Annotated in this window: 99 protein-coding genes and 1 pseudogene (1 of these 100 running past the window's edge); 51 read left to right on the forward strand and 49 right to left on the reverse strand. The window is 71.4% G+C overall.

The annotated features are described in order from the left end of the window. The 4 genes from ACIHCM_RS01030 to ACIHCM_RS01045 all read right to left on the reverse strand — a co-directional run. Nucleotides 1–1,121, reverse strand: the 5' portion of a protein-coding gene (locus tag ACIHCM_RS01030) for a cytochrome bc complex cytochrome b subunit (protein WP_399887436.1). Its footprint begins 517 nt before the window's first position; 1,121 of the gene's 1,638 nt are visible here — the first part of the coding sequence; the start codon lies at nucleotides 1,119–1,121; its stop codon lies beyond the left edge, outside the window. Continuing rightward, nucleotides 1,118–2,167 (reverse strand): Rieske 2Fe-2S domain-containing protein, encoded by a 1,050-nt coding sequence (locus ACIHCM_RS01035; protein ID WP_399887438.1) that lies wholly within the window; start codon nucleotides 2,165–2,167, stop codon nucleotides 1,118–1,120. Before ACIHCM_RS01035 ends, ACIHCM_RS01030 begins: the two co-directional genes overlap by 4 nt. Then, nucleotides 2,164–2,976: a c-type cytochrome gene (locus tag ACIHCM_RS01040; RefSeq protein ID WP_399887440.1), complete on the reverse strand. Its 813-nt coding sequence runs from the start codon at nucleotides 2,974–2,976 to the stop codon at nucleotides 2,164–2,166. The genes ACIHCM_RS01035 and ACIHCM_RS01040 overlap by 4 nt, the downstream gene beginning before the upstream one ends. Before the next feature lie 64 nt (nucleotides 2,977–3,040). Then, nucleotides 3,041–3,661 (reverse strand): heme-copper oxidase subunit III, encoded by a 621-nt coding sequence (locus tag ACIHCM_RS01045; protein ID WP_393107765.1) that lies wholly within the window; start codon nucleotides 3,659–3,661, stop codon nucleotides 3,041–3,043. A 192-nt stretch (nucleotides 3,662–3,853) separates the two neighbouring features. Here ACIHCM_RS01045 and ACIHCM_RS01050 point away from each other — a divergent pair, with 192 nt between their 5' ends. Beyond that, nucleotides 3,854–4,255 carry a hypothetical protein gene (locus ACIHCM_RS01050; RefSeq protein ID WP_399887442.1) on the forward strand — a complete coding sequence of 134 codons (402 nt, stop codon included), beginning with the start codon at nucleotides 3,854–3,856 and terminating at the stop codon, nucleotides 4,253–4,255. Nucleotides 4,256–4,296: 41 nt separating this feature from the next. Here ACIHCM_RS01050 and ACIHCM_RS01055 read toward each other — a convergent pair whose 3' ends face one another. The 4 genes from ACIHCM_RS01055 to coxB form a co-directional block, all read right to left on the reverse strand. Further along, nucleotides 4,297–5,559 carry an Ig-like domain-containing protein gene (locus ACIHCM_RS01055; RefSeq protein ID WP_399887444.1) on the reverse strand — a complete coding sequence of 421 codons (1,263 nt, stop codon included), beginning with the start codon at nucleotides 5,557–5,559 and terminating at the stop codon, nucleotides 4,297–4,299. A gap of 141 nt (nucleotides 5,560–5,700) precedes the next feature. Further along, nucleotides 5,701–6,099, reverse strand: coding sequence for a cytochrome c oxidase subunit 4 (locus tag ACIHCM_RS01060; RefSeq protein ID WP_399887446.1), 399 nt, complete (start codon nucleotides 6,097–6,099; stop codon nucleotides 5,701–5,703). Then, a complete protein-coding gene (gene ctaD / locus ACIHCM_RS01065; RefSeq protein WP_399887448.1) occupies nucleotides 6,096–7,829 on the reverse strand; it encodes a cytochrome c oxidase subunit I in 1,734 nt (577 codons plus the stop codon). The genes ACIHCM_RS01060 and ctaD overlap by 4 nt, the downstream gene beginning before the upstream one ends. Then, a complete protein-coding gene (coxB, locus tag ACIHCM_RS01070) occupies nucleotides 7,826–8,818 on the reverse strand; it encodes a cytochrome c oxidase subunit II (RefSeq protein WP_399887450.1) in 993 nt (330 codons plus the stop codon). The genes ctaD and coxB overlap by 4 nt, the downstream gene beginning before the upstream one ends. Nucleotides 8,819–9,123: 305 nt before the next feature. Here coxB and ACIHCM_RS01075 point away from each other — a divergent pair, with 305 nt between their 5' ends. After that, nucleotides 9,124–10,500 carry a cysteine desulfurase/sulfurtransferase TusA family protein gene (locus tag ACIHCM_RS01075; RefSeq protein WP_399887452.1) on the forward strand — a complete coding sequence of 459 codons (1,377 nt, stop codon included), beginning with the start codon at nucleotides 9,124–9,126 and terminating at the stop codon, nucleotides 10,498–10,500. A 1-nt stretch (nucleotide 10,501) separates the two neighbouring features. Here the strand turns inward: ACIHCM_RS01075 and ACIHCM_RS01080 are convergent, their stop codons facing one another. Continuing rightward, complete coding sequence (locus ACIHCM_RS01080) at nucleotides 10,502–11,476, reverse strand: carbohydrate kinase family protein (RefSeq protein ID WP_399887454.1); 975 nt, start codon at nucleotides 11,474–11,476, stop codon at nucleotides 10,502–10,504. A 186-nt stretch (nucleotides 11,477–11,662) separates the two neighbouring features. Between ACIHCM_RS01080 and ACIHCM_RS01085 the strand changes: the two genes are divergently transcribed. Beyond that, complete coding sequence (locus ACIHCM_RS01085) at nucleotides 11,663–11,872, forward strand: hypothetical protein (RefSeq protein WP_399887456.1); 210 nt, start codon at nucleotides 11,663–11,665, stop codon at nucleotides 11,870–11,872. Nucleotides 11,873–11,986: 114 nt separating this feature from the next. Further along, the gene (locus tag ACIHCM_RS01090; RefSeq protein WP_399887458.1) at nucleotides 11,987–13,624 is read left to right on the forward strand and encodes a hypothetical protein; all 1,638 of its coding nucleotides are present in this window, start codon (nucleotides 11,987–11,989) and stop codon (nucleotides 13,622–13,624) included. Nucleotides 13,625–13,694: 70 nt separating this feature from the next. Here the strand turns inward: ACIHCM_RS01090 and ACIHCM_RS01095 are convergent, their stop codons facing one another. Continuing rightward, entirely contained in the window at nucleotides 13,695–14,051 is a 357-nt protein-coding gene (locus ACIHCM_RS01095) for a HesB/IscA family protein (RefSeq protein WP_399887460.1), read from the reverse strand. A gap of 340 nt (nucleotides 14,052–14,391) precedes the next feature. Here ACIHCM_RS01095 and nadA point away from each other — a divergent pair, with 340 nt between their 5' ends. Together nadA and ACIHCM_RS01105 are read left to right on the forward strand one after the other, a co-directional pair. Continuing rightward, nucleotides 14,392–15,576 (forward strand): quinolinate synthase NadA, encoded by a 1,185-nt coding sequence (gene nadA, locus ACIHCM_RS01100; RefSeq protein WP_399887462.1) that lies wholly within the window; start codon nucleotides 14,392–14,394, stop codon nucleotides 15,574–15,576. Nucleotides 15,577–15,712: 136 nt separating this feature from the next. Next, nucleotides 15,713–17,365, forward strand: coding sequence for an IS1182 family transposase (locus ACIHCM_RS01105; RefSeq protein WP_399888673.1), 1,653 nt, complete (start codon nucleotides 15,713–15,715; stop codon nucleotides 17,363–17,365). A 71-nt stretch (nucleotides 17,366–17,436) separates the two neighbouring features. On the opposite strand, the gene ACIHCM_RS01110 is transcribed toward ACIHCM_RS01105, so the two are convergent. The 5 genes from ACIHCM_RS01110 to ACIHCM_RS01130 all read right to left on the reverse strand — a co-directional run bounded on the left by ACIHCM_RS01110 (nucleotide 17,437) and on the right by ACIHCM_RS01130 (nucleotide 23,790). Beyond that, entirely contained in the window at nucleotides 17,437–20,556 is a 3,120-nt protein-coding gene (locus tag ACIHCM_RS01110; RefSeq protein ID WP_399887464.1) for an efflux RND transporter permease subunit, read from the reverse strand. A gap of 155 nt (nucleotides 20,557–20,711) precedes the next feature. Then, nucleotides 20,712–21,398 carry a response regulator gene (locus tag ACIHCM_RS01115; RefSeq protein WP_399887466.1) on the reverse strand — a complete coding sequence of 229 codons (687 nt, stop codon included), beginning with the start codon at nucleotides 21,396–21,398 and terminating at the stop codon, nucleotides 20,712–20,714. Further along, a complete protein-coding gene (locus ACIHCM_RS01120) occupies nucleotides 21,395–22,615 on the reverse strand; it encodes a sensor histidine kinase (RefSeq protein ID WP_399887468.1) in 1,221 nt (406 codons plus the stop codon). Before ACIHCM_RS01120 ends, ACIHCM_RS01115 begins: the two co-directional genes overlap by 4 nt. Nucleotides 22,616–22,694: 79 nt before the next feature. Continuing rightward, nucleotides 22,695–22,976, reverse strand: a complete 282-nt coding sequence (locus ACIHCM_RS01125; protein WP_399887470.1) for a hypothetical protein — start codon at nucleotides 22,974–22,976, stop codon at nucleotides 22,695–22,697. Between the two features lie 19 nt (nucleotides 22,977–22,995). Further along, nucleotides 22,996–23,790, reverse strand: coding sequence for a PspA/IM30 family protein (locus ACIHCM_RS01130; protein ID WP_399887472.1), 795 nt, complete (start codon nucleotides 23,788–23,790; stop codon nucleotides 22,996–22,998). 270 nt (nucleotides 23,791–24,060) lie between these two features. On the opposite strand from ACIHCM_RS01130, the gene ACIHCM_RS01135 reads away from it, so the two are divergent. The 3 genes from ACIHCM_RS01135 (at nucleotide 24,061) to ACIHCM_RS01145 (ending at nucleotide 26,594) form a co-directional block, all read left to right on the forward strand. After that, nucleotides 24,061–24,690: a DUF3043 domain-containing protein gene (locus ACIHCM_RS01135; protein WP_399887474.1), complete on the forward strand. Its 630-nt coding sequence runs from the start codon at nucleotides 24,061–24,063 to the stop codon at nucleotides 24,688–24,690. An 83-nt stretch (nucleotides 24,691–24,773) separates the two neighbouring features. Beyond that, entirely contained in the window at nucleotides 24,774–25,475 is a 702-nt protein-coding gene (locus ACIHCM_RS01140; protein WP_399888676.1) for a class I SAM-dependent methyltransferase, read from the forward strand. Between the two features lie 57 nt (nucleotides 25,476–25,532). Then, nucleotides 25,533–26,594, forward strand: coding sequence for a S1C family serine protease (locus ACIHCM_RS01145; protein WP_399887476.1), 1,062 nt, complete (start codon nucleotides 25,533–25,535; stop codon nucleotides 26,592–26,594). 41 nt (nucleotides 26,595–26,635) lie between these two features. On the opposite strand, the gene ACIHCM_RS01150 is transcribed toward ACIHCM_RS01145, so the two are convergent. Continuing rightward, nucleotides 26,636–26,848, reverse strand: a complete 213-nt coding sequence (locus ACIHCM_RS01150) for a hypothetical protein (protein WP_399887478.1) — start codon at nucleotides 26,846–26,848, stop codon at nucleotides 26,636–26,638. 324 nt (nucleotides 26,849–27,172) lie between these two features. On the opposite strand from ACIHCM_RS01150, the gene ACIHCM_RS01155 reads away from it, so the two are divergent. After that, nucleotides 27,173–28,381, forward strand: a complete 1,209-nt coding sequence (locus ACIHCM_RS01155) for a bifunctional adenosylcobinamide kinase/adenosylcobinamide-phosphate guanylyltransferase (protein WP_399887480.1) — start codon at nucleotides 27,173–27,175, stop codon at nucleotides 28,379–28,381. 28 nt (nucleotides 28,382–28,409) lie between these two features. On the opposite strand, the gene ACIHCM_RS01160 is transcribed toward ACIHCM_RS01155, so the two are convergent. Next, nucleotides 28,410–29,462, reverse strand: coding sequence for a class I SAM-dependent methyltransferase (locus ACIHCM_RS01160; RefSeq protein WP_399887482.1), 1,053 nt, complete (start codon nucleotides 29,460–29,462; stop codon nucleotides 28,410–28,412). A 161-nt stretch (nucleotides 29,463–29,623) separates the two neighbouring features. On the opposite strand from ACIHCM_RS01160, the gene cobT reads away from it, so the two are divergent. The 3 genes from cobT to ACIHCM_RS01175 all read left to right on the forward strand — a co-directional run bounded on the left by cobT (nucleotide 29,624) and on the right by ACIHCM_RS01175 (nucleotide 31,406). Further along, entirely contained in the window at nucleotides 29,624–30,712 is a 1,089-nt protein-coding gene (gene cobT, locus ACIHCM_RS01165; protein ID WP_399887484.1) for a nicotinate-nucleotide--dimethylbenzimidazole phosphoribosyltransferase, read from the forward strand. 115 nt (nucleotides 30,713–30,827) lie between these two features. Beyond that, nucleotides 30,828–31,178: a hypothetical protein gene (locus tag ACIHCM_RS01170; RefSeq protein ID WP_399887486.1), complete on the forward strand. Its 351-nt coding sequence runs from the start codon at nucleotides 30,828–30,830 to the stop codon at nucleotides 31,176–31,178. Nucleotides 31,179–31,247: 69 nt separating this feature from the next. Next, the gene (locus ACIHCM_RS01175; RefSeq protein ID WP_399887488.1) at nucleotides 31,248–31,406 is read left to right on the forward strand and encodes a hypothetical protein; all 159 of its coding nucleotides are present in this window, start codon (nucleotides 31,248–31,250) and stop codon (nucleotides 31,404–31,406) included. On the opposite strand, the gene ACIHCM_RS01180 is transcribed toward ACIHCM_RS01175, so the two are convergent. Then, nucleotides 31,346–32,110 carry a hypothetical protein gene (locus tag ACIHCM_RS01180; protein WP_399887490.1) on the reverse strand — a complete coding sequence of 255 codons (765 nt, stop codon included), beginning with the start codon at nucleotides 32,108–32,110 and terminating at the stop codon, nucleotides 31,346–31,348. The genes ACIHCM_RS01175 and ACIHCM_RS01180 overlap by 61 nt on opposite strands. A 62-nt stretch (nucleotides 32,111–32,172) precedes the next feature. On the opposite strand from ACIHCM_RS01180, the gene ACIHCM_RS01185 reads away from it, so the two are divergent. Next, on the forward strand, nucleotides 32,173–32,955 hold the full coding sequence (locus ACIHCM_RS01185; RefSeq protein WP_399887492.1) for an adenosylcobinamide-GDP ribazoletransferase: 783 nt from the start codon (nucleotides 32,173–32,175) through the stop codon (nucleotides 32,953–32,955). A gap of 6 nt (nucleotides 32,956–32,961) precedes the next feature. Here ACIHCM_RS01185 and ACIHCM_RS01190 read toward each other — a convergent pair whose 3' ends face one another. The 4 genes from ACIHCM_RS01190 to ACIHCM_RS01205 all read right to left on the reverse strand — a co-directional run bounded on the left by ACIHCM_RS01190 (nucleotide 32,962) and on the right by ACIHCM_RS01205 (nucleotide 38,981). Next, nucleotides 32,962–33,735 carry an endo alpha-1,4 polygalactosaminidase gene (locus ACIHCM_RS01190; protein WP_399887494.1) on the reverse strand — a complete coding sequence of 258 codons (774 nt, stop codon included), beginning with the start codon at nucleotides 33,733–33,735 and terminating at the stop codon, nucleotides 32,962–32,964. Between the two features lie 66 nt (nucleotides 33,736–33,801). Continuing rightward, nucleotides 33,802–35,313, reverse strand: a complete 1,512-nt coding sequence (locus ACIHCM_RS01195) for a hypothetical protein (RefSeq protein ID WP_399887496.1) — start codon at nucleotides 35,311–35,313, stop codon at nucleotides 33,802–33,804. After that, complete coding sequence (pelF, locus tag ACIHCM_RS01200) at nucleotides 35,310–36,830, reverse strand: GT4 family glycosyltransferase PelF (RefSeq protein WP_399887498.1); 1,521 nt, start codon at nucleotides 36,828–36,830, stop codon at nucleotides 35,310–35,312. Before pelF ends, ACIHCM_RS01195 begins: the two co-directional genes overlap by 4 nt. A gap of 117 nt (nucleotides 36,831–36,947) precedes the next feature. Beyond that, nucleotides 36,948–38,981, reverse strand: a complete 2,034-nt coding sequence (locus ACIHCM_RS01205) for a hypothetical protein (protein ID WP_399887500.1) — start codon at nucleotides 38,979–38,981, stop codon at nucleotides 36,948–36,950. 354 nt (nucleotides 38,982–39,335) lie between these two features. On the opposite strand from ACIHCM_RS01205, the gene ACIHCM_RS01210 reads away from it, so the two are divergent. The 8 genes from ACIHCM_RS01210 to ACIHCM_RS01245 all read left to right on the forward strand — a co-directional run bounded on the left by ACIHCM_RS01210 (nucleotide 39,336) and on the right by ACIHCM_RS01245 (nucleotide 51,272). Then, nucleotides 39,336–40,871 (forward strand): leucyl aminopeptidase, encoded by a 1,536-nt coding sequence (locus ACIHCM_RS01210; RefSeq protein ID WP_399887502.1) that lies wholly within the window; start codon nucleotides 39,336–39,338, stop codon nucleotides 40,869–40,871. Between the two features lie 577 nt (nucleotides 40,872–41,448). After that, nucleotides 41,449–42,837 carry a dihydrolipoyl dehydrogenase gene (lpdA, locus tag ACIHCM_RS01215; RefSeq protein ID WP_399887504.1) on the forward strand — a complete coding sequence of 463 codons (1,389 nt, stop codon included), beginning with the start codon at nucleotides 41,449–41,451 and terminating at the stop codon, nucleotides 42,835–42,837. 63 nt (nucleotides 42,838–42,900) lie between these two features. After that, a complete protein-coding gene (sucB, locus tag ACIHCM_RS01220; protein ID WP_399887506.1) occupies nucleotides 42,901–44,703 on the forward strand; it encodes a 2-oxoglutarate dehydrogenase, E2 component, dihydrolipoamide succinyltransferase in 1,803 nt (600 codons plus the stop codon). 243 nt (nucleotides 44,704–44,946) lie between these two features. Beyond that, entirely contained in the window at nucleotides 44,947–45,570 is a 624-nt protein-coding gene (locus ACIHCM_RS01225; RefSeq protein ID WP_393107704.1) for a GntR family transcriptional regulator, read from the forward strand. 30 nt (nucleotides 45,571–45,600) lie between these two features. Beyond that, nucleotides 45,601–46,662 (forward strand): ABC transporter permease, encoded by a 1,062-nt coding sequence (locus tag ACIHCM_RS01230; protein WP_399887508.1) that lies wholly within the window; start codon nucleotides 45,601–45,603, stop codon nucleotides 46,660–46,662. A 279-nt stretch (nucleotides 46,663–46,941) separates the two neighbouring features. Then, complete coding sequence (aceE, locus tag ACIHCM_RS01235; RefSeq protein ID WP_399887510.1) at nucleotides 46,942–49,644, forward strand: pyruvate dehydrogenase (acetyl-transferring), homodimeric type; 2,703 nt, start codon at nucleotides 46,942–46,944, stop codon at nucleotides 49,642–49,644. A gap of 58 nt (nucleotides 49,645–49,702) precedes the next feature. Beyond that, the gene (locus ACIHCM_RS01240) at nucleotides 49,703–50,677 is read left to right on the forward strand and encodes a helix-turn-helix transcriptional regulator (protein ID WP_399887512.1); all 975 of its coding nucleotides are present in this window, start codon (nucleotides 49,703–49,705) and stop codon (nucleotides 50,675–50,677) included. Between the two features lie 76 nt (nucleotides 50,678–50,753). Beyond that, nucleotides 50,754–51,272 (forward strand): DUF4240 domain-containing protein, encoded by a 519-nt coding sequence (locus tag ACIHCM_RS01245; RefSeq protein ID WP_393108072.1) that lies wholly within the window; start codon nucleotides 50,754–50,756, stop codon nucleotides 51,270–51,272. Nucleotides 51,273–51,278: 6 nt separating this feature from the next. Here ACIHCM_RS01245 and ACIHCM_RS01250 read toward each other — a convergent pair whose 3' ends face one another. Together ACIHCM_RS01250 and ACIHCM_RS01255 are read right to left on the reverse strand one after the other, a co-directional pair. Next, nucleotides 51,279–51,464: a hypothetical protein gene (locus ACIHCM_RS01250; protein WP_399887514.1), complete on the reverse strand. Its 186-nt coding sequence runs from the start codon at nucleotides 51,462–51,464 to the stop codon at nucleotides 51,279–51,281. Between the two features lie 89 nt (nucleotides 51,465–51,553). Further along, on the reverse strand, nucleotides 51,554–52,378 hold the full coding sequence (locus ACIHCM_RS01255; protein ID WP_399887516.1) for a peptidoglycan recognition protein: 825 nt from the start codon (nucleotides 52,376–52,378) through the stop codon (nucleotides 51,554–51,556). Between the two features lie 222 nt (nucleotides 52,379–52,600). On the opposite strand from ACIHCM_RS01255, the gene ACIHCM_RS01260 reads away from it, so the two are divergent. Continuing rightward, nucleotides 52,601–53,782 (forward strand): MarP family serine protease, encoded by a 1,182-nt coding sequence (locus ACIHCM_RS01260; RefSeq protein WP_399888679.1) that lies wholly within the window; start codon nucleotides 52,601–52,603, stop codon nucleotides 53,780–53,782. Nucleotides 53,783–53,804: 22 nt separating this feature from the next. On the opposite strand, the gene ACIHCM_RS01265 is transcribed toward ACIHCM_RS01260, so the two are convergent. Next, nucleotides 53,805–54,293, reverse strand: a complete 489-nt coding sequence (locus ACIHCM_RS01265) for a GNAT family N-acetyltransferase (protein ID WP_399887518.1) — start codon at nucleotides 54,291–54,293, stop codon at nucleotides 53,805–53,807. Nucleotides 54,294–54,364: 71 nt separating this feature from the next. Between ACIHCM_RS01265 and ACIHCM_RS01270 the strand changes: the two genes are divergently transcribed. Further along, nucleotides 54,365–55,261, forward strand: a complete 897-nt coding sequence (locus ACIHCM_RS01270; protein ID WP_399887520.1) for a TIGR01777 family oxidoreductase — start codon at nucleotides 54,365–54,367, stop codon at nucleotides 55,259–55,261. 167 nt (nucleotides 55,262–55,428) lie between these two features. Continuing rightward, complete coding sequence (locus ACIHCM_RS01275; protein ID WP_399887522.1) at nucleotides 55,429–56,793, forward strand: NAD(P)/FAD-dependent oxidoreductase; 1,365 nt, start codon at nucleotides 55,429–55,431, stop codon at nucleotides 56,791–56,793. Between the two features lie 148 nt (nucleotides 56,794–56,941). On the opposite strand, the gene ACIHCM_RS01280 is transcribed toward ACIHCM_RS01275, so the two are convergent. Next, a complete protein-coding gene (locus tag ACIHCM_RS01280) occupies nucleotides 56,942–58,378 on the reverse strand; it encodes a regulator (protein WP_399887524.1) in 1,437 nt (478 codons plus the stop codon). A gap of 249 nt (nucleotides 58,379–58,627) precedes the next feature. Between ACIHCM_RS01280 and lipB the strand changes: the two genes are divergently transcribed. The 6 genes from lipB to ACIHCM_RS01310 all read left to right on the forward strand — a co-directional run bounded on the left by lipB (nucleotide 58,628) and on the right by ACIHCM_RS01310 (nucleotide 64,069). After that, nucleotides 58,628–59,425, forward strand: coding sequence for a lipoyl(octanoyl) transferase LipB (gene lipB / locus ACIHCM_RS01285; RefSeq protein ID WP_399887526.1), 798 nt, complete (start codon nucleotides 58,628–58,630; stop codon nucleotides 59,423–59,425). Nucleotides 59,426–59,580: 155 nt separating this feature from the next. Further along, a complete protein-coding gene (lipA, locus tag ACIHCM_RS01290; protein WP_399887527.1) occupies nucleotides 59,581–60,546 on the forward strand; it encodes a lipoyl synthase in 966 nt (321 codons plus the stop codon). 269 nt (nucleotides 60,547–60,815) lie between these two features. Beyond that, nucleotides 60,816–61,016 (forward strand): hypothetical protein, encoded by a 201-nt coding sequence (locus ACIHCM_RS01295; RefSeq protein ID WP_393104495.1) that lies wholly within the window; start codon nucleotides 60,816–60,818, stop codon nucleotides 61,014–61,016. Nucleotides 61,017–61,065: 49 nt separating this feature from the next. Then, nucleotides 61,066–61,767: a DUF4191 domain-containing protein gene (locus tag ACIHCM_RS01300; RefSeq protein WP_399887530.1), complete on the forward strand. Its 702-nt coding sequence runs from the start codon at nucleotides 61,066–61,068 to the stop codon at nucleotides 61,765–61,767. Nucleotides 61,768–61,908: 141 nt separating this feature from the next. Beyond that, entirely contained in the window at nucleotides 61,909–62,979 is a 1,071-nt protein-coding gene (locus ACIHCM_RS01305; protein WP_399887532.1) for a nitrous oxide reductase family maturation protein NosD, read from the forward strand. Between the two features lie 43 nt (nucleotides 62,980–63,022). Then, complete coding sequence (locus tag ACIHCM_RS01310) at nucleotides 63,023–64,069, forward strand: methyltransferase (RefSeq protein ID WP_399887534.1); 1,047 nt, start codon at nucleotides 63,023–63,025, stop codon at nucleotides 64,067–64,069. A gap of 79 nt (nucleotides 64,070–64,148) precedes the next feature. Here the strand turns inward: ACIHCM_RS01310 and ACIHCM_RS01315 are convergent, their stop codons facing one another. From ACIHCM_RS01315 to ACIHCM_RS01345, 7 genes are read right to left on the reverse strand one after another with little or no spacing between them, the layout of a single operon-like run. Further along, a complete protein-coding gene (locus ACIHCM_RS01315) occupies nucleotides 64,149–64,481 on the reverse strand; it encodes a TcmI family type II polyketide cyclase (RefSeq protein ID WP_399887536.1) in 333 nt (110 codons plus the stop codon). Nucleotides 64,482–64,502: 21 nt separating this feature from the next. Continuing rightward, a complete protein-coding gene (locus ACIHCM_RS01320) occupies nucleotides 64,503–64,982 on the reverse strand; it encodes an SRPBCC family protein (RefSeq protein WP_399887538.1) in 480 nt (159 codons plus the stop codon). 1 nt (nucleotide 64,983) lies between these two features. Next, complete coding sequence (locus ACIHCM_RS01325; RefSeq protein ID WP_393104483.1) at nucleotides 64,984–65,241, reverse strand: acyl carrier protein; 258 nt, start codon at nucleotides 65,239–65,241, stop codon at nucleotides 64,984–64,986. Nucleotides 65,242–65,284: 43 nt separating this feature from the next. Further along, nucleotides 65,285–66,526 carry a ketosynthase chain-length factor gene (locus ACIHCM_RS01330; RefSeq protein ID WP_399887541.1) on the reverse strand — a complete coding sequence of 414 codons (1,242 nt, stop codon included), beginning with the start codon at nucleotides 66,524–66,526 and terminating at the stop codon, nucleotides 65,285–65,287. 7 nt (nucleotides 66,527–66,533) lie between these two features. Next, nucleotides 66,534–67,793 (reverse strand): beta-ketoacyl-[acyl-carrier-protein] synthase family protein, encoded by a 1,260-nt coding sequence (locus tag ACIHCM_RS01335; RefSeq protein ID WP_399887543.1) that lies wholly within the window; start codon nucleotides 67,791–67,793, stop codon nucleotides 66,534–66,536. Beyond that, nucleotides 67,790–68,254: a cupin domain-containing protein gene (locus ACIHCM_RS01340; protein ID WP_393104477.1), complete on the reverse strand. Its 465-nt coding sequence runs from the start codon at nucleotides 68,252–68,254 to the stop codon at nucleotides 67,790–67,792. The genes ACIHCM_RS01335 and ACIHCM_RS01340 overlap by 4 nt, the downstream gene beginning before the upstream one ends. A 35-nt stretch (nucleotides 68,255–68,289) precedes the next feature. Continuing rightward, nucleotides 68,290–69,375 (reverse strand): TcmI family type II polyketide cyclase, encoded by a 1,086-nt coding sequence (locus tag ACIHCM_RS01345; protein WP_399887546.1) that lies wholly within the window; start codon nucleotides 69,373–69,375, stop codon nucleotides 68,290–68,292. Between the two features lie 202 nt (nucleotides 69,376–69,577). Between ACIHCM_RS01345 and ACIHCM_RS01350 the strand changes: the two genes are divergently transcribed. Further along, nucleotides 69,578–71,224: an FAD-dependent oxidoreductase gene (locus tag ACIHCM_RS01350; RefSeq protein WP_399887548.1), complete on the forward strand. Its 1,647-nt coding sequence runs from the start codon at nucleotides 69,578–69,580 to the stop codon at nucleotides 71,222–71,224. A gap of 489 nt (nucleotides 71,225–71,713) precedes the next feature. On the opposite strand, the gene ACIHCM_RS01355 is transcribed toward ACIHCM_RS01350, so the two are convergent. Further along, nucleotides 71,714–72,181: an RDD family protein gene (locus tag ACIHCM_RS01355; RefSeq protein ID WP_399887550.1), complete on the reverse strand. Its 468-nt coding sequence runs from the start codon at nucleotides 72,179–72,181 to the stop codon at nucleotides 71,714–71,716. 208 nt (nucleotides 72,182–72,389) lie between these two features. Here ACIHCM_RS01355 and glnA point away from each other — a divergent pair, with 208 nt between their 5' ends. Next, a complete protein-coding gene (gene glnA, locus ACIHCM_RS01360) occupies nucleotides 72,390–73,799 on the forward strand; it encodes a type I glutamate--ammonia ligase (protein WP_393104466.1) in 1,410 nt (469 codons plus the stop codon). A gap of 3 nt (nucleotides 73,800–73,802) precedes the next feature. Here the strand turns inward: glnA and xerC are convergent, their stop codons facing one another. Next, nucleotides 73,803–74,921 (reverse strand): tyrosine recombinase XerC, encoded by a 1,119-nt coding sequence (gene xerC / locus ACIHCM_RS01365; protein WP_399887552.1) that lies wholly within the window; start codon nucleotides 74,919–74,921, stop codon nucleotides 73,803–73,805. After that, entirely contained in the window at nucleotides 74,884–75,414 is a 531-nt protein-coding gene (locus ACIHCM_RS01370; protein WP_399887554.1) for a helix-turn-helix domain-containing protein, read from the reverse strand. The genes xerC and ACIHCM_RS01370 overlap by 38 nt, the downstream gene beginning before the upstream one ends. A 95-nt stretch (nucleotides 75,415–75,509) precedes the next feature. Here ACIHCM_RS01370 and ACIHCM_RS01375 point away from each other — a divergent pair, with 95 nt between their 5' ends. The 9 genes from ACIHCM_RS01375 to ACIHCM_RS01415 all read left to right on the forward strand — a co-directional run bounded on the left by ACIHCM_RS01375 (nucleotide 75,510) and on the right by ACIHCM_RS01415 (nucleotide 84,069). Further along, a complete protein-coding gene (locus ACIHCM_RS01375; RefSeq protein WP_399887556.1) occupies nucleotides 75,510–75,722 on the forward strand; it encodes a helix-turn-helix domain-containing protein in 213 nt (70 codons plus the stop codon). Beyond that, nucleotides 75,719–75,964, forward strand: a complete 246-nt coding sequence (locus tag ACIHCM_RS01380) for a hypothetical protein (protein ID WP_399887558.1) — start codon at nucleotides 75,719–75,721, stop codon at nucleotides 75,962–75,964. Before ACIHCM_RS01375 ends, ACIHCM_RS01380 begins: the two co-directional genes overlap by 4 nt. Continuing rightward, on the forward strand, nucleotides 75,961–76,851 hold the full coding sequence (locus tag ACIHCM_RS01385) for a bifunctional DNA primase/polymerase (RefSeq protein WP_399887560.1): 891 nt from the start codon (nucleotides 75,961–75,963) through the stop codon (nucleotides 76,849–76,851). Before ACIHCM_RS01380 ends, ACIHCM_RS01385 begins: the two co-directional genes overlap by 4 nt. After that, a complete protein-coding gene (locus tag ACIHCM_RS01390) occupies nucleotides 76,851–78,689 on the forward strand; it encodes an ATP-binding protein (RefSeq protein WP_399887562.1) in 1,839 nt (612 codons plus the stop codon). The genes ACIHCM_RS01385 and ACIHCM_RS01390 overlap by 1 nt, the downstream gene beginning before the upstream one ends. Then, nucleotides 78,686–78,934, forward strand: a complete 249-nt coding sequence (locus tag ACIHCM_RS01395) for a hypothetical protein (protein ID WP_399887564.1) — start codon at nucleotides 78,686–78,688, stop codon at nucleotides 78,932–78,934. The genes ACIHCM_RS01390 and ACIHCM_RS01395 overlap by 4 nt, the downstream gene beginning before the upstream one ends. Nucleotides 78,935–78,946: 12 nt before the next feature. Then, on the forward strand, nucleotides 78,947–79,621 hold the full coding sequence (locus ACIHCM_RS01400; RefSeq protein WP_399887566.1) for a hypothetical protein: 675 nt from the start codon (nucleotides 78,947–78,949) through the stop codon (nucleotides 79,619–79,621). Between the two features lie 80 nt (nucleotides 79,622–79,701). Further along, the gene (locus ACIHCM_RS01405; RefSeq protein ID WP_399887568.1) at nucleotides 79,702–80,049 is read left to right on the forward strand and encodes a holin; all 348 of its coding nucleotides are present in this window, start codon (nucleotides 79,702–79,704) and stop codon (nucleotides 80,047–80,049) included. A gap of 117 nt (nucleotides 80,050–80,166) precedes the next feature. Beyond that, a complete protein-coding gene (locus ACIHCM_RS01410; RefSeq protein ID WP_399887570.1) occupies nucleotides 80,167–80,652 on the forward strand; it encodes a P27 family phage terminase small subunit in 486 nt (161 codons plus the stop codon). 93 nt (nucleotides 80,653–80,745) lie between these two features. Further along, the gene (locus ACIHCM_RS01415; protein ID WP_399887572.1) at nucleotides 80,746–84,069 is read left to right on the forward strand and encodes a transglycosylase SLT domain-containing protein; all 3,324 of its coding nucleotides are present in this window, start codon (nucleotides 80,746–80,748) and stop codon (nucleotides 84,067–84,069) included. Nucleotides 84,070–84,216: 147 nt separating this feature from the next. On the opposite strand, the gene ACIHCM_RS01420 is transcribed toward ACIHCM_RS01415, so the two are convergent. From ACIHCM_RS01420 to ACIHCM_RS01455, 8 genes are all read right to left on the reverse strand, one after another. Beyond that, on the reverse strand, nucleotides 84,217–86,337 hold the full coding sequence (locus ACIHCM_RS01420; protein ID WP_399887574.1) for an FtsK/SpoIIIE domain-containing protein: 2,121 nt from the start codon (nucleotides 86,335–86,337) through the stop codon (nucleotides 84,217–84,219). 86 nt (nucleotides 86,338–86,423) lie between these two features. Then, a complete protein-coding gene (locus ACIHCM_RS01425) occupies nucleotides 86,424–86,762 on the reverse strand; it encodes a hypothetical protein (RefSeq protein ID WP_399887576.1) in 339 nt (112 codons plus the stop codon). Nucleotides 86,763–86,764: 2 nt separating this feature from the next. After that, nucleotides 86,765–87,064, reverse strand: a complete 300-nt coding sequence (locus tag ACIHCM_RS01430; protein WP_399887578.1) for a hypothetical protein — start codon at nucleotides 87,062–87,064, stop codon at nucleotides 86,765–86,767. Further along, a complete protein-coding gene (locus ACIHCM_RS01435; RefSeq protein ID WP_399887580.1) occupies nucleotides 87,061–87,741 on the reverse strand; it encodes a hypothetical protein in 681 nt (226 codons plus the stop codon). The genes ACIHCM_RS01430 and ACIHCM_RS01435 overlap by 4 nt, the downstream gene beginning before the upstream one ends. A gap of 184 nt (nucleotides 87,742–87,925) precedes the next feature. Continuing rightward, a complete protein-coding gene (locus tag ACIHCM_RS01440) occupies nucleotides 87,926–88,291 on the reverse strand; it encodes a DUF6907 domain-containing protein (protein WP_399887582.1) in 366 nt (121 codons plus the stop codon). Further along, complete coding sequence (locus ACIHCM_RS01445) at nucleotides 88,288–88,500, reverse strand: hypothetical protein (RefSeq protein ID WP_399887584.1); 213 nt, start codon at nucleotides 88,498–88,500, stop codon at nucleotides 88,288–88,290. The genes ACIHCM_RS01440 and ACIHCM_RS01445 overlap by 4 nt, the downstream gene beginning before the upstream one ends. Before the next feature lies 1 nt (nucleotide 88,501). Then, a complete protein-coding gene (locus ACIHCM_RS01450) occupies nucleotides 88,502–88,651 on the reverse strand; it encodes a hypothetical protein (protein ID WP_399887587.1) in 150 nt (49 codons plus the stop codon). Further along, entirely contained in the window at nucleotides 88,651–89,199 is a 549-nt protein-coding gene (locus tag ACIHCM_RS01455; protein ID WP_399887589.1) for a DUF6907 domain-containing protein, read from the reverse strand. Before ACIHCM_RS01455 ends, ACIHCM_RS01450 begins: the two co-directional genes overlap by 1 nt. A gap of 203 nt (nucleotides 89,200–89,402) precedes the next feature. Between ACIHCM_RS01455 and ACIHCM_RS01460 the strand changes: the two genes are divergently transcribed. Beyond that, on the forward strand, nucleotides 89,403–89,636 hold the full coding sequence (locus ACIHCM_RS01460; RefSeq protein WP_399887590.1) for a hypothetical protein: 234 nt from the start codon (nucleotides 89,403–89,405) through the stop codon (nucleotides 89,634–89,636). 239 nt (nucleotides 89,637–89,875) lie between these two features. Here the strand turns inward: ACIHCM_RS01460 and ACIHCM_RS01465 are convergent, their stop codons facing one another. Continuing rightward, nucleotides 89,876–90,154, reverse strand: a complete 279-nt coding sequence (locus tag ACIHCM_RS01465; RefSeq protein WP_399887592.1) for a hypothetical protein — start codon at nucleotides 90,152–90,154, stop codon at nucleotides 89,876–89,878. Nucleotides 90,155–90,513: 359 nt separating this feature from the next. Here ACIHCM_RS01465 and ACIHCM_RS01470 point away from each other — a divergent pair, with 359 nt between their 5' ends. The 3 genes from ACIHCM_RS01470 (at nucleotide 90,514) to ACIHCM_RS01480 (ending at nucleotide 92,535) form a co-directional block, all read left to right on the forward strand. After that, entirely contained in the window at nucleotides 90,514–90,771 is a 258-nt protein-coding gene (locus ACIHCM_RS01470) for a hypothetical protein (protein ID WP_399887594.1), read from the forward strand. 259 nt (nucleotides 90,772–91,030) lie between these two features. Continuing rightward, nucleotides 91,031–91,948, forward strand: coding sequence for a zinc metalloprotease HtpX (gene htpX, locus ACIHCM_RS01475; protein WP_399887595.1), 918 nt, complete (start codon nucleotides 91,031–91,033; stop codon nucleotides 91,946–91,948). Between the two features lie 2 nt (nucleotides 91,949–91,950). Continuing rightward, on the forward strand, nucleotides 91,951–92,535 hold the full coding sequence (locus ACIHCM_RS01480; protein WP_399887597.1) for a hypothetical protein: 585 nt from the start codon (nucleotides 91,951–91,953) through the stop codon (nucleotides 92,533–92,535). 16 nt (nucleotides 92,536–92,551) lie between these two features. On the opposite strand, the gene ACIHCM_RS01485 is transcribed toward ACIHCM_RS01480, so the two are convergent. Then, nucleotides 92,552–92,830, reverse strand: coding sequence for a hypothetical protein (locus ACIHCM_RS01485; protein WP_399887598.1), 279 nt, complete (start codon nucleotides 92,828–92,830; stop codon nucleotides 92,552–92,554). Between the two features lie 117 nt (nucleotides 92,831–92,947). On the opposite strand from ACIHCM_RS01485, the gene ACIHCM_RS01490 reads away from it, so the two are divergent. After that, nucleotides 92,948–93,454: an alpha/beta hydrolase gene (locus tag ACIHCM_RS01490; RefSeq protein ID WP_399887600.1), complete on the forward strand. Its 507-nt coding sequence runs from the start codon at nucleotides 92,948–92,950 to the stop codon at nucleotides 93,452–93,454. Further along, nucleotides 93,403–93,951 (forward strand): annotated as a pseudogene (locus ACIHCM_RS01495) (DNA glycosylase AlkZ-like family protein); the annotation flags it as partial. The gene ACIHCM_RS01490 and the pseudogene ACIHCM_RS01495, both read left to right, overlap by 52 nt. A 222-nt stretch (nucleotides 93,952–94,173) precedes the next feature. Here ACIHCM_RS01495 and ACIHCM_RS01500 read toward each other — a convergent pair. The 3 genes from ACIHCM_RS01500 to ACIHCM_RS01510 all read right to left on the reverse strand — a co-directional run bounded on the left by ACIHCM_RS01500 (nucleotide 94,174) and on the right by ACIHCM_RS01510 (nucleotide 95,755). Beyond that, nucleotides 94,174–94,488, reverse strand: a complete 315-nt coding sequence (locus ACIHCM_RS01500) for a hypothetical protein (protein WP_399887601.1) — start codon at nucleotides 94,486–94,488, stop codon at nucleotides 94,174–94,176. Between the two features lie 415 nt (nucleotides 94,489–94,903). Beyond that, the gene (locus tag ACIHCM_RS01505) at nucleotides 94,904–95,149 is read right to left on the reverse strand and encodes a hypothetical protein (RefSeq protein ID WP_399887603.1); all 246 of its coding nucleotides are present in this window, start codon (nucleotides 95,147–95,149) and stop codon (nucleotides 94,904–94,906) included. A gap of 165 nt (nucleotides 95,150–95,314) precedes the next feature. After that, entirely contained in the window at nucleotides 95,315–95,755 is a 441-nt protein-coding gene (locus tag ACIHCM_RS01510; RefSeq protein ID WP_399887605.1) for a PASTA domain-containing protein, read from the reverse strand. A gap of 266 nt (nucleotides 95,756–96,021) precedes the next feature. Here ACIHCM_RS01510 and ACIHCM_RS01515 point away from each other — a divergent pair, with 266 nt between their 5' ends. The 3 genes from ACIHCM_RS01515 (at nucleotide 96,022) to glnII (ending at nucleotide 98,685) form a co-directional block, all read left to right on the forward strand. Then, nucleotides 96,022–96,381 carry an arsenate reductase family protein gene (locus tag ACIHCM_RS01515; RefSeq protein WP_399887607.1) on the forward strand — a complete coding sequence of 120 codons (360 nt, stop codon included), beginning with the start codon at nucleotides 96,022–96,024 and terminating at the stop codon, nucleotides 96,379–96,381. Nucleotides 96,382–96,516: 135 nt separating this feature from the next. Continuing rightward, nucleotides 96,517–97,218, forward strand: coding sequence for a hypothetical protein (locus ACIHCM_RS01520; protein ID WP_399887609.1), 702 nt, complete (start codon nucleotides 96,517–96,519; stop codon nucleotides 97,216–97,218). A 435-nt stretch (nucleotides 97,219–97,653) separates the two neighbouring features. After that, a complete protein-coding gene (gene glnII / locus ACIHCM_RS01525) occupies nucleotides 97,654–98,685 on the forward strand; it encodes a glutamine synthetase (protein WP_399887611.1) in 1,032 nt (343 codons plus the stop codon). The last annotated feature ends 175 nt before the right edge of the window (nucleotides 98,686–98,860 follow it).

Below are 98,860 nucleotides of genomic sequence, written 5' to 3' on the forward strand. Positions count from 1 at the left end.
TCGAGGATGTGGTGCTCGCGCTTGTCCCCGGTGATCCACGACTCGATGAACGGGTACAACGCGATCACCGCGAGGAACACGCCGAAGAGCACCAGGGGGACGAACACGCCCAGGACCAGGGTGTGACCCCAGAAGTCGATCTCCCAGCCGGGCATGGCCCGGACGAGGCCTTCGGCGAAGCCCATGTACCAGTCGGGCTGGGCGCCGGTGGACACCAGGTCCGGACGGTAGGGGCCCAGCACCCAGATCGGGTTGACGGTCGCGATGGCGGACAGGGCCGCGATGACGCCGAAGACCAGGAAGAAGAAGCCTCCGGCCTTGGCCATGTAGACCGGCAGCAGCGGCATGCCCACGACGTTCTTGTTGGACTTGCCGGGGCCCGCGAACTGCGTGTGCTTGTGGTAGAAGACCAGGATCAGGTGGCCGACCACCAGACCGAGCATGATGCCCGGCAGCAGCAGGATGTGGATCGAGTAGAAGCGGGCCACGAAGTCGGTGCCCGGGAACTCCCCGCCGAACAGGAAGAACGAGATGTACGTGCCGACGATCGGCACGGACAGGATCGCGCCCTGGGTGAAGCGGACACCGGTGCCCGAGAGCAGGTCGTCCGGGAGCGAGTATCCGGTGAACCCGGTGAACATGCCGAGGACGAACAGCAGGAAGCCGAACAGCCAGTTGATCTCGCGCGGCTTGCGGAACGCGCCGGTGAAGAAGACGCGCATCATGTGCACGAACATGCCGGCGAGGAAGATGATCGCCGCCCAGTGGTGGATCTGCCGGATGAGCAGACCGCCGCGCACGTCGAAGCTGATGTCCAGCGTGGAGGCGTACGCCTCACTCATCAGCACGCCCTGCATGGGGACGTAGCTGCCGTGGTACTCCACCTCGTTCATCGACGGGTGGAAGAACAACGTCAGGTACACACCCGTGAGGATGATGATGATGAAGCTGTAGAGGCAGATCTCGCCCAGCATGAAGGACCAGTGGTCCGGGAAGATCTTGCGCATGTTGGCCTTGGCCAGGGAGTAGATCCCGAGCCGGCCGTCGGCCCAGTCGGCGACGCGCTCGCCGGCCGGTGCCTTCCCGCGGGAGCGGGAATCGGAGGTGGTCGTAGTGCTCATCCGCGCTCCCAGAATGCAGGACCGACGGGCTCTTCGAAGTCGCCGAGCGCCTCGAGGTAACCCTCGTCGTTCACACCGATCCGCAGCTGCGGAAGGGCGTGCCCGGCGGGGCCGAAGATGACCCGGGCACCGTCGGACAGGTCGAAGGTGGACTGGTGGCAGGGGCAGAGCACGTGGTGCGTCTGCTGCTCGTACAGCGAGATCGGGCAGCCCACGTGCGTACAGATCTTCGAGTACGCCACGATGCCCTCGTGCGACCACTCGAGCTCGCGCTTGTCCTTGATGTCGCCCGGCTGGAGCCGCACGATCATCAGGGCCGCCTTGGCGATCTCGTTGTTGAAGTCGTGGTCGTGCTCCTCCAGGCCCTCCGGCTTGGCGAACGTGAGCGAGCCGACGATGACGTCCGCGGGACGCAGCGGCTCGTTGGTGTTCATGTTGACGAGGAGCTTGCCCTTCTTCCACAGCGTGTGGCGGAGCTTGTCCTCGGGCAGCGGGCCCAGGTCGCGCAGCAGGACGACGCCGGACAGCGGCACCAGCGTGAGCGCGCCGAACATCGTGTTGCGGATCAGCTTGCGGCGGCCGAGCGCGGACTCCTTGGCACCCTGCTTGAAGTCCGCGTGGACCTTGGCGCGGAGCTCGGGCGAGGCGGCGATCGGGTGACGCTCGTCGGCGATCTCCACGTCGGACATCAGGGTGCGGGCCCAGTGGACCGCGCCCGCGCCGATGCAGAACAGCGCGAGGCCCAGGGTCAGCCCGAGCGAGAAGTTCAGTGCGCTGATGTGCCCGAGCGGCCAGATGTAGATCGACTTGTCGATCGGGATCGCCACGAAGGCGGCGATGAAGGCGACCGTGGCCAGCATCGACAGCGTGAACAGCAGGGCCACCGTGCGCTCGGACCGCTTGGCGGCCCGCTCGTCGATGTCCTGGATCCGGTGCTCGTGCGGGGGCAGTCCCGGGTCGGCGAAGGGGTTCTTCTCGTCGGCGACGTCTACCTCGCCGGCCCGCCTGGCGGGCAGCTTCTCTTCTGGAATGTCTTGGCTACTCATGACTTCCTGGCCTTTGCGGTCCGGGCGGCGACCCACACGGCGACGGCGATCAGGCCGCCGAGGCCGAAGATCCAGCCGAAGAGGCCCTCACTGACCGGCCCGAGGCCGCCCAGGCTGAGACCACCGGGGCTCTCCGTCTCGGAGCTGTTGACCGCCTCCAGGTACGCGATGATGTCCTTCTTGTTCTGCTCGGTCAGCACCGTGTCGGGGAAGGAGGGCATGTTCTGCGGGCCCGTCTGCATGGCCTCGTAGAGGTGCTTCTGGGAGACGTCTTCGAGGGACGGCGCGTACTTGCCCCGGGTGAGGGCACCGCCCTTGCCGGTGAAGTTGTGGCACTGCGCGCAGTTGGTGCGGAACAGCTGGCCGCCCTCGGCGATGTCCGCGCCCTCCGTGCCGTACTGCTCCTCGGTCGGGATGGCCGGACCGGCGCCGAGCGAGGCGATGTACGCGGCGAGCTGGTCGATCTGCGCCTGGGTGTAGACGACCTTCTTCTTCGGGAGCTGGGCGCCCTGGGAGGTCGCCGCAGGCATACGGCCGGTGCCCACCTGGAAGTCGACGGCCGCGGCGCCCACGCCCACCAGGCTGGGACCGTCGGAGGTGCCCTGACCATCGGTGCCGTGACAGCTGGCGCAGCCGACGGCGTAGAGCTTCTTGCCCTCGTCGATGGCGAGGGACTGGGCCGTTTCGTCGGCCTGCGCCTTGTCCGCGGGCGCGAACACGGCGTACAGCCCCCCAGTGGCCGCCAGCGCAAGGAGTAGGACGACGACCGCCGCCAGCGGATGGCGTCGTCGTGCGGAGAGCTTTTTCACGGATTACCCCGGTGTCAGGATCTTCAGCGTCGAGTCTTCTGGAATGCGCGGGAGCGGGTCCCGGCTACTTGATCATGTAGATCGTGGCGAAGAGGCCGATCCAGACGACGTCGACGAAGTGCCAGTAGTAGGACACGACGATGGCGGCGGTCGCCTGCTCGTGGGTGAACCTCCGGGCCGCGTAGGTACGGCCGAGGACCAGCAGGAAGGCGATGAGTCCGCCCGTCACGTGCAGGCCGTGGAAGCCGGTGGTCAGGTAGAAGACCGAACCGTAGGGGTCGGACGAGAGCGAGAGGCCCTCGTGCTTCACCAGCTCGGTGTACTCGTAGACCTGGCCGCCGATGAAGATCGCACCCATCACGAACGTGACGATGAACCACATCCGGAGCTTCTTGACGTCACCGCGCTCGGCGGCGAACACGCCGAGCTGGCAGGTGAGGGAGGAGAGCACCAGGATCGTGGTGTTGGTCGCCGAGAACGGGAAGTTCAAGGCCGAGGCCTTCTCTTGCCAGAACTCGGGACCGGTCACCGATCGCAGGGTGAAGTACATCGCGAAGAGGGCCGCGAAGAACATCAGCTCGGAACTCAGCCAGATGATGGTTCCTACGCTGGTGAGGTTCGGCCGGTTGACCGACGGGTGCGCGTGCCCGGTATCTACTGTCGTTGCTGTCGCCACGACCGACATTATGTCGGTCGCTTATCCCGCCCTCACTCCGGGGGGTGCCGTTCGGAGTGTCCGCAGCGTGTGTACTGCCCGGATGGCCCAGGGAAGGCGTGCCCGAACCGGTGTTGACGAGGTGTTGAAGGGAGTAGCATCCGCCGCATCGGGCCGTTCCGTCCCGGCCTTTGCGTACGACGCCGACGTCTCGGAGGAAGCATGCAGCCGACCGCCACGGTGCTGGTCTACAGCGACAACTCCCACACCCGCGCCCAGGTGCGGCTGGCCGCCGGTAAGCGGCCCGCGCCGGACGTGCCGGTGGTGGAGTACGTGGAGTGTGCCACCCCCGGCGCCGTCCTCAGGGAACTGGAGAAGGGCGGGATCGACGTCTGCGTCCTGGACGGTGAGGCCGTGCCCATGGGGGGCATGGGCGTCTGCCGGCAGATCAAGGACGAGGTGTTCGACTGCCCTCCGGTGCTGCTGCTCATCGGGCGGCCGCAGGACGCGTGGCTGGCCACCTGGAGCCGGGCCGACGCGGCGGTGACGCTGCCGGTGGAGCCGGTGGAGTTCGCGACGGCCCTGGCCTCCCTGCTGCGGCAGAAGAGGCTTGCGAACACCTGAGGGGCTGATCACGGGGGCGTCGCCGTCCGGCCGGCCGTCCGTCAGACCGTCTGAGGCTGAAGCCGCACCCGCTCCGTCTCCGCGGGCCCCTCGGGGCTGCCCGTGACCAGGGCGCTGCCCTTGCGCCAGTTCGCCCACTCGACGTTCCAGTCGCCGAAGCCGTTGCCGAACGGCTCCATCGTGTGGCCGTAGGAGTTGACGACCTTGACGACGTCGCCGGGGCGGACGGTCTCGTAGAACCAGGCGGCGTTGCTGGTGTTCATCCCGACGCAGCCGTGGCTGACGTTGGCGGAGCCCTGGTCGCCGACGGACCAGGGGGCGGCGTGCACGTACTCGCCGCTCCAGGTCACCCGGGTGGCGTAGTAGACGGGCAGGTCGTACGACTCCGAGGTGCCCGCGGCGATGCCGACCGTGGTGCCGCGCATGCGTACGAAGTACTCCTTGCCGATGACCACCTTGACCCCGTTACGGGTCTCGAAGCCGGGCTTGCCCATGGTGATCGGGATGGAGTTGATCTCCTTGTCGTTCTTGTAGACCGTCATGTAGTGGCTGGCGCCGTCCGCGACGGCGACGATCCGGTCCCCCGTGGTGATCTTCAGAGGCTTCGCGGCGCCGCCCCAGAGGCGGTCGCTGATCTTGATGCCGTCGAGGTTGCTGCGCACCTGGACGGTCGCGTTGACCGGCCAGTACTCCTTGGGCCGGTAGTGGAGCTTCTTGTCGTCGACCCAGTGCCAGGAGCCCTCCACGACAGGGCTGGAGGCCACCTTCAGGCCTCGCTCGACGATCGCGCGCTGCGCCTTGTCCTTGACCGGCTGACTCAGGTCGGCGGTGATGGGCTGGCCCACGCCGTACTTGCCCGCCTCGGGGCCGAAGGTGACGTTCAGCCGCTTCTGGGTGCGGGGCTTGCCGGTGTCGAAGGTGACGACCCGCCGGCCGGGCGCCCCGTCCTCGTCCTCGGTGCTCACCCGGACCGTGTAGTGGGCGTCGGCGGCCAGCGCCGAGGTGCTGTGCCAGCGGGTGCCGTCGGCGGAGAGCTCGCCCGAGACGTGCCGCCCGTCGGCGTCCGTGGCCGTGACGTCCGTGATCCGGCCGTCAGAGCCCTCTGCGGTGATCTCCAGGGGCTTGTCCGGGTCGGCCTTCTTCCCGGCCTTGGTGGGGCCGTTGAAGGAGATCTGCTCCGCCGCGTCGTACGGGGTGGCGGACAGCGGGTTGCCGTCGCTGCTGCAGGCGGTGACGCCCGCGCCGAGGGCGATCACCACCAGCGTGCAACCGGCGACCATGCGGGTGCGCGAGGAGTGGCTCATGCCCTCACGCTAGGAAGATTCGTCAACCTCGGCGCGGTGAGTCATCCGTACGAGGGACTCGGTTGGTGTGAAACACCGAAATTGAAGGAGCCCGGACCCTCCTTGGCGGAGAGTCCGGGCTCCTGGAGCGCCGGGCGCCGTCTACTGGGTGCGGTTCTCACCGCGGTAGTACTCGAAGACCCAGCCCCAGAGGCCGATCAGGATCAGCGGGGCGGAGAAGTACAGCAGCCACCAGCCGACCGCGACACCCAGGAAGGCGAGGGCGCCACCGATGCCGAGGGACAGCGGCTGCCAGCTGTGCGGGCTGAAGAAGCCCAGCTCGCCCGCGTCGTCCGCGACGTCGGCCTCCTTGTTGTCCTGGGCGCCGGTGTCGACCCGCTTGGCGGTGAAGCCCAGGTAGAAGCCGATCATGATGGCCAGGCCGAAGGCCAGGAAGAGGGCCGTGGTACCGGCCGGCTCCTTCGACCACAAGCCATAGACGATCGCCATGGCGAGGATGAAGACGCTCAGCCAGATGAACATCTTGCCCTGGATCTTCACTTGCCGGCCTCCTTGCTACCCGCCAGGGCGCTGGCACCGTGCCCGCCGTGACCGAGCTCCTCGAGCGCGGCGATGTCGGGGTGGTGCAGGTCGAACGCCGGGGATTCGCTGCGGATCCGCGGCAGGGTGAGGAAGTTGTGCCGCGGCGGCGGGCAGGACGTCGCCCACTCCAGGGAGCGGCCGTAGCCCCAGGGGTCGTCGACGCCGACCGGCTTGCCGTACTTCGCCGTCTTCCACACGTTGTAGAGGAACGGGAGCATCGACAGGCCCAGCACGAAGGAGCTGATCGTCGAGACCATGTTCAGGCCGGTGAAGCCGTCGGCCGCCAGGTAGTCGGCGTACCGGCGCGGCATGCCCTCGGCGCCCAGCCAGTGCTGGACCAGGAAGGTGCCGTGGAAGCCGACGAACAGCGTCCAGAAGGTGATCTTGCCGAGCCGCTCGTCGAGCATCTTGCCGGTCCACTTCGGCCACCAGAAGTGGAAGCCGGAGAACATCGCGAAGACGACGGTGCCGAAGACGACGTAGTGGAAGTGCGCCACCACGAAGTACGAGTCGGAGACGTGGAAGTCCAACGGCGGCGAGGCCAGGATGACGCCCGTCAGACCACCGAAGGTGAAGGTGATCAGGAAGCCGGTCGCCCAGAGCATCGGTGTCTCGAAGGACAGCGAGCCCTTCCACATCGTGCCGAGCCAGTTGAAGAACTTCACACCGGTCGGCACCGCGATGAGGAACGTCATGAAGGCGAAGAACGGCAGCAGCACACCGCCGGTGACGTACATGTGGTGGGCCCACACCGTCACGGACAGACCCGCGATCGCGATGGTCGCCGCGATCAGGCCCGAGTAGCCGAACATCGGCTTGCGGGAGAAGACCGGGATGACCTCACTGATGATGCCGAAGAACGGCAGCGCGATGATGTACACCTCTGGGTGCCCGAAGAACCAGAAGAGGTGCTGCCACAGCAGTGCTCCGCCGTTGGACGCGTCGAAGATGTGCGCGCCGAACTTGCGGTCCGCCTCCAGCGCGAACAGGGCCGCCGCCAGGACCGGGAAGGCGAGCAGGACCAGGACACCGGTCAGCAGCACGTTCCAGGTGAAGATCGGCATGCGGAACATCGTCATGCCGGGGGCGCGCATGCAGATGATCGTGGTGATGAAGTTGACCGAGCCGAGGATGGTGCCGAAGCCGGACAAGGCCAGGCCCATGATCCACATGTCGGAGCCGATGCCGGGCGAGCGGACCGCGTCCGACAGCGGGGAGTAGGCGAACCAGCCGAAGCTCGCCGCGCCGTTGGGGGTGAGGAAGCCGCCCACCGCGATCAGCGAGCCGAACAGGTAGAGCCAGTAGGCGAACATGTTCAGCCGCGGGAACGCCACGTCCGGGGCGCCGATCTGCAGCGGCATGATCCAGTTCGCGAAGCCGGCGAACAGCGGCGTCGCGAACATCAGCAGCATGATCGTGCCGTGCATCGTGAACGCCTGGTTGAACTGCTCGTTCGACATGATCTGCGTACCCGGGCGGGCGAGCTCGGCGCGCATGAGGAGCGCCATCACACCGCCGATGCAGAAGAACGCGAACGACGTGATCAGGTACAGCGTGCCGATCGTCTTGTGGTCGGTGGTCGTCAGCCACTTCACCACGGCGTTGCCGGGCTGCTTGCGCCGCACCGGCAGCTCGTTCTCGTACGAGCCGGCCTCGGCGGCACCCGCGGGTTCGTTGAGGATGCTCACAGTTGGTTCGTCTCCCGGTTCTTCTCGTGAGGCGTCTGCTCGATGCCCGCGGGAACGTAACCGGTCTGCCCCTTCTTGGCGAGGTCCTTGAGGTGCTGCTCGTAGCGCTCCGGAGAGACGACCTTCACGTTGAACAGCATCCGGGAGTGGTCGACGCCGCACAGCTCCGCGCACTTGCCCAGGAAGGTGCCCTGCCTGTTGGGGGTCACCTGGAAGGCGTTGGTGTGGCCGGGGATGACGTCCTGCTTCATCAGGAACGGCACCACCCAGAAGGAGTGGATGACGTCACGCGACGTGAGTACGAAGCGGACCGTCTTGCCCTCCGGAAGCCAGAGGGTGGGGCCCGGGTTACCCGTCTGCGGGTTCCGCTCACCCGGCGTACCGCAGGCGTAGACCCCGCCGGCGTCCGCCGGGAACTCGTCCTTGTACCGCTTCGGAATGGCGTCCAGCGCGGGGGCCGTCTTGGCGTTGCCCGTGGAACCTTCGACGTTCTCGACGTAGTTGAAGCACCAGCTCCACTGGAAGCCGACCACGTTGACCGTGACGTCGGGCTTCTTCGACATGTCGAGGAGCTTCGTCTCGTCGCGCGCCGTGAAGTAGAAGAGGACCGAGACGATGATGATCGGGACCACCGTGTACAGCGCCTCGATCGGAACGTTGTACCGGGTCTGCGGAGGGATCTCCACCTTGGTGCGACTGCGCCGGTGGAAGATCGCACTCCACAGGATGAGGCCCCACACCAGCACGCCGACGGCGAGCGCGGCAGCCCAGGAGCCCTGCCACAGGGAGAGGACGATCGGCGCCTCTTCCGTGGTGGGGGTGGGCATACCGAGGCGGGGGAAGTCCTCCCATGTGCAACCGGTGGCGGTCGCCAGGACCAGGCCCGCGGTCAGTGCCTGCAGCAGCTTCCGCCGCATCGGGCGCCGCGGCGTGGGGGTACCACCCGCGCCTTCCGGGCTGCGGGGGAGGTCGGAGCCGTTGGGACTCACGTAGCGCCTTCCCGAGAGTCTCGCCCGCGCGGTCGGCTGCGGCCTTCTCGCTGGTCGGTCGCCGCCCTGCGTCGGGCAGGGGTTTGGATGTTTATGCGGACCAAACCCTAGCCGACGCCCTCCGGGGGTTCGCGGGGAGGGTGCCCGAACGCGCCGCCGGGTCAGCCGAAGGGGTCGGTTGCCCGGCTCTGGGCTGGTTCTGACGGTGGGTTCGGCGCGCGTGACGACCCGGACCAGCGGGTTCTCGGGCGAGTGGGGGCCGTCGCCGGTTCCCCGCGCCCCGGCGGGGCGCTTAGCGTTGCCGTATGCCCTACTTCGACACCGCCTCCTCCGCTCCCCTCCACCCCGTCGCGCGGCAGGCGCTCCTGGCCGCCCTCGACGAGGGGTGGGCCGACCCCGCGCGGCTGTACCGGGAGGGGCGGCGGGCGCGGATGCTGCTGGACGCCGCCCGGGAGGCGGCCGCGGAGGCGGTGGGGTGCCGGCCGGACGAGCTGGTGTTCACCTCCTCCGGAACGCGCGCCGTGCACACGGGGATCGCGGGTGCTCTGGCCGGACGTCGGCGCGCCGGGCGTCACCTGATCGTGTCAGCGGTCGAACACTCCTCGGTGCTCCATGCGGCGGAGGTGCACGAGCGGGAGGGCGGTACGGCCACGCAGGTGGCGGTGGACCGGGAGGGCGCGGTGCGTGCCGGCGGGTACGCCGAGGCGCTGCGGCCCGACACCGCGCTGGCGTGTCTGCAGTCCGCCAACCACGAGGTCGGGACCGTGCAGCCGGTGGCCGAGGTGGCGTCGGTGTGCCGGGAGGCCGGGGTGCCCCTGCTGGTGGACGCGGCGCAGTCACTGGCGTGGGGGCCGGTGGCGGGTGACTGGTCGCTGCTGACGGGGAGTGCCCACAAGTGGGGCGGGCCGTCGGGGGTGGGGCTGCTGGCGGTGCGCAAGGGAGTGCGGTTCGCGCCTCAAGGGCCCGCGGACGAGCGGGAGTCGGGGCGGGCCGCCGGGTTCGAGAACATCCCGGCGGTCGTCGCGGCGGCGGCCTCGCTGCGGGCCGTGCGGACCGAGGCGGCCCAGGAGGCCGTACGGCTGCGGGAGCTGACGGAGCGGATCCGGAGGCGGGTCCCGGAACTGCTGGGGGACGTCGAGGTGGTGGGCGATCCGGAGCGGCGGCTGCCGGGGATCGTCACCTTCTCATGTCTCTATGTCGACGGGGAGACCCTGCTGCACGAGTTGGACCGCGCCGGCTTCTCCGTCTCGTCCGGGTCGTCCTGCACGAGCAGCACGCTGACGCCGAGCCATGTGCTCAAGGCGATGGGGGTGCTGAGCGAGGGGAACGTGCGGGTGTCGCTGCCCCTCGGGGCGCCGGAGGCGGACGTCGACCGGTTCCTCCAGGTGCTGCCGGGGGCGGTCGCGGCGGTACGGGACAAGCTCGGGGCGCCGGCGCCCCGCACGGTCGTGGAGGACGACGCGCTCGTCGTCGACGCGGTGGGCAAGCTGTGCCCCGTCCCGGTGATCGAGCTGGCCAAGGTCATCGGGGACGTGCCCGTGGGCGGCACGGTCCGGGTCCTCGCGGACGACGAGGCGGCCCGGCTGGACATCCCGGCGTGGTGCGCGATGCGGGGCCAGGAGTACGTGGGTGAGGAGCCGGCGGACCGCGGCACGGCCCACATGGTCCGCCGGCAGGTGTAGATCAGCTCAGGTGCGTGCGGACCTCGTCGGCCGCGTCATGGCCGTACGCCTTGGTGAAGCGGTCCATGAAGTGGGCGCGGCGCAGGGCGTACTCCTGGGTGCCGACCGTCTCGATGACCAGCGTGGCCAGCATGCAGCCGACCTGCGCGGAGCGCTCCAGGCCGACGCCCCAGACCAGGCCGGACAGGAAGCCGGCGCGGAAGGCGTCGCCGACGCCGGTGGGCTCGAGCTTGCGCTCCTCCTCCGGGCAGCCGACCTCGATCGGGTCCTCGCCGGCCCGCTCGATGCGGACGCCCCGGGCGCCGAGGGTGGTGACGCGGTGGCCGACCTTGCCGAGGATCTCCTCGTCGCTCCAGCCGGTCTTCGACTCGATGAGGCCCTTCTCGTACTCGTTGGAGAAGAGGTACGTCGCCCCGTCCAGCAGGATCCGGATCTCCTCGCCGTTCATGCGGGCGATCTGCTGGGAGAAGTCGGCGGCGAACGGGATGTCCCGGGAGCGGCACTCCTCGGTGTGCCGGAGCATCGCCTCCGGGTCGTCGGCACCGATCAGCACGAGGTCGAGACCGCCGACCCGGTCGGCGACGGTCTTCAGCTCGATCAGGCGGGCCTCGCTCATGGCGCCGGTGTAGAACGAGCCGATCTGGTTGTGGTCGGCGTCCGTGGTGCACACGAAACGGGCCGTGTGCAGGGTCTCGGAGATGCGCACGGAGGCCGTGTCGACGCCGTGCCGGTCCAGCCAGGCACGGTATTCGTCGAAGTCGGCGCCCGCGGCGCCGACCAGGATCGGCCGGGTGCCGAGCTGGCCCATGCCGAAGGCGATGTTGGCGCCCACGCCACCCCGGCGGACATCGAGCTTGTCGACCAGGAACGACAGCGAGACCGTGTGCAGCTGGTCCGCGACGAACTGGTCGGCGAAGCGGCCGGGGAAGGTCATGAGGTGGTCGGTGGCGATGGAGCCGGTGACTGCGATGCGCACGGCGTGGAATCTCCCGGGTGGAGGGGGTTGACGATTCACGCTACCCGGTTGCGGTGGCGCCGTTGAAGCGGATGGCCGGATGGGCGCGAAGTACTGTCCGGAAGGGGGACGCGCGGCTTCGAAGCGGCGAAAACTACCCAATAGTAGATCTTTCTTCGCCTGCCTGGACGTGCCTACGGTGCCGCTATGACGAAACTCGACGCCCCGGCTCCCACCCCCGTCGACCTGGAGGGTGACCTGGCCTCGCTGCGCGGCGACTGCGCCCGGATGGTGCCGCACTGGTCGGCGCCCGACCGGCACGCCGCCCGCCCGGTCCCGCCGTCGCTGATCCACGGCGTGACCGTGCCGCCGAAGTCGGCCCGGCTGCTGGACGCGATGTCCGACTACGGCGACTGAGCGCCCCCTTTAGGGAACCGCGCGCTCCCCCGCTGCGTCCCATCGCTGTCCCCCGGGAAGGGGATACGCGATACGACCTCTCAGCGTGAGCTGTGCAGCCGAAGGAGCGATGCGGTGAACACCGAGCGACCCGACAACGGCGACGACGACGTCGCGGGCGGGACCGGCGCCGCCGAGCGGAACGAGGACGAGCGGGACGGCGGGACCTCACCAAAGGCTTCGCAGGACACGGACCGGGACGCGCAGGCCCCGGAGGGGGCGCAGGCCCCGGAGGGGGCGCAGGCCCCGGCCCCGGAGGAGGAGCACGTCGCGGGGGATCACGACGCCCACCGGCCCGCCCGGCGCCGCTCCCCCGCCGTCATCGCCTCCGTCGCCGCCGCCGTGCTGCTGGCCGGAGGCGGCGGCGCCTACCTCGCCGCTTCGGCCGGCGGCGGCTCCGGCGGCGGCGCGGGCTCCGGCGCCCCGGCGGGCGACGGCACTCCCCCGCCGCTCGCCCTCGACGGCTACTCCTCCGCCGCCCCGGACGGCATCGCACCCGGCGAACCCGACCCCGACGGCGTCGTCTACCAGGCCGGCGGCGGCCTTCCCGAAGGCCCGGGTTCGGCTGCCGTGCACTGGCCGGAGGGCGAGGTCGGCAAGGAGGACGTGGCGAGGCTCGCCGGGGCGCTCGGCCTCGACGGGACGCCGGTCGCCGAGGGGCAGGCCTGGCGGATCGGGGGCGGCGACGGTCAGGGCCCGGCCCTTCAGGTGAACCGGCAGGCGCCCGGCACCTGGACCTTCCACCGCCACGCCCCCGGCACCGACGACTGCCGGGGCACCACGACGTGCGCCAAGAACCCCTCCTCCGGTTCCGCCGACCCGGTGAGCGAGGCGGCGGCACGGGAGGCGGCCGCGCCGATCCTGAAGGCGGTCGGCCAGGACACCGCGAAGGTGGACGCCGGTCAGGTCATGGGTGCCCAGCGGGTGGTGAACGCCGATCCGGTGGTCGGCGGGCTGCCGACGTACGGATGGCCGACGGGCGTCACGGTCGGCGCCCAGGGCGACGTGGTGGCCGCGAGCGGCCAGTTGACGGCGCCGCAGGAGGGGGCGGCGTACCCGGTGCTGAGCGCGGAGCGGACGCTGGAGCTGATGAACGCGGCGCAGGGACCCGCCCCGCGAGCCGGCGTCGGGGGCTGCGCCAGTCCCGTACCGCTGGAGGGTGAGCGGCCGGCAGCGCCCTGCGAGGAGGTGCCCGGTGCTCCGCAGCGGGAGCGGATCGCCGTTAAGGAAGCGGTGTTCGGGCTGGCCTCGCACTCCGTGGGCGCGCGGCCGGCACTGGTGCCGTCCTGGCTGTTCGAGGTGCGGGCGCCGGGGGCGCAGGACAGCTTCACGGTGACGTATCCGGCGATCGACCCGAAGTACCTGAGCCCGGCGCCGCCGCAGGGGCAGCCCAGCCCGCGGCCGTCGGAGCCCGGGGACGCGCCGAGCACCCGTGACGTCCGGGTGGAGGGCTACACCGCCGAGGGCCGGGAGCTGACCGTGAGCTTCACGGGCGGCGTGTGTGCCGACTACGACGCGAAGGCGGTCGAGGGGCCCGGCAAGGTGACGGTGACGGTGACGGCGAGGCCCTGGAAGGACGCGGTCTGCATCATGATCGCCAAGGTCCAGTACCGGACCGTGCAACTGCAGGAGCCGCTCGGCGACCGGAAGGTGGTCGGCGCGGACGGCAAGGGCGTGCCGCTGGAGAAGCCGGGGGCGCGACTGCCCCGCTGACCCGGCACATGAAGGCGGCGGCCCCCGGAGAGGGGGCCGCCGCCTTCACTTCTGCCGTGGACGCGGCCGCTCAGCTGAAGGAGTCGCCGCAGGCGCAGGAACCCGTCGCGTTCGGGTTGTCGATCGTGAAGCCCTGCTTCTCGATGGTGTCCACGAAGTCGATGGTGGCGCCGCCCAGGTACGGAGCGCTCATCCGGTCGGTGACGACCTTGACCCCACCGAAGTCCTTCTCCACGTCGCCGTCGAGCGAGCGCTCGTCGAAGAAGAGCTGGTAGCGCAGGCCGGAGCAGCCGCCGGGCTGGACGGCGACGCGCAGCGCGAGGTCGTCACGGCCTTCCTGGTCGAGCAGCGCCTTCACCTTGGACGCGGCGGCGTCGGTCACGATGATGCCGTCGGTGACGGTGGTGGACTCGTCCGATACGGACATCTACATCTCTCCCGGGTTGTACGGAGACTGCTTGCCGACGGTTGCAACCGGCGGGGACGCGGATTCATTCCGGGCCGGGCCCGTGTCTTCTCCTTGGCGCCCTCTTCATGCTCGCACATGCCCCCGTGGACGCACAGCGGCCCGTGGACAGCGGGGCAACGGCATTCGACAGCGAGGTGTCGGGATTCACGTCACACCGACACTATGGCCATCGTCAAACTGACGTGAAGAGGTTATGATAGATAGCGTCATTCCGACGAAAAGTCGAAGAGATGTCCCGTATGTCCCGTCGGTCCGGCTCCCCCGGTCGACGAGCCGCAGAACAGAAAGGGTGCGTGTCGTGACCACCGCCCAGACCCAGGAGCTCGACGTACAGCCGACGCCCCTCGCCCTGCTGCTGCTCGGCCGTGAGGCCGACCCGAGGAGCGAGCGCGGCGTCGAGTGTCCCGGTGACCTGCCCTCGCCGTCCGACCCGGACCTGGTGATGCGCGCCCGCGCGGCCAAGGAGAAGCTGGGTGACAAGGTCTTCGTGCTCGGCCACCACTACCAGCGCGACGAGGTCATCCAGTTCGCGGACGTCACGGGCGACTCCTTCAAGCTGGCCAGGGACGCGGCGGCGCGCCCGGAGGCCGAGTACATCGTCTTCTGCGGCGTGCACTTCATGGCCGAGTCCGCGGACATCCTGACCGGCGACGACCAGAAGGTCGTGCTGCCGGACCTGGCCGCCGGGTGCTCGATGGCCGACATGGCGACGGCCGAGCAGGTGGCCGAGTGCTGGGACGTGCTGACCGAGGCCGGGGTGGCCGAGCAGGTCGTGCCCGTCTCGTACATGAACTCCTCCGCCGACATCAAGGCCTTCACCGGCAAGCACGGCGGCACCATCTGCACCTCGTCCAACGCCAAGCGTGCCCTGGACTGGGCGTTCGAGCAGGGCGAGAAGGTGCTGTTCCTGCCCGACCAGCACCTCGGCCGCAACACGGCGGTGCGGGACATGGGCATGTCGCTGGACGACTGCGTCGTCTACAACCCGCACAAGCCGAACGGCGGCCTGACCACCGACGAGCTGCGGGCCGCCAGGATGATCCTGTGGCGCGGTCACTGCTCGGTGCACGGCCGCTTCAGCCTCGACTCGGTCAACGACGTCCGTGCGCGCATCCCGGGCGTGAACGTGCTGGTCCACCCGGAGTGCAAGCACGAGGTGGTGGCCGCCGCGGACTACGTCGGCTCGACGGAGTACATCATCAAGGCCCTGGAGGCCGCGCCGGCCGGCTCCAAGTGGGCCATCGGCACGGAGCTCAACCTGGTCCGCCGGCTGGCGAACCGTTTCGCTCCGGAGGGCAAGGAGATCGTCTTCCTGGACAAGACGGTCTGCTTCTGCTCGACCATGAACCGCATCGACCTGCCCCACCTCGTCTGGGCCCTGGAGTCCCTGGCCGAGGGCAACCTGGTCAACCGCATCGAGGTCGACAAGGAGACCGAGGCGTTCGCGAAGCTCGCGCTGGAGCGGATGCTGGCGCTGCCGTAGCCGCGGCGCCGCACCGACGTGAAAGGGGGCCGCACCTGACAGGACACCGTTGGCGAATGGCCCCTGCGACGTGACGTCGGTCTGTCCCACCGCGTTGGTGGGGCAGGCCGACGTTGTGTTTGGGGTGGGGTTGAGGGTGTCGTTGCGTCCTGAGGTGCCGGCGGATGTGCCGGAGGAGACAGCGAGGGTGGCTCGTGCGGCTTTTCCGAAGGGCTGTCTGGCTGTCCGGATGCGTGACGTTCTCGGCCCGGTCTTCGCGGACGGTGAGTTCGCGCGGCTGTTCTCCGACCGGGGACGGCCAGCGGCATCGCCCGGCAGGCTGGCGATGGTCTCGGTGTTGCAGTTCGCCGAGGGCCTTTCGGACCGGCAAGCCGCGCACGCGGTGCGGTCGAGGATCGACTGGAAGTACGCCCTCGGCCTGGAGCTGAGCGACCCTGGTTTCGACTTCTCCGTGCTCAGCGAGTTCCGCGACCGGCTGATCGGCGGTGGTGCCGAGGCCCGGTTGCTGGACGCAGTCCTGGAGAGCGCTTCGGCTGCCGGGCTACTCAAGGCCGGCGGACGACAGCGCAGTGACGCCACGCATGTCCTGACGGCGGTGCGGGAGGTGAACCGGCTGGAGTCCGTGGTCGAGACGGTGCGGGCGGCGCTGAACGCGCTGGCGGTAGCGGCCCCCCAGTGGCTGGCCGAGTTGGCGCCGCCGGAGTGGTTCGACCGGTATGCGTCCCGCCCCGAAGACACGAAGTTCCCCAGCCGCTGGGCCGCCCGCATCGGCCATGCCGAGCAGGTCGGCCAGGACGGCATGACGCTGCTGCAAGCCGTGTGGTCACCTGATGCGCCCACCTGGCTGCGGCAGCTTCCGGCGGTGACATTCCTGCGGCAGATGTGGGTGCAGGAATACCAGGTCAGCGACGGTGGAGTGGGTTGGCGTAAACCCCAGGACTGCCCGCCGGGACGGTTACGCATCCGCTCGCCCTACGAGCCCGATGCCCGCAACGGTGCCAAGCGCGACCGGGCCTGGTGCGGCTACAAAGTCCACCTGACCGAGACCTGCGAACCCGATGCACCGCACCTGGTCACCCAGGTGGTGACCACCACTGCCGCTGCTGCCGATGTCGAGGTCACCGACCAGATCCACGACGGTTTGGCCCGGCGGGACCTGGTTCCTGACGTCCACCTGGTCGATGCCGGCTACATCGACGCCGCTCACGTGGTGGCCGCCCGCCGCGACCACGGCATCGAACTGCTGGGACCGGTTGCGGTGAACACTGGATGGCAGGCCGCCGCGAACAACGGCTACACCATCGACGACTTCACCGTCGACTGGGACAACAAGCGGGTGACCTGCCCGAACGGCAGGACGAGCACTCAATGGCAGCACGATGGGCGACGCTCGGCAGGCCCCGTGATCCGGGCCCGCTTCTCACCCGCGGACTGCCGTCCCTGCCCCTCACGCGACGAGTGCACCCGCAGTGTCACCTCCATGGGGCGAGAGATCACCCTGCGGCACCGGGACGAACACGAAGCACTACGCACAGCCAGACGAGATCAGCAGACCGAGCAGTGGCAGCAGCGCTACAGGCACCGCGCCGGCATCGAAGGCACCATCTCTCAAGGCGTCCGCGCCTTCGGCCTGCGCAGATCCCGCTACCGAGGCCACTCCAAAACCCATCTGCAACACCTGCTGACTGCAGCCGGAATGAACCTCGCCCGCCTCGACGCCTGGCTCACCGACACCCCACTCGCCCCGACCCGCACCTCACACTTCGCAGCACTCAGCCCCACCGGATAGACCCGGTGGGGCTGAGCGAAGGGCCATTCGCCAACGGTGTCCTGACAGGTGCGGCCCCCTTCGTCATCCGGTCAGACCTGCGCCGGCTCCGGATCCGGCCTCGGCTCCGCCGGGGTCTGCGACTTCGCCTGCCGCTTCGCCGCCCGCTTCTTCGCCCGGCGCTCCTTGCGCAGCTCCAGCATCGCGTAGAGCGTCGGGACCAGCAGCAGGGTCAGCAGGGTCGACGTGATCAGACCGCCGATCACGACCACCGCCAGCGGCTGGGCTATGAAGCCGCCCTCGCCGGTGAGGCCCAGGGCCATCGGGAGCAGGGCGAAGATGGTCGCCAGGGCGGTCATCAGGATCGGGCGGAGCCGGTGACGGCCCCCCTCGACCACGGCCTCGACGACGCCGTACCCCTGCCTGCGGTACTGGTTGATGAGGTCGATCAGCACGATCGCGTTGGTCACCACGATGCCGATCAGCATCAGCATGCCGATCATCGCGGGCACGCCCATCGGGGTGTCGGTCGCGAGCAGCAGGCCGATCGCGCCCGTCGCGGCGAACGGGATGGAGACCAGCAGGATCAGCGGCTGGACCAGCGACCGGAAGGTCGCGACCAGCAGCATGAAGACGATCGCGATGGCCGCCAGCATCGCCAGGATCAGGTTGACCTGGGCCTCTTCCTGGTCCTCGGTGACGCCGCCGATCTGGACGGTGGCACCCTCCGGGAGGTCCAGCTTGTCGAGCTTCCCCTGCAGCTCGGTGCTGATCGCGCCCGTGTTGTCGCCGGTCGGCCTGGCGGTGACGGTCGCCGCGCGCTGACCGTCGATCCGCGTCATGGAGACCGGCCCGTCCACCTCCTTCACGGTCGCGATGTCACCCAGCCGCACCGGGCCGAGCGGCAGCCTGCGCAGCTCGGCGAGGGTGTCGGCCGGCTTCTCCGAGGTGATGACGATGTCCCGCTCGGTGTCGTCCAGCGTCGCCGTGCCCGCCGTGGTGCCCCGCACCGCCTGGGCCACGGCCGCGCCCAGCGTCCGGTCGTCGAACCCGGCGGCCGCCGCCGAGGGCTTGGCCGTCACGGAGATGCGCGGCACGCTCTGCGCCAGGTCGCTGGTGACGTCCGTGACGTCGTCCAGACCCGCCACCGTCTTGCGGACCTGCTCGGAGGCCTCGCGCAGCACGTCCGCGTCGGCCGCCTTCACGACCACGCTGAGGTCCTGGCTGCCGAAGCCGTCACCGACCGAGACGGTGGTCGTGCCGATGCCGTCGAGCTTCTTCAGGCCGGCGTCGACGCGCTCCTGGACGTCCTTGGACGACGCCGAGTCCTCCAGCATCACCGAGTACGAGGCCTGGTTGGTGTCGGTGCCGCCGCCGAAGGCGGCCATGAAGCCGGAGGAGCCGACCGTCACCTGGTAGTCCTTGACGCCCTCGGTGCCGGCGAGCAGCTGCTCGACCTTCTTCGCCTGGGCGTCGGTCGCGGCCAGGCTGGTGCCGGGCTTCAGCTCCTGCTTGACGGAGAGGACCGCCTGCTCGCCCGGGTCGAAGAAGTTCGTCTTCAGCAGCGGCGCCATGGCGAAGGTGCCGATCAGCACCACGACGGCGATGGCCACGCTGGTCAGGCGGCGCCGGGTGGCGAAGCGCAGGACGGGGACGTAGAACCGCTGGAGCCTGCTCCTCGCCTCCTTCTGCTCCGCCTGGCGGCGCGCTTCCTCGGCGTCCTCGGGGGTGCCCTTGGGTGCGCGCAGGAACCAGTACGACAGGACCGGTACGACCGTCAGCGAGACCAGCAGCGAGGCCAGCAGGGCGGCGGTCACGGTCAGCGAGAACGAGCCGAACAGCTCGCCCACCATGCCGCCTACCAGACCGATCGGCAGGAACACCGCGACCGTGGTGAGCGTCGAGGACGTCACCGCGCCGGCCACCTCACGGACGGCGTTCAGGATGGCCGACTGGCGCTCCTCGCCGTAGCCGAGGTGCCGCTTGATGTTCTCCAGCACCACGATCGAGTCGTCGACGACCCGGCCGATGGCGATGGTCAGGGCGCCCAGCGTGAGCATGTTCAGGGACAGGTCGCGCGTCCACAGCACGATCAGGGCCAGCACGACGGAGAGCGGAATGCTGACCGCCGTGACCAGCGTCGAGCGGATCGACGCCAGGAAGACCAGGATCACCAGGACCGCGAAGAGCAGACCGAGCCCGCCCTCCGTGGTGAGGCCCGAGATGGACTTGCTCACCGCCGGGCCCTGGTCGCTGACGACCGTGACGGTGGCGCCGGAACCGAGGTCCGCGCGCATCCCGGGCAGCTTGTCCTCGACCGCCTCGGAGATGGCGACCGCGCTGCCGTCGCGGTCCATGGTGACGGCGACGGCGAGGCTGGGCCTGCCGTTGGTACGGGTGAGGGAGTCGGCCTTGGCCTGCTTCTCGGTCACCTCGGCGACCGCGCCGAGCCGCACGGGCTTTCCGGCGCCCTCGCCGGTGATCATCAGGTTCTCGATCTGCCGCAGCGAGGTGAGGGCGCCGCCGACCTGCACGGTGCGGTTGCCGCCGTCCTCGTCGAAGGAGCCGGCCGGGACGGTGGCGCCGCCCGCCTGGAGGGCCTGGACGAGGCTCTGGACGGTGAGGCCCGCCCGGGCCAGCTTGCGGTCGTCCGGGGTGACGGCGACCTGGAGGTCCCGCACGCCGTCGACGGTGACCTGACCGACGCCGTCGATGTCCTTCAGCGCCGGTACGACGGTCCGGTCCAGCCGGTCGGCCAGCGCCTGCTGGTCCTCGCCGGAGGTGACGGCCAGGACGACGGTCGGGATGTCGTCCGTCGAGCCGGCGATGACCTGCGGGTCGACGTCGTCCGGGAGCTGGACGCGGGCCCGGTTGACGGCCTGCTGGACGTCGGCGACGAGCTGGTCGGTGTTGTTGCCGTAGTCGAAGGACGCCATGATCACGGCGTTGCCCTCGCTCGCCGTGGAGGTGACGCCCGTGATGCCGTCGACGGCTTCGAGGTTGGCCTCGATGGGCTCGACGACCTGCTTCTCGACCACGTCCGGGGACGCACCCTGGTACGGCGCGAGCACCGACACCATGGGCAGTTCGATGGTGGGCAGCAGTTGCTGCTTGAGCTGTGGGATCGCGATCGCACCGAAGGCGAGCGCGACGATCGACATCAGCCCTATCAGGGCCCGTTGCGCGAGGCTGAATCTGGACAGCCAGGACATGGGTCAGCGTCTCTCTTCCGTGGCCTGAGCAGGAGCGGCGGGCACAGCTGAGCGCCCGTCCCTACACCCTGGGCCATCGCTCCCCGTCGATCCGTCGCCCCTGGGTCCATTTCCTTATACGGCGCCTACTCCGGCCGCAGTACGGCGGGGCGGGGTCAGTCCACCCTTGGACGTACCAGCCCCGACTCGTACGCGATCACCACCAGCTGCGCCCGGTCGCGGGCGCCCAGCTTGGCCATGGCCCGGTTGACGTGGGTCTTCACCGTCAGCGGGCTGACCTCCAGACGCTCGGCGATCTCGTCGTTGGAGTGCCCGCCCGCGACCTGTACGAGCACCTCGCGCTCGCGCACGGTCAGCGCGTCGAGGCGCTCGGCGCGGGCGAGGTCGCGCTCGGCGTCCTGGCCGTCGCCGCCCTGGGCGAGGAAACGGGCGATCAGGCCCTTGGTGGCGGCCGGGGAGAGCAGCGCCTCACCGCCGGCCGCGACACGGATCGCCGTGAGCAGCTCCTCCGGCTCGGATCCCTTGCCGAGGAAGCCGGAGGCGCCCGCGCGCAGCGACTGCACCACGTAGTCGTCGACCTCGAAGGTGGTCAGGATGACGATCCGGACGTGGGCGAGGCCGGGGTCGGAGCTGATCATCCGGGTGGCGGCGAGCCCGTCGGTGCCCGGCATCCGGATGTCCATCAGGACCACGTCGGCGCGCTGCTCCTTGGCCAGCCGTACCGCCTCCGCCCCGTCGGACGCCTCGCCGACCACCTCCATGTCGGGCTCGGAGTCGACGAGCACCCGGAAGGCGCTGCGGAGCAGCGCCTGGTCGTCGGCGAGCAGGACACGGATCGTCATACGGGGTCCTTCGCTGAGGCGGTGCGGGACTTGACCGGCAGGATCGCATGCACGCGGAAGCCGCCGCCGTATCGGGGGCCGGTGGTGAGGGTGCCGCGCAGGGCGGTGACGCGCTCACGCATGCCGAGCAGTCCGTGGCCACCGCCCGAGACCGGGCCGTCGTCCTCGCCGGAGCCGTTGTCGAGAACGGTGATCTCGATGTTGGGCCCTACGCGGACGACGCTGACCTCGGCCCTCGCCGCCGTACCGGCGTGCTTCTGGACGTTGGTGAGCGCTTCCTGGATGACCCGGTACGCGGCCAGGTCGACGGCGGCGGGGAGGCTGGTGCCGCTGTCGGTGCGGGCGACCTCGACGTGCAGGCCGGCGCTGCGGAAGGTGCCGACGAGTTCATCGAGGCGGTCCAGCCCGGGGGCGGGCTCGGTCGGGGCCTCGGGGTCGTCGGACTGGCGGAGCAGGCCGACGGTGGCACGCAGCTCGTTGAGCGCGGAGCGGCTGGCCTCGCGGACGTGCGCGAGGGCCTCCTTCGCCTGGTCGGGGCGCCTGTCCATGACGTGCGCGGCGACCCCGGCCTGCACGTTGACCAGGGCGATGTGGTGGGCGACCACGTCGTGCAGGTCACGGGCGATGCGCAGCCGTTCCTCGGCGACCCGGCGGCGGGCCTCCTCCTCACGGGTGCGCTCGGCCTTCTCGGCGCGCTCCCGGATGGCCTGCACGAAGTCCCGGCGGCTGCGGACCGCGTCGCCGCCAGCGGCGGCCATGCCGCTCCAGGCGAAGACGGCGAGGTTCTCCTGGGCGTACCAGGGCAGCGGGCCGGCGAGCATGGCGGCGCCGGTCAGCACGGTCATGGTGAGCAGGCCGACGCGCCAGGTGGTCGAGCGGTCGGTGGTGGCGGCGACGGTGTAGAGGGCGACCACGGCGGCCATGGCGACCGGGGCCCTGGGGTCACCGGTGACGAACTCGACGACGGAGAAGGTGCCGGTGAGGCCGAGGATCCGCAGCGGTGCGCGGCGGCGGAACACCAGGGCGCCGGCGGCGAGCACCATCAGCACGAGGCTGAGGGTCTCCGGGGTGCGCAGCACCCAGTCGACGCCGTGCTTGTCGCGCGGGTCCACGAAGGAGCCGGCCACCATGCAGGCCAGGACGCCGGCCGCGAGCGCCGCGTCCAGCGCCGTGGGGTGCGCCTTCAGACGACGACGGGCGCTTTCGAGGGTGCTCACGGCTGCCAACGGTACGGGTACGCCGCGGGGCTGGGAACGGGGGCCGGCCATGCTCCCGCCGGCCGGCCCGCGCTGTTCGTCAGCCGCCGGGGATGAGGCCGTCGTCGCTGAGCATGTCGCGGACCTCCTCCAGGGTCGCGTCGGAGGAGGGGAGTATCAGTTCCGAGGGTTCGAGGGAGTCGTCCGGGAGGGGCTCGCCCAGTTCACGGACCTTGGTGAGGAGGGCCTGGAGGGTACGGCGGAAGCCGGGGCCGTCCCCGTTCTCCATCTCCGCCAGGAGCTCGTCGTCCAGCTTGTTCAGCTCGGTGAGGTGGCTGTCGGCCAGCCTCACCTGGCCCTCCCCCATGATCCTTACGATCATGTCGCCCTCCGGTGAGTGACTACTGCTTGTCGAAGCGCGGGGTGTCCTGCGGCTGCTGCTGCGCGCCGGCCTGGTCCTTGCCGCCCTCGATGGCCTGCTGGCCACCGGTGCCCCCGGCCAGCTCCGCCTTCATGCGCTGCAGCTCCAGCTCCACATCCGTACCACCGGAGAGGCGGTCCAGCTCGGCCTGGATGTCGTCCTTCGCCATGCCCGTGGGGTCGTCGAGCGCGCCCGAGGCCAGCAGTTCGTCGATCGCGCCGGCCCGGGCCTGGAGCTGGGCCGTCTTGTCCTCGGCGCGCTGGATGGCCAGGCCGACGTCGCCCATCTCCTCGGAGATGCCGGTGAAGGCCTCCCCGATCCGGGTCTGGGCCTGGGCCGCGGTGTACGTCGCCTTGATCGTCTCCTTCTTGGTGCGGAAGGCGTCGACCTTGGCCTGGAGCCGCTGGGCGGCCAGGGTGAGCTTCTCCTCCTCGCCCTGGAGCGTCGCGTGCTGGGTCTCCAGATCGGTCACCTGCTGCTGGAGGGCGGCCCGGCGGGAGAGCGCCTCGCGGGCCAGGTCCTCACGGCCCAGGGCGAGCGCCTTGCGGCCCTGGTCCTCCAGCTTGGTCGACTGGGTCTGCAGCTGGTTCAGCTGGAGCTCCAGGCGCTTGCGCGAGGTGGCCACGTCCGCGACACCGCGACGGACCTTCTGGAGCAGCTCCAGCTGCTTCTGGTACGAGTAATCGAGGGTCTCGCGCGGGTCCTCGGCCCGGTCAAGGGCCTTGTTCGCCTTCGCGCGGAAGATCATCCCCATACGCTTCATGACACCGCTCATGGGCTTCGCGCGCCCCCTTCTGACGGACTCCGGCTCCAGCTCTGCGACAGAACCCACAGTACGGGCCCTGCATCCATTACCGCACTGTTCGGGGACGGATGCGCTCATCCCCAAGGACGAGTGAGTGCGCTCCCGCTCCGGCGTAGGGAGTAGGTGGTCCCCGGGTATGCCCCGGAGGATCCGGAGGGACCCGGGAGCGTACGCATCGTCCCGTCTGTCCCCTTACAGACGACTGGTGTTGCGGGATCGTTCCCCGCGGGGCTGGGGTCCATGCCCCGCGACCCCGTACCCTTGGGTTTTGTGTTCCGTAGCCGCGCCAAAGACGAGAAGGCCGCCGTCGCCGCCCAGGCCCAGGTGACCGACTCCCAGCAGACCCGTGACCCGCAGGCCCCGAAGGGCCGGCCGACGCCCAAGCGCAGTGCCGCGCAGTCCCAGCGCCGCAGCGTCGCCAACACGCCGACCACGCGCAAGGAGGCCGCCAGGCGGCAGCGCGAGGAGCGCCGTGCCGCCATGGAGCGGCAGCGCAAGGCGCTGGCCGGCGGCGACGAGCGGTATCTGCCGGCGCGTGACAAGGGTCCGGTGCGCCGGTTCGCCCGCGATTTCATCGACTCGCGGTTCAACATCGCGGAGTACTTCCTGCCGATGGCCGTGGTGATCCTCGTGCTGAGCATGGTGCGGGTCCCGGCGCTGCAGAGCATCGCGCTGCTGCTGTGGCTGGTGGTCATCGTGCTGATCGTCCTGGACTCGATCGCCACCGGGTACCGGCTGAAGAAGCGGCTCGCCGAGCGCTTCCCCGACGAGAACAAGCGCGGCGCGGTCGCCTACGCGCTGATGCGCTCCCTCCAGATGCGCCGACTCCGGCTGCCCAAACCGCAGGTCAAGCGCGGAGAGCGGCCCTGAGCGCGACGTCTTTCCCGGGGGGTGCGGACAACGCCCGGCTGAGCGGGCCCGGCGGGTTGCGTGATGTCGTACGGCAGGAGCTGGTGGCCCGGCAGCTCGATGAGCAGATAGCCGGGCGGTTCCCGGTCGGGCAGCGGCTGCGCGTGCTCGACGTGGGGATGGGCCGGGGCACGCAGGCGCTGCGGCTGGCCCGCGCCGGGCATCAGGTGACCGGCATAGAGAAGGACGCCTCCATGCTCGCCGCGGCGCGTTCGGCGCTCGGTGCGGAGCCGGAGGGGATCCGGGAGCGGGTGCGGCTCGTCGAGGGGGACGGGCGGGACACGGGCGTCCACTTCCTGCCCGGCAGCTTCGACCTCGTCCTCTGTCATGGCGTGCTCATGTATGTCGACGATCCGGACCCGCTGCTGGCGGGGCTGGCGCGGATGCTCGCGCCGGGCGGGCTGCTGTCGCTGCTGGTGCGCAACGGGGACGCGCTGGCCGTCCGGCCGGGGCTGTCCGGCGACTGGGGCACGGCGCTCGCCGCCTTCGACACGACGGCGTACCGCAACCGGCTGGGCCTGGACGTCCGGGCCGACCGGCTGGGCACACTGACGGCCACGCTCGCCGGCATCGGGGCACCGCTGCACGCCTGGTACGGGGTGCGGGTCTTCACCGACACCGCGGCGGACGGGGCACAGGCGCCGGCCGACGTGGGGACGCTGCTGGCGGTGGAGGAGCGGGCCGGGCGGACGGACCCGTATCGCGGGGTCGCGGCGCTGCTGCATCTGTGCGGGGTACGCGGCTGACCCCGTTCGGGCGTACAGCCTGGGCCCGGTACACGGCCGTGACGCCAGACTCGGGACATGGAAGCTCACCCTGTCCGGGGTTCGCGCCGTGCCGCGGGCCTGTCGTGCTGCCTTCTCGTCCTCACCGGCTGCACCGTGGGCGGATCGGCGCCGCCGCCGCAGGGCACGACCACGCGGGCCGCCGCGCCGAGGGCGGCGAACGACCTGCAGAGCGACTACCAGAAGGTGATCAAGGACGTCCTGCCGTCGGTCGTGCAGATCCAGGGCCGCAGCGAGCTGGGCTCCGGGGTGGTGTACGACGACAAGGGGCACGTCGTCACCAACGCGCACGTCGTCGGTGAGCAGCGGACGTTCCGGGTGACCACCGCCAACAGCGAGGACGAGCTCGCCGCGCGGCTCGTCTCCTCCTATCCGGAGCAGGACCTGGCCGTGGTGAAGCTGGACCGGCCGCCTCGGGGGCTGCGGCCGGCGGCGTTCGCGGATTCGGCGAAGGTCGAGGTCGGGCAGATCGTGCTGGCCATGGGCTCGCCGCTCGGGCTGTCGTCCAGCGTGACCCAGGGGATCGTCTCGGCGACCGGACGGACCGTCACGGGGCCTGCCGAGGGCGGCGTTTCGGGGGCGACGATCGCCAACATGGTGCAGACCTCGGCGGCCATCAACCCCGGCAACAGCGGGGGCGCCCTGGTGAACCTCGACGGGCAGGTCGTCGGCATCCCGTCGCTCGCCGCGACCGACCCGAGCCTCGGGGAGGGCGCGGCGCCCGGCATCGGGTTCGCGATCCCGGCGTCGACGGTGCGGGCGATCGCCGATCAGATCGTCCGGGACGGCCGCGTCACCGAGTCGGGCCGGGCGGCGCTCGGCATCACGGGCCGCACCGTCGTCGACGACGAGTACCGGCCGGCCGGGGTGGCCGTCGTCGAGGTGCGGGCCGGCGAGGCGGCGGCCGAGGCCGGCATCCGGCCCGGGGACGTCATCACCAAGCTGGGTGACACGGACGTCACCAGCATCACCTCACTCGCCGAGGCGCTGGCCGTGCTGCGGCCGGGCGAGCGGACGACGGTGACCTTCACCCGGGACGGCGGGCAGCGGACCGCCGACGTGACGCTGGGCGAGCAGTAGCGGGCGGTGGGAGGGGCGGCCGCGCGGGCCGCCCCGGCCCGTCAGGTCTGTTCCGCGTGCAGGCTCATCGGCCCGTAGATCTCGGTGGCGTCCTCGTACAGCCGCACCTGGTCGGCGCCTCCTTCGAGCAGTTCCTTCCAGTGCTCCCCGACCCAGGACTCGGCGTCGCCCTGCGTGGTGAACTCCTCGGGCTGCACCGCCGGCTGGACCTCCGTCCCGTCGGCCTTCTCGAACCGCCACGTCCATGCCGCCATGTACGCCTCCCAGCTGTCAGGACCTGCAGAGCCTGCGCCGGATCAGGACCCGGCACCCGTCCAGAGCCTATGCGCTCGGCCGGGTGAGCCGTCATCAGACCGCGGATGACCGGCCGCACCGTGGGCGGTGGGAACCGCTCGCGCCCTCGCCGGAGAGGGTCACGGCCACCGTGCCGCGTCGCCCGCCGGAGGTCCCGGACGCACGGGACCGGCAGTGCCCCCGCGCCCCCCTGGCGTCCCGGACACGCCGGAAGAGCAGTCGCCGAGACGGCCGGGGGCGTCCCCGGACGCGCACCACGGGTGGCGACCGGAGAAAATCGGATCGTGGAACTCACTCTGCTCGGCACCGGCGCCCCCGCGGGCCTGCCCCGCCCCGACTGCCCCTGCGCGGCGTGCGCGGCCGCGCTCGGTCGCGACGCGCGCGCGGCGACGGCCGTGCTCGTGGACGGGGCGCTGCTGCTCGACCTGACCCCCGGCGCGGCCTTCGCGGCGGCACGGGCGGGGCGGTCGCTGGCCGGGGTGCGGCAGGTGCTGCTGTCCCATCCGCACAACGGGCCGCCGGTGGAGGTGCCGGCCGGGCTGCCGCAGCCGGGACGGGTGCCGGACGGGCGGGAGTTGGCGTTGCTGACGGGGCATCGGGTGCGGGCGCTGGCGATGGACTCGCCGGGGACGGGGTACGCCGTGACCGGGCCGGACGGCAAGCGGCTGCTGTATCTGCCGCCGGGGTGCGCGCCGGCGGGACTGGAGGAGGGGACACCCTCGGCGGAGCCGTACGACATGGTGCTGGTGGACGTCGTGGGGCGGCCGGACGCGCTGGCCCGGCTGCGGGCGGTGGGCGCGGCAGGGCCCACGACGGACGTCGTCGCCGTGCACCTGGATCACGACGTGCCGCCCGGGCCCGAGTTGCGGCGACGGCTCGCGGCGGCGGGCGCGCGGGCGGTGCCGGACGGGGCGACTCTGGCGGTCGGGGCGTACGAGAACGTGCCGGACGTGCCGCGCCGGACGCTGGTGCTGGGCGGGGCGCGGTCGGGCAAGTCGGTCGAGGCGGAACGCCGGCTGGAGGCGTTCCCCGACGTGCTGTACGTCGCGACGGGCGGCACCCGGGGCGGGGACGGCGAGTGGGCGCAGCGGGTGGCCGCGCACCGGGAGCGGCGCCCGGGGTCGTGGCGGACGGTGGAGACCTGCGACCTGGTGCCGCTGCTCGGGCAGGACGGCCCGCCGCTGCTGATCGACTGCCTGTCGCTGTGGCTGACGGACGCGATGGACGCCGTGGGCGCGTGGGACGACGCGGAGTGGGCCGACGGCGGCGAGAAGGCGCTGCGCGAGCGGGTGCGCACGCTGACGGACGCGGTGCGCGGCACACGCCGGATGACGGTCGCCGTGTCCAACGAGGTGGGCTCGGGCATCGTCCCCGCCACGGCGTCCGGGCGGCGCTACCGGGACGAACTCGGGCGCCTGAACGCCGCGTTCGCGGCCGAGTGCGAGCAGGTGCTGCTGCTGGTGGCGGGGCAGGCGCTGGTGCTGCGGGGGTGAGGGCATCCTCCCGGACCGGCCGCCACCCCTACGGCTGCGGGTTCTTGCGGGCGATCACCCGGTACGCGTTGGAGTAGGAGCTGCGGCGGATCAGGGGCGCCAGGGCGTGGTCGGCCGCCCTCGCGGTCAGGCGGAGCGGCGCGGCGGCCGCGGTCAGGGCCACGCGCGCGGCCTGCTGCGGGACGGAGGGCGGGGTGGCCCGCCAGGGGGTGTCGGCGGGGACGGCCCGGGAGAACAGGCGGGCCGCCGCCGTGGCGAGGTCCGTGGGGGTGTGCGGGGCGCACGTGTCCGTGGTGAGGATCGTGCAGTTCTGGGATTCCACGGCCTCCAGGACGTTGGTCTGCGGCAGCAGGTGGAGCTGGCCGGGCTGCGCATGGCCGGGCCACCACTTGCCGAGGAGGGCGGCGAAGCCGCTCTGCGGATCGGCCAGTTCGAGGACGAGGTGCCCGCCGGGGCGCAGGGCGGCGATGGCCGCCTTGAGCTCCTCACGGGGTGACGGCGCCCGTTCCAGCTGGTGGAAGACGCTCACCACGTCGTAGCGGCCCCGCAACCGGCCCAGCAGGCCGGGGGTGGTCAGGTGCCCCACGTAGGCCTCCTCCACGCGTTCCGTCGCGCGGGCGCGCAGCACTCGCGGCGTGGGGTCCGTGCCGTCGAAGGACGTGTACGGGAGCCACTGCTGCGCGGTGGCCGGGAAGTCCCCGTCGCCCGTGCCGACGTCCAGCCAGCTCTCCGGTTCCGGGATGTGCAGCATCGCCCGCACGCGCGCGCGGTCCAGGCGGCGCGCGGGCGGGCTCTCGTACCCGTCCCGGTCCCGGTGGTAGAACGCCATGCCCTCGGGTGTGAGGCCCGGGTTCTGGAAGACGTGCGCGCAGTCCTCGCACTCCTCCACGGTGAAGGTGCCCGGCTTGCCCTGGATCACGTCGGGGGCGGTGAGGCGGACGCGCAGGCGCTGCCCGCCGCACCAGGGACAGCTCTCGCGGCGCGGCGCGTGGAAACGCTCGGTGCCCTGGGCGAGTTCGGCCAGGTACTTGGCGCGGCGCAGGTCGATCGCCGGCAGGGCGGAAGGGGCGGACGACGACATGGGCGGCTCCCGGGGCGCGACGGACAGGGCGGGGAGGGACGTACGACAATCCGCTGCAAAACGGAACGTATGGGATCGCGATCTTGGGTGCAACGACGTGGTGGGTTCGTGGTCGCCCTGTGGCGCCGTCCCGTTCGGCGGGGGCCGGTACTGTTCGGCGAATGAGCTCGCTGAATCTCGACGACTTCACCGACCAGATCGAGCGCCCCGACGGCGGGGTGCGCCGCGACGCGGAGGCGCGCCGGGAGCGTCAGATCGTGCCGCCCGGATCGCTGGGGCGCCTGGACGACCTCGGTGAGTGGCTGGCCGCGGCGCAGGGCGCCGCTCCGGTGCGGCCGGTCGAACGGCCGCGGGTGGTGCTGTTCGCGGGTGACCACGGTGTCGCGGAGCTGGGGGTGTCGGCGCGGCCCGCGGGCAGCGCCGTCGAACTGGTGCGCGAGGTCCTTGAGGGCGGCCGCCCGGTGTCCGTGCTCGCCCGGCGGCTCGGTGTGCCGGTGCGGGTCGTGGACATGGCGCTGGACTGCGATCCGGGGGCGCTGCCCGAGGATGTGGTCAAGCACCGGGTGCGGCGGGGCAGCGGACGGATCGACATCGAGGACGCGCTGACGGCCGAGGAGGCCGAGGCGGCGTTCCGGGCCGGGGTCGCGGTGGCCGACGAGGAGGCCGACTCCGGTACGGATCTGGTGGTGCTCGGCGATGTCAGCGTGGGCGGCACCACGGTGGCCGGGGTGCTGGTGGCGGCGCTGTGCGGGACCGACGCGTCCGTGGTGACCGGGCGGGGCGGGCTCGCGATCGACGACCTGGCGTGGATGCGCAAGTGCGCGGCGATCCGCGACGCGCTGCGGCGGGCGCGGCCGGTGCTCGGGGACCAGTTGCAGTTGCTGGCGGCGGTCGGCGGGGCCGACGTCGCGGCGATGACCGGGTTCCTGCTCCAGTGCGCCGTGCGGAAGCTGCCGGTGATCCTGGACGGCGTGGTGGCCGCCGCGTGCGCGCTGGTGGCGCAACGGATCGCGTTCCGGGCGCCGGACTGGTGGCTGGCCGGGCACGACAGCGGGGAGCCGGGGCAGGCCAAGGCGCTGGACCGGATGGCCCTGGAGCCGCTGCTCGACCAGGGGATGTCCGTCGGGGAGGGCGCGGGGGGCCTGATGGCGCTGCCCCTGGTGCAGGCCGCCGCGGCGCTGGCGGCGGAGCTTCCCGAGAAGCCCGAGGTCAAGGAGCGCGCGCCGGCCGAGGAGCCGGAGGGGGCGTAGCGGACGCCGGGGGGCGCGGGTCACACGGGGCCGTGGCAACGTTAGGTTGCTTGCGGTCTCTGTACGTGCCGTCGCGTCCGCGCGTCGCCCCGCCGCACCCCGGAGCCGCCCCCCGATGAACCCGTTCGCCCGCCGGGCCCGCGCCGAGTGGGGACGCTGCACCGTACGGTCCGTGAGGGGCTGCGCGCGCGGCGGACACGGGCCCGTGCCGTTGGCGCTCGCTGGGGTGTGCCTCACCACCCTGCTGCACTTCGCGCACGGCCGGTCCTGGGGCCATCGGCTGGTGGAGAACGCCGGGACCGTCCGCGCCGAGGACCCCTTCTGGGCGGCCCTGCTGCGCACTCCCCTGTCGCTGTTCGTGCCCGCTCTGGACCTTCCGGTGTGGGGTGCGCTGGCGCAGATCCTGCTGGTGTTCGGGGTCGCCGAGATCTGTCTCGGCCGGTGGCGCGCGCTCGCGCTCGCCTAGTCGGCCTCGCGGTGTACCTCGGGCCTGCGGTACGGGGCGTATGTCACCGCCGCGGCCGTCGTCGTCGCGATGGTGGTGGAGGTGGTGGTGAAGCAGAACCTCGCCGGCAAGGAGCACCTGGCGGCGATCGCGGCGGTGCTGCTGCTGTGCGCGCTCACCGCGCTGCGTCAGTGGCTCTCCAGGGCCCGGGCGCGTTCCGGGTCGGGGGTGCCGCCGAGCCAGTCCTGAAACTTCCGGGTGGGGCCGAGCCAGCGGCGGTCGTGATGGTAGGCCCGCAGACGTGACCTGGCCCGGGCTCGGGGGCGGCGGCGGTAGAGGTGCTTGGCCCAGGGCGAGCCGGGGCGGGCCAGCCGGATCGCGCCGAACACGGCGATGAACGGCACGATCACGCCCAGGATCGCCAGCCGGGTCTTGCCCTTGACGAGGGCGACGAGCGAGAGCAGGAAGTTCGCGGCGACCGTGGTGATGACCGAGCCCCGGTCCTGGAGTTCGTCCCGGTCGAGGTCGTTGACGCCGAACGGGGAGAACCCGGCCACCCACAGGCCGACCAGCGCGGCGGTGAGCACGACGGCCTCGACGCTCTTGCGGCCCGCCTCGGTCCAGTACACGTCCGCCAGATGGAGGATCAGCGCGAACTCGTCCAGCACCAGGCCCGCCCCGATCCCGAAGATCACCGCCGAGAGGTAGGACCCGAAGCCCTGCCGGCCGCCGGCCACCGCACCGAAGCCGCCGACGAGGGTGAGCAAGACGCCGGGCACCACGTGGTGGACGTGCACGCCGCCCGCGCTGACGTTGCGGAAGGGGCCCCGGCCCGCCCGGATCATGCGGGTGATCAGCCGGGTGATCAGGAAGGTCAGCACGAAGGCGGTGAGGGCGAGCAGCAGGGGGAGCTTGCCGGGCTCGATGATGTTCCGTTCCAGCCAGTTCCCCATGGGACCAAGTGTGCCCAGGATCGGGGTGAAGTGCTCCGCAAGCGGTCGCGTAACCTGCCCGGATGCCCCTGATCCCGCCCGCGCACGGTCTCCGCTTCGCCTTCGGCACCCTCACGGTCCTGCCGGTACGGGTGACCCGCTGGGACCGCGAGGCCGCGCGCGGCGGGATGCTCTGCGCCCCGCTGGCCGGGCTCGTCGTCGGCCTCTGCGCGGCCGGTGCCGGTCTGCTGCTGCTGTTCCTCGGCGCGAGCCCGCTGGTGGCCGCCGTCGCCGGTGCCGCCGTTCCCGCCGTCCTCACCCGCGGCCTGCATCTGGACGGCCTGGCCGACACGGCGGACGGGCTGGGCAGCGGCAAGCCCGCCGAGGACGCGCTGCGCGTCATGAGGCAGTCGGACATCGGGCCGTTCGGGGTGCTCACCCTGGTCTTCGTCCTGCTCACGCAGGTGGCGGCCCTGGCGCAGCTCTACGACGGCTCCTGGATCCGCGGTGCGCTCGCCACCGTCGTCGCGGCCACCGCCGCCCGGGTGGCGCTGACGCTGGCCGCCCGCGCCGGGGTGCCGGCCGCCCGTCCCGAAGGGCTGGGCGCGGCCGTCGCCGGGGTCGTCCCGGTGGCCGGTGCGGTGGGTGCCGCCCTCGCGGTGACCGGGGCCGCCGCGGCCGCCGGGGCGCTGCTCGGCCCGTACGGCGTCCTGCGCGCCGCCCTCGCGGTGGTCGTCGCCGCCGTCGCCGCCGAGGTGCTGCTGCGCCACTGCGTCCGCCGGCTGGGCGGCGTCACCGGCGATGTGTTCGGCGGGCTGGCCGAGACGGCGGCGACGACGGCGCTGCTGGTGCTCGCCCTGGCGTGAGGCGCCTCAGCAGGTCCGGCGCCAGACCCCCAGGTCGTACTTCTTCAGCAGCGAGCTCAGCTTCAGCCTGCGGGACTGGGCGCAGAAGCGGGCGGTGGCAAGTTCGTACTCGGCGTGGAAGACCGCCTTGCCCGCCTCGACGAAGGGCGTGAGGGCCTCGCATTCCCCGTACTGGGCGCACTGTTCGTTGACCGCGAAGTCGAAGTCGCCGACCAGTTCGGGGATCTGGTCGAGGTCGTTCTTCAGGCCCACCGCCATGCCGCGTTCGTGGGCCAGGCCGGCGATCAGGCGGTTGTAGCGGAGCTGGTCGGCGGCCGTGAGCGGGAAGCCGGTGGGGTTCTTGTAGCCGTCCATGTTGTCCGGCTCGACGGCGTCGAAGCCCTTGTCACGGCACATGTCGATGCGAGCGGCCATCAGCGGCCGCAGGACGTCGGTGCGGCGGATGTCGAGCCAGCGTTCGCCCTCCCAGCCGTTGCCCTTGCCGAGGACGGCCTGCGGGAACTTCCGCGCGTCCGGCCGCCAGTCCTCCCATGCGCCGGTGGAGAGGTAGCAGATGACCTTGCGGCCCTTGCCGTGCAGTTCGGCGACCGTGGCCGCGGAGTTGTCGAAGCCGTCGATGTCGTAGACCGGCGCGTCGACGGAGGTGTCGAGACGGCCGCGCAGCTGCCACTGCCAGTCCGTACCGGGGCGCGGTTGCCATATCTCCCCGGGCGGCTGCGGATCGGAGGCGCAGCCCGCGAGCAGCGTCAGCAGGGCGACGAGGAGGATCGGGCGTCTCACCGTGAGGGCTCCAGGGTGTGCGGCGACGTAACCCACGGATGATCTCCCAGGGGACCGGCGGGGTGCTCATCGGTGGGCGGTGGCCCTTCCCAGCAGGGCGCAGACCAGGGCCACCTGCGCCACGGCCGCGCAGCCGTACACCGTCACGCCTATCAGGTGCGGGGCTCCGGTGCGGGTGACCAGGGCGAGCGTCTGGGCGAGGGCCGCCGTGCCGCAGATCGCCGCCGCGCCGAGGACCGCACCGAAGGACTGGAGCAGCAGGCCCGTCCACAGCACCACGCCGAGCAGCAGCAGGCCGGCCAGCCGGACGCCGCCGGGGAGCGGGGTGTGCGGCCACAGCGCGGCGGTGGCCGTCGCGAGGGCGAGCAGGGCGGCGAGGTAGCCGGTGAGGCACTGCACGACGGTGCGGGTGGCGGCCCGCCAGAAGGCGCGGGGTGTGCCGGTGGAGCGCAGCCCGGCGAGGCTGCCGCTGCGGAAGCGGTGCAGCAGCCATTCGGCGGGGCCCATGCTGAGCGTGAGCGCCACGGCCGCGGGTGCGGCGAGCGCGCTCGGCCCCTGCCCCGTGAGGACGTCGCCGAGCGCGGCGTGCAGCAGGAGGACACCGCCGGCCAGGCCGAAGAGGGCGTACGGCAGGGAGGCGGAGAGCCGGGGGCCGCTCCTGCGGGGCGGCAGCGGGCCCAGCGCCCCGAACGGCAGCAGTGCCGTCAGCCCGGCCGTCCAGCTGCCCTCGCCCGGTTCCCGCACCGCCGACGCCACCTCCCGCACCGCGACGGCCACGACCGCCGCCAGGGAGCCGCACAACAGGGCGATACGGGCGGCCTCGGGCACGTCCGTGAGCGAGGAGACCACCGCACCCGCCGCCATCGGCAGCAGCGCGGCGAGCAGGGCCCGTTGACGGCCGAGGACCAGCAGGGCGGTGGAGGCGCCCAGGTAGCAGGACTGGCCGGCGGCGAATGCCACGGCGGTCCCGCCGGCGTCGCCCGCGGCGGCGAGGGCGGTGAGGGCGCCGAGCACGGCGCCGAGCGGGCCGCCCACGAGAAGACAGCGGCGGGCGGCGGAACGGTCGCCGAGGCCCAGCCAGGAGTACGCGCGGTGGGCGAGCCCCTGGTTCCAGGACCAGCCGGCCAGGGCACCCGCGAGGAGCGGGACCGTGCCCGCCGGGAGGCCGAAGTCGTCGCGCGGGCCCGCGAGGAACGGGGCACCGAGGACGTAGGCGAGGCCGGGGAGGGCGAAGACCACGCCGCGCAGCAGGCAGCCGAGGAGGCCGGCCTGCCAGGGGTCGTGGACCGGACCGCCGGGTTCGGGGTAGCGGCGCTCGACGCGTGCGTAGAGCTCCTCGGCGAGGGCGAACGAGTTCCGCACGCCGTACCGCTCGCGTATCTGCGCGTCGGACAGGCCGTCGGACTCCAGCAGCGCGGCTATCTCGTCGGGATGGACGGCGGCGGCCACGGCGTCGTCCAGGCGCTCGGCGAGTTCGCCGACCGGGTCGGGCACCGCCCAGCCGGGTGTGGCGCGCTGGCGCGGGATCACGGGCAGCGTGTCGGGGCGGCCGGGAGGCGGCCCGTTGCTTCCGCTCACCAGCCGGTTCCCCTCGTCGCGACGGCCGCGTACCAGGGGTCGTGCAGTTCGGCGGTCCAGTCGGCGACCGTCTCCAGGGCCGGCTCGTAGACCTCGGCCCGGCCCGCGAGTTCCTGGTAGATCGTGCGGAAGTTCTCCACGCAGCGGCGGAGTGTGAAGCGGTCGATGACCCGCCGGCGGGACAACTCGGCGAGTTCCAGGCGCCGTTCGTCGTCCCGTAGCAGCGTCAGCGCCGCCGCCGCCATCTTCTCCGGCTCGCGCGGCGGCACGACCAGGCCCGTGTCGCCGACCGCCTCGCGCACTCCCCCGACGTCGGTCGAGACCGTCGTACGCCCGCAGGACATGGCCTCGATGATCGAGAACGGGAAGCCCTCGGAGATGGACGACAGCATGACGAGATGCCCGGCCGCGTAGGCACGCCAGACCTCGCTGACGCGGCCCTCGAAGGTGAGGCCGTCGGAGACGCCGAGTTCGGCGGCGAGTTTTTCCAGGCGGGTGCGGTAGGCCTCACCGCCGGGCGGGACGGGCCCGAACAGGCGCAGGCGGGTGTCGGGGAGTTCGGCGCGGACCATGGCGTAGGCGCGCAGCAGCGTCTCCAGGTCCTTGATGGGGTCGACACGGCCGCACCAGGTCAGGGTGGGGACCTCGGGTTCGGGTCCGGCGTGCGGGAAGGCGGCCGGGTCGACGCCGTTGTACACCGTGCGGATCCGGCGGGCGTCGGCGCCGCCGCGCTCCTCCCAGCGGCGGTTGTACTGGTTGCACGGGGTGATCAGGTCGGCCGTGCGGTAGCCGTGCGAGTTCAGCGCACGGTGGAAGCCGAGCAGGAACGCCTTCACGGGCCAGCGCCGGCTCTCGCGGCGGTGGCCGAGGTAGCGCTCGCGCAGATAGATGCCGTGCTCGGTGAGCAGGAAGGGCACTCCGTCCAGGTGGTGCGCGGCGAGGGCGGGCAGCGTGGCGAGACCGCTGCTCACCGCGTGGGCGACGCTGTCCTCGGGGATCCGCACGCCCAGCGGGCGCAGCGCGTGCTCCAGCAGGTCCGTCGCGGTCAGGGCGTCGTGGACGGTCGGCCGGGCCGCCGCCGTCGGCAGATGCGGCATCGTCCAGATCCACATGAGCGAACGCAGCGCCGACTCCGTGCGCAGCGCCGCCGGCAGCCGCCCGTCGCGGGCCAGTTCGGCGAGCTCGTACAGCGCCTCGCCGAAGTCGCAGCGCGCCTGCGGGTCGAGGAAGGACAGCAGCAGACGCTCGTAGGTGTCGAGGAAGCGGCGCCGGGCCCGCCCGTACGGCGCCCGCCGGTGGCCCGGGCGCGGGCCCCAGGTCGGCACCGAGGTGTGGCGGCACACGTTGGGCGGCAGCTCCCAGGCCACGGGTTCGCGGCCGCTGCCGGTGAGCGAGACGATGTGGAAGTCGACCTCGGGCATGCCCCTCACGAGCTGGTCGCACCAGGTGCTGACCCCGCCGTGGACGTGTGGATAGGTGCCTTCGGTGAGCATGGTGACGTGACGGCCGGTACGCATCGCTGCGCGGCTCCCCCCTGTGATGCGGATGGTGTGGGGCGACTGCGGCCCGGCCCCCGGCTGCATGTCTCGCCGCGGCCGGGCGCGCAGTCCCCCGCGCCCCTCGGGGGCGTCGCCCTACTGCAACTTCAGGGTGAGCGCCGACTGGAGCAGGCCGGGGGTCGCCCAGGCCGAGCGGTTGCCTGCGTAGGCGGTGCCGAAGGTGCTGGTTCCCAGCAGGAGTTGCTGCCTGGTGCCCTGCGGCGCGGTCACCGGGATCTCCACACCGCTCGGCGCGCTGACGGTGACCGTGTTGCCGATCCGGTACGCGGTGACGCGGTTGTCCGCGACGGCCTTGTGCCACTCGGCGCGGCGCTGGAGCTCGGTGCCCACGGCCTTCTGGCCGAGGTTCTCCACCGGGGTGTTGTCCGCGAACAGCGCCCGGTACTCGGCGAGCACCCCGTCCAGCACCGGGTACAGCAGCCGGTCCTCGGCGAGGTTGGACTGGTGCACGTAGTGCGGGCGCGGGTCGTTGTTCAGGGCGTGCCCGAGGGCGATCCGGGTCTCCTGCGGGACGATGTACGACGCGTAGCCGGTCGCCGGGTCCAGCGGGTCGTCCAGGCAGGTGGAGGTCGGGTTGTTCTCGCAGATGCCGCTGCCGCCGTCGGCCCGGGAGGTGTAGATGAAGTTGTACTCGTCGACCATCTCCTCGGCCGTCCCGACGTTGTAGTACACGTTCATCGGATGCCGGGGCACGGTCAGGGCGCTGCCGGCCGCCCGCTGCTCGGGCTCGCGGGAGTTGTCGGAGGCGATCCACCTGACCCCGTTGTCGGCGAGGGCGCGCGCGAGGTTGGGGTTGTCCTCGGGCTGCTGGGGCAGCGTCCTGAGGCCGGAGTGCTCGCCGGTGACGAGTTCGGTGCGGTCGACCGGCAGGCCGTTACGGACACCCCAGTCGTGGTTGTCGCGGATCTGCGCGGCGATCTCGGAACGGCTCATCCACCGCGTCGAGCCTTCGGCGTTCTTCGCGCAGGTCCACGGCACCGTGGAGGTGTCCTGGACGCAGCCCAGGTAGGGGTGCGTGTAGGTGTGGTTGATCCAGCGGTACTGGTCGCGGTCGGCGAGCAGCCGCGCGGCGAGCGGGTCCGTGCCGCCGTTCTCCGCCTTCCATTCCTCGCCGGAGCCGGCGTTGTAGACCATGTCGAGCGTGAAGCCGCGCTCGCGCTGCCACTGCGCCGCGTACTGCGCGTCGGCGGCCGTCATCCGGATCGGTGCGGTCCCCTCACCGGCGCCGTCCGCACAGTCCAGGTCGCCGGGCGTGCAGTCGCGTTCGGTGTCCCAGCGGGCGTCGGGGGCGAAGACGTCGTCGACGTGCACGGCGAAGTAGTTGCGGTCGCGGCCCAGGTGCACGCCCTGGGTCAGCCACTCGACGATGCCGCGGGCCAGCGCCCGGAACTGCCGCTGGTGCTGGTTGTAGGCGAACGTGACGACCAGTTCGCGGCGGCCGTCGTGGGCGTACTCCCCCACCAGGCTGCCACGGCCGGTCCCGTCGGGCACGGGGACGTCCACGTAGCTGGTGAAGCCGCTGCGGGGCCGCGCCACGAAGCCGTAACTCTCCTGGACGGCAGGCGAGTTGTCCTCGAAGGTGAGGGCCCCGTCGAGATAGCCGAAGGGGCCTGCCTTCCCGGCGTCCGTGACGGCGGCCTGCCTGCCGTCGAGGGTGCCGGCGTAGCCGCCCTCGCTGGTGTAGTCGAGGCCGACCTCGGGGTGCGCCCAGGTGTAGGCGTCGACCTGCGGGATGCCGTACGTCCGCTCGTAGGTCTCCAGCGCGGCCTGTTCGGCGGACCCCGCCCCGAACGGCGCCTCGTGGGGCAGCACGACGCCCTGGTACCTGGCCCGGGGTGTGCCGCCCACCGTGTCGCTCAGGAACGCCGCGGTGATCGTCGGGCGGTTCGGGTCGGTGAGCTTCACCGTGGTGTACGGGATGCCCGTACTCCTCAGTTGCGCGGTGATGGCCTGGACGGGGCTCTCCCCGTTGTCCACGACCAGCACCCGCAGATCGATCCGTGGCGTGGGTGCGGCGGATGCGCCGGGTGCGGCGATCCCCAGTGTCAGCAGTCCCGCGGCCGCCAGTACGGCGGCCGTGGATCTCCGTATGTGCGCGCGTCGCGCCATGGGTGGTCCTCCCCCCAGAAGATCCCCGCGCGACCCCGGAAGGCCCGTGTGCAGTTGTGACGGCCGCACGGCGGATCGGTGGAAATCATGCAAAGCGGTGAGCGTCCGGCTCACCCGAACCCGACGAGTGTGACTCAGCTCATGGAGTGCGAGGATCGGTACATGGCGACGACGCCACTGACAGGTGAACGTCCGCTTGAATGCTCGAACAGACACCGGGCGTAGGCTCGTGCCAGGTCAATACCGGTCCAGGTACAGACTCCACTGCACGAGGAATCTACGGTCGGCTGTCGGGCCCGGTCGGCCCATCCTCCGGCCACAGAAACTTCACATCGGAAGCGAGATTTCACCACCGTGACTGCTCTCACTCTCAGCACCGCCGCGGCGCCCGGCCTGCGGGCCGACGCGATCGTGATCGGTGTCGCCAAGGGCGACAAGGGCCCGGTCGTCGCACCGGGCGCCGAGGCCGTTGACAAGGCGTACGACGGCGGACTCGCCGGCGTCCTGGAGACCCTGGGTGCCTCCGGCGCCGAGGGCGAGGTGACGAAGCTGCCCGCCCCGGCCGGTTTCAAGACGCCGCTCGTGGTGGCGGTGGGTCTGGGTGCCCGGCCGGAGAAGGACGCGGAGTACGACGCGGAGGCACTGCGCCGGGCCGCCGGCGCCGCCGCCCGCGCGCTGGCCGGCGCCAAGAAGGCCGCCTTCGCGCTGCCGGTCGTGGACGCGGCCGCGGCCGGCGCGATCGGCGAGGGCGCGCTGCTCGGCGCGTACTCCTTCGACGCGTACAAGGAGAACGGTCAGGCGGGCGCCGCCAAGGACAAGAAGAACGGCAAGGCCCCGCTGGCCGAGATCACCGTGCTCGGCGCCAAGCCGCGCGACAAGGCGCACAAGGTGGCGGTGGAGCGTGCCACGGCCGTGGCCGAGGAGCTGAACCGCGCCCGCGACCTGGTCAACACCCCGCCCAACGACCTCAACCCGGAGGCGTTCGCCGCGGTCGCGCAGGCCGCGGCCAAGGAGCACGGCATCAAGGTGCAGGTGCTCGACGAGAAGGCGCTGGCCAAGGGCGGCTACGGCGGCATCCTGGGCGTCGGCTCCGGTTCGGCCTCCGCGCCGCGGCTGGTGAAGCTGTCGTACACCTCCTCCAAGGCGAAGAAGCACCTCGCGTTCGTGGGCAAGGGCATCACCTACGACTCGGGCGGCATCTCGCTGAAGCCGGCCGGTCACAACGAGACGATGAAGTGCGACATGAGCGGAGCGGCGGCGGTCTTCGCGGCCGTGGTCGCCGCCGCCCGGCTCGGTCTCGAGGTCAACATCACCGGGTGGCTCGCGCTGGCCGAGAACATGCCGTCCGGGTCGGCCACGCGGCCGGGCGACGTGCTGCGGATGTACAGCGGCAAGACCGTCGAGGTGCTGAACACCGACGCCGAGGGCCGGCTGGTGCTGGCGGACGCCCTGTGGGCGGCGTCGCAGGAGAAGCCCGACGCGATCGTGGACGTGGCGACCCTGACCGGGGCGATGGTGCTGGCGCTCGGCAACCGGACGTTCGGCGTGATGGCCAACGACGACGCGTTCCGCTCCGCGGTGCACGAGGCGGCGGAGGAGGTCGGCGAGGCGGCGTGGCCGATGCCGCTGCCGGATCACCTGCGCAAGGGCATGGACTCGCCGACCGCCGACATCGCGAACATGGGCGAGCGGATGGGCGGCGGCCTGGTCGCCGGGCTCTTCCTGCGTGAGTTCGTGGGCGAGGGCATCACCTGGGCACACCTGGACATCGCCGGGCCCGCGTTCAACGAGCAGGGGCCGTTCGGATACACGCCGAAGGGCGGTACCGGCTCGGGTGTGCGGACGCTGGTGCGGCTGGCCGAACTGACGGCCGCCGGCGACCTGGGCTGAGGTCCGCCCGCCGGGGCGTGGCCGGCTGTCGCGTCGCGGGTGCGGGTGAACTGTGGCCCGTCGCGCAGTTCCCCGCGCCCCTTGCGGCGACGTTTTGTCCGGCCGTCGACGATCGGGGCCCGCGACCACACCCCCAGCGACCACGGGCCACCTGGGCTGACATCCGCCCGCCGGGGCGTGACCGGCTGTCGCGTCGCGGGTGCGGGTGAACTGTGGCCCGTCGCGCAGTTCCCCGCGCCCCTTGCGGCGACGTTTTGTCCGGCCGTCGACGGCCTCAGGCCCGCGTGAGGGATCGTCGCGCCGCGGGTGCGGGTGGGCTGCGGGCGGTCGCCCGGCTTCCCGCGCCGCCTGCGGCGACGTGCCTCCCGTCCGCCGACAGGCGAAGCCTCCCGTGTGTGACAGCTGAGCGTGCGACGTATCACACCCTGGCCCCGCGTCTCGTCCCGTGCCGACAAGTGCGAAGATGGGGCTCGGCAGGACAGGGCCCCACCGAAGGGCCGAAGTACAGCGGCCGGACACCAGCCGCCAGCCGGTCATCGTCGACCGGCGTACGGCGCACATGCATGGAGGACGTGACGTGGCGAACGACGCCAGCACCGTTTTCGACCTAGTGATCCTCGGCGGTGGCAGCGGTGGTTACGCCGCGGCTCTGCGCGGGGCTCAGCTGGGCCTGGACGTCGCCCTGATCGAGAAGGACAAGGTCGGCGGCACCTGCCTGCACCGGGGTTGCATCCCCACCAAGGCCCTGCTGCACGCGGGCGAGATCGCCGACCAGGCCCGCGAGAGCGAGCAGTTCGGTGTGAAGGCCACGTTCGAGGGCATCGACGTCGCCGGGGTCCACAAGTACAAGGACGAGGTGATCTCGGGCCTCTACAAGGGCCTGCAGGGCCTCGTCGCCTCCCGGAAGGTGACCTACATCGAGGGTGCGGGGCGGCTGTCCTCCCCGACCTCGGTGGACGTGAACGGTCAGCGCATCCAGGGCCGCCACGTCCTGCTGGCGACCGGTTCCGTGCCGAAGTCGCTGCCCGGTCTGGAGATCGACGGCAACCGGATCATCTCCTCGGACCACGCCCTCGTCCTGGACCGCGTGCCGAAGTCGGCGATCGTGCTCGGCGGCGGCGTCATCGGCGTCGAGTTCGCCTCCGCCTGGAAGTCCTTCGGCACCGACGTCACGGTCATCGAGGGCCTGAAGCACCTCGTGCCTGTCGAGGACGAGAACAGCTCCAAGCTTCTTGAGCGCGCCTTCCGCAAGCGCGGCATCAAGTTCAACCTGGGCACCTTCTTCCAGAAGGCCGAGTACACGGCCGACGGTGTCAAGGTCACCCTCGCCGACGGCAAGGAGTTCGAGGCCGAGCTCCTGCTGGTGGCCGTCGGCCGCGGCCCGGTCTCGCAGGGCCTGGGCTACGAGGAGGCCGGGGTCGCCATGGACCGCGGTTACGTCCTCGTCGACGAATACATGCGGACCAACGTCCCGACGATCTCGGCGGTCGGCGACCTGGTCCCCACGCTCCAGCTCGCGCACGTCGGCTTCGCCGAGGGCATCCTCGTGGCGGAGCGGCTGGCCGGTCTGAAGGTCGTCCCGATCGACTACGACGGCGTGCCCCGGGTGACGTACTGCCACCCCGAGGTCGCTTCCGTGGGCATCACCGAGGCCAAGGCCAAGGAGATCTACGGCGCGGACAAGGTCGTCGCCCTGAAGTACAACCTGGCGGGCAACGGCAAGAGCAAGATCCTGAAGACCGCGGGCGAGATCAAGCTCGTCCAGGTCAAGGACGGCGCGGTGGTCGGCGTGCACATGGTCGGCGACCGTATGGGCGAGCAGGTCGGCGAGGCCCAGCTGGTCTACAACTGGGAGGCGCTGCCGGCCGAGGTCGCGCAGCTGATCCACGCCCACCCGACGCAGAACGAGGCGCTCGGCGAGGCCCACCTGGCGCTGGCCGGCAAGCCCCTGCACTCCCACGACTGACCCCCTCGGTCACTGGGCGCGACGACACAGACTTCCGCAATTTCGTAAGGAGCAACCGAAACCATGGCGGTTTCCGTAACCCTTCCGGCGCTCGGCGAGAGCGTCACCGAGGGCACCGTCACCCGCTGGCTGAAGGCCGAGGGTGAGCGCGTAGAGGCAGACGAGCCGCTGCTCGAGGTCTCCACCGACAAGGTCGACACCGAGATCCCGGCCCCGGCCGCCGGTGTGCTGGCCTCCATCAAGGTCGCCGAGGACGAGACCGTCGAGGTCGGCGCCGAGCTGGCCGTGATCGACGACGGCACCGGCGCGCCGGCCGCCGAGCAGGCCCCGGCCGCCGAGCAGGCCGCGGCGCCGGCCGAGGAGCCGGCCGAGGAGCCTGCCCCGCAGGCCCAGCCGTCCACCGAGCAGGCCGCCCCGGCCCCGGCGCCCACCGCCGAGGCCGCCGCCGGCGGCGGCGGCGCCGAGGGCACGGACGTGGTCCTGCCCGCGCTCGGCGAGTCCGTCACCGAGGGCACCGTCACCCGCTGGCTGAAGTCGGTCGGCGACAGCGTCGAGGCCGACGAGCCGCTGCTGGAGGTGTCCACCGACAAGGTCGACACCGAGATCCCGGCGCCCGCCTCCGGCACGCTGCTGGAGATCGTGGTCGGCGAGGACGAGACCGCCGAGGTCGGCGCCAAGCTGGCCGTCATCGGCGCCCCGGGTGCGGCTCCGGCCGCTGCCCCGGCCCCGGCCGCCCCCGCCCCGGCGCCCGCCGCCGAGGCCCCGGCCGCCCCTGCCGCTGCCCCTGCTCCGGCCGCCCCGGCCCCCGCCGCCCCGGCTCCGGCCCCCGCGGCTCCCGCCGCCCCGGCCCAGCCCGCGACTCCCGCCCAGCCCGCCGCCCCGGCTCCCGCGCCGGCCGCCCAGGCTCCGGCTCCCGCCGCGGCGCAGCCGACCGACGAGGGTGCCTACGTCACCCCGCTGGTGCGCAAGCTCGCCGCCGAGAACGGCGTCGACCTGGCCACCGTCAAGGGCACCGGCGTCGGCGGCCGGATCCGCAAGCAGGACGTCCTGGCCGCCGCCGAGGCCGCGAAGGCCGCCTCGGCCGCCCCGGCTCCGGCCGCTGCACCGGCCGCCGCGAAGAAGGCCCCCGCCCTGGAGGTCTCCCCGCTGCGTGGCCAGACCGTGAAGATGCCGCGGATCCGCAAGGTCATCGGCGACAACATGGTCAAGGCGCTGCACGAGCAGGCCCAGCTGTCGTCGGTCGTCGAGGTCGACGTCACCCGCCTGATGAAGCTGCGCGCCCGGGCCAAGGACGCGTTCGCGGCCCGCGAGGGCGTCAAGCTCTCCCCGATGCCGTTCTTCGTCAAGGCCGCGGCCCAGGCGCTGAAGGCGCACGCGCCGATCAACGCCCGGATCAACGAGGCCGAGGGGACCATCACCTACTTCGACACCGAGAACATCGGTATCGCGGTGGACTCCGAGAAGGGCCTGATGACCCCGGTCATCAAGCACGCCGGTGACCTCAACCTCGCCGGCATCGCCAAGGCCACGGCGGAGCTGGCCGGCAAGGTCCGCGCCAGCAAGATCACCCCGGACGAGCTGTCCGGCGCGACCTTCACCATCTCCAACACCGGTTCGCGTGGCGCGCTGTTCGACACGATCATCGTGCCGCCGGGTCAGGTGGCGATCCTCGGTATCGGTGCCACGGTCAAGCGTCCGGCCGTCATCGAGACGGAGGAGGGCACGGTCATCGGCGTCCGCGACATGACGTACCTGACCCTCTCCTACGACCACCGCCTGGTCGACGGCGCCGACGCGGCCCGTTACCTGACGGCGGTCAAGGCGATCCTGGAGGCGGGCGAGTTCGAGGTCGAGCTCGGCCTGTAGGCACGCCGCTCAGCCGGACACCATCGATGCCCCCGCCCGGGACCCCCGGGCGGGGGCATCGCCCTTGAGGGCGCGGGGACCTGCGCGCAGCGCCGCAGAGGACCGTTGCCGCCGGCCGCGGAAACCCCGCACGAGCAGGCGTGTGCGCCTCGTCTCACCTGCATCAAAGCGCCCCCGTGCGCCCCTCCCCGACGCGTGGACGGCCTTATTGTCTAAACGTCAAACGCGCCCTAAGGAGCTCTCATGACCGCCCCCGTCGTCCACTCGCTGCGCGAACAGATCCGCGAGCACATCCTGGAGGGCATCATCAGCGGGCGCTGGAAGCCGGGCGAGCGGATCGTGGAACGCCGCATCGCCACCGAGCTGGAGGTCAGCCAGACGCCGGTCCGCGAGGCGCTGCGCGAGCTGGAGTCGCTGCGCCTGATCGAGTCCGCGCCCAACAAGGGCGTGCGGGTGCGGAACCTGACGGCGGCCGACCTGGAGGAGAGCTACCCGGTGCGGGCCGGTCTGGAGGCCATCGCCGCCGAGCTGGCGGCGGAGCTGCTCGCCGAGGACTGCTCCGCGCTGGAGCCGCATGTCACGGCCCTGTACGAGGCCGACCGGAACGCGGACGGCACGGCCCAGGTGCGGCACACGGTCGGCTTCCACCGCGAACTGGTCCGCGCCGCCGGCAACTCCGTGCTGCTGCACACCTGGGAAGGGCTCGGCATCGAGGTCTTCACCGCGCTGTCGATCCGCTGGCTGGGGACGGTGCAGCAGTCCTACGCCGAGGAGCACGAGGAGCTGGTCGCGGCCTTCCGGCGCCGGGATCCGCGGATCGCGGAGATCGTGAAGTCCCATGTCCTGGGGTGCGCGCCGCGGGCGTGAGCCCCTGGATACGCACCGTAATGTTGCCGTATGTCCGATGCGGCGCACGGTGTTCACGGCAGGCCGCCCACGCGTGAGGAGCGGTGGGACCGGTTCAAGGAGTCGCCCTTCCTGCCCGCCGGTGTGCTGGTGCTGATCATCGCCGGGGCGGCATGCCTCTTCGCCGGCTCGTACACCTACTCCATGGCGAACCCGGCGCCGCGCTCGATCCCGACGGCGGTGGCCGGGCAGGACGACGTGCAGCGCGGCCGGGCGTTCATCGAGGCCATGGAGCGGATGCTGGACGCGTCCATGAGGCTGCGCGTCTTCGGCACTCCCGGCGAGGCCCGTACCGCGGTGGAGGAGCAGGAGGTCTTCGGGATCCTCGAGGTACGCGAGGACGGACGGGCCGTCAGGTTCGACGTCTCGGGGGCGTCCGGGGCGTCGGTGGCCGAGCTGCTGGGCGAGGCGGCGGTCGAGGCGGGCCGCAGGACCGGGGTCACGGTCACGCTGAGGGACATCAACCCCTTGCAGAAGGGCGACCCGCGCGGCCTCGCGATCTTCTACATCTCGCTGGCGGCCGTGATCATCGGGTTCGTCGGCTCGATCCAGCTGAGCGTGCACGCGCGGGCGCTGAATCCGCTGGAGCGCGTCGCCTTCACGGTGACGTACGCGCTGCTCGGCGGCTTCGGCATCGCGGCGGTGGTGGACTGGGGGCTCGGGGCGCTGGACCTGCCCTTCACGGAGTCCTGGATGATCCTGGCGCTGACGATGGTCACGAGCGGCATGGTCTTCACCATGTTCAACACGATCATGGGCCGCTGGGCGATGCTGCCGACCTGGGGCCTGATGGTGCTGCTGGGGAACCCGTCGTCGGGCGGCGCGGTCTCCTGGCCGCTGCTGCCCTCCCCGCTCGGGGAGATCGGCCGCTGGCTGCCGCCGGGCGCGTCGGTCAACGCCCAGCACACGGCCGTGTACTTCCCCGGCCACCAGCACGCCTTCCCCTTCCTGGTGCTGACGGGCTGGCTGCTGGTCTCCCTCGGGGTGTTCCTCAACTGGTCGCACCGGCACCCGGGCGGCCGGGTGCGCAATCCGGCGCACGCGCCTCCTTGAGGCGGGGCGACAAGCGGGCGCGGGAGCACTCAGACGCGCTCCACCTGCGTAAACCATGGGGAAAACCCGGCACCGGGTGCCCATGTCGGAGGCACCGCGTGCCGACTTTCTCGTGATCAAGAGGTTTTGCGGGTCAACCCTTTGATCGATCATCGATCAGGGAGTTACAGTTCCCGACGGGCTTCCACCGAAGCCTCACGCCCTGTCCTGCCAAAGACCAAGGGCACCCCCGAACCCTTACCGATGAGGGAACCCCCTTCGACTGAGGAAGGCGGCGACATGACCGACCCCCACGCCACCCAGCCGAGCGAGCTCGACCAGCTCCCGGACCGCGACCCGGAGGAGACCGCCGAATGGCAGGCCTCCCTGGACGCCGTCGCCACGGCGGCCGGGCCGCACCGTGCCGCGTACCTGATGCGCCGCACGCTGGAACGCGCCGAGGGCAACGGCATCGCGCTGCCCAAGCTCCTCGAGACGGACTACGTCAACACCATCCCCACCGCCGCCGAGCCGTCCGTGCCCGGTGACGAGGAGATGGAACGGAAGATCACCGCCTGGAACCGCTGGAACGCGGCCGCCATGGTGACCCGCGGCTCGAAGTACGGCGTCGGCGGCCACATCGCCACCTTCGCCTCCGCGGCCTGGCTCTACGAGACGGGCTTCAACCACTTCTTCAAGGGCAAGGAGGCCGACGGGTCGGGCGACCAGCTCTACATCCAGGGCCACGCCTCCCCCGGCATCTACGCCCGCGCCTTCCTCGACGGCCGGCTGAGCGAGCACCACCTCGACAACTTCCGTCGCGAGGCCGGCGGCAACGGCCTGCCGTCCTACCCGCACCCCCGCCGCCTGCCCTGGCTGTGGGAGTTCCCGACGGTGTCGATGGGCCTCGGCCCGCTCTCCGCGATCTACCAGGCGCGGTTCAACCGCTACCTCACCAACCGCGGCATCAAGGACGTCTCCGCCTCCCACGTCTGGGCCTTCCTCGGTGACGGCGAGATGGACGAGCCGGAGTCGACGGCGGCGCTCGCGCTGGCCGCGCGTGAGGAGCTGGACAACCTCACCTTCGTCATCAACTGCAACCTGCAGCGCCTCGACGGCCCGGTCCGCGCCAACTTCAAGATCGTGCAGGAGCTCGAGGCCCAGTTCCGCGGCGCCGGCTGGAACGTGGTGAAGTCGCTGTGGGGCTCCGCCTGGGACGAGCTCTTCCAGCTGGACACCACGGGCGCCCTCGTACGCCGCCTGCGCCAGGTACCGGACGCGCAGGTCCAGACGTACCAGACCCGTGACGCCGCCTACATCCGCCAGGACTTCTTCGGTGCCGACCCGGCGCTCGCCGAGATGGCGAAGCTGCTCAGCGACGACAAGATCCTGGACTGCTTCCACTTCTCGCGCGGTGGCCACGAGCCGCGCAAGGTCTACGCCGCGTACAAGGCCGCCGTCGAGCACAAGGGCGCGCCGACCGTGATCCTGGCCCAGACGGTCAAGGGCCACACCCTCGGCACCGGCTTCGCGTCGAAGAACGCCAACCACCAGATGAAGAAGCTCTCGGTGGACGAGTTCAAGACGATGCGCGACCTCCTCGGCCTGCCGATCGCCGACAGCGCGTTCGCCGACGGCGTGGTGCCCTACGCCCACCCGGGCGCCGGCTCTGCCGAGGTCCGCTACCTCCAGGAGCGCCGCGCCGCCCTCGGTGGCCCGGCCCCGGCCCGCCGGGTGCACCCGGTGGCCCCGCTGCCGGCGCCCGCCGAGAAGGCCTTCGCCTCCTTCGACAAGGGCTCCGGCTCCCAGAACATCGCGACGACCATGGCGTTCGTCCGCCTGGTCAAGGACCTGGTCCGCGACAAGGAGACCGGCAGGCGCTGGGTGCCGATCGTCCCCGACGAGGCGCGCACCTTCGGCATGGAGTCGCTGTTCCCCTCGCTCGGCATCTACTCGCCCAAGGGCCAGACGTACGAGCCGGTCGACCGCGACCAGCTGATGTACTACAAGGAGGCCCAGAACGGCCAGATCCTCAACGAGGGGATCACCGAGGCCGGTTCGATGGCCGACTTCATCGCCGCCTCGACGTCGTACGCGACGCACGGCGAGACGATGATCCCGTTCTACATCTTCTACTCGATGTTCGGCTGGCAGCGCACGGCCGACCAGATGTGGCAGCTCGGCGACCAGCTCGGCCGCGGCTTCCTCGTCGGCGCGACGGCCGGCCGTACGACGCTGACGGGCGAGGGCCTGCAGCACGCCGACGGCCACTCCCCGGTGATCGCGGCCACCAACCCGGCCGCGCTCAGCTACGACCCGGCGTTCGCGTACGAGATCGCGGTCATCGTCCGTGAGGGTCTGCGCCGGATGTACGGCGAGGCCAAGCCGGGCGAGGACCAGGACGTCTTCTACTACCTGACGGTCTACAACGAGCCGCTGCCGCAGCCCGCGAAGCCGCAGGGCCTCGGCATCGACGAGGGCATCGTCAAGGGCCTGTACCGCTTCAACACGGCCGAGTCGGCGGGCGTGTCCGTGCCGGCGAACGCCCCGCGCATCCAGCTGCTCGGCTCCGGCACGGCGATCCACTGGGCGCTGAAGGCGCAGCAGCTGCTCGCCGGGGAGTGGGGTGTGGCCGCCGACGTGTGGTCCGCGACCTCCTGGAGCGAGCTGCGCCGGGACGCGCTGGACGCCGACGCGGCGCTGCTGCGCGGCGAGGAGCGGGTGCCGTACGTACGGCAGGCGCTCCAGGGCGCCGAGGGCCCGGTCCTCGCGGTCTCCGACTACATGCGCCAGCTGCCCGACCAGATCGCGCAGTGGGTCGAGCAGGACTGGTCCTCGCTGGGCGCCGACGGCTTCGGCCTGTCGGACACCCGGGAGGCCGCCCGCCGCCACTTCGGCGTCGACGCGGAGTCCATCGTGGTCGCGGCCCTGGCCCAGCTCGCCCGGCGCGGCGAGGTCAAGGCGGCGGCCGTGAAGGAGGCCCGCGAGAAGTACGGCCTGTAGGTACCGGCCGGTTTCCGGAGGCCCCCGCCGCGGCGGGGGCCTCTTGCATGATGGGGCCATGCGCGCTGCCCGCCTGATCAAGATGGTGCTCCTGCTCCAGTCCCGGCCCTCCATGACCGCGGCCGAGCTCGCCCGCGAGCTGGAGGTCTCCGAGCGGACGGTCACCCGGGACGCGCAGGCACTGTCCGAGGCCGGGGTTCCGGTGTACGCCGACCGGGGACGGGCCGGGGGGTACCGGCTGATCGGCGGGTACCGCACGCGGCTGACGGGCCTGCACCGCGGTGAGGCCGAGGCGCTGTTCCTGTCCGGAGTGCCCGGGGCGCTGCGCGAGATGGGTCTGGAGGACGCCGCGTCGGCGGCCCGGCTGAAGGTGTCGGCCGCCCTGCTGCCGTCCCTGCGCGACGCGTCCCGTACGGCCGCGCAGCGCTTCCATCTGGACGCGCCGAACTGGTTCAAGGAGCCCCGCACGCCCGAGCTGCTGCCCGCCGTCGCGGACGCGGTCTGGGACGACCGGCCTCTCACCGCGCGCTACCGCCGGGGCGACGGCGAGGTGGAGCGGGAGCTGGAGCCGTACGGGCTCGTGCTCAAGGCGGGCGTCTGGTACCTGTGCGCACGGGCGGCCCCGCAGGGGGCGTGGCGGGTCTACCGGATCGACCGGTTCACCGCCGTCGCCACCGGGGACGAGCGGTTCGCGCGGGACGAGGACTTCGACCTGCCCGCCTTCTGGGAGGAGCGGGCCGAGCAGTTCGCGCGCTCCATCCTGCGCGCCGAGGTCCAGGTCCGGCTCTCCCCCGCCGGGGTGCGTGCCCTGCCGCACGCCGTCGATCCGCTGTCCGCCCGCGAGGCGCTGGACGACGCCGGGGCGCCGGATTCCGGCGGATGGGTGACGCTGACGCTGCCGGTGGAGTCCGAGGAGGTCGCCCACACCCAGCTCACGGCGCTCGGCGCGGAGGTCGAGGTGCTGGCTCCGGCGAGCCTGCGGGCCCGCTTCGCCGGGGACGCGGCCCGGCTCGCCCGGCTGTACGGCCGCTGACGCGGCACTACCTCCGATAACAATCCACCGCACTCCGCGTGCGCCCCACCCGGGAAGGCCCGATGCTTGACCCGTGATGGACGAGACGGAGTTCTGGGAGCTGATCGACGCCACCCGCGAGGCCGCCGAGGGCGACCCCGAGGAGCAGGCGGACCTCCTGGTGGAAAGGCTCCTCCAGCTGGACCCCGACGAGGTCCTCGACTTCGCCCGTCACTTCGAGGCCCGCTACAACCGCGCGTACACCTGGGACCTGTGGGGCGCCGCGTGGGTGCTGCTCGACGGGGCCAGCGACGACGCCTTCGACTTCTTCCGGTGCTGGCTGATCGGCCAGGGCCGCGAGGTGTACGAGGGTGCCGTGCACGTCCCTGACGCGCTCGCCGACCTGCTGGACGAGTTCGACGAGGAGATCGACGGCGACGGCGAGGAGCTGGGCTACGCGGCCGACGAGGCCTACGAGCAGCTGACCGGGACCGTCGCCCCCGACCTCGGCATCGCGCCCGCCGCCGCGGAACCGGAGGGCACGCCGGTGGACTTCGAGAACGAGGCGGCGCTCGCGGAGCGGTATCCGCGGCTGTGGGCCCGCTTCAAGGAGTGAGAGCGGTCAGCCTTCGAGCCCCGCGGGGAAGTACGCCTGCGTCTGGTCGGCGTGGCGCAGCGGTGCCGCGTTGGCCTGGTCGAGGGCGGACGCTATGGCCGCGGCCGGGCCCACGACGACCGTCGCGACCGCGCAGAGCACGCGCCACGGCCCGCGCAGGGCCTCGCTCCAGGTGCCGGTGCCGCCGCTCATGATCTCCGCCTCCGGCCGGTCCCCGCCCGGCGCGGCAGGCCGCGGGCCGTGCGGCCCCCCGCGGGGCGGCTGGGGCCTTCCCGGGGGGTTCACGGGCGCCCCTGCAACCGGGCCGCCAGGTCCCTGATCTCCGGCAGCCGCGCCGTCAGGGCGGCGCCGGGGCAGCTGGTCATGTAGCCGTCGCCGTGGCCGGCCAGGGCCGGCAGCGTGGCGGGGGTGCCGGCGGCGAAGCGGCTGAGGCTGCTGCTGGAGACCAGGCGCACCTGGGTGTGCGGGTCGGTGCCCGACATACCGAGCTTCCAGGCGGCCAGTGCGGCGATCGCGTCGGTCATCACGCGCGGCACCTCGGCGCCCTCGGTGAACGTGCCGATGGCGGCGATGCCGGCGGTGCGGTGGTTGAAGCCGACGGTGTGGGCGCCGGTCACGGGGCGGTCGACGCCGCCCGCGCGGCCCTCGTAGATGGTCCCGCAGCGGTCGACGAGGAAGTTGTAGCCGATGTCGTCGAAGTCGCGGGCGCCGGTCTGCCCGGCGTAGAGGTCGCGGATGATCTGTGGGACGTCGGCGCAGCGGTAGCCGTTGGGCGTGTCCGTGTGGTGCACGAACACGGCGACGACCGAGTCGTCGTAGCGCGGCGGCGGCTGCTTGCCGCCGGTCGCGCTCCCCTCGGCCCAGAACGAGCGGGGGACGACGGGCGGCCGGGGGGCGGAGTGCGGGGCGGGCACGCGGGCGGCGAGCGTCCGGGCCTCGCGGGCGGCCGTCGCCGACCGGTCCACGGCGTTCGCGCAGAGCGCCAGGGCCATGACCGCCGCGAGGCCGGGCAGACAGCCCGCGAGCGTCACGGCGGCGCCGGGTATGTGCACGGCGCGGGGCCGCGCTCCCCGTCTTCTTCTCATGCCACGTTTCAGGACACGCATGGACCCACTGTCGGGCCGGTCCGGTCCGCCCGCGATGTGTGCTGTGCCACCTGGTGGAACCATCGTCCGGGTCAGTGACGTTTTTCGGGTACACGCACACGTGGCCGGTTTCCGGTCCGGCACCGCGGGCGTGGCTGATCACTGGGTCCCTCCGGCGCGTACCAAAGCGTGCTGGGGCGCGTGACCCGCGCGCACCGACCGGGACTGGAGAAAGGCGGCTCCGTGGACCTGCTGGACATCCTGCTGGCGCTGGTGATCCTGATCTACGCCGGCTCCGGCTACCGGCGCGGGCTGGTGGCCGGCTGTGTCTCGCTCGCCGGGTTCGTGGGCGGCGCGGTGATCGGCGTCTGGATCCTGCCGTGGGTGATGGACCTGGTGTCGCCGGGGACCACGGCGGCGACGGTGACGGCGGTCCTCACGGTGCTGGTGCCGGCGGTGGTGGGGCACGAGCTGGCGGGGCGGCCGGCGCTGCGGCTACGGCGGGAACTGGAGCGAGGGCCGCTCAGGGTGGCCGACGGGGTCGGCGGGGCGGCGGCGAACTCGGTGGCCGTGCTGATCGTGGCGTGGGTGGCGGCGAGCGTGCTGGCCGCGTCCTCGTCTCCGCTGCTGACGGGCGCGATCCGGGACTCGCGGCTGCTCGGCGCGGTGCAGACCGCGATGCCGGACGCCACACCGGGCTGGTTCTCGCGGGCCACGTCCGCGCTGACCGAGGCGGGCTTCCCGCAGGTGTTCAACCCGTTCGAGAACGAGTCGACGGCCGAGGTGGCCAGGCCCTCCGGGGACAACGTCACGGCGAGCGCCACCGACGCCGCCCGGCGGAGCACGGTGAAGGTCGAGGGCGTGGCGGACGGCCAGGGGCGTGAGGGCAGCGGGTTCGTGTACGCGTCCGAGCGTGTGATGACCAACGCGCACGTGGTGGCGGGCATCGACGAGCCGACCGTCCGGATCGGCGGGGTCGGGCCGTCGTACCAGGCCCGGGTGGTGCTGTTCGACCCGGACAAGGACGTGGCGGTGCTCCACGTCCCCGATCTGCCCGCCCCCGCCCTGGAGTTCGACGACGCCGAGCGGGGCGACGCGGCCGTGGTCGCCGGCTACCCGCAGGACGGCGGGCTGGACCTGCAGGCCGCGACGGTCGCCAACCGGGTGCGGGCCACCGGACAGAACATCTACAACAACGAGAACGTCACGCGGGAGATCTACTCGATCCGCTCCACCGTCCGCCCCGGCAACTCCGGCGGCCCGCTGCTCACCACCGAGGGCAAGGTGTTCGGCATGGTCTTCGCCCGCTCCACCTCCGACGCGGAGACGGGGTACGTCCTGACGGCCGCCGAGGTCGCCGGTGACGCGGCGCGGGCGGCGGAGGCGACGGTGCCGGTGGAGACGGGCGAGCTGGTGAGCTCGTGACGCCCCGGCACGGCACGATGGCTCAGAGGAACCGGCCCATCAGCACGTCGTCGACGTACTGCCCGTCGAGGAAGAACTCCTGCGGCAGCACCCCCTCCACCACGAAGCCCTCCGCCTCGTAGAGCCCCCGGGCCGGCGTGTTGTGCCCGAGCACCCGCAGGGTGATCCGGCGGGCGCCCTGGCGCCGTGCCTCGTCCTGCACGGCCCGCAGCAGCGCCCGGCCGACCCCGCCGCCACGCGCCTCCTCGGCGACCACCAGGCCTTGTATCTGGCGGACGTGCGCGTTGCTCTCCAGCGGCGTGGGCAGTCCCAGCCGGATGTAGCCGGCGACCGTTCCCGCGACTTCGGCGACGAGGTGGTCACGTGGCCCGAACCGTTCGCCGAAGAAGGGCTCGTACGGCGGCCTGGGGCGCGGCTGGACGGAGTGCAGCACGGACCAGCAGGTTCGGTCCAGCCGTCCCAGCGTCTCCTCGTCGGCGTACCTGGCGTGACGTATGTACGGAACCGGCATGAGGTCACTGTACGGCGGCCGTACGAGCGCCAGTCCGGCCCTTGTGCCCCCTCGACCGGCAGGATGGACGCATGGAGCGAATCGCGGTGGCCGGCGCGTCCGGCCTCATCGGCAGCGCCCTCGTGCGGTCCCTGACCGCCGACGGGAACGAAGTGGTGCGTCTGGTGCGGCGGGAGCCCCGGGCGGCGGACGAGATCCGCTGGGACCCCGAGGGCGAGTACGTCGACGCGGACGGGCTCGCCGGGTGCGACGCGGTGGTCAACCTGGCGGGTGCCGGAGTGGGCGACCGCCGCTGGACCGAGGCGTACAAGGCGAAGATCCGTGACAGCCGGGTGCTCGGTACGGCGACGCTGGCCAGGGCCGTCGCCGGGCTGCCGGCGCGGCGGCGGCCGCGCGTCTTCGTCGGCGGCAGCGCGATCGGCTACTACGGGGACACCGGGGAGCGGGCCGTCGACGAACAGGCGCCCCCGGGGCGGGGCTTCCTGCCGGAGCTGTGCGTGGAGTGGGAGTCGGCCGCGGCGCCCGCCCGGGACGCCGGGGTGCGCACGGTGTACACGCGGACCGGGCTGGTGGTGTCCCGCGACGGCGGCGCCTGTGGGCGGCTGTTCCCGCTGTTCTCGGCGGGACTCGGCGGGCGGCTCGGGGACGGGCGGCAGTACTGGTCGTTCGTGTCGCTGCACGACGAGGTGGCCGCGATCCGGCACCTGCTGGACCGGGAGGACCTGTCCGGGCCGTTCAACCTGACCGCCCCGGAGCCGCTGACGAACCGTGAGATCACCGAGGCGATGGGGAGGGTGCTGCGCCGGCCCACGCTGTTCGCGGTGCCGTCGCCGGTGCTGCGGGCCGCGCTGGGCGAGATGGCCGGGGACGTGCTGGGCAGTCAGCGGGTGGTGCCGAAGCGGCTGCTGGAGTCGGGGTTCAGCTTCGCGTTCCCGGGGATCGAGGGGGCGATTCGGGCGGCGGGGTGAGGTGTGCCGACGCGTCTGACCGTATGCGACCGGCGTGCGACCGTGCCCTGCTCATGCGCGACTGCCCTTGACCGAACGCGAGCCTAACCTCGACCCAACTCGGGTATCTCCAGAGCCGGTTGAGGGCATGAGCTCTCCACCGGCCGTGCAACGTCGAGGAGGGGCACGTGCTTGAGCCCGCGTATCAGGCGGACGTCGTCGTCGTGGGAGCCGGGGTCGCCGGCCTCGCCGCGGCGCATCGGCTGACCGGTGCAGGAATCGCCACCACCGTGCTGGAGGCCGCCCCTTGTGTGGGCGGCCGGATGGCGACGGAGAAGGTGGACGGCTTCCGGCTCGACCGCATCGGGCAGCTCCTGTTCACGTCGTATCCCGAACTGCGCCTGACACCGGGGCTCGGCGCGCTCGCGTTGCGCGCGTTCGCCCCCGGTGTCCTGCTGCACAGCGACGGGCGCCGGCAGCGTGCGGGCGCCCCGGCGGGCGGCGGGAGCGCAAGGGGCGCACTCCATGCAGTGCGCGCCCTTGCGAGCGCCCCCCGGGTGACGCCGCGGCCCGCCGCCGGGTCCCGAGGACCGGCCGGTGCGCCGCTGGGCGGAGCCATGGACCAGGCGCGGCTCGGGGCCGCGCTGGCCCGGATCGGCGCGACGCCGGTCGAACGGCTCCTGTCGCGACCGGAGTTGCCCGCCGGACAGGCCCTCGCGGCGCGCGGGCTGCCCTCCCGGACCATCGACGGCTTCCTGCGCCCGCTGCTCGCCGCGCTGCTGTGCGACCCGGAGCTGACCACCTCCAGCCGGTGCGCCGACCTCGCGCTGCGGGCGTTCGCGGCGGGGCGGATGTGTCTGCCTGAGGGCGGCGCCGAGGTGCTGCCGGAGCTGCTCGCGCACGGGCTGCCGCCGGGTTCGGTGCGCACCGGGGTGCGGGTCACCGGCGTGTCCACGACGTCCGTGAGCACCGCCGAGCACGGGGAGTTCCGGTGCCGTGCGGTGCTGGTGGCGACGGACGCCCGGACGGCGGCCGAGTTGCTCCCGGGGCTGCGGGTGCCCGACTTCCACCCGGTGACGGTGGTGCACCACACGACCGACGAGCCGCCGCAGACCGGGGCGTCGCTGCTGCTGGACGCCGACCGGGGCGGGCCGGTGGCGCACACGGCGGTGGTCAGCGCGGTGGACCCGGCGCGGGCGCCGGCCGGGCGTGCGCTGGTGTCGTCGACGGTGCTGGGGACGGCGCCGGACGACGTCGACACGGCGGTGCGCATGCATCTGGCGCGGCTGTACGGCACGCCGACGGCGCGCTGGGAGACGCTCGCCGTGCAGCACACCGCCGATGCCGTGCCGGCGATGCGCCCGCCGCACGATCTGCGACGGCCGGTGCGGCTGCTGGCGGGGCTGTACGTGTGCGGCGACCACCGGGACACCAGCACGGTCCAGGGCGCCCTGCACTCGGGCCGCCGCGCGTCCGCGGCGATCCTGGCGGACCTGGGGGCGTCGGACTCCCTGCACACCGCGGACCCGACGCCCACGGCCCGCGCGGCCTGAGCAGCGGCCCGGCCCACCCGCGACGGCCACAGGCACCGGCGCCGGAAGGAGCAGGGCCTGCCGTGCCGTCGCGGCGGCCCGGGAAACCGCCCGCGGCGCGAGCGCCGCCCACGACGACGGCGGTCCCCCTGCGCCGCGCTCCCGTCGGTCAGTTCAGCGCCGCCACCTTGTCCCGGTAGGTCCGGGCCGGGGCCGCGTCCCGGTACGGCTCCAGGCGGCGTTCGAAGTCCCTGACGTACTCCACCGCCCGTACCGAGCGCATCTCCGCCGCCTGGCCGGCCGCTTCGGCGGCCAGCTGACAGGCCTGGTCGAGTTCGCCCAGCCCGAGCCGGGCGGTGGCGAGGACGACACGGCAGAACAGCCGGCTGCGGGCGAGCCCGGCGGGCCGCAGTTGCAGGGAGCGCTCCGCGTGCTGCGCCGCGGCCCGGAACTGCTGAAGGTCCCGGTGGCAGTGCCCGAACTCGTCGGCGAGCTGCCCCTCGTCGAAGAAGCGCGCCCAGGACGGCACGTCGTCCCCCGCCCGGGCCGCCTCCAGCGCGCGCTCGGCGCGCACCAGGGACGCGGTGCACGCCCGCACCTCGCCCAGGACCCCGTGCCCCCGTGCCTCGGCGGAGTGCAGCAGCGCCTGCACGACGGGCGGCGCGGAACCGCCCACCCCCTGCTGGGCCACCCGCGCCAGCTGCACGGCCTCCCGCCCGTGGCTGAGGTAGACGGCCTGGCGGCTCATGGTGACCAGCACATACGCCCCGTAGGCCCGGTCCCCGGCGGCCTGCGACAGCCGCAGCGCCTGCACGAAGTACCGCTGCGCGAGGCCGTGCGCGGCGATGTCGTACGACGTCCAGCCGGCGAGCCGGGTGAGGTCGGCCGCGGCGGCGAACAACCGCCGGCCGGTCTGCTCGCCGTAGCTGCCGCGCAGCATCGGTTCGAGTTCGTGTTCCAGGTAACGCACCAGGGCCTGCCGGGCGTGGCCGCCGCCGTAGGCGTTGTCGAGGGTGCGGAACAGCTCGGCGACCGAGCGGAGCGCGGCGATGTCGCCGCCGGTGACCCGGTGGCCGGGTCCGCGCTCGGCCCGGCCGCGCTGCTGGGGCACCCCAGGGCGGCCCTGGACGGGCACCCGGGCCGGGGACTCGCCCCGGGCCACCCGCTCGTCGGCCCGGCCGATCAGCCAGTCCCGGCTGGGGACGACCAGCCCGGCCGGGGTGAACGCGATCTTGCGCAGCTCGGCATGGCTTCCGGAGTCCTTGCGCCACAGGCCGCTGACGATGTCGACGGCCTCCTCCGGACCGGCCGCGAACTCGAGACCCGCGTAGACCGGGGCGCAGGCGTCCAGGCCCAGGTCCTGGGCGGTGAGCCGGCGGCCGAGCCGGCGGGTGAAGACCTCGGCGATGAGCGCCGGGGTCGTTCCTCGGGGCTGCTGTCCCCGCAGCCAGCGGGTGACGGACGTCTTGTCGTATCTCAGATCGAGTCCGTGTTCGAGGCCGAGCTGGTCCACGCGACGGGCGAGACCTGCGTTGGAGAACCCCGCTTCTGCGATGAGCGCGGCGAGCTGGCGGTTGGGAGTGCGCTGCGCGGGTCGTTCCGTCATCTGCGGTGCGGTCTCCTGCCTTCGGGCTTTCGGCGGCCGTTGCCGCCGCGCTGCCCGGATTGCCTGTGAGCAGCCCTTATGGCCTCGTGAACGGCGCGAATGTAGCGGAGAGTGAGCAGCTGATCGCACACTTCGACGTTCATTCATCCGATCGTGTGAGGATTGCCACCAGCGCTGACGCACCCCCGGCAGTCGTACAGTGGCGTAGGCGCTTTTCGTGCCTTACGACCTTCTAGGGAGGCGCTTGCCGTGAGTGAGTTGCGGTTCGTCCGTATGGGATTCGGTGCGGACGCCGTCGAGTACCAGGAGGCGTGGGACGAGCAGCGCCGGGTGCACGCGGCGCGGTTCGCCGACGAGATCCCCGACACCGTGCTGCTGCTGGAGCACCCGCCGGTGTACACCGCGGGCCGGCGCACGGCCGACAGCGAGCGCCCCCTCGACGGCACCCCCGTCATCGACGTGGACCGCGGCGGCAAGATCACCTGGCACGGACCGGGCCAGCTGGTGGGCTACCCGATCCAGAAGCTCCCGCGTCCGGTGGACGTGGTGGCGCACGTGCGGCGGCTGGAAGAGGCGCTGATCCGCACCTGCGCGGAGTTCGGCCTGGAGACCACCCGGGTCGAGGGCCGCAGCGGCGTCTGGGTCCTGGGCGACCCGGTCGAGCAGCGCCCCTCCTTCGGCGGCCTCTCCCTCGACTTCGACCCCCGTCTGCAGGACGAGGAGTTCGACCCGCGCCTCAACGGCCCCGAGTACGCCCCCTCCAACGCCGGCCAGCGCCGCGAGGACCGCAAGATCGCCGCTATCGGCATCCGGGTCGCCAAGGGCGTCACCATGCACGGTTTCGCGCTCAACGTGAACCCGGACAACAAGTGGTTCGACAAGATCATCCCCTGCGGCATCCGCGACGCGGGCGTCGCCTCCCTGGCGGCCGAGCTGGGCCGCGACGTGACCATCGAGGAGGTGCTCCCGGTCGTCGAGCGCCATCTGCGGGACGTACTGGGGCACGCGGACCTGCGACCGCGGGCGATCGAGAGGACGCCGGCATAGATCCGGCCGGTCCGGCGTTCGAGGACAGGGCCCCTTCAGGGCCTGAGCGGGGTCCGGGGGCGGCAGCACCCGGCAAGGCCGGCATCGTCGTCGGCCACCAAATCAACGGGCGTACCCTGGGGAACGCCGAAGAATCAATCGCTAGGGAGCCGGTCGTGTCCGCAGTCGCACCCGACGGACGCAAGATGCTGCGCCTGGAGGTCCGCAACAGCCAGACCCCCATCGAGCGCAAGCCCGAGTGGATCAAGACCCGGGCGAAAATGGGCCCCGAGTACACGAAGATGCAGAACCTCGTGAAGAGCGAGGGCCTGCACACGGTCTGCCAGGAAGCCGGCTGCCCCAACATCTACGAGTGCTGGGAGGACCGCGAGGCGACCTTCCTCATCGGTGGCGACCAGTGCACCCGGCGCTGCGACTTCTGCCAGATCGACACCGGCAAGCCCGAGGCGCTGGACCGCGACGAGCCCCGCCGCGTCGGCGAGTCCGTGGTCACCATGGACCTGAACTACGCCACCATCACCGGCGTCGCCCGCGACGACCTGGAGGACGGCGGCGCCTGGCTCTACGCGGAGACCGTGCGCCAGATCCACGCGCAGACCGCGGACCGCGAGGCCGGCCGGACCAAGGTCGAACTGCTCGCCCCCGACTTCAACGCGGTACCCGAGCAGCTGGCCGAGGTCTTCTCGTCCCGCCCCGAGGTCTTCGCGCACAACGTCGAGACGGTCCCCCGGATCTTCAAGCGGATCCGCCCCGGCTTCCGCTACGAGCGCTCCCTGAAGGTCATCACCGAGGCCCGCGACTACGGCCTGGTCACCAAGTCCAACCTGATCCTCGGCATGGGCGAGACCCGCGAGGAGATCAGCGACGCGCTGAAGCAGCTGCACGCCGCGGGTTGCGAGCTGGTCACCATCACGCAGTACCTGCGCCCGAGCGTCCGGCACCACCCCGTGGAGCGCTGGGTGAAGCCGCAGGAGTTCGTGGAGCTGAAGGAGGAGGCCGAGCAGATCGGCTTCTCCGGTGTGATGTCCGGCCCGCTGGTGCGCTCGTCGTACCGCGCCGGGCGGCTGTACCAGATGGCTGTCGAGAAGCGGGGTACGTACATCGCGGCGCAGGCCGTCTGACACGGCGTCACCTGCCTGCCCCACATGGCGCGCGGCAAGCGTGTGAATTCCCGCACAAGCGACTACCCGCCAGTAGTGACCGATACGGCGCGGTCCTGACCGTCCTCGCAGATGAGGACGTGCGTCAGGGCCGCGTCGGCGTTCGGGGGCTGCGCATCAAGGTTTCATTGGTGTTTGACCGGTCGGTCACGCCCTGGTAACACCAATCAGTGACGCTGGACTCACACCACGTACACCCACCGCAACCCTTTCGAGGGGGGACCTCCGCCATGCAGGCCGCGCCCGTTCGCGCCACCGCCATTCCGTCCTTCGCCACCGCCCTGCGCGCCGTGGAATCGCTGCTGATGAGCAGCGGTCAGCGCACGGCCCGCCGCAACGCCTGGACCTCCGTGCTGGAGGACCGCCGCCGGGCCAAGGACAGGATCGAGGCGCAGCAGATCGTGGAGCAGGCCTTCGCCCGTCGCTCCTGAGTTGCGCACTGCCGTCGAAGGCGCTTCGCGGGCCACGTAGACTCGTGGCATGGCGAGGAAGGAAACCGCAGCGGACGCTGCGAACCCCGGGCGACTGAAGCAGATCGCTCTGACCTACAAGATGACCCGCAAGGCCGACAAGAAGATCGGTCTTGTGCTCGCGGCAGTTGGAATCGTCACCTTCGGTGTCTTCCTCGCGATCGGTTTCTTGATCGGTCACCCCATCTATCTCGGCATCCTGGGCCTGCTGCTCGCCTTCCTCGCGACGGCGATCGTCTTCGGGCGCCGCGCCGAGCGGGCCGCCTTCGGGCAGATGGAGGGTCAGCCGGGCGCCGCCGCGGCCGTGCTGGACAACATCGGCCGCGGCTGGTCGACGACGCCGGCGGTGGCGATGAACCGCAGCCAGGACGTGGTGCACCGGGCGGTCGGCAAGGCCGGCATCGTGCTGGTCGCCGAGGGCAACCCCAACCGGGTGAAGTCCCTGCTGGCCGCCGAGAAGAAGAAGATGAACCGGGTGGTCGCGGACGTGCCGGTGCACGACCTGATCGTCGGCACCGGCGAGGGCACGGTCGAGCTGAAGAAGCTGCGCACGACCATGCTGAAGCTGCCGCGCGTGCTGACCGGGCCGCAGGTGACCGCCACCACCGACCGCCTGCGGGCGATGGGCGACCTGATGAGCAACATGCCGCTGCCGAAGGGGCCGATGCCCAAGGGCATGCGGATGCCGAAGGGCGGGCCGAGGACTCGCTGAGACGCGGCGGGGCGACACGCGATCACTGAGCCGGCGGCACCTGGGGTGCCGCCGGCTCAGCCGTTTGCCCGGTCCGTTTGACACGCCACCGAACGGAGCATCCGGCCGGTAACGGACTGATGCACTCTTAGCCTTCGGAATGTGACAAAACGCCATATCACGTATCTCGCATGCGCGACCACGCTCTTCGGCGCGCTCATTGGCACCGCCCCCGCCTCCGCCAGCCACCGCATCCACGTGGTGCTGCCGGGCGAGTCGATCCAGAAGGTGGTCGACGCCGCCCAGTCCGGCGACACGGTGCTCGTGCTTCCCGGCACCTACCACGAGAGCATCACCGTGCGGAAGCCCGGACTGACCCTGCGGGGCATGGGCCAGCGCACGGTGATCAAGCCGGCCGCGCCGGGCGTCAAGAAGGCCCCGATCGGCTGTGACGCGGCCGGAAACGGCATCTGCGTGATCGGGGCGAAGACCAAGCCCGTCACGGACGTCACCATCGCCGATCTGAAGGTGACCGAGTTCCCCAAGGTCGGGGTGTACGCGCTGGGGACCGACCGGCTGACCGTCGAGCGGGTGACCGCCGACAACAACGGCCAGTGGGGCATCTCCCAGGAGCACTCCACGCGCGGCGTGTTCCGCAAGAACACCGCCCGGGGCAACGGTGACGCGGGGATGTTCCTCGCCAACAACGTGAAGGCCGAGGTGGGCGCCACCGACACCAAGGGCACGGTGATCGAGCGCAACCACCTGGAGGGCAACCGCATCGGCCTGACCGTCCGCCGGCTGCGGAACCTCACCGTGGCGCACAACTACGCCACCGGCAACTGCGCCGGCATGTTCATCGTCGGCGACGAGAACAAGCCGAAGGCGGGCGCCCTGACCGTCAGCGACAACCGCGTCGAGCAGAACAACAAGTACTGCGCGAAGACCGCCCGGCTGCCCTTCCTGCAGGGCTCCGGGATCGTCCTGACCGGTGCCGAGAACACCCTGGTCACCCGGAACACCGTCGCCGGCCACCAGGGCACGTCCCCGCTGTCGGGCGGCATCGTGCTGTTCAAGAGCATGGTGGGCGTCACCAGCGAACGGAACCGGATCACCGGCAACCGGCTGGAGAGCAACGCGCCGGCGGACCTGGTCAACCAGGAGGCCACCGCGAGCGCCAACGCCTTCGACGCCAACACCTGCGGGTCCTCCAAGCCCTCGGGGCTGTGCTGACCGGACGGATCCGCCCCACCCACGCAAGGAAGGAAGGCGGCACATGACCGCTGCATCCCCCGGGCTCTCGGCTCCTCCGCCACCGCCGCCGTCGATGCGGCTGAGAGAGCTCGTGTTCGGGGCGGCGTGTGCCGCCGCCGTCCGCGCGGCCGCCCGGCTGGGCGTCGCCGACGTCCTCACGGACGCCCCCATGACCGTGGAGGACCTCGCGGCCGCGGTGAAGACCGAGCCGAAGCCGCTGCGCCGGCTGCTGCGCGCCCTGTCCTGCTACGGCGTCTTCGCCGAGGGACCCGACGGGACGTTCACCCACACCGAGATGTCCCGGCTGCTGCGCGAGGACGACCCCAACAGCCTGCGTGACATCTCCCTGTGGTGCACCGAGCCGTGGACCTGGGACGCCTGGCCGAAGCTGGACGAGGCCGTGCGCACCGGCCGGAACGTCATCGAGGACCTGTACGGCAAGGAGTTCTTCGTCTACCTCAACGAGGACGCCCCGGAGTCGGCCGACGTCTTCAACCGGGCGATGACCACCTCCAGCGAGCAGTCGGCGCGCGACGTCGCCGCGCTCCTGGACCTGTCCGGTGCCTCGTCCGTCGCGGACCTCGGCGGCGGCCAGGGGCACGTGGTGGCGAGCCTGCTGGACAAGTACCCGTCGATGCGGGGCTACCTGCTCGATCTGCCGCGGGTGGTGGAGAACGCCGTGCCGCGCTTGCGCCAGGGCGGTGACCTGGCCGGACGGACGCGCATCGTGCCCGGCGACGTCCGGGAGTCCGTCCCGGTCGAGGCGGACGTCTACATCATCAAGAACATCCTGGAGTGGGACGACGAATCCACCGCCAGGCTGCTGCGCAACGTCGTCCAGGCCGGCGGTCCCGGCACCCGGGTCGTGGTCATCGAGAACCTCGTCGACGACACCCCGTCGATGCGCTTCAGCACCGCCATGGATCTGCTGCTGCTCCTGAACGTCGGCGGCGCCAAGCACACCACCGCCAGCATGACCGGACGGCTGACGGCGGCGGGTCTGACCGTCGGCGAGATCCGGCCGGTCAACCCCTACCTGCACGCCTTCGAGTGCACGGTCCCCGGGTGAGCGGAGCGCTCTTCCGGAAACGCCGGTGCCGGGCCCGCGGCGGACGCGGGCCCGGCACCGGTGGCCTGACGGGCGGGGTTCAGGCGCGCGCGTCGCGCTCCCAGAGGTAGAAGCGCTGTGCCATCGCGTCCTTCGGGGACCGCCAGGTCTCCGGGTCGTACGCGCTGACGTACGCCGAGAGGCGCTCGCTGATGCCCACGAACTCGGGGTGCGAGCTGACCTTGGCGATGGCCGGTCCCGGCTCGCGGTCCGACTCGACGAGGTGCATGTACACGTCGCCGAACTGGAAGAGGCTGCGCCGGACGACACCGATGAGGTGCGGCAGCTCTCCCCGGTCGGACTCCGCGAACACCTTGGCGATGTCAGGGGCGGAACCGGGCGCCATCTTGGCGACGATCAGGGCCTGGTGCACGTTCTTCTCCTGTCGTCCGGCTCAGTCGGCCAGGGCGGGGGCGGACCGGTGACCGGAGGCCGCCTTCTCGATCTTGTCCCGGATCAGGGCCATCTGGATCTTGGAGTTCTTGTTGATGTTGTCGGTCATCCAGGCGTCGTCGCACGGGGCGTCCGGCTTCATCGAGAAGTCCTGCGTCCAGACCATCCGGGTGCCGTCCGGGACCTCCTCGTACTCCCACCGGATGTTCATGTAGGCGAACGGACCGGTCTCCACGCGGCGCGCCTCGACGCTGAGCTGGTCGCGGTCGGCCTCCCGCTCCGAGACCCAGCTCCACACCTTGCCGTTCTCGTCGGGGTGCATGGTGAGCCGGAAGGTGGTCGTGTTCCCCTCCTGGGAGAGGATGTCGGCGCTGGCGTACTCGCTGAACAGCTGCGGCCAGTTCGCCACGTCGTTGGTCATGTCCCAGACCAGGTCGACGGGCGCGGCGATGGTGATCTCGTTCTGGGTGTGTCCGGCCATGTCAGGCTCCCGCGGGCAGTGCGCTGTTGACGAGGTCGAGGAACTGGCGGGGCGTCTTGGAACGCTCCGCGTCGTTGGGCATCGGCGCCCCGTGCCGGTTCTCCAGCTCGCCGACGATGCCGAGCAGGCCGAGCGAGTCGATGCCGAGGGCGTCGAAGCCGGCGTCGTACCGCTGCTGGAGTTCCTCGGGGGAGACGGAGACTCCGGCGGCCTTCTTCATGAGCTCGGACAGCTCTTCCACAGTGATGCGGTGATTCATGATGATTCCTCCTCCTTGCTGCAGGGCAGCTGGTGTGTACGGCTCACTCGGCGCCGCGTCGCAGCACGAGTGCCGAGTTCGACCCCATGAGGCCCCGGCTGAGGACCAGCGCCGTACGCAGTTCGGCGGCGCGGGCGCGGCCGGACACCAGGTCGAGGTCGTGGCAGATGTCGAAGACGCCGGGGGTGGGCGGGACCAGGCCGTGCTCCAGCGCGAGCACCGCGGCCGCGGTGTCCAGCACCGGCGCCGCGCAGTAGCCGCGGCCGATCCCGGTCTTGGGCGCCGTGACGGGCACGCGCCGTCCGTGCGCACCGAGGGCGTCCGCGATGGCCAGGGCCTCCGCACGGTCGGCCTCCGGCACCCCGAGGGCGTCGGCGAAGACCACGTCGACCTCCTCCGGCGCGCAGCCCGCCTCGTCGAGGGCACCCCGGATCGCCTGGGCGAGCCCGGCTCCGGAGTCCGCCCAGCGGGAGGCGCCGGTGAACGTCGCCGCATGCCCGGCGACGAAGGCCCGGACGGCGGCGCCGCGCTCGCGGGCCGCTTCCTCCGCCTCCACCACGAGCATCGCGCCGCCCTCGGCCGGTACGAACCCGCAGGCGGCCTCCGTGAACGGGCGGTACGCGCGGGCCGGGTCGGCGACGGTGCTCAGCTCCTGGTATCCGACCTGGCAGACCACCGAGTACGGCGCCAGCGGCGCCTCGGTGGAACCGGCCACGATCACGTCGGTGCCACGCCGCACCGCCCGTGCCGCGTGCGCCAGGGCGTCCAGACCGCCGGCCTCGTCGGAGGCGACGACCGAGCAGGGGCCCTTGAACTTGCGGCGGATGGAGATCTGTCCGGTGCTCGCGGCGTAGAACCAGGCGATGGACTGGTACGGGCCGACGAACCGGCTGCCCTTGCCCCAGAGCTGCTGCAGCTCGCGCTGGCCGAACTCACCACCGCCGGACCCGGCGGCCGTGACCACTCCGATGGAGTACGGCTCCTCGGAGGTGTCGGCCTGCCCGAGCCGCGCGTCCTCCAGGGCGAAGTCCGCCGCTGCCATGGCGAAGTGCGTGAACCGGTCGGTCTGGACGAGGAACCGCTCCTCGATCGTCGCCGCCGGCTCGAAGCCGCGGACCTCGCCCGCCACCTTCAGCGGAAGGTGCTCGCAGCCCTCACGGGTGACCCGGTCGAGAACGCTGAGGCCATCCTTGGTGGCCTTCCAGAAGGTGTCAATGGTGGTGCCGTTGGGCGCGACCACCCCGATGCCGGTGACGGCCGCGCGCCGATCGTGCGGTTCGCTCATCGTGTCCTCACTCCCTCGTTCGGGTCAGGACCACCGCCGACTGGAATCCCCCGAAGCCGCTGCCCACGGACAGGACGCTGTTCAGCTTCCGTTCGCGGGCGACACGCGGGACGTAGTCCAGGTCGCACTCGGGGTCGGGGGTCTCGTAGTTGGCGGTCGGCGGCACGACCTGCTTGGCGAGGGCCAGCACACAGGCGACCACCTCGATCGCCCCGATCGCCCCGAGTGAGTGCCCCACCATCGACTTGATGGAGCTCATGGGGGTGTCGTAGGCGTGCCGGCCGAGCGCCCGCTTCACGGCCGCCGTCTCGTGGCGGTCGTTCTGCCGGGTGCCGGAGCCGTGTGCGTTGACGTAGTCGATCGCTGTCGGGTCCAGCCGGGCGTGGTCGAGTGCCAGATCTATCGCCCGGGCCATCTCCAGACCCTCACTGGTCAGGCCGGTCATGTGGTAGGCGTTGCCGAAGGTGGCGTAGCCGCCCAGCTCGCAGTAGACGTGCGCGCCGCGGGCCCGTGCGTGCTCCAGTTCCTCCAGGACGAGCACGGCGCCGCCCTCGCCCATGACGAAGCCGTCACGGTTGTTGTCGAAGGGGCGGGAGGCGTGGGCGGGATCGTCGTTGTTGGGTGACGTGGCCTTGATCGCGTCGAAGCAGGCCATGGTGATCGGGGAGATCGGGGAGTCCGAGGCACCCGCTATGCAGATGTCGGCCCGGCCCTCCTCGACGGTGTGGAAGGCGTACCCGACGGCGTCGAGGCCGGAGGTGCAGCCGGTGGAGACGGTCTGCACCGGGCCCTGGGCGCCGAAACGTTCCGCCACCGCGGAGGCGACCGTACTGGGCGAGAACGCCCGGTGCAGGTGCGGCTCCGCCTCACGGTGGTCGACGTCCCACCGCTCGCCCCGGTTGCTGACCAGGACGTAGTCGTGCTCCAGCCGGGTGGTGCCGCCGACCGCGGTGCCCACGGACACCCCGATCTTCCACGGGTTCTCGCGGTTCAGGTCGAGACCGGAGTCCCGGACCGCCTCCGCGCCGGCGACCAGGGCGAACTGTATGTACCGGTCCGCGCGCGCGACCTGTTCCTCGTCCAGGCCGTGCGCGGACGGGTCGAAGTCGCATTCGGCGGCTATCCGCGAGCGCAGTCCCGAGGGGTCGAAGAAGGTGATGCCCCGGGTGGCCGTCCGGCCGTTGGCCAGCAGATCCCAGAACGCCGGCACCCCGATGCCGCCCGGGGCGACGATGCCTATGCCGGTCACCGCCACACGCCGGCTCATGACCTGACCTCACCTCGGTCGTGGGCGGCACCCGCGGAGGCGGGCTCCGTGACCACCGCGGCGGCCCCGATGACGTCCGTCTCCTCCGTGTCGACGTGCCCCATGCTCGGGCGCGGGGCCAGCGGCCCCAGGTGGAAGACGATGCGCGCCTCCACGTTGCCCGTGTTCCGGAAGCGGTGACGCATGTGGGCGGGGATCATCAGCCCCTGCTCCGGGCGGAGCGGGTGCGGTTCGCCGTCCAGGTCCACTTCCAGCTGACCGCAGACGACGTACACGAACTCCTCGGAGTACGGGTGGTAGTGCTCACCGATGCGGTCGCCGGGCTGCACGATGGCCACGCCCATGAAACCGCTGGTGGAGCCGACCGTGGTGGGGGTGAGCATGGCGCGCAGATCGCCGCCGCGCCGGGTGTTGGGCTCGACCTCGCTGAGGTCCACGATCTTCGGAAGGGGTTTGATCACGACGTTCCTCCGTGGTTGTGCTGCGCCTGATGGACTCAGGCGTCCGGCGAGCGGCGGTCGGTGATGAGCTTCATGCGGGCGGCGTCGCCGTCCAGCAGGGACTTCAGCGGGGCCAGGGCCCCGGGCTCGGGCAGGGCCGCTTCGACGCCCGCGCCGGGTCGTACGTCGACCAGCCGGACGACGACGTCGTCGCGCTGGAAGACCGTGCTGCGCAGGACCGGGGTGGCCGGGTCCTCCGCCGCGTCCTCGTCCAGCCGGGCGAGCGCCTCGGCCAGCCGCATCCCGCAACCCGGCCGGGCGGGGATGTACAGGGCGTGCCGCTCACCCTCGTGCCGTTCGTCGACGCTGACGTGGTGCACGGCGGGCAGGGCCGCCCGGGTGAAGAACACGCGCGCGGACTCGTCGCAGCTGAGGTCCCGCTCCTGCTCCAGGTACGGGTTGATGGCCTCTTCGACCGCCCTGACCTCGGGCTGCCGGGCGACGTGGCGCAGCGCCTGGAGCAGGTCGCCGCGGACCTCGATGGCCCGTACGACCCGGTTGCCGATCAGGAACAGAGAGGTGCGGACCAGACGCGTGGTCTCGTCCACATGCGTCTCGGGGGAGTCGTAGTTCGCGAGGATCTTCGCGACCTCCGGCTCGCTGCCCGGCTTGACCGTGAAGGTCAGGGCGTGGCGGATCACGCCGTCGCCGATCCGGGGAGACACCTGCAGCTTGCGCTGTGCCGGGTCGACCTTCGCCAGCCCGCGGCCCATCTCGCGCACCACGTGGAAGCGCAGCGAGCGGGTGTCCCGGATGCAGCTGTGCATCGGCTGCACCATCTGCACGTGCTCCTCGCTGTTCACCCAGGCGAGGAACGGCGGGGCACTCTCCCACTCACTGGTGATGAGCCATTGGGAGGGATTCTCGATGGACTGGCACAGCTGGTCGCTGACGTGGCCGGGCACCTTGGCCACCTGGTTGCACAGTTGCTCGTATGCCTCCAGGAACTGCTGCTGGGCACCGTCGTATACGTCGACCAGCAGGACGACCCGGAGGGGTGAGCCGTCGAAGACGGACTGGGAGACCCGTTTCGACACCTGTCGCGTCAGCTGCTGCGAAACCTTTTCCGACGTAGTGGTCATGCTGCGCAATCTCCTTCTCTGGAGGCAGAGGCGAACGCCGCCGCCGATGACGCGACGTCAGCGCCTCTTGATCCTCTGCCGCTCCCCCGGAGTGCGCGACTCGCGTGAACCACGCGGGTGATAGATCACGCGGAGCCCCTTCGAGAGGGCATGAAAAACAGCAACACCTCCCCCACCCCCACCACTGCCTCAGGAGTCCTTGATGCAGCAGAAAGCCGATCACCAGGTTCCCGTCCTCGTCGTGGGCGGCTCTCTGGTGGGCCTGTCCCTCTCCCTCTTCCTGGGCCGTCTGGGCGTCCGCCACATGCTCGTCGAGCGGCACGCCGGGACCTCGATCCACCCCCGTGGCCGCGGCAACAACGTGCGGACGATGGAGCTTTACCGGGTGGCCGGCGTCGAGCCGGACATCCGGAAGGCGGCGTCCCTCCTCGCGGAGAACCACGGCATCCTGCAGACCCCGACCCTCGTCGGTGACGCCGGCGAATGGCTGTTCAAGGAGATCGACCCGGGCGGCGGCCTCGCGAAGTTCAGCCCTTCGGGGTGGTGCCTGTGCAGCCAGAACGACCTGGAGCCGCAACTGCGGAAGGGCGCCGACGCACTCGGGGGCGACCTGCGGTACTTCCACGAGCTGGAGTCGTTCGAGCAGGATGCCGAAGGAGTGACGGCGTACGTCCGTGACCGTGACAGCGACGAGCTGTACACCGTCCGCGCCGACTACCTGGTGGCGGCCGACGGCCCCCGCAGCCCCGTCAGGAACCGGCTCGGTATCGGGCAGAGCGGCCCGGGCGACCTCTTCGCCAACGTGAGCGTCACCTTCCGGTCCAAGGTCCTCGCCGACTTCGTCGGAGACCGGCGCTTCATCTGCTGCTACCTCACCAACCCCGAGGCCGACGGCGCGTTGCTGCCCATCGACAACAAGGAGAACTGGGTCTTCCACGCCCCCTGGCACCCGGAACACGGCGAGACGCTGGAGGAGTTCACCGAGGAGCGGCTCGAGCGGCACATCCGGACGGCGGTCGGCGTTCCCGACCTCGACGTCGAGGTCACCGGCAGGGCGTCCTGGCGTGCCGCCGAACGGGTCGCCGACCGGTACGCGTCCGACCGGGTCTTCCTCGCCGGCGACTCCGCCCACGAGATGTCACCGACCGGCGCGTTCGGCTCCAACACCGGTATCCAGGACGCCCACAACCTGGCCTGGAAGCTGGCCGCCGTCCTCGAGGGCTGGGCCGGCCCCGGGCTGCTGGAGACCTACGACACCGAGCGCCGGCCGGTCGCCATGGCCACCAGCGCGCGCGCCTCGACCCGCTCCGTGGAGCACAGCCACCCCGGCTTCGCCCCGGCGCCCGGCGTCGGCGGCGGCAAGCGCGGCGGCATCCTCAACATCGTCCTCGCCTACCGCTACCCGGAGGGCGCCGTCGTCGGCGCCGACCCGACCGAGCCGGTCGTGCCCGAGGGGATGCGCCTGACCGCGGAGCCGGGCAGCCGGGCCCCGCACATGTGGCTGCGCCGCGCGGGCGAGCGGGTCTCCACGCTCGACCTCTACGAGCGCTCGATGGTGCTCCTCAGCGACGCCGGCTCCAGCGCGGGCAAGGCCTGGCACGCCGCTGCCCGGCGCCTCGCCGACGCCGACGGCGTACGCCTGGACGCCTACCGCATCGGTGCCGGGGCGGACGCCGAGCTGGCGTACGACGCGGAGGGCGACGACTGGACGCAGACCCACGGCACGTCGCCCGACGGGGCGGTGCTGGTGCGGCCCGACGGATTCGTCGCCTGGCGCGCGTCCGGCGCCGTGGCGGATCCGGAGGCCGAGCTGAGGAAGGTCCTGGCGACGGTCCTCAGCAAGGGCTGACCCTCTCCCCCGCCCCACAGAAGGCCACCCGCACCGACCGGTACGGGTGGCCTTCGCCACCCGCACCGACGGGCGGGACGGGGGCTTCTGTCTGTCGGGGGCTTCTGTCTGCGGGGGCTGCCGTTCGTCGGGCGGCTGCCGTTCGTCGGGCGGCTGCCGTTCGTCGGGCGGCTGCGGCACTTGTGGGGCGGCTGGGGCGGGGCTTCCGTTCGTCGTGCAGCTGGGGCGAGGGCTGCGACCCGTCGGACAGTGAGGTGGGGGCCTACGGCCCGTCAGACGTCCGGGGCGGGCGGCTGCGGCTCGTGAGATCGCTGGGGCCGGTGGGCTGCGGCCACGGCCAGCCCGTGCCAGCGCCCGCGGTCCAGCAGGCGGCTGCGGCTCATCCGGGGGTCGGAGTGGGAGTGGGGCGGGAATCTGTGGCCGGCGGGCCGCTGCCGAGGGGGTGGGGTGCGCTCCGACGGTCCGGGCCGGAGGGCCGGCGGCCGGGCGTCAGATGCGGACTTCGACCGTCCTTGCGATCCGGTCGTGCAGGCCGCGGCCGTCGCGGTCCCAGATCAGGGCGGGGACGGCGAGGCAGAGCAGGATCGTGCGGAGCAGGGCGCGGCCCGGGTGGACGGTGCCCGTGTCGAGGGCGACCACGCGCAGGCCGAAAACGCGCTTACCAGGCGTGATGCCGATCGTGCCGACGGTGAGGACGCTCATGACGAAGAAGATCAGCAGGGCCCAGTTGCCGGTCGTCTGGCCGTAGCCGTCCGTGATCAGGCTGTATGCGATCAACAGGCACAGGCCCCAGTCGACGGCCAGCGCGCCGAGCCGCCGGCCCGGGCGGGCGATCGATCCCGGCCCCTGCTCCGGCAGACCGAGCTGCTCGCCCCGGTAGCCGAAGTCCGCACCGGCGTCCTCCATGGCCGCGCGAGGGCCGGAGAGCCATGATCCGATTGCTTGCCTCTTGTCCACCTGACAAAGGTACTGCGCCCGGATTTGACCGGGGTACGCCGGGGTCGGTCCGCGTTACGGTGGAACAGAGCCGGTTAACTTCTGCGAAACAAATGGGTCACGCCCGAGAAATGACGCGTCCCTAGGGTCGAGGCCAGCATGTGCCACCGCACTGGCCGCAGATACGAACTACCACCCCGGCGGGACGGTCGGGAGTAGGAGGAGCTGGATGTTCCAGAACGCCGACGAGGCCAAGAAGTTCATCGCCGACGAGGACGTCAAGTTCATCGACGTCCGCTTCTGCGACCTGCCGGGCGTCATGCAGCACTTCACGATTCCGGCTGCGGCGTTCGACGCGGACGAGGAGCTGGCCTTCGACGGATCCTCGATCCGCGGCTTCCAGGCCATCCACGAGTCCGACATGGCGCTGCGCGCGGACCTGTCCACCGCTCGTGTGGACCCGTTCCGCCGGGACAAGACCGTCAACATCAACTTCTTCATCCACGACCCGATCACCGGTGAGCAGTACTCCCGTGACCCGCGGAACGTGGCGAAGAAGGCCGAGGCCTACCTCGCCTCCACCGGCATCGCCGACACCGCCTTCTTCGGCCCGGAGGCCGAGTTCTACGTCTTCGACAGCGTCCGCTTCAAGACGTCGGAGAACGAGTCCTTCTACCACATCGACTCCGAGGCCGGCGCCTGGAACACCGGCGCGCTGGAGGACAACCGCGGGTACAAGGTCCGCTACAAGGGCGGCTACTTCCCGGCCCCGCCGGTCGACCACTTCGCCGACCTGCGTGCCGAGATCTCCCTGGAGCTGGACCGGGCCGGTCTGCAGGTCGAGCGCCAGCACCACGAGGTGGGCACCGCCGGCCAGGCCGAGATCAACTACAAGTTCAACACGCTGCTCGCCGCCGCCGACGACCTGATGCTCTTCAAGTACATCGTGAAGAACGTCGCCTGGCGCAACGGCAAGACCGCCACCTTCATGCCGAAGCCGATCTTCGGCGACAACGGCTCGGGCATGCACGTCCACCAGTCGCTGTGGAGCAACGGCGACCCGCTGTTCTACGACGAGCAGGGCTACGCCGGCCTGTCGGACACCGCCCGCTACTACATCGGCGGCATCCTGCGTCACGCCCCGTCGCTGCTCGCCTTCACCAACCCGACGGTGAACTCGTACCACCGCCTGGTCCCGGGCTTCGAGGCGCCGGTCAACCTGGTGTACTCGCAGCGCAACCGCTCCGCCGCGATGCGTATCCCGATCACGGGCTCCAACCCGAAGGCCAAGCGCGTCGAGTTCCGCGCCCCCGACTCCTCCGGCAACCCGTACCTGGCCTTCTCCGCGCTGCTGCTCGCGGGCCTGGACGGCATCAAGAACAAGATCGAGCCGGCCGAGCCGATCGACAAGGACCTCTACGAGCTGGCGCCCGAGGAGCACGCCAACGTCGCGCAGGTCCCGACCTCCCTGGGCGCCGTCCTGGACCGCCTGGAGGCCGACCACGAGTTCCTCCTCCAGGGCGACGTCTTCACGTCCGACCTGATCGAGACGTGGATCGACTACAAGCGCACCAACGAGATCGCCCCGCTGCAGCTGCGTCCGCACCCGCACGAGTTCGAGCTCTACTTCGACGTGTAAAGATCAAGAGGGCTCTACGCTGGGCGGACCCCCTGCGGACTCTTCGGTAGTCCGCAGGGGGTCCGCAGCATTTTTGATCAAAGGTCCCATCGCCCGCTCGACAGCGGCCCGGGTCGACTGGTCCGAGTCGGGCCAGAGGTGACCGTATGTGTTCAGCGTCGTCGTCGCCTTCGAGTGCCGCAGCCGCTGCTGCACGATCTTGACGTCGGCCCCGCTCGCGATGAGCATGCTCGCGTAGTAGTGGCGAAGATCGTGGAACCGGAACTCCGGCGACAGGCCCGGCACCTGCTTGCGAATCCTCCGCATGTGGCGCTCGACCTTCCACGGGCCCAGCTGTGCGCCCTCGTCATCGAGCAGCACCCACCCGGCCGTGCGTCCGTCGAGCAGCCGCTTCAGCTCCCCCACGAACGCGTCCGGGATCGGCACCGCGGCCAAGCTCGACTCCGTCTTGAGCGGCAGGTCCGGGTACTGCAGCGTAGGGGTGACCGTCCGCGCGTCGAGGTCGACGTCGACCAGGCGCAGCCCGCACGCCTCGGCCGTGCGCAGGCCGGCGAACGCCCCCAGCAGCAGGGCGGGCCGGTACTTCTCCTCAGCCGCCTCGTACAACTGCCACAGCTGCGCGTCCGTGCAGACGTAGGGCCGCTGCTTCCCCCCGCCGGGCGACGTCTCCCGGGAGCACGGGTTGACCGTCAGCTTCTTCGCACGGACCGCGGCCCGCATCACCTGCGACAGGCGACTGTGCAGGGCGAAGCGGTACGACTGTGAGACGCCCTCGCGCAGCAGCCGCGCCATCCATCGCTTCACGGCCATCTCGTCGACGGCCAGCAGCGGCAGCTTGCCGAACTCCTCGCGGATCTGCGCGAGATGCACCTTCGCCTGGCGCACGGTCGAGTCGCGCTTCGCGTAGGACTCGATCCAGAGGTCGCACCACTGGTCGACCGTCAGCTTCTTGTCCTTCGGGTCGACGTAGGTATTGGTGACCAGCGCGGCCGTCACCTCGTCGAGCCACCGCTCACCGTCGATCTTCCGGTCGAAGTGTCGCGCGTGCTCCTTGCCGGCGAGGTCCCGGTACCGGGCCCGCCACTTACCGTTCGGCCTCTTCTTGATGCTCTTGCTCGCCACCCGACTCCCCTTGCTGCTCTGTCACGCGAGCCGCGATCTCGTCGTATTCACGCTGCTGCTCGTCGATCTGGTCTAGCAGTCGACGGCACTCCTCTTCGGCGGCTTCGACTTCTTGGTCGACACGCTCACGGGTACGGCGCAGCTCAAGAACACGCTGATTGGCGGCTTCGGCCAGCGTGCGCAGCTCGGTCAGCCGTGAAGCTGCTCCGAGCATCTCGTAGTCGTCGATGGGCACGGCCAGCAGGTCGTTGACCGTGACCCCAAAGACGATGGCCAGCCCCTGGACCTCGTTCACCCGGATCGGGCGGTCTGCGGCCTCCGTCTTGGCGACGGTGGTCTGCCGCCAGGAGTAGCCCTTGTCGTGCATGCGACGGGCCAACTCCTGCTGAGACCAGCCGCGCAGTTCTCTGATCCGCCGGACCTGCTTGCCCATGACCTCTTCAGCGGTCATACGCACCGGCCGGGGACTCTCTTCACGCGTCTCATCCTCCACAGGAATAGACGTTAAACGTTGGCTGAGGTTGACCACAAGCGGACAGCACTGTCATCCTTCACGCAGATAACTCGTAGATCCCCAAGGAGGATCACGTGCAGAAGATCGCTGTCCGCAACGCAGCTGCGAGCGGATACCTGACCACAGACGAGGTCGCACAGCGGTACCGCACGGCACCGAGCACCGTCCGGTACTGGAAGCACATCGGCTACATCCCCGGAGCTATCAAGCGTGGCCGGCGAACGCTCTACTCCGTGGCCGTGCTCGACGCGTGGGACGCGGAGCAGACCGGGGGCGCCGCAGCATGAGCACGAACGAAGAGACCCGCCAGGGGCAAACTGGCGGGTCTCAGGAAGTCCTCTTCGCGGCGGGCGGCGGGACCGCCCCCAGCGTAGCGCGCCCGCTCGTCCTGATCACAAGGGGACGCGTCGAGTTCCTCGCCCACTGTCCGGCCTGCAAGGACTGGCACCGGCACGTCCACCTCGGCACCGTCACCGGGCCCTGCGGCACCGAGTACGAGCTGCAGCCGAAGCGCGGGAGGGCGGCATGAGCGACTGGCAGAACGCCCTCGACAACGCCCTGCAGGCGGCAGACCGGTTGGGCTTCGAGCTGATCCCGTTGTCGCTGACCAAGCTGCCCGCCATCAGGTCGCCCCACGACAAAGGGCACAGCTGCAAGGGCGAGTGCGGGCAGCTGGGCCACGGCATCCATGACGCCTCCAGCGACCCCGACCGCATCCGCGCCATGTTCGAGGCCGCACGCCACGCGACCGGCTACGGCATCGCCTGCGGCCGGCCGCCGCACTTCCTGATCGGCCTCGACCTCGACCGCGACGCTGAGAAGGACGTCGACGGCGTATGGGAGCTGCGTAGGCTGTGCGCCCGCAAGGGCATCGCCGTGCCCCGCACGGTCATCATCCGCACACCGAGGGGCGGCTATCACGCCTGGTGGACGGGACCGGAGGGCGTGAAGGTTCCCAACCGGGCCGGGCAACTCGGTCCTGGCATCGACGTGCGCGGCGCAGGCGGGTACCTCGTCGGCCCTGGCAGCCGTGGCGCCCGCGGCCTGTACACCCTCGCCTCCAACCCGGACAACGTCACGGTGCACCCGATCCCCGAGCAGCTGCTGCAGCTCATGACGGCCGACAAGGAACGGCCGCGACGCGCAGGCACCACAGCCGCGAACACGTGGCTGATGGGCGGAGGCCGCGCCCTGGTCGGCCTGGTCCGGCACGTCCTCGACGCGGGCGAGGGGCAGCGCAACAACCGTCTGTTCTGGGCTGCCTGCAAGGCGTTTGAGCATGCGGCGGCTGGCCGCCTCGACGCCGACCAGGCCGAGGACGCCCTCATGAAGGCGGCCGTCGAGGTTGGCCTGCCCGACAAGGAAGCCGAGGCGACCCTGAAGTCTGCCCGCGGCGACGTACTGGGAGCCGCGTGATGGCCGACGAGAAGAAGGTCAGCAAGGACCGCGCCGAGGAGATCGTGAAGGACGCGGGAGTCGACCCCGACAAGAAGCCGTCGCAGGCCTCACAGCTCGTCGCCCTCGCCCGCGAGCGGTACGAGCTGTTCATGTCCGAGGACGGTCGCCCCTACGGGGTGAAGCAGGACGGCCCCAACATCGCCCTCCCGCTGCGCGGCAAGGCGGGACTGCGGTCCCAACTGGCGCACATCTACACCGACGCCAACGGCGGATCCGTGCCGTCCCAGTCGGCGCTCGCGGACGCTATGACGGTGCTGGAAGGCGTGGCCGCGGCGGCAGACCCGCGCGTGCCGCACGTCCGCGTCGCCCGGCACGAGGACGGCGTCGTCGTCGACCTGGCAACAGCCGAGGGCCGGTGCGTGGTCATCAACCCGGACGGCTGGCGGCGCGAGTCCCGCTCGCCCGTCCTGTTCCGCCGCTCGGGCGCCATGAAGCCGCTGCCCGAGCCGGTACGCGACGGCGACGGGCTGGCCAAGCTGCGCGACATGATGAACATGAGCGACGAGGGATTCCACCTGCTCGTCGCCTGGCTGATCGCCGCGTTCATCCCGGACCTGCCGCACCCGATCCTCACGTTCCGCGGGGAGCAGGGCACGGGCAAGTCCAAGGGTGCCGCAATGGTCATCGGCATCGTCGACCCGTCCGGAGCGCCGAAGCGCACCGCGCCACGGGACGTGAAGGCGTGGGCTACGCAGGCGTTCAACTCGTGGGCACTGTGCCTCGACAACGTCTCCGTCATCTCCGACTGGCTGTCCGACGCACTGTGCCGCGCGGTGACCGGAGACGGCATCGTCGACCGCGCGCTCTACACCGACGACGACGTGGTGGTCCTGGAGTTCCGGCGAGTGCTCGCCATGACCACCATCGACGCCGGGGCGCTGGCCGGCGACCTCGCCGAGCGGCTCCTGACCATCGAGCTCAGCCTGATCCCCGACCACAAGCGCCGCGAGGAAGCCGAGTTGGACGCGGCCTACGCCGAGGCGCACGCGTCCATCCTGGCCTCGCTGTTCGACCTGCTCGCCCAAGTGCTCAAGGTCTTGCCAGACGTGCGCCTCACCGAGCGACCGCGTATGGCCGACTTCGCGCGCGTGCTGGCAGCGGTTGACCAGGTGCAGGAGTGGGAGACGCTGGCGTCGTACAAGGCCAGCGCCCGGGACGCCGTAGCCGACGTCCTCGACGGTGAGCCGTTCGCCCAGGCGGTCGTCCAGCTTGTCGACCGCACTGGCCATTGGATCGGTACCGCAACGGAACTGCTTGAGCAGGTAGTGACGCCGGAGCGTCTACCGAAGAAGTGGCCGAAGGACTCGACGCGGGCCGGAGGCCAGCTCAAGCGACTCGCCCCTGCGCTTCGGACGATCGGCATTGACGTCGACGACAGCAAGCGCGGGCCGAAGCCGAAGAAGCAGCGGCTCTACCAACTGACGGCATCAGCAGAGAGAAGGTCCGAAACAGCGTCCCCAGCGTCCCCCAACGGTGCCGATAACGCCGTGACCAGCGGAAACAGGGGGGACGCTAAAGGGGGGACGCTAGCGACCCCCCACCCGGTCGGGGGGACGCTAGGGACCGCTGAGGGGAACGCTGGACTCTTCGCAGCGTCCCCCCGGGGTGCGGCCTCTGACCTGCGCGGATACGACGAGGGGGACGCTGGGACCGCTGGGGACGCTGAAATGCACCCCCTCTCTAATGTCGCCACCTTCGGTCAGAACACCGGCCCCTGCGTTCGGTGCCGGAAGCCCACGATCCGATACGGCGCGCAGGGGGACCCGCGCTGCCCTGACTGCCAGGAGGCAGCATGAGCCTCACCAGGGACCAGGCCGTCATCGCGGATGTTGTCCTCGCCGCGCTGGAGTTCCGCCGCGACGACCTGTGCAACCTCATCAACGCCCTGCCCCGCCGGCAGCACGCCGACGCCGCAGCCAAGAGCCTCGACCTGATCGCCCTCACCTTCCGCAACGTCATCCCGCCCGACCAATGGCAGGCGTTCATCGCGGAATGCCGGGCAACCCGCGCACTCCTCGACCTCGACGACCCCACCACGTAAGGAGAACCGACCATGCCCAGCAACCACGGCCAGCTGATGAACGACCTCATCCGCGGCCAGCGCCGCCAGACGCCCGCAGGGCAGCAGCGCGCCGACGAGATCCGCGGCCTGTACAAGCAGGGGCTGCAGCAGCTGCGCGGCCAGCGCAACATGCACCCCGACGCCCGCCGCGTCGAGATCGCCAAGCTGTACGCCACCACCCGCGACGCCCTCAAGAAGGTGCAGCGCGAACAGGTCGACACCGACCGCGAGACCTTCGCCAAGCTGGAACGCCAGCTGTGGGGCTACGACGACGTGCGCGCCAGCGCCTACACCACCGAGGCCCGCGCCGCAGTCGACGGCACCGTCCGCGACGCCCAGGACCGGGCCGCCCAGCTGAAGAAGCCCGAGCAGGCCGCGCGTGCTCTCGCCACCGCCGAGCAGGCCGGCGACCAGGTTCTCGCCCGCGCCATCGCCAAGCGCGCACACGACATGGACTGGGACGGCGTCCTCAACGACTACCTCGCCACCCGGCCCACCGCAGCCGACAGGTACCAGCAGGCCGCCGACATCTACGTCCGTCAGCACAGCCACGCGGGCGCCTTTGACCGCAGCTTCACCGGAGCCCTCGCCAAGCCCGAGGAACTGCGCGACCTCAGCGACGACGACGTGCAGGCCATGGCCGACCCCGGCGACGCGGCCGCGTGACACAGACTCCCGAGGCTGGGGTGCAGCGCTTCCATGGTCCGGCCGGCACCCCGGCCTCGGGTCCACAGCAGGAGGACCACATGCCGAGCAGACAGAAGCCACCGTGCAGCAGGCCAGGCTGCGAGCACAGCAAGCCATGCCCCGACCACAGCAAGCAGACCGACAGGCAGCGAGGCAGCGCGGCACAGCGCGGCTACGGCCAGATGCACGAGCAGCGCTTCCGCCGAGGCGTACTCGACCGTCACCCCGTCTGCCGCGTGTGCTGGGCCGAGCCCGCCACCGTGGCCGACCACTGGCCCAAGAGCCGCCGCCAACTGGCCGCCGAAGGCCTCGACCCGAACGAGCCGAGCTACGGCCGCGGACTCTGCGCCAGCTGCCACGGCAAGGAGACGGCGAAGAACCAGCCCGGCGGATGGAACGCCGGATGATCACGGCGGGGGTGGCGGGTGCCCCCCTGCGCGCCCGCCTACGGACCGCGGGGGAGAGCTCCGCGTGTGATGGCCAATCAAGCAGTTCCCGTACTGATCATGGAATGAGGTGAAACGGTGGCAGTTCCTGGTCGTAAGCCGAAGCCGTACATCAAGGCCGTGCGCGAGGGCACGTTCCGACCGGACCGGCAGACGGAGGGCGTGCGCTTCCCGCCCGTCGACCCTGTCGAACCGAAGTGGGCGGACCTGCTGCCCGGAGCCGACACGGAGGTCGTGCGGGCGCGGAAGACGGCCGCGGAGCTGTGGGGCCGGATCGTGCCGGTGCTGCGGTACACGGTGGGCCTGACGGACACGCAGAGGGAGACCGTGACGGACCTGTGCGTGACGTGGGCGTGGATCGTCATGGGCAACCGGGCGATGGCCCGTGAGGGCGTCGTCATTCAGGGCGCTCACGGCAAGGTCCGTAACCCGTGGACAACGGTCCTGTCGCAGCAGCGGCAGCACTTCCGTTCCCTCGTCGGCGAGCTGGGCCTGACGCCGGCCTCGGCTCAGCGCATCGCGGCCCCTGAGCCGGACGACGAGGACTCCGACATCTGGGACTGACGTCCCGCTCTTCCTGACCCTTCTCACTCCGCCCCTCGGACGGCCTTCCGGGACAACCCGCTGCCAACTGAAGATCTTGAGAGGCACTGACACATGGCAGCAGGTGCTGTGCTGGTCGGGCGCGGTTACGTGTCCATCCAGCCGGAGTTTGAGGGCAACTGGTCGCGCGCCGTCAATGCGCAGGCGTCGTCTGCGGGCAGGGATGGCGGTTCGGCGTTCGGTAAGGCGTTCGGTGGCGCCCTGACGGGCGCGCTGCGTGGCCTGTCGAAGGGGTTTATGCCGGCGTTCGGCACGTCGATTGCGGCAGCGCTGGCGCCGGCCGCGGGTGCGGCGGGTGTGCTGGCTACGGCAACGCTGGCGGCGGCGTCGGCGCAGACGGCGTTGAAAGTGGGTCTGTCGGGCGTCTCGGAAGCGGTGTCGGAGGCGTTCAACCCGACGAGCCCGGAGGCGTTCAGCGAGGCGATGGCGAAGCTGGCGCCGAACGCGCGGGCGTTCGTCACCCAGCTGCGCGGCACGAAGCCCGCGCTGGACGCGCTGAAGACGTCCGTTCAGGACCGGCTGTTCGAGCAGCTGGATACGACGTTCGCGACCGCGGCGAAGACGACGCTGCCCATCTTCCAGAACGCCCTGACGAACAGTGCGGGCGCCCTGAATCTCATGGGCCGCCAGGTGCTGAACACGGCCACCGGGCTGGGCAAGTCGGGGGCGCTCGGTACGGCCCTGTCGTATGCCAACACCGGCCTGTACAACCTGGCTGGCGCTCCGGCGACGCTCGTGCAGGGCCTGGTGCAGATCGGGGCGGCGGCCGGCCCGTCGTTCGCGAAGCTGACGGGCGCTGCGGGCGGGGCGTTCGAGGGCCTGTCGGTGAAGATGACGAACGCGTTCTCGTCGGGCGCGATGCAGGAGTTCATCGAGACCGGCGTCACGGTCCTGATGGACCTGGGCCGCATCCTCGCGGACGCGTTCGGCGCGGTCGGCAACATCCTCAAAGCGTCCGCGGATGCGGGCGGGCAGGCGCTTGCCGTGGTCGGGGAGCTGTTCGCGGAGCTGCGCCGTATCACGGCGATGCCGGAGGTGCAGGCCGCGCTGCGGACGATTTTCGCATCGGTCGCTCAGATTGCCGCCGCGATCGCTCCGGTGATCGGCTCCGTCATCCAGGCGATCCTGCCGCTGATCGCGTCGATAGCCCCGGTCGTTGCCCAGTTGGCGCAGACACTGGGCCCGGTCCTCGCGCAGCTTGCTGCGCAGCTGGGGGCGGCCCTGAAGCCGGTCATCGAGGCTTTGCTGCCGGTGCTTACGCTCGTTGGTGACGCGGTCGTGCAGATCCTCGCCGCGGTGACCCCGCTGCTGCAGCCGATTGGCGAACTGATCGGCGGAATCATCTCGGCGCTGATGCCGGTGCTGCGGCCGGTCATTGACCTGGCGGTGCAGCTGATCGACGTGCTGATCGGCCCGCTGACCACGATCATTCAGCAGCTGGTGCCCTACGTGGAGCTGCTCGGTGAGGTGCTGTCGCAGGTGTTCGCCGCGATCACGCCGCTGATCGCTCCGATCGTCGGGATCGTCGGCCATCTGGCGCAGGTCTTCGCTGAGCTGTACACGCAGTTCGTGGCGACGTTCATGGAGGTCATCACCGCGCTGATGCCCGTCATCACCGAGCTGGTGACGATCGTGGTGGACCTGGCGCTGCAGCTGCTGTCCGCGCTGATGCCGTCCATGGACCAGATCATCGCCGCGGTGTTCCAGCTGATGGATGCGGTGCTGCCGCTGCTGCCGACGTTCGCGGAACTCACGGCCATGCTGCTCGGCCTGGCTGCGGGCGTCCTCACGGCGGTACTGCCGCCGATCGTCAAGCTCACCGGCTACCTCGTCGGCGCCCTCGCGGGCGCCCTGTCCACGGTCATCGGGTGGGTGGCGCAGCTGGTGACGTGGCTGCGCCGGAACCTGGGCCCGGCGTTCCTGTGGCTCAACGACAAGGTGATCCAGCCTGTGTGGCGGGGCATCCGCGCCGCGATCAAGTTCGCGTGGGAGACGGTCATCCGGCCGACGTTCGGCTTCATCAAGGCCGGCGTCTCGGGTGTGGGTGAGGTGTTCCGCTGGCTGCGCGACAAGGCCGTCACCCCGGTGTGGAACGGCATCCGGTCGGTGATCAGCACGGTGTGGCAGAAGGGCATCAAGCCTGCGTTCGACGCGCTGAAGACGGCGGTCGGCCGTGTCGGGGACGCGTTCGAGACGGCGAAGGAGGCTATCCGCATCGCCTGGGCCCTGATCAAGAAGGCGACAAAGGACCCGATCAACTTCGTCATCAACACGGTGTGGAACAAGGGTGTTGTCAAAGCCTGGGACAAGATCCTCGGGTGGGTGCCGGGTCTGCCGAAGCTGAAGACGCTCCCGCTCCTCGCGCAGGGCGGCACCGTCCCCGCGAGGCCCGGCGTGTTCAACAAGCCGACCGCGGTGGTCGGTGAGGGACGCTCCCAGTACCCGGAGTTCGTCATCCCCACCGACCCGCGCTACCGCGGCCGTGCCCTGTCGCTGTGGGAGCAGGCTGGCGGGCAGTTGATGGCGGACGGCGGCATCATCGGCTCGATCGTCGGCGGCATCAAGAACATCGGCGGGAAGATCGGCGGTCTCCTCGGCGACGCTGCGTCGTTCCTGAGCGATCCGGGCAAGGCCCTTGGCAAGCTCATGAGCAGCTTCACGGAGCCGCTGCAGGCCATCAAGAGCAGCGGGTGGGGGAAGCTGGCCCTAGCGCTGCCTGGCGCGCTCCTGAAGGGGTTGAAGGATCTCGTGACGGGCGGCGGTCCCGCGATCGCGGGTGTCGGCCCCGGCGGCGGCTCCGGTGTGCAGCGCTGGCGCGGCGTCGTCCGGCAGGCCCTCGGCCTCGTCGGGCAGCCCCTGTCCTACGACGACATCACCCTGCGCCGCATGAACCAGGAGTCGGGCGGTAACCCCACGGTGGTCAACAAGTGGGACTCCAACTGGATCGCCGGCTATCCCTCGGTGGGTCTCATGCAGGTGATCCGGCCGACGTTCCAGGCGCACGCCGGACGGTTCCGCAACAAGGGCCCGTTCTCCTACGGCGTTTCCGTCGACCCGCTCGCCAACGTGTACGCGTCGATGCGGTACGCGCTGTCCGCCTACGGCAGCCTGCCGTCGGCGTACAACCGGCCGGGCGGCTACGACTCCGGCGGCTGGCTGCAGCCGGGATGGAACTACAACGGGCTGCGCACCCCCGAGGCGGTTCTCACCCCGCAGCAGCTGCGCACCCTCGAAGGCGCCGCGGCCGTCGGCGTCGCCGCGGCGCAGGCCGGCGTCACCTACCAGATCAACGCGCGCACCGCGGACTTCACCGTCGCGGATTTGGAGCGCGTCCAGAGGGTGCAGGAAGCCCGCGCCCGCGTCGGCCGGCCCAGGTAGGCCGTCCCCCCTCTAGCGGCACTACTTCGCAGGTCAGGAGGCACTACACCCCCCTATACGCGAATAGCGGCCCCCCTCTAGATCCACCGGAGTGGATAGAGGGGGGCCGCCGTGTGCTGCCGGGGCCGACTGTAGAGGGGTGGGGGTCTACCGGGCGTCGAGCAGTTCGGGCGGCACGGCCGCTTCGAGGTCTTCGCGCCGGTAGCCGGCGAGGTTCTTCCCAGCGATGTTGACCTGCTTCGTGGTCCGCTTCACCCCGGCGTCCTCCAGCTCGCGGGCCAGGCGCTCGGCGTCCCAGTCGCCGTAGTCCTGGTCCAGGTTCTCCAGGCGCTGCAGCAGGTCCACGGTGTGCATGCGGGCGGCGTGCCGCATCACGGTCAGGCAGTCCGACAGGACAGGGGCGATGCTGAACCCGGCCTGATCCGCGGCGGCGGTCACGTCCTGGACGGCGTCCCCGGTGAGCTGGCCCGCCTTCTGCCGCAGGACGCGGCCGCGCTGGCACAGCTCGGCGAACGCCGGGCCGTCGAGGAAGTCGGCCCGCACGGTCACGAACGAGGCGGGGCCGGTGACCAGGACGCCGGTGCCCTTGTGCTCCTCGGACAGTACCGAGGCGTCCGCGCCCTGAGCGGCCTTGCCCTTGCCGAGCACCATGTCCGACGACGTCTGGTCGACGACCTGCGTGCAGTACCGCAGGGTGATGATCTCCCGCAGCTTCGTCGGTACCGAGTCGGCGTCCGGGCGCTGCGAGGCGAAGTTGCAGATGAACCCGGCGGCCGGCCCGCGGCGGGCGATGCGGCACAGGTCGTTGATGACCTGCTCACGGTCGTCGCGCTCCATCGCGGTGAAGTACTCCTGAAGCTCATCGACGGTGACGAAGATGACCGGCAGGTTGTACCGCTCGACGATCGCCGGGGTCAGCTTGCCCTCGGGGCACACGGAGACGGGCAGGCCGCGCAGCAGCACGAACCGGCGCTCCATCTCCGCCAGCAGCTCCTTCAGCATCGCCTTCAGCGCCTCGACGGCGTCATCCTCGGCGCCCATCACCAGCCGGTGCGCGACCGCCTTCATCGGCATCCAGTCGGCGCCGCCCTTGCCATCGGCGACGTAATGCCTGACGAAAGGGTCCAGCAGGCCCGCCGCGGTCATCAGCCGCTGCGTGAACGTCTTGCCGCGGCGGGGCAGGCCGCCGAAGAACAGCGACTGCCACATGATCGGCACGGTGATGCGGGTACCGCGGGCGTCCTGCCCGAACGGGATCGGGTCCCACACCGAGAACGCTTCCGTCTTGACCAGCGGCGACGGGTTCGGGTCCCCGAGGTAGGGGTCGTCGTCGGCAACCCACATCGACACCCGGCCGGCGTTCCCGCCGGCTGCGGCACGGACACGGGAGGCGATGACCTGAATCTCGTCGACGCCGAGTTCGGCGGCGATCGCGGTGCGCTTGGCGAGGACGTCGGCCGCGGTCTTTCCGCCACCCTTGGGCAGGTCGAAGATGACGGCCCATCCGCGGCCGTCGCGGACCGGACCCATCACGCAGGTGACGCGCGGGCCTTCGTCGTCGCCCTTGCCCTGCTTGAGCAGCCCGGCGGCCCTCAGCGCGTCGTTGAGCTGCTGCGCGGACATGTCGACCCGCAGCGGCGGCGTCGGGTTGTCGAGCAGCTGCGTGCCCTCACCCCGCCCGAGGTGGGCGAGCGGGACCGTGGCGGCGAGCAGCATCCCGGCCTGCAGCGGCAGCGGCGCCAGGTACCAGCCGACAGCCGTAGCGGCGACGGCCGTTGCGGCGGCACCCCACCGCCAGCGGCGGGCGAGGGTCCGCTCCCGGTGCGCGAGGACGTACTGAGCGGCGAGGACGACGTCCTCGGGCTTCACCTTCACCTGCGCCCGCAGCGCCTTCACACCGGCGCTGTGCTCGGAGGCGGCCAGGGTGGGCCACAGGCCGCGGACGGCCCGCACGAGCCCCTTCACGGCCAGCCACGCCATACGGAACGCGTACTTGGGGGCGCGCAGCGCGTGGAAGCGGGCGTGCCAGGCGCACAGCCGGCCCAGCGCTTCCGCGTTGGCGGTGAGGGACCGCCAGGACCGGGCCCACGGCGGGAGGATCGGCTGCTCGGGGACGGTGAGCCAGTCGGCGAGCGGGTTGTCCGGCCGGTCGACGGCCTCGACGACGGGCGCAACGTCGGCGGGTGCCGGCTGCTCGGGAGCGAACTTGAGCAGCGACACCTGCGGCTTGTGGTGCCCGTTGACGGCACCGATCAGCGTCTCGGTCATGATGGGATCTCCGGTTGCTCGATGGGTGATCGGGACACGGGGCGGCCGGTGGTTCCTAGGCCAGACACGGCCGCCCCGTGGCGGCACTACAGGTAGCGGCGCAGCTCGCCTTCGAGGCGGCGGGCGGCCCGCTCGTGCTCGTCGGCCTGCCGGCGGGCGGCGGCCCGGTCCTTGCCGGTGCTCGCCCGCATCTCGGCCTTCGCGGCCGCGGCTGCGCGGCGGGCCTTCTCCAGCCGGTCGGCCAGGGCGTCGGCCTCGGCCTCACCGCGGCGAGCGGCCCGCTCCTCGATCCGCTCGACCTCCCGCTTCACCCGCGGGTCGATCGTGTCCTCATTGCGGTCACCGCGCATCGACTGCCGGGCGGCCTTGCCGACGAGGCGGGCCAGCTGCCACTTCTCGCCCCGGGTGTACGACGACTTGGTCATGGTCACTTCCCCTTCTGGAAGTCGTTCCACAGCCCGCGCAGGATGAGCAGGCTCGCGGTGGCGCACACGGCGCCGATGGCAATGGCGACGGCGAACAGCGAGGCGACCAGGCCGACCGACACGACCACCCCGCCGATGACGAGCCACTTCTTCGCGTCGAACGGCTGCGTTGCCTGCTGAGCAACGGGGGCCTGCTGGTTGACCAGCTGCTGCGCGGCGAGGATCGCGGCGATCTGCCGGACCATCTCCGAGTTGTCCGCGGCCTCGACCGCGTCACGGGCGGCCCGCTCAAGGTCACTCACGGCGTGACCACCTCTCGGCGCAGCTCGGTCGCCTCACGGCGGCTGAGCCCCAGTTCGTCCTGCAGGGTCTTGATGGTCACCGGCCGGGAAGTCGACCTGACCGCCTCGCGGTTGAGCCTGCGAGCCTCCCGGCGCAGGTCAGTGGGCGTCACCGCGACGGGGACGGTGACCACCTGACGGGGCGCCGCAGCGGGCACCGAAGCGGTCAGCTTGGGGGCGCTCACCGACTCCCACATGAACGGGGCCGCGGTCAATGCCCGGTCGGCCGGAATGACCACCGGCGCGGGCTCGGCAACCGTGACCGTCTGAGCAACGGTCGCGGGCTCAACCGTGGTCATATCGCCATGGTTGGCGGTCGGGTCGTCGGCGAGGCTGTGCACCCGCCAGAGGACGAGCGGGGCGATCGCGGCGACCGCGACGACCAACCACACGTTCACCGGCAGGAGCCCGGTCGTGACGAGGTGGGAGGCCGCGTTGACGCCGATCATCGCGGCGACCGCGGCCAGCACCTCACGGTGCGCCCGCAGCGCCCGCACGGTGTACAGGTCCAGGGCGGCCGGCACCGCGGCGGCAACCCACTGGTTGAAGCCGACCGCGCGGGCCAGCTCGTACTCGGCCGAGGCCGTCGCGACGAGCGCGGCGGCCAGGGCACCCCACTTCAGGAAGTCGGTCTTCACTGATGCTCCTCGGCGGCCCGCACCACACGGTGCGCGGCCAGGCAGACGCCCTCACGGTCACGGCGCTCGTTCGCGTCGAGCAGCGCGGCCATCAGGGCAGGGACAGACGGGGTCGGCCGGGCCGACCGGCACACCGCGCGCAAGGCGGCATGCTCGGTCGGCCGGCGGATAGGCCACTTCGCGGTCACCGGCCGTACCTCCACAGCCGGTCAAGCTGGTTGGCCAGGGAGTACAGGCGGCCCGCGTGCACGGCGGCCTCGGCGGCCAGCGCGCGCAGCTGCCCGGGGTTCAGGTCGCCGACGTCGACGACCTCGACGACCGGGTACGGCTCCGGCTGCAGCTCCCCGAACGGCGCCCACGACAGACGCGCCTGCAGGAACTCGACCGGGCCGCGGGCCGTGTCGACCGTGGCGGACGTCCACTCACCGTTGTGCGTGACGTCCGCCAGGTAGCCGACCGGCTGGCCCTCGTGCCCGAGGCACCAGGACGGCTCCCGCACGGTGACCGTCCCGGAGTCGAGCGTCTTCAGGGTGACGATGCGGTCGCTCACGACTCGCCCCGTTCGGCCTCGACCGCGGCGATCAGGTTGCGCAGCCTGAGGTCGAGACCGGCCGCGGCCCGCAGCATCGCGTTGTGGTCGTGGATGTTGGCTTCGGCCACCTCGTCCACGTACTCGCGGGCCATCCGCAGCTCACGGTCCAGGGGGGCCGGGAACGGCGGCGGCGCGTCCGGGCCGTGCAGCGGGTTGTAGGAGGTCACGTCACCACCCCCGGATCTTCAGGGCGCGGCGGCGGGCGCGGGTCTCACGCGGCAGCGGCGGCAGGTCCGGCGTCGACTCGACACGGGTCGTGTCCACCGGCTCGATGACCTGGTAGCGGGACCGGTTCACGTTGCTGTTGCGGCGCGGCATCAGACGGCACCCCCGGACAGCTTCCGCAGCTCGACCTGCTGCACCCGGCGACGGGAGCGGCCGGCCGCCGCGTTGGCCTGCCGGGCGACACGCGCCAGGTGGCGGACCGTGGAGGCGAACGCGATCAGCTCGTCGGCGGCCCGCTCCGCCATCTCCGGCGTCAGGTAGCAGTCGCCCGACGCGGAACCGTCACCGATGAGGACGTGCGCCTCGCGCATCGCCGGACTGTCGGCGACCGGGTCGGAGTGCAAGCGGGCGTACAGCTCGATGACCGCGTCACCCGGCTGCAGGACGGAGTCGGTGGACCAGCCGTCGTCTTCGCCGTAGTGGTCGACGTCCTCCAGGGCATGCGCCCAGTTGTCGACGTGGTCGATCTCGCACCACTCGGGGCAGGCGATCAGGGCGGTGGTCTGGCGTCCGGGCCAGCCGATCAGGGCCGGCACCATCCGCTCACCCGGGCGGGCGATGGACTGGTCGGCGGCCGTCGGCTGCTGCGGGATCGCGGCGAGAGCCGCGGGGATGTGCTGACTGCTGGCAGACTTTGCCATAGCGGTCTCCTGGTATCGCAGGAAGTTCCGTCAGGCCCCGTTCTGGTGTTGGTAGCACCGGGCGGGGCCGCCGCCGTTTTCGGCGACATGGACAACCGTAGGGAACACGATGTTCCCTGTCAACGGGTTCGACACCTAGGCAAATGGATGATCTCTGAGTAACGTCATGTTCCATGGAAACGACGACTGCCACACTGTGCGCCATGGATAAGCGATCACTGGCGCAGCTCGCGCGCCGGTTCAGAGACGCCGAGACCCGAGCGGAGATCCTGCGGCAGGAGCTGGCCGTGGCCATCGCGCAGGCGGATGCCGACGGGCTCGCACAGAAGGACATCTGCGAGGCCACCGGCTACACCCGCCAGCAGGTGCGCCGGATCGTGAAGGCTGCGGACGGTGACGACCAGCAGTCCGCAACCAGTCCGCAGGACGATCAATAGCGTCCGTCGCTACCAAACACGTACCAACGCACAAAATGGCTGGTCAACGCGTTACGGGCCCTTCGCCGCAGATGGCAGAGGGCCCGTTAAAGTTCGAGCTCTACTTCGACGTGTGACAGACGCCGCAACGAACGCCGGCGCGTGAGACGTCGTGAGACGTGGTGAGGGCCGCCACCTGGAACATTCCAGGTGGCGGCCCTCGTTTCGTTTCGCCCTGGGTCCGGCGGACCCCTGGCGCCTCAGCGGACCACGACCACGACGGGCCCTCCGCCGTAGCCGCCGTAGCCGCCGTAGCCGCCGAAGCCGCCGAAGCCGCCGTAGTAGCCGTAGCGGTCGTAGTAACCCCAGCCGCCGCGGTCCCACCAGTCGTCGTCGTCCCAGTTCGCGGGCACATGGGTGGGCGTGGCCGCCGGAGTGGCCGCCGAGGCCGTGCCGGCTGCGCCGATCGCTGCGCCGCCGGCCATCAGCACGCCGATCGCGGACATCGCGAAGAGACGCCGTGCGCGTGGTGCTTTCATGGAAAAACCTTCCTGCCATCCCATCGTGCGGAGCACGAGCCGGACGGATGGCCGCAGCCGCCGTGGAGAGGGTTCGGCGCGGTCGTGGTGCCACCGCCTGACAACGAGGCGGACGTCTGCCGCGGTCCGTGTGGCATGTGGGCTGTCGGTTGTGAACAGGGTCTCGCCGAATGAGGCGCGTCCCGGAGAGCAGCTCCCCCTCCAGGCTAAGCCCGTCACCGATCACACGGCATCCTCAGCCGCAACACATGTTGAGCCGACGGGGCACCGCCATGCGGGTTGCTTTCCGGGCTTCCCCTGGTTCCCCTCCACGGGGGATGATCGGTTCGCAGACAACTGTTCGAGAGAGGTATACGGGGATGTCCGAACAGGACGGCGCGGAGCGGGAGTTCGACATCAGATGGGCGGACAGCGCCGAGCACAAGGAACCGTCGGCTCGGGCCCGGATGCTCGCCGCGCGCTGGAAGAACGATCCGCCCGGGCCGGTGCCCTTCCGTGCCGCCCCCGAGCGTCTGAGCCGGCGCCGGTCGTCGTGGGTGTCGACGGTCGTGGTGCTGGGCTGTGTGGCGGCGGTGATCGTGCTGCTCGGCTACATCAACTTCCGGGCTCCGTACTAGAGCGCGGCCGCGGCGAAGCGGTACCCGGATCGAGCCGGGCGCAGGTGTGCGGGCGGCGGGGCCGGTACCTGGCCCCGCCGCCGCCCGGCCGTCCTCAGGATCGTGAGCGCGAGCCGGTGGAGGGCGTGATCACGGCCTGAGAGCCCGCGCGGAGGCTTTGCCGGGCCCCGGGACGGTCGCGACCGCTCCTTGGTGTGTGCGGGTGCACACTGGCAGTGGACCCAAGCGATTGCTGCGGCCGTAGTGCGGGGTGATGCACATGCACAGCCGCTTTCGGAGCGACCGGCGGCTGACCGTAAGGATGACGGTCACGCTGTTCCTGCTCGGACTGTTGTACGTGGCGTTCGTCGCCGCCCTGATCGCCTTGCTCAAGTCCTGGGTGCTGGTCGTGGTGATCGCGGCGGCGCTGCTGGGCGCGCAGTACTGGTTCTCCGACCGGATAGCCCTCTACGCGATGCGGGGGCGGGTCGTGGAACGGCACGAGTACCCGGAGCTGCACGGCGTGGTGGACCGGCTGTGCGCGATCGCGGACATGCCCAAGCCGGTGGTCGCCGTGTCCGACATGGAGATGCCGAACGCGTTCGCGACCGGCCGGAACCCCGACAACGCGGTGATCTGCGTGACCACCGGGCTGTTGCGCCGGCTGGAGCCGGCGGAGCTGGAGGGGGTGCTGGCGCACGAGCTGTCGCACGTGGCGCACAAGGACGTGGCCGTGATCACCGTCGCCTCGTTCCTCGGCGTGATCGCGGGACTGATCGTGCGGTTCGCCTTCTACTCGCAGCTCTTCGGCGGCGGACGGCGCGACCAGAACACCGCCGTGGTCTTCCTGGGCGTCATGGGCGTCTCCGCCGCCGTGTACGCGATCAGCTTCCTGCTGATCCGGGCGCTGTCCCGGTACCGGGAGCTGGCGGCCGACCGGGCGGCGGCGCTGCTGACCGGGCGGCCCTCGGCGCTGGCGTCCGCGCTCACCAAGGTGACCGGTGACATCGCGCGGATCCCGACGAGGGACCTGCGGACGGCGCAGGCCTTCAACGCGTTCTACTTCACGCCGGCACTGGGCCGTGGGCCGGACATCGCACGACTGTTCTCCACCCACCCGAGCCTGGAACAGCGGCTCGAGCAGCTCGGGCGGATCTCCGCCGAGCTGGGGCCGGCGGCGGGCCCCGGAAAGGCGTGAGCATGGGACTGCTGGACATCCTGCTCGGTCGTACGAAGCCGGTCGCACCCGATCTCGACGAGCTGTTCGCGCTGCCTTCCGCGGCGCTGACGCTGGAGGCGGCGGCGTCCTTCACGCCGACCGGGCACGGCGCGGTGTGCTTCGCGACGGTGGAGGGGGCCGCGTTCGAGCAGACGCACCGGGAGGTGCGGGCGCTGCTGGACGCGGACACCGAGCGGACCGGGCCGTCGGTGGAGCTGGAACGGGACGCGTACGGGTACTCCTGGCTGGTGTCCCGCCGGTCCCCCGGCGAGCTGCCGCTGCTCGTCAACGACCTGCACGCGGTGAACGACTCCATGGAGATCAATGGTTTCGGGCCGCAACTGCTCTGCTCGCTGGTGGGCTTCCGCGACGAGGCGGGGCGACGGCTGGCGCTGGTCTATCTCTACAAGCGCGGCACCTTCTACCCGTTCGCGCCGCTGCCCGGAGCGGGGCAGCGGCGCGACAGCGCGCTGGAACTCCAGGTGAAGGCCGCGCTGGCCGGTGATCTGCGGATCGAGGAGGATCTCGGGCGGTGGTTCCCGGTGTGGGGTGCCCCGGGACTCTGACCCCGGGGCACCGGGACTACTTGCTGCTCCGCTCCCGCTGCTGGCGGCGGAACTCCAGCGGCCGCTCGCGGCGGTACCGGCGCTCCCACCTGGCCTGCTGGTCACGGCGGTCGCGGTACGCCTTGTAGGTGGTGGGGGCGGGCCCGGGCGACGAGGTGGCCGAGGGCTTCGTGGCCGCGTCGCGCCCGTGGCGCGCGTAGAGGAAGAGGACGGCGACGGCGGCGAGCCAGTAGAGGTGGTTTCCGAATCCCAGGACGACCAGGACGACCGTCCCGGAGATGATGATGGTGCCCATGAGGGGACTCCCTGGGAGGTGTGTTCTGCGGTGCTACGAGCGTAGCGGCCGGGGTACGGGGGTCCGCATCTGCTTTTCCGTGGTGTGAGGCCGGGTGCGCCGTGAGTGAATGGCGCCATGAACGCCCCCACACCCCGCGCCGGTTGCCCCTCCGGCCTCACCGCATTCACGTCCGGCCACGACGGCGAACGGCTCGCCGGGGTGACGGGCGGTGATCCGGACGCCCCGGCCACCGCCGTCGTCCTGCACGGAGCGGGCAGAAGTGACAAGCGGCGACTGCTGCCCCTGCTGCGCGAGTTCGTGGCGCGGGGCTGCGGGGGGCTCGCGTTCGACTTCTCCGGGCACGGCGAAAGCACAGGTGAGCTGCGGGAGTTGAGTCTGCGGCGCCGGTTCCTGCAGGCCGTGTCGGTGATCGACAGCCGGGTCCCGGCGGACCGGGCGCTGATCCTGGCCGGATTCAGCATGAGCGGACAGACGGTGGCGGATCTCGCCGCGCACTACGGCGACCGGGTGGCCGCACTGGCGCTGTGCGCGCCCGCGGTCTACGCGGCGGAGGCGTGGGACGTGCCGACCCGGAGCTGGCGGTCGCCGGGGCACAGGCCGCGCTGCTGCGCCGCTGGCTGACGGCATGCGGGCCGGCGACCGAGGCCGACCTCAAGTGGTGGACGGGGTGGCGGGTGACCGAGGTCCGCGGAGCGCTGGCCGCGATCGGGGCCCGTCAGGTGCGGCTGGAGGAGGGCACGGGGTACGTCGTCGAGGACGACGCCGAGCCGGTGGCGGGACCCGCCGAGCCGTGGGCCGCGCTGCTGCCCGCCCTCGACCCCACGGCGATGGGCTGGCAGAACCGCGACTGGTTCCTCTCCCCCGGCCTGCGGCCCGCCCTGTTCGACCGCAGCGGCAACATCGGGCCGACGGTGTGGTGGGACGGACGCGTGGTGGGCGCCTGGGCCCAGCGGGCCGACGGGGAGGTCGTCTGGCGCGTGCTGGAGAAGACGGGCGTGGGACGGGAGGCACGCGACGCCGTCGAGTCCGAGGCGGAGCGGCTCCGGCAGTGGGTGGGCGACACCCGCATCACCCCGCGCTTCCGCACGCCCCTGGAACGGGAGCTGGCGACGGGGTGAGGTGACGGGCCCCGGCGGCACGCCGCACGGCACCGGACACCGCCGGCGACACCTCACGCCACCCCGACGACCGACCCCGGCAGAGGGCCGGCACGCGGCTCACTCCGTGCTTGCGCACACCCCGTCCTGGAGCGGGAGTTGGCCCGTAGGGGTGGGGAAGGACCCGGCGGGGCCATAGGGCGCCGGGGCCGGCGGTGGTTCGGCGGCACCCGGCGCCTGGGGTCAGCGCGTGTACCGCAGCAGCGCCCGCACCATGTGGCACGTCGAATCCGACGGCGGGTGGACGCCGATGAGCTCCGCGGTGCTGCGGATCGTCTCGTTGCGCGCCTGGTTCGGCACGTACACCCCCGAGTCGAGCAGCGCTATCGCAAGGCGCATCGCCTTGAGCCGGCGGTTGTGCGAGATGTACCACTCACGCGGACGCCCCGGCGGCAACGGCCGCTTCTCCACGGGAGTGCAGGGAAGGTCGAGCAGGACGGGTCGCTTCGCGGTGGACTGGGTCGGCAACGGCTTCGGCTTCACTGCGGCAGCGGGCACGGGCATCCTCCTGTCGCGGTCAGGGCGCCGGCCGGACACTCCGGCGACACCCTCGAACACTGCTTCAAGTTTACTGCCCGGCACTGACATTCAGGGTGTCCAGGACGTCCAGCAAATAGCCTGGTCAACAAGCAAATTGCCGCCGTGTCACAGCTGGTCTGCGAGAGATGTGTGAGGCGGCGGCAGATTCGAACAGTGGCGCGGGAGAGGGCGGAAGTGGCCTGGGAAGCGGAACGAATCAGGCGGCAGCAGGAGGCGGCCGCCGAGCAGGCGGCAGCGGACGAAGCCGACCGTCGCGGGTGGTTCGGTCTCGGCCGCTGAGAATGAAGAGACCCCTCACCGCCCGTAGGCGGTGGGGGGTCTCTTCGCCGGCGCCCGCCGGGGGCTACCCGGAGCGACCTCGATGTGGCAGGAGTCAGTCCCAGCCGCCGAGGAGCCCCTGGTTGGCCTGCGCGTGGCAGATGTTGTAGCCGCCGGAGGCGTGGGCCTTCTCGGTCTTGCCGTCGATCGTGACGGAGCAGTAGATGTCTCCCTCTCCCTGCAACTGGGCGCTCACCGTGTAGTACAGCGCGTCGTCGTTGAGCGGCAGGGTGGCGGTGAACTTGCCGTTCTCCCACTTGCCCTGGCGGGTGTCGGAGTCGGAGCCGTAGGTGATGTCCATCGGGCTCGGCGGCGATGACGGACACCGTGCGCTGCGCACGGTCGGCCTCGCGGGCGGTGGCGTTGCGGCCCATGCCGACGGCGTGCAGCTCGCGCGCGCGGGATCGCCTTCGGACGTGCGACGGCCCGGCCACCAGGAAGGGCAGCCGGGCCGGTAGAGAGTGCTTCAGCAGCTCTCGGTGTCCTTCACCGCGAACAAGGTGACGGGCGTGTCAGTGGGATGCGTGCCGGGCGCGGGCTCCTGGCTGCACACGGTCCAGTTGCGGTCCATGACCTGAAGACGGTTCTGACCGCTGGCGTCCTGGTCATCGAGGACGAAGAACCCGGCGGCCTGCGCCTCGTCCTGTGCGGCCTGGAGGTCCTGGCCGACGAGGTCGGGCAGCGCCGCGGTGTCGGCTGCGCCGGCGTCGGCCTCGGTGCCGGAGTCTGCGGGGTCGGCTTCGGACGCCTCGGGCGTCTCCGTGACCGGGTCCGCCTTCGGCTGCTCGACGGTGTCCTGGCCGGCGGTGTCCGGCTTGCTCGAGCTTGCCTCGTCGGTCGGCTGGCAGGCGGTGAGCGTCAGGATCGCGGCGGCTGCGAGTGCGCCAATGGCGGTGCGGATGCGCATGGTTCCCCCCTGGGACGTGATGACTGAGGGAGCCATGATGCGCCACATAGGGGCGATGTAAAGAGCTTGTGTATGTCCTGTGAAGAAAGATCCGCGTGGGGTGAGCGGGTCAGCAGCAACCCGCACGGTGTGAGCGATCGGGATGCGCCCTGCGCGGTCACCTGGGGTACGCGAGTCCGCACCGGACGTGAGAAGCAACGCCGTGCGTGCGCTGACGCACGGCGAGGACGGGATTCAGGGGCCGGCCGGCGGCGTAGCGTAACCGCATGGAAATCTGGATCAACCCCGCCTGCTCCAAGTGCCGCAGCGCCGTGACCCTGCTCGATGCCGAGGGTGCCGACTACACCGTCCGCCGCTACCTGGAGGACGTACCGACCGAGGACGAGATCCGCGACGTCCTCGGGCGGCTGGGTCTGGAGCCCTGGGACATCACGCGGACGCAGGAGGCCGTCGCGAAGGAGCTCGGTCTGAAGGAGTGGCCGCGCGACGACGCCGCCCGCGACCGCTGGGTGACGGCGCTCGCCGAGCACCCCAAGCTCATCCAGCGGCCCATCATCACCGCGGACGACGGCACGGCGGTCGTCGCCCGCACCGACGAGGCCGTACGGGACGCGCTGTCCCGCTGACTCGCCCGACTCCGCCCGCTCCGCCAACTCCCGTGTGACGCACCTTACTTCAACATCCTCCGGTAACCACTGAGTAACCTCGTTCGGCATCTCGTACATAGCGGCGTACGTTCCCCTACCTCCCAGGAGGCGCGCATGTCGCGCAGGCGAACTCTCAGCACGAGGAAGAAGCTGGCGCTGCTGCTCAGCGCGGCGTCGGTGGCGGGCGGTGGTGCCTTCGTCATGGCGAGCACGTCGAACGCCTCGCAGTCCGCCGCAGACTCGACGGCCTGCCAGGGCTTCGCCACCGCCCTCGGCAACAACCAGCGGTTCATCGCGGATCAGCGGGCCAATCCGGACGCGCAGTCCGCTGCGCGGATCGCCAACCGCGAGGCGGTCATCGCCCAGATCCAGCGTCAGCAGGAAGCGGCCGGGTGCGAGGTGGGGGAGTCGGCTCAGGGCTCCCAGCCGGCACAGCCCGGACAGCAGGGCGAGGGCTCGGGCCAGGACACCGGCCAGGGGGCCGGTGAGCAGGCGGGCGGCGGCGGCCAGCAGTCCGCGCCGCCCGCCGGGTCCGCCGCCCCGGGCGACGGCGGTGGCGCCGCGGCCGGGGAGCAGGTCTGCAACGGCTCGACCGTGACGCTCTCCGGCGAGGCCGGCGCCCCGGCCGCGTCGAGCAACCAGTTCCCGGCGGGTACGCAGCTGAAGGTCACCAACCTGGACAACAACAAGTCCACGACGGTGGAGGTCACTTCCGTCTCCGGCAGCTGTGTCCTGCTCAACAACGCGGCCTTCGAACAGGTCCGTGAGCCCGGCAAGTTCCTGATCCGCCGGGCCGTGATCGAGAAGGTGGGGTGAGGTCCGACAGCCCAGGCAACCGCTGAGGTGACGCCCGGTCAGGGCGGCCACCGCGTATGTGTCACAGGTCCTGCCGCTCGCGGCCACGGGTGGCAGGACCGGCGCGTTCGGGTGACGCGGCCAGCGGGGGCGGCTGCGCCCGGCGAGGACGGCGTATCGCATACGAGCCACCGCGCCGCCGCTGCGTCCACCGCCGCGACCAGCGCTTTCCCCTCCCCCGCAGGCACACCGCACGCACCTCACGCGGGCACGCGACGGGGCCTCACACGATGAGGTGAGCCACGGCACGGCCAGGTAACACGGGGTTCACAACCGGGCAATGATCGGGAAATCGCCTGTTGACAGGCTTCCGGGCAGGCAGAAACGCGGCGCACCGGTGCCGTAGCGCCGCAGCACCCGCAAGCGCGCCCAGACCACCCCCGAAGGATGTGGCCCGTGACCTTCAAGGCTGAGTACATCTGGATCGACGGCACCGAGCCGACGGCCAAGCTCCGTTCCAAGACGAAGATCGTCGCGGGCTCCCCCGCCGGGCTGGACGCGCTGCCGATCTGGGGCTTCGACGGGTCCTCCACGAACCAGGCCGAGGGCCACGCCTCGGACTGTGTGCTCAAGCCGGTCTTCACCTGCCCGGACCCGATCCGCGGCGGCGACGACGTCCTGGTGCTCTGCGAGGTCCTCAACACGGACATGACCCCGCACCCCTCCAACACGCGTGCCGCGCTGGTCGAGGTCGCCGGGAAGTTCGCCGCGCAGGAGCCGATCTTCGGCATCGAGCAGGAGTACACCTTCTTCGACGGCGCCCGCCCGCTCGGCTTCCCCGAGGGCGGCTTCCCGGCTCCGCAGGGCGGCTACTACTGCGGTGTCGGCGCCGACGAGATCTTCGGCCGGGACATCGTCGAGGCCCATCTGGAGAACTGCCTGAAGGCCGGTCTCGGCCTGTCCGGCATCAACGCCGAGGTCATGCCCGGCCAGTGGGAGTTCCAGGTCGGCCCGCTGTCCCCGCTTCAGGTCTCCGACCAGCTGTGGGTGGCCCGCTGGCTGCTGTACCGCACCGCCGAGGACTTCGGTGTCTCCGCGACCCTGGACCCCAAGCCGGTCAAGGGCGACTGGAACGGCGCCGGCGCGCACACCAACTTCTCCACCAAGGCGATGCGCGAGGGCTACGACGCCATCATCACCGCCTGCGAGGCGCTCGGTGAGGGCTCCAAGCCGCTCGACCACGTCAAGAACTACGGCGCCGGCATCGACGACCGCCTGACCGGCCTGCACGAGACCGCCCCGTGGGACAAGTACTCCTACGGCGTCTCCGACCGCGGCGCCTCGGTCCGCATCCCGTGGCAGGTCGAGAAGGACGGCAAGGGCTACATCGAGGACCGCCGCCCGAACGCCAACGTCGACCCCTACGTCGTGACCCGCCTGCTGGTCGACACCTGCTGCTCCGCGCTGGAGAAGGCCGGACAGGTCTGATCCGCTCCACGGCTGCGAGCACGGCTCAGGTCTGATCCGCTCCACGGCTGCGAGCACGGCTCAGGTCTGATCCGCTCCACGGCTGCGAGCACGGCTCAGCCACAGCTCCTCCAGGGGGGGGGGGCGCCCCCCCCCCCGGGGGCGGCCCCCCCCGGGGGGGGGGGGGGGGGGGCCG

It is taken from the genome of Streptomyces sp. NPDC052023 (assembly GCF_044548465.1).
GTDB lineage: Bacteria > Actinomycetota > Actinomycetes > Streptomycetales > Streptomycetaceae > Streptomyces.

Excerpts from the sequence above, each read along its gene's own strand:
- ACIHCM_RS01035 (WP_399887438.1), bottom strand. The coding sequence starts at position 2,167 with ATGAGTAGCCAAGACATTCCAGAAGAGAAGCTGCCCGCCAGGCGGGCC.
- ACIHCM_RS01045 (WP_393107765.1), bottom strand. The coding sequence starts at position 3,661 with ATGTCGGTCGTGGCGACAGCAACGACAGTAGATACCGGGCACGCGCAC.
- ACIHCM_RS01050 (WP_399887442.1), top strand. The coding sequence starts at position 3,854 with ATGCAGCCGACCGCCACGGTGCTGGTCTACAGCGACAACTCCCACACC.
- ACIHCM_RS01055 (WP_399887444.1), bottom strand. The coding sequence starts at position 5,559 with ATGAGCCACTCCTCGCGCACCCGCATGGTCGCCGGTTGCACGCTGGTG.
- ACIHCM_RS01075 (WP_399887452.1), top strand. The coding sequence starts at position 9,124 with ATGCCCTACTTCGACACCGCCTCCTCCGCTCCCCTCCACCCCGTCGCG.
- ACIHCM_RS01085 (WP_399887456.1), top strand. The coding sequence starts at position 11,663 with ATGACGAAACTCGACGCCCCGGCTCCCACCCCCGTCGACCTGGAGGGT.
- ACIHCM_RS01095 (WP_399887460.1), bottom strand. The coding sequence starts at position 14,051 with ATGTCCGTATCGGACGAGTCCACCACCGTCACCGACGGCATCATCGTG.
- ACIHCM_RS01110 (WP_399887464.1), bottom strand. The coding sequence starts at position 20,556 with ATGTCCTGGCTGTCCAGATTCAGCCTCGCGCAACGGGCCCTGATAGGG.
- ACIHCM_RS01115 (WP_399887466.1), bottom strand. The coding sequence starts at position 21,398 with ATGACGATCCGTGTCCTGCTCGCCGACGACCAGGCGCTGCTCCGCAGC.
- ACIHCM_RS01125 (WP_399887470.1), bottom strand. The coding sequence starts at position 22,976 with ATGATCGTAAGGATCATGGGGGAGGGCCAGGTGAGGCTGGCCGACAGC.
- ACIHCM_RS01130 (WP_399887472.1), bottom strand. The coding sequence starts at position 23,790 with ATGAGCGGTGTCATGAAGCGTATGGGGATGATCTTCCGCGCGAAGGCG.
- ACIHCM_RS01135 (WP_399887474.1), top strand. The coding sequence starts at position 24,061 with ATGCCCCGCGACCCCGTACCCTTGGGTTTTGTGTTCCGTAGCCGCGCC.
- ACIHCM_RS01145 (WP_399887476.1), top strand. The coding sequence starts at position 25,533 with ATGGAAGCTCACCCTGTCCGGGGTTCGCGCCGTGCCGCGGGCCTGTCG.
- ACIHCM_RS01150 (WP_399887478.1), bottom strand. The coding sequence starts at position 26,848 with ATGGCGGCATGGACGTGGCGGTTCGAGAAGGCCGACGGGACGGAGGTC.
- ACIHCM_RS01160 (WP_399887482.1), bottom strand. The coding sequence starts at position 29,462 with ATGTCGTCGTCCGCCCCTTCCGCCCTGCCGGCGATCGACCTGCGCCGC.
- cobT (WP_399887484.1), top strand. The coding sequence starts at position 29,624 with ATGAGCTCGCTGAATCTCGACGACTTCACCGACCAGATCGAGCGCCCC.
- ACIHCM_RS01170 (WP_399887486.1), top strand. The coding sequence starts at position 30,828 with ATGAACCCGTTCGCCCGCCGGGCCCGCGCCGAGTGGGGACGCTGCACC.
- ACIHCM_RS01175 (WP_399887488.1), top strand. The coding sequence starts at position 31,248 with ATGGTGGTGGAGGTGGTGGTGAAGCAGAACCTCGCCGGCAAGGAGCAC.
- ACIHCM_RS01180 (WP_399887490.1), bottom strand. The coding sequence starts at position 32,110 with ATGGGGAACTGGCTGGAACGGAACATCATCGAGCCCGGCAAGCTCCCC.
- ACIHCM_RS01185 (WP_399887492.1), top strand. The coding sequence starts at position 32,173 with ATGCCCCTGATCCCGCCCGCGCACGGTCTCCGCTTCGCCTTCGGCACC.
- pelF (WP_399887498.1), bottom strand. The coding sequence starts at position 36,830 with ATGCGTACCGGCCGTCACGTCACCATGCTCACCGAAGGCACCTATCCA.
- ACIHCM_RS01205 (WP_399887500.1), bottom strand. The coding sequence starts at position 38,981 with ATGGCGCGACGCGCGCACATACGGAGATCCACGGCCGCCGTACTGGCG.
- sucB (WP_399887506.1), top strand. The coding sequence starts at position 42,901 with ATGGCGGTTTCCGTAACCCTTCCGGCGCTCGGCGAGAGCGTCACCGAG.
- ACIHCM_RS01225 (WP_393107704.1), top strand. The coding sequence starts at position 44,947 with ATGACCGCCCCCGTCGTCCACTCGCTGCGCGAACAGATCCGCGAGCAC.
- ACIHCM_RS01230 (WP_399887508.1), top strand. The coding sequence starts at position 45,601 with ATGTCCGATGCGGCGCACGGTGTTCACGGCAGGCCGCCCACGCGTGAG.
- aceE (WP_399887510.1), top strand. The coding sequence starts at position 46,942 with ATGACCGACCCCCACGCCACCCAGCCGAGCGAGCTCGACCAGCTCCCG.
- ACIHCM_RS01240 (WP_399887512.1), top strand. The coding sequence starts at position 49,703 with ATGCGCGCTGCCCGCCTGATCAAGATGGTGCTCCTGCTCCAGTCCCGG.
- ACIHCM_RS01245 (WP_393108072.1), top strand. The coding sequence starts at position 50,754 with ATGGACGAGACGGAGTTCTGGGAGCTGATCGACGCCACCCGCGAGGCC.
- ACIHCM_RS01250 (WP_399887514.1), bottom strand. The coding sequence starts at position 51,464 with ATGAGCGGCGGCACCGGCACCTGGAGCGAGGCCCTGCGCGGGCCGTGG.
- ACIHCM_RS01255 (WP_399887516.1), bottom strand. The coding sequence starts at position 52,378 with ATGCGTGTCCTGAAACGTGGCATGAGAAGAAGACGGGGAGCGCGGCCC.
- ACIHCM_RS01265 (WP_399887518.1), bottom strand. The coding sequence starts at position 54,293 with ATGCCGGTTCCGTACATACGTCACGCCAGGTACGCCGACGAGGAGACG.
- ACIHCM_RS01270 (WP_399887520.1), top strand. The coding sequence starts at position 54,365 with ATGGAGCGAATCGCGGTGGCCGGCGCGTCCGGCCTCATCGGCAGCGCC.
- ACIHCM_RS01280 (WP_399887524.1), bottom strand. The coding sequence starts at position 58,378 with ATGACGGAACGACCCGCGCAGCGCACTCCCAACCGCCAGCTCGCCGCG.
- ACIHCM_RS01295 (WP_393104495.1), top strand. The coding sequence starts at position 60,816 with ATGCAGGCCGCGCCCGTTCGCGCCACCGCCATTCCGTCCTTCGCCACC.
- ACIHCM_RS01300 (WP_399887530.1), top strand. The coding sequence starts at position 61,066 with ATGGCGAGGAAGGAAACCGCAGCGGACGCTGCGAACCCCGGGCGACTG.
- ACIHCM_RS01310 (WP_399887534.1), top strand. The coding sequence starts at position 63,023 with ATGACCGCTGCATCCCCCGGGCTCTCGGCTCCTCCGCCACCGCCGCCG.
- ACIHCM_RS01320 (WP_399887538.1), bottom strand. The coding sequence starts at position 64,982 with ATGGCCGGACACACCCAGAACGAGATCACCATCGCCGCGCCCGTCGAC.
- ACIHCM_RS01325 (WP_393104483.1), bottom strand. The coding sequence starts at position 65,241 with ATGAATCACCGCATCACTGTGGAAGAGCTGTCCGAGCTCATGAAGAAG.
- ACIHCM_RS01330 (WP_399887541.1), bottom strand. The coding sequence starts at position 66,526 with ATGAGCGAACCGCACGATCGGCGCGCGGCCGTCACCGGCATCGGGGTG.
- ACIHCM_RS01335 (WP_399887543.1), bottom strand. The coding sequence starts at position 67,793 with ATGAGCCGGCGTGTGGCGGTGACCGGCATAGGCATCGTCGCCCCGGGC.
- ACIHCM_RS01345 (WP_399887546.1), bottom strand. The coding sequence starts at position 69,375 with ATGACCACTACGTCGGAAAAGGTTTCGCAGCAGCTGACGCGACAGGTG.
- ACIHCM_RS01350 (WP_399887548.1), top strand. The coding sequence starts at position 69,578 with ATGCAGCAGAAAGCCGATCACCAGGTTCCCGTCCTCGTCGTGGGCGGC.
- glnA (WP_393104466.1), top strand. The coding sequence starts at position 72,390 with ATGTTCCAGAACGCCGACGAGGCCAAGAAGTTCATCGCCGACGAGGAC.
- ACIHCM_RS01380 (WP_399887558.1), top strand. The coding sequence starts at position 75,719 with ATGAGCACGAACGAAGAGACCCGCCAGGGGCAAACTGGCGGGTCTCAG.
- ACIHCM_RS01385 (WP_399887560.1), top strand. The coding sequence starts at position 75,961 with ATGAGCGACTGGCAGAACGCCCTCGACAACGCCCTGCAGGCGGCAGAC.
- ACIHCM_RS01390 (WP_399887562.1), top strand. The coding sequence starts at position 76,851 with ATGGCCGACGAGAAGAAGGTCAGCAAGGACCGCGCCGAGGAGATCGTG.
- ACIHCM_RS01395 (WP_399887564.1), top strand. The coding sequence starts at position 78,686 with ATGAGCCTCACCAGGGACCAGGCCGTCATCGCGGATGTTGTCCTCGCC.
- ACIHCM_RS01400 (WP_399887566.1), top strand. The coding sequence starts at position 78,947 with ATGCCCAGCAACCACGGCCAGCTGATGAACGACCTCATCCGCGGCCAG.
- ACIHCM_RS01405 (WP_399887568.1), top strand. The coding sequence starts at position 79,702 with ATGCCGAGCAGACAGAAGCCACCGTGCAGCAGGCCAGGCTGCGAGCAC.
- ACIHCM_RS01415 (WP_399887572.1), top strand. The coding sequence starts at position 80,746 with ATGGCAGCAGGTGCTGTGCTGGTCGGGCGCGGTTACGTGTCCATCCAG.
- ACIHCM_RS01420 (WP_399887574.1), bottom strand. The coding sequence starts at position 86,337 with ATGACCGAGACGCTGATCGGTGCCGTCAACGGGCACCACAAGCCGCAG.
- ACIHCM_RS01425 (WP_399887576.1), bottom strand. The coding sequence starts at position 86,762 with ATGACCAAGTCGTCGTACACCCGGGGCGAGAAGTGGCAGCTGGCCCGC.
- ACIHCM_RS01450 (WP_399887587.1), bottom strand. The coding sequence starts at position 88,651 with ATGCCGCGCCGCAACAGCAACGTGAACCGGTCCCGCTACCAGGTCATC.
- ACIHCM_RS01455 (WP_399887589.1), bottom strand. The coding sequence starts at position 89,199 with ATGGCAAAGTCTGCCAGCAGTCAGCACATCCCCGCGGCTCTCGCCGCG.
- ACIHCM_RS01460 (WP_399887590.1), top strand. The coding sequence starts at position 89,403 with ATGGATAAGCGATCACTGGCGCAGCTCGCGCGCCGGTTCAGAGACGCC.
- ACIHCM_RS01465 (WP_399887592.1), bottom strand. The coding sequence starts at position 90,154 with ATGAAAGCACCACGCGCACGGCGTCTCTTCGCGATGTCCGCGATCGGC.
- ACIHCM_RS01470 (WP_399887594.1), top strand. The coding sequence starts at position 90,514 with ATGTCCGAACAGGACGGCGCGGAGCGGGAGTTCGACATCAGATGGGCG.
- htpX (WP_399887595.1), top strand. The coding sequence starts at position 91,031 with ATGCACAGCCGCTTTCGGAGCGACCGGCGGCTGACCGTAAGGATGACG.
- ACIHCM_RS01480 (WP_399887597.1), top strand. The coding sequence starts at position 91,951 with ATGGGACTGCTGGACATCCTGCTCGGTCGTACGAAGCCGGTCGCACCC.
- ACIHCM_RS01485 (WP_399887598.1), bottom strand. The coding sequence starts at position 92,830 with ATGGGCACCATCATCATCTCCGGGACGGTCGTCCTGGTCGTCCTGGGA.
- ACIHCM_RS01490 (WP_399887600.1), top strand. The coding sequence starts at position 92,948 with ATGAACGCCCCCACACCCCGCGCCGGTTGCCCCTCCGGCCTCACCGCA.
- ACIHCM_RS01505 (WP_399887603.1), bottom strand. The coding sequence starts at position 95,149 with ATGGACATCACCTACGGCTCCGACTCCGACACCCGCCAGGGCAAGTGG.
- ACIHCM_RS01510 (WP_399887605.1), bottom strand. The coding sequence starts at position 95,755 with ATGCGCATCCGCACCGCCATTGGCGCACTCGCAGCCGCCGCGATCCTG.
- ACIHCM_RS01515 (WP_399887607.1), top strand. The coding sequence starts at position 96,022 with ATGGAAATCTGGATCAACCCCGCCTGCTCCAAGTGCCGCAGCGCCGTG.
- ACIHCM_RS01520 (WP_399887609.1), top strand. The coding sequence starts at position 96,517 with ATGTCGCGCAGGCGAACTCTCAGCACGAGGAAGAAGCTGGCGCTGCTG.